Raw genomic sequence first — 93,590 nt, 5'->3', positions numbered from 1 at the left:
CAAACCTTCCCGATTCTATCGGGGCGCTCTAGCCTCCCGATGGCTATCGGGATGAGCTAATCCCCCAAACTAGGGCGCAAATATAACATTTTAAAATAGTATAATGCAAATTTCGAAAAACAATTCTATCCTATTTGAAAAAAAAGTCTAAGCTTCCCTTAATATTTTTAACTTTACATCAAAATTGGTGAAATGACAACTCAAAACCCAAACGGCGTACTCATCACGACAATCGAAAATAAAATCGCAACCCTCGAATTTGGGCATCCTGCGAGCAATTCTTTTCCGAGTGATTTGCTTGACCGCTTGACAAACGAACTCAATAATTTAAGCCGTAACCCGGTTGTTTCGATAATTATTTTGAAAAGCAGCGGAACGGGAGCATTTTGTGCCGGTGCTTCTTTTGATGAACTCAAAGCTGTTTCGAATCTGGAAGAAGCCACAAAATTCTTTTCGGGATTTGCCAATGTGTTGAATGCAATGCGCAATTGTTCGAAAATAATCGTGGGTAGAATTCACGGAAAAGCCGTTGGTGGCGGAGTTGGCATCGCTGCCGCCTGCGATTACGCCTTGGCAACAAGTGAAAGTGACATCAAATTATCCGAATTGGCAATAGGAATCGGGCCATTTGTAATAGAACCCGCCCTGACCCGAAAAATAGGAAAAAGCGCCATGTCTAAAATGACTTTGGAAGCATCCGCATGGAAAACTGCTTTTTGGGCAAACCAAAAAGGACTTTACGCCAAAGTGTTGGAAACTACAACCGAATTAGACCTTGAAATCACGACTTTCGCCAATACGCTAGCCAATTATAATCCGGAAGCTTTGACCGAAATGAAAAAAGTGTTTTGGGAAGGAACCGAAAATTGGAACACTTTGCTTTATGAAAGAGCCGAGATTTCGGGGAAATTGTTGCTTTCTGATTTTTCCAGAAACGCATTGAATCAATTTAAAAAATAAGCAATGATCCACCTCATCTTGCCCCTGCTACAAGTAAATGTTGCAGAAAAATTAAAGGAAGCACCAGACAGTAATTATCAAACTGGAGTAATCATTGGCTCGTTTCTCCCCTTTGTCTTATTGATTGGGGTTGCCTATTGGATGTATTATTGGGCGAAAAAAGCAGACGAAAAGAAGTAGATGTGTTAAATTTGCACTCAAAATAAAACAGAATGAGCAAAATCAGAATTACAAAAAAGTTTAGTTTCGAAACCGGTCACGCCTTGTATGGCTATGACGGGAAGTGTAAAAACGTGCATGGACATAGTTATAAATTGTCGGTAACCGTAATAGGGACGCCAATTGTAGACAGGAGCGATGTGAAATTTGGAATGGTTATCGATTTTACGGATTTGAAAAAAATAGTGATAGAGGAAATCGTAGACCAATTTGATCACGCCACGGTTTTCAACGAAACGACACCCCATATCGAATTGGCAAACGAACTAAAAAACCGTGGACATCACGTAATTTTAGTGGATTACCAACCCACGAGCGAAAATATGGTGGTCGATTTTTCAAAAAGAATAATCAGCCGATTGCCCGAAAATATTGGTCTTTTTTCCCTAAAATTGCAAGAAACAGAATCTTCCTTCGCCGAATGGTTTGCAAGTGATAATTTGTAATTCAAAATCCCTACTTTAGCTTTATGCAAATCACTCCCAACAAAAAAATATATTTCGCCTCCGATCAGCATTTTGGCGCGCCAACTCCTGAATTGAGTTTTCCAAGAGAACAAAAATTTGTGGCTTGGCTCGACGAAGTTAAGGGAGATGCCGAAGCTATTTTTCTTCTGGGCGATTTATTTGATTTTTGGTTCGAATACAAAACAGTGGTTCCCAAAGGTTTTGTGCGAATTCTTGGAAAACTCGCTGAGATTCGCGACAGCGGAATTCCTATTTATTTCTTCGTGGGTAATCACGATTTGTGGATGGATGATTATTTCCAGAAAGAACTGAATATTCCCATTTATCGCGACAATCAGGAATATACTTTCAACGAAAAAACCTTCCTGATTGGTCACGGTGACGGAAAAGGCCCTGGCGATATGGGTTACAAACGAATGAAAAAAGTCTTCACGAATCCTTTTTCAAAATGGCTGTTTCGATGGCTTCATCCCGACATTGGCGTGCGACTGGGACATTATCTTTCGGTACAAAACAAGCTGATATCTGGCGATGAGGACGTAAAATTCCTCGGCGAAGAAAACGAATGGCTCATCCTTTATGCCAAAAGAAAACTGGAAACCAAGCATTATAATTACCTCGTTTTTGGTCATCGCCACTTACCCTTAAAAGTCCCTGTTGGCGAAAACTCCGAATATGTAAATCTAGGCGACTGGATTAATTATTTTACATATGGCGTTTTTGATGGAAAGACTTTTGAGTTGAAGAAGTTTGAATGAATCTTGTGGATTAATAGCACTATAACAACTATGAGAGCAATTATCATTACTATAGCATTTCTACTTTTATCGTGCGGAAATAAAAACTACGAGCATTCAAATATTGAAAAAAAACCAAAAAAAGATAACCATTTGGTTTTGGAGGATATGGTAACATCAAATGGTAATGTCATTAAATTCAAGAAAATTGGCGAACAGAGTTTCTTACAATGGAATCGCAAAAATAAACTTGAAACTCTTGACTACCCTTTTGACTTAAATGGTGCAGATGCTTGGCTTCCAAGATTTGTAGCAGAAAACGACAATTATTTGCTTTTCCGCGCTGGTTGTGGCAGTTCGTGTTGGACTGGATTTATTTTACCGCTAAATAAAAATGGAAACGTAACAACCATAAGCGAATATTTGGCTTATGATTTGAATCAAAATTATGTTGCTTATCTTAATTATGACACAGATAATCTGGAAGTTTTAAATATTGCTTCTGGGGAAAAACAATCTTTTACAACTGAAAGTTGTGATGCTGCATTTAAAGGATATTGTATTGATACCATATATTTCAAGCAAAAAAAGATTTGTTACAAATGGACAACAAATGCTAATCAAGATTCAAAAAGAAACTCTTTAATTGAGTTAGTTCTGAAAATATAACTTACTCCTTACAACTGTCAAACTTCCATAATAAAACACCAATGTCTCCAAACGAAAAAAAATTAGACAATCCAGTTTGGCATTCCTTGTCCGAAACCTATAAAACTTCAATTTATAGGTTTTTTGATGGAACAACTTTCGAATTGAAAAAACTAATCACTCCTGATTTTCGTGTTCTTCCAAATCTTTTTGCAAATCCAGATTTCTGAATGAAGGCAATTTTGCACCGGTGAAAAGCACTATTATAAGGGTCATAGTTCCACCAAAAACTACTGCCGAAACCGTTCCCATCAGTTTTGCGGTCAATCCGCTTTCGAAAGCTCCCAATTCATTGGACGAACCCACAAATATCGAATTTACTGCCGCCACCCGACCTCGCATTTGGTCTGGCGTCTTGAGTTGCAAAATAGTTTGACGAATCACCACCGAAATTCCATCGGCAACGCCGCTCAAAAATAAAGCGAGTACCGACAACCAAAAAATAGTGGAAATCCCGAAAACTATAATACAAACCCCGAAGGCGAAAATAGCCATCAAAAGCTTTTTCCCCGCATTTTTATACAAAGGAACATAAGCCGAAATAAACATCGTCAACAAGGCGCCAACTGCCGGAGCTGCCCTTAAAACCCCAAATCCTTCGGGTCCGACTTTTAGAATATCCTGGGCAAAAATAGGCAAAAGCGCCACCGCTCCACCAAAAAGAACCGCCACCATATCGAGCGTTAAAGCTCCGAAAATAGTTTTATTGGTGAAAACGAATTTCACGCCTTCCTTCAAACTTTCCATTATGGGTTCCCCAATTTTTGGGTTTAAAATAGGCTTGGTTTCAATTTGCGTCAATAATATCAATGCCAAAAGGGAACACCCGAAAACAAAGCACATTGACCAATGAACTCCTAACCAAGTGATGGAAAATCCCGCCACTGAAGGCCCTGCAACTGCGCCGATTTGCCAAACCGAACTGCTCCAAGTGGCCGCATTGGGATACACTTTTTTGGGAACGATTAATGCCAAGAGCGAAAAGATTGTTGGTCCAAGAAAAGCCCGAACCAAGCCGCCCAAGAAAACCAAAAAATAAATGCCATATAAAATTGTTTTTGTTTCAAAACCGCCCACCATTCTTGGCCACGTCAATAAAAACAGGCCGAAACTTATTACCGAAAAAGCCAAAATACATTTCAATAGCAAGCCTTTCTTCTCCTTTTGATCGACAATATGTCCCGCAAACAACGCCATCGAAATTGCCGGAATTACTTCCATTAATCCAATAATCCCCAAAGAAAGTGGATTTTTGGTCAAACTGTACACTTGCCATTCTATGATAATAAATTGCATTGACCAGGCAAAAACTATGGCAAAACGCATCAACAAAAACGTATTGAATTCTTTATAACGCAAGGCTGCGTAAGGATCTTTTTTCTTCATTTAATGGCAAATAATTATTTTATGTCTTTCAATCTCAGTTGGATGGAAACTTTCCCGTTCCATTCATTTTCATCAATGCAATACACGGCTTCGAAAGGTTTTTTATTCGTTGTCAACTCCATTTTATTCCCCAATCCAAAACCAATGGCGGGAATTCCTTCGGAATTGTTATGCTTTACAAACAGTTTCAAATGTTCGTCATCGGCTCCTAGTTTCTTTGGATAACCTGTGTCTTTCACGTTTTTGGTCAAAAAAATTGGCGTCATATTTTGCGGACCAAAAGGTTCGAATTGTTTCAAAATGCGAATTAATTTTGGCGTGATATCTTCGAAATTTATCTCGGCATCAATCGAAATTTCGGGAGTTAACGAATCGGGATGAATGGTTTGTTCGACTACTTTTTCGAAAGCGTCTTTGAATAGTTGATAGTTTTCCTCCAATAAAGTCATTCCAGCGGCATACATATGTCCTCCAAATTGCTCCAAATGTTTTGAACAACTTTCCAATGCATTATATACGTCAAACCCCTTGACAGAACGAGCTGAAGCTGCATATTTATCGCCACTTTTCGTAAAAACCAATGTCGGTCGATAATAGGTTTCAATCAATCTTGAAGCCACAATTCCTATCACACCTTTGTGCCAATCCTCCTGAAAAACCACCGTCGTGAAACGTTCTTTTTCATCGTTCTCCACAATTTGACCAAGCGCTTCTTTGGTAATTTGTTTGTCCAAATCTTTCCTTTCGGAATTATATTTTTCAATTTCAGATGCAAATTGTTGTGCTTGTTCAAAATCAAATTCCGACAGTAATGCCACGGCGTGATTGCCGTGTTTTATACGTCCCGCAGCGTTGATTCTCGGCGCAATGACGAAAACCACGTCGGTAATATCTAAAGTTTGTTTTTTTATTTGGTTACCCGAGACCGAAGGTCGAACTGACGAAGTAATTAATGCTTTGATTCCCGGTCTTGGTTCGGAGTTAATGACTTGCAAACCAAAATAGGCCAACACCCGATTTTCACCAGTCATCGGAACAATATCAGCGGCAACAGCTGTCGCAACCAGATCCAGATATGGGAATAACTCTTCTATGGTTTGGCTTCGGTTTTCGCCTAAAGCCTGAATCAATTTAAAACCTATTCCACAACCACATAATTCATCATAAGGATAACTGCAATCGTCTCTTTTTGGATCTAAAACCGCAACCGCGTCGGGTAAAAATTCTCCCGGTCTGTGGTGGTCACAAATAATGAAATCGATATTTCTTTCTTTGGCGTAAGCCACATGATTGATGGATTTTATTCCACAATCCAAAGCAATAATCAATGAAAAACCGTTGTCCTCGGCAAAATCAATTCCTTTGAAAGAAATGCCATAGCCTTCATCATAACGATCCGGAATATAAGTCGCCACGTTTGGATAATAGGTTTTCAAATAGGAGGAAACGAGCGAAACCGCCGTTGTACCATCGACATCATAATCCCCAAAAACGAGAATGTTTTCCTGATCCGAAATGGCTTTTTCAATTCGTTCAACCGCTTTATCCATATCTTTCATCAGATAAGGATTATGTAAATCGTCCAGACTTGGCCGAAAAAATTTTCTGGCTTCCTCATACGTTTCAATTCCACGCTGTACCAATAGGATTGCCACAAATTCTTCGACATTCAGAGCTTGCGCAAGATGTTTTACTTTTTCAGGTTCAGGTTTGGTTTTAATCGTCCAGCGCATTTTGAGTTGGGATTTAGGATTTTAGATTTAGGATTTTTTAGCACAATTCTAAAAACACTAATATCTAAAACAATATTAGTCAATTTTATTTTTAAAAATAGAAAAACCACTAAGATATTAAGTTCCTTTAAGTATTAAACCTTAATGAAACTTAATATCTTAATGGTTCAAAAAAATAAAATTAATTTTTAAATATTTGAAGAAGCCTTAAAAATAAATTCAAAATGGTAGTACTTTTGACTATTATTTCTTTCTTAAAAATAAATTCAATGCAAATTCAAGGACAAATTGTTGACATAATGAACCAACGCATTTACGCTGGCGAAATCACTGTCGAAAATGGGAAAATCATTTCTATAATAGAGAAAAATCACGATGTAAAAAACTATATTCTTCCCGGATTTATAGACTCTCACATTCATATTGAAAGTTCCATGCTCGTTCCTTCCGAATTTGCAAAAATTGCCGTACTTCACGGAACGGTTGCCACGATTTCCGACCCACATGAAATTGCCAATGTTTTGGGAAAAGATGGGGTTTATTTTATGATTGAAAATAGCAAAAAAGTGCCGTTGAAATTTCATTTTGGCGCTCCATCCTGTGTTCCTGCCACTTTATTCGAAAGTGCCGGTGCAATTATAGATTCAGAAGGAATTAAGGAATTATTGGCTTCGCCAGACATTTATTATTTGGCGGAAATGATGAATTATCCCGGCGTTTTATTTGATGACGAAGAAGTGATGAAGAAAATCCATTGGGCAAAACATTTCGACAAACCGGTTGACGGACATGCGCCAGGATTGCGAGGTGAACCGATACAAAAATACATTTCCGCAGGCATCACAACCGATCATGAATGTTTTACACATGAAGAAGCTTTGGAAAAAATATCCTTGGGAATGAAAGTCCTTATTCGAGAAGGAAGTGCTGCCAAAAACTTTGAAGCACTGGTAGATTTGCTGCCGGAACATCATGAAAATATGATGTTTTGTTCCGATGATAAACATCCGGATGATTTGATTTCGGGTCATATTAATTTGCTTTGTGCTCGTGCTGTGGCAAAAGGCATTGATGTTTTTAAAGTGCTGCAAGTCGCTTGTATCAATCCCATAAATCATTACAAAATCAATGTAGGATTGTTGAAAAAAAATGATGCCGCCGATTTTATCGTGGTCGAAGATTTGGTTGATTTTAAAGTGCAACAAACCTATATCAACGGCGAATTAGTTGCCGAAAACGGCAAATCATTTATTGAACATGTTCCGTTCAAAACACCAAATAATTTTAATATCACTTCAAAAAAAGTGAGCGATTTTGAAATTTCTGGTTCCGGTTCAAAAATTCGTGTAATTGAAGCCTTGGAAGGACAATTAATCACCAATGAAATTCATCACAAATCGAAAATAGAAAACGGGAAAATCATTTCGGATACGGAAAATGACATTCTGAAAATGGCTGTGGTCAATCGCTATCAAAATACGAAGCCAGCAATTGCTTTCATCAAGAATTTTGGCTTGAAAAAAGGCGCCATCGCCAGTTCTGTGGCGCACGATTGTCATAATATTGTTGTTGTGGGAACTTCTGACGAGGAAATTTGCAATGCCGTCAATCTTATTATTAAAAATACTGGAGGAATTTGCGCCGTGAATGGCTCCGAAAACAAAATGTTGGCTTTGCCCGTTGCCGGAATTATGAGCGATAAAAACGGTTGGGAAACCGGGAAATTATATCAGGAAATCGACGCAATGGCGAAGGAATTGGGCAGTAATTTGAAAGCACCTTTTATGACGCTTTCATTTATGGCACTGTTGGTAATTCCCGACTTGAAATTGTCGGACAAAGGATTGTTTAGCGGGAATACCTTTTCGTTCGTGGACTTGGAAGTGGAATAAGGATTTAAGAAAAGCTATGAGGACAGAGTAAATCATCCGGAAAAAGAAATATTTTTTTAAGAGGATTGTTAGAGAAAACTCCGAAATAAAAACCCTTATAAATTTATTTTACTAAATTTGAGGGGGAATAAACATTTTGGATTTACAAACCCAAAAAAATATTCATAATTCAAGATGAAGATATTACATCTCAGTTAGAAAAATTATTAAAAAAAGAAAAAAAAACAGTCGGATAGCTGAAGTCTATAATTTTGTTCAAAAACTTGCAATCTCTCCACGAAAACTGTAATACCTAGCGATTTAGATTATAAAAAATCGATTGCAAATAACTTGTCAAAAAACATAAGTAAATAAAACAAACTATTGACACTCACTATCCAAAATATTATCCGAGTCCTTCAGGCCAAATGGTTTGGAGACAACCCTGACGCCACAATAGAAAACATTTCCATTGATAGCCGTTCTTTGCAAAACGGTTCTCAAACGCTTTTCTTTGCATTGGTAGGACCCAACAATGATGCCCATAATTACATTTCGTCATTGATCGAAAAAGGGGTGCGAAATTTTGTGGTTACCCATATTCCAAAAGAATGTGAAGCCAAGTCCAATTTCTTGGTTGTCGAAAACACATTGGATGCTTTACAACAATTTGCAGCTGATCATCGAAATCTTTTTAAATTTCCCGTTATCGGATTGACCGGAAGTAACGGAAAAACGATTGTCAAGGAATGGTTAAACTTTCTTTTAAGTCCTGATTTCAATATTATCCGAAGTCCAAAAAGCTACAATTCACAAGTTGGGGTTCCTCTGTCGGTAATTTCAATTAACGAAAAGCATAATCTGGGAATTTTTGAAGCGGGAATTTCGAAAATGAATGAAATGGAAAAATTGGAAGTCATCATCAAACCAACCATCGGAATTATTACGAATATTGGATCCGCGCACGATGAAGGCTTTGAAGATTTGGATAAAAAAATCAAAGAAAAACTAAAACTTTTCAAACATTCAAAACTAATAATTTATCAAAAAAATAAGGCCGTTGATGCGCTTATTATCCCAAAAATTAAAACATTTTCCTGGAGTTGCAAGGACGAAACTGCCGATGTTTTTATTGTAAAAAAAGCAATCGCTGACAAAACGATTCTACAAATTAGATATGCTAACGCTAATTTCGAAATAGAAATTCCTTTTCAGGATGAAGCTTCGGTAGAAAATGCCATTACTTGTTTGATGGTTTTATTGAGTTTTAAATACGATAAAACAACCATTCAAAACCGTATGCAATGGCTATATCCTGTTGAAATGCGGTTGAAAGTCAAAAACGGAATCAACAACACAACCCTTATTGACGATAGTTACAGTTCCGATTTTCAGTCGTTGAAAATCGCCTTGGATTTTCTGGAAAGTCAAAAACAATACAAAAACAAAACAGTAATCTTATCTGATATTTTCCAAAGTGGTTTGTCGAACGAGGAATTATATTCTAAAGTTTCACAGTTAATCACATCCAATAAAATCAATCGGGTTATTGGAATTGGAGAAACCATTTCAGCGTTTAAAGACAAGTTTACCAACTGTGTCACTTTTAAAAACACAGCCGACTTTTTTTTAAATTTTAACTATTTGAATTTTGGCAATGAAACGATTCTGATAAAAGGAGCGAGACATTTTCAATTTGAAGAAATAGTTGCCGCATTAGAGGAGAAAACGCACGAGACCGTTTTGGAAATCAATCTCAACGCCATAAGTCATAACCTAAATTTTTTCAAATCAAAACTAAAACTCACCACCAAAATGATGGTTATGGTAAAAGCTTTTGGCTATGGAAGCGGTGGATTTGAAATCGCTAAATTGCTCGAACATCATAAAGTAGATTATCTTGGTGTGGCTTTCGCCGATGAGGGAATTTTATTAAAAAATGCCGGAATTAAGTTGCCAATTATGGTTTTAAACCCAGAAAACACAAGTTTTTCGGCTATAATTCAGCATCAATTAGAACCTGAAATTTACAGTTTAAAAGGCTTAAATGCGTTTCTAAAAATTGCCGAAAAAAGAAAACTGAAACACTTTCCTATTCATATCAAACTCGACACGGGAATGCACCGTTTGGGTTTCGAAGAAGAAAATCTTGACGAATTAATTGCGACTTTAAAAGAAAATAAATTCGTGAAGGTACGAAGTGTTTTGTCGCATATGGCAACGAGCGATGCTTTAGAACACCGAGATTTTGCGCTTTCACAGATTGATTTATTCGAGAAATTATCCTCAAAATTGATGGTCGAATTGCAAATAAAACCCATTCGCCATATACTGAACACTTCGGGAATAAGTAATTTTCCGCAAGCGCAATACGATATGGTTCGGCTTGGCATTGGACTTTATGGCGTTTCCAATGATGTTGAGGAACAAAAATTTTTGGAAAACGTTGGCACGCTAAAATCTGTTATTTCACAAATCAGAAGCATTCAAGCCGGCGAAAGCGTGGGTTACGGAAGGCGGTTTATTGCCGAGAAACCGACAAAAATTGCCACGATTCCCATTGGTTATGCCGACGGAATTTCAAGACATTGGGGTAATGGTTTGGGTTTTGTAACGATAAACAACCAAAAAGTATCAATTGTTGGCAGTATTTGTATGGATATGTTAATGGTCGATATTTCAGAAATCAATTGTAAAGAAGGAGATCAAGTAATAATTTTCGGAAAAAGCCCAACGGTAACTTTTATGGCAAATCAATTACACACGATTCCTTATGAAATCCTTACAAGTATTTCACAAAGAGTTAAACGCGTGTTTTATAGAGAATAAAAAAATTTAATATATTCGTAGTTACTATTGACCAATAAAAATTTAATTATGGGATTTTTCAGTGATTTTAAGGCTTCTTTAATGAGAGGTGACGTATTAAGTTTAGCAACTGCGGTTGTTATTGGTGGTGCTTTTGGTAAAATTGTTGGATCTGCAGTTGATGATGTCATAATGCCAATTGTTGGTTTGATAACAGGAGGAATAGATTTTACACAAAAATTCATCACTCTCGACGGAAATAGTTATGATAATTTAGCCGGTGCAAAAAGTGCCGGTGCCGCTGTTATTACTTACGGAAACTTGGTGCAAGCCACTATCAATTTCGTTATTATTTCGTTATTTATTTTTATTGTTTTAAGAGCTGCCGAAAAAGCAAAAAAGAAAGAAGTGGCTGCTCCTGCCGCGCCTGCTGGACCAACTCAAGAGGAATTGCTTACCCAAATTAGAGATTTGTTAAAAAAATAATTTCCGCTACATTATATATTCTAACCAAACCAAAAGCGTGGTTTTTCTTTTTTGTTGTAAATATAACATTTTGTTATTTTTTGTGAAGCCGCTTGTTTTAAATTGAATATTACTTACTTTTGTTCTGTAAAATAAATATTCAAAATTAAAAAATATAGTATGAAAATTGCAGTTGTAGGAGCAACCGGAATGGTTGGCGAAATAATGTTAAAAGTGTTAGAAGAAAGAAATTTTCCTTACACGGAATTAATCCTGGTAGCTTCTGAAAAATCAGTTGGGAAAGTAATCGAATTCAAAGGAAAAAAACATACAGTTGTTGGATTGCAAACCGCGGTAGATATGAAACCAGAAATTGCTTTGTTTTCTGCTGGTGGTGGTACTTCGTTAGAGTGGGCTCCAAAATTTGCAGCAGTTGGAACAACCGTTATCGACAATTCATCCGCTTGGAGAATGGATCCGACAAAAAAATTAATCGTTCCAGAAATCAACGCTTCGGAATTGACCAAAGAAGATAAAATCATAGCCAATCCAAACTGTTCGACTATTCAAATGGTTTTGGCTTTAGCCCCATTGCATAAAAAATACAATATCAAACGCGTGGTTGTTTCTACTTACCAATCTATTACTGGAACTGGTGTAAAAGCAGTGCAACAATTCGAAAATGAATGTGCAGGAATTGAGGGAGATATGGTTTATAAATATAAAATCAATAGAAACTGTATTCCACAATGCGATAGTTTTGAGGATAACGGATACACTAAAGAAGAAATGAAATTGGTCAATGAAACCAAAAAAATATTAAGTGACAACAGTATCGCAGTGACGGCCACTGCTGTTCGTGTTCCCGTTGTTGGCGGCCATAGCGAAGCCGTTAATATTGAATTTACCAATGATTTTGACGTAAACGAGGTAAGAACTATTTTAAGTCAAACAGACGGGATTGTAGTTCAAGACAATTTAGACACTTTTACGTATCCTATGCCAAGATATGCCGAAGGTAAAAATGATGTTTTTGTGGGTAGAATTCGTCGTGACGAAAGCCAGCCAAACACATTGAATATGTGGATTGTTGCCGACAATTTAAGAAAGGGCGCTGCAACAAACACCATTCAAATTGCCGAATATCTTATTGCAGCAAAACTGGTGTAAAACAACACGGAATAAGCAACTAAAAACCATTTGTAATAACAATTCATTAAGTTTTGTTAAAACAAATGGTTTTTTTTTATGTTTCCTTACATTTGCATGGATGAAAAGGAAACAGTCCATAATTAATTTTTCTTTGATGATTGCGGTATTGTTTTCAATACTGTTTCAATCTTTTCATAGTTACGAGCATCTGGCAAAGCAGCTTTCCCAAGAGCTATGTCATCATAAATATAACTTACACAAACCTGAATTTACACACCAACACCACAACTTTGACAGTTGTTTTGTTTGTGAATTTACTTTAAGCAGTTTTATTCCTGCCGAAACTTTTCTATATACTTTACAATTTGCCCACACGGAAATTCCTCATTTCATCACTGTAAATGAAACCCCAAAAAGATTTTCCGGAAGTTCTTATTTGCTCCGTGGACCGCCCAATTTTATTGTTTAAACTGTCCCAATAGCTACTGGAATGTATCCGTTTCTATTTGTTTCTTCTAAAAATATTTTAGAAGAAAATTTCGTTTTTAACAATAAAAAATTCAATGAAAAAAATTATAATCATCCTAATTATAGGATTTTCGGCTATGCTCCACGCGCAAAATACAATTTCTGGAACAATAACCGATGCTAAAAATCACCCGATAATAGGCGTTTCTGTTTATGCACCGGAATTACACAAAGGAACTTCGACAAATGAAAATGGAAAATATTTCCTTACGAATCTTCCAAATGGAAAGGTGAAATTAACTTTTGTCTACGTAGGATTTGAAACCCAAAATAAAATCCTGGACAGTAAACAGAAAGAAAACGCCTTAAATATTATCCTTAAAGAAACTGCGTTTCAAATGGACGAAGTAATCATTTCAACCGCTTTCAATAAAATACAATCGCAAAATGTAATGAAAGTCGAACACGAAAGTATCAAATCATTGCAACAAAAAGGAACTTCTACCTTAATCGAAGGATTGGCCACCATTCCCGGAGTTTCCCAAGTTTCTACTGGAACTTCTATTGGCAAACCCGTCATTCGGGGTTTGAGTGGCAATCGGGTTTTGGTGTATTCACAAGGGGTTCGACTTGAAAATCAACAATTTGGCGATGAACACGGTTTAGGATTAAACGATTCCGGGATAGAAAGTGTCGAAGTCATAAAAGGCCCCGCTTCCTTGCTTTATGGCTCGGATGCATTGGGTGGTGTTTTGTATTTTAATCCAGAAAAATTTGCTGAAGCAAATACTTTCAATGCTAATTTTAGCCAAAAATTATTCTCGAATACTTTAGGGAGTAATTCTTCTTTGGGATTAAAAACATCTACAGATAACTGGAAATTCTTGGTTCGTGGAAGTTACAACACCCATTCTGATTATAAAATTGCTTCGCCAGTTCGGTCTTCGACCTCGGGTCCCGATGGAAATCGAGTGACCAATACGAGATATAACGAGAGTGATTTCAAAACCGGAATAGGATACATCAATTCTAAATTTTCAAGTGTATTTCGATATAATTTCAACAAATTGGATTTAGGAATGCCGGATTTCGGTATTGCGGAACAAACTACGACAAAGACAACAACATTCCCAAAACAGGGCGTTTATAACAACTTATTGAGTTTAAACAATATTTTCTTCTTCAAAAACTCAAAATTGGATGTCGATTTGGGTTATATTGCCAATGACCGTAGCGAGTTTACTGACAGCAATGTTGCCAGTTTACGCATGAAATTGAAAACTTTCAATTACGACGCAAAATACCATTTGCCAAAATTCGGCAAATTTGAATCTATCATTGGTATTCAAGGAATGAGCCAAACCAATGCGAATACAGGTGTAGATTATTTGATTCCGGATGCAGCGACGAATGATTTTGGAGTTTTCGGAACTGGAAATTATGAATGGAAATCGAATGTATTGCAAGCAGGAATTCGTTTTGACAACAGGAATATTACCAGCGAAAACCATGGAATTATTGGTGCGGAAGGGTCATTTGAGGCCATCAATAAAACATTCAATAGCATTAATGCATCGATGGGTTATAAAACTAATTTGGCTAACGATTTGTCGTTGCGACTGAATGTGGCTTCTGGATTTAGAGCGCCAAATTTAGCCGAATTGACTTCAAACGGAGTTCACGAAGGAACCAATCGTTATGAAGTGGGAAACAGCGACTTGAAAACGGAACAAAACGTGCAAACCGACGTGAATTTAGAATACAAAAATAGCCATCTTGAGTTTTTTGCCAATGGATTTTACAATCATATCAACAATTACATTTACACTTCGCCGGCAGGAAATCAAATTAATGGTTTTGATGTTTTTGATTATATTCAAAGCAATGCCAAATTATATGGAGGCGAAATTGGACTGCATTTTCATCCGCATCCTTTGGATTGGCTACACTTTGAAACCAGTTTTGAAACCGTTACCGGCAAAAAACAAAATGGAGATTTCTTGCCTCTAATTCCCGCAAATAACTGGAACAACACCGTCAGAACAAACTTTATCATCAAAAACTGGCTTGAAGACGGTTTTGCAACATTGAATGTTTCCAGCACCTTCAATCAAAATAAAGTGAGTGGTTTCGAAACAAAATCTAATGGTTATACTTTACTAAATCTTGGTCTTGGAGGGAAAATAAAATTGGGCAAAACGGCTTTTGATGTTAACCTGAATGGAAATAATGTATTGAATAAAACTTATATAGCGCACTTATCACGCTTGAAAACCGATGGTATTCCAAACATAGGAAGAAACATCGTTTTGGGGTTGAATTTTAATCTTTAGAAAAAGAAAAATTAGTTAAAAAGCACTAAGATAATAAGTTAAAATCACACTTAATCCCAATAGCTTAATTGAATTATTCAATTGCTAATGGGATTTAATTTTATAGTTAATTTTACCAATATGTTGCATTACCCGAACAATTTTTGCTTTTCTGTTATTAATATAAGAGGAGGAACTTGTAGCAGAAAATTTTCTTGGATTGGGCAATATGGCGGCGATTCCCGCAGCCTGCTGTGGCGTAAGATCCGAGGCGTCTTTCCTGTACCAATGTTTCGCGGCAGCTTGGGCTCCGTAAACTCCATCTCCCATTTCGATGCTATTCAAATAGACTTCCATAATTCTTTCTTTACCCCAAATTATTTCTATTAAAACGGTAAAATAAGCTTCTAATCCTTTACGTATATAACTTCTTCCTTGCCATAAAAACACGTTTTTGGCGGTTTGCTGCGAAATGGTGCTTCCCCCTTTTATTTTTCGGCCTCTTTCATTGCTTTTGTAAGCTTTTTGCATTGCCTTGAAATCAAACCCATTATGAACAAGAAAATTTCCATCCTCGCTTGCAATTACCGCTTTTTGTAAATTAACCGAAATATTTTCGATGGGTTCCCAGTCATGACTGAAATAAATTTCCTTCCCGGCTGATTTATTTTCAATGGCACGAATCACCATCAAAGGAGTGAACGGCACCGGTACAAACTTGAAAAATACCACGAAAAAAAGAGAAAGTCCAAGGAACCACAAAAATGCCTTGAATAAAAAATGGGTCAGTTCACCCATAAAGCTTCCTGAATTTTTTTTTGCCGGTTGTTTCGCTTTTTTTGATACTATTTTTGTTGCCATGTGCTTGATTGAATCTAAAAATTTTTATAAAAGTAAATAAATGCTTCCCGTTTTCAAAATTAAGTTTGAAATAACTAATGCCTATAACAATTAGAATTTGTATTTTTAAAAAAAATAAAACATTTCAAATTATGAAAAAAATATTGCTTTTAACCCTGATAATAATGAGCTTAAATACTATGGCCCAAAACGTGATGTCACCAGAATTGCTCTGGAAACTTGGAAGAGTAACCGCCTTAGGCATTTCTAAAGATGAGAAAAACATAGTTTATAAAATAAGTACGCCTTCCGTTGAAGAAAATAAATTGGAATCTAAATTTTTTACTTTACCAATAAATGGAGGAAATCCAATTGAAGTAGCAGATACCAAAAATTTATTGAAAGACAAAAACACTTCTCCTGACTCCAACTATATAGTCTACCATGAAGAGGTGAAAATAGGCAAAATACACGGGAAAGATTTTTATCCTGAATTAAAAAAATCAAATGTTCAAATATACAACGGATTGGATTATCGCCATTGGGACAAATGGAACGAAGGAAAATTCAATCATGTTTTTTTCAAGGAAAACAAAGAAGGCTCCGTTGGGATTGATATCCTAAAAGACGAAAATTTTGATAGTCCACAAAAACCTTTTGGCGGAGACGAAGATTATATTTGGTCTCCTGACAGCAAAAATATTTTATATGTGTGCAAGAAAAAAGCGGGAACAGCCTATGCCACCAGCACTAATACAAATATTTATGAATATAATCTGGAAACTGAAAAAACCATCAATCTAACCGAAGAGAACTTAGGTTACGACACTAATCCAGCTTTTTCTCCAGCGGGAGACTTGACTTGGTTGCAGATGAAACGTGAAGGCTATGAAGCTGATAAAAACGATATTGTTGTAAATTTCAAAGGAATGAACATCAATTTAACGGCCGGTTGGGACGGAACAGTTGACAGTTTTATGTGGAGCAAAGAGGGTGAAAAAATCTATTTTGTTGCACCAATTGACGGAACAAAACAATTATTTGAAGTCAATTTTCCTGGTTTAACCAAAATTGCCGCCACCGTCAAACAAATAACCAACGGCGATTTCGACGTCAATAATTTGGTTGGTTTTTCTGGTAAAAACATTATCGTTACCAGAACCGACATGAACCATGCTTCGGAGATTTTTTCCTTTGACTTAAAGAAAAATAGTTGGAAACAATTATCAAATGTAAATACCGCAACTTATAATTCCTTGACGCTAAGCAAAACGGAAAGAAAATATATTAGCACAACCGATGGCAAAAAAATGTTGGTTTGGGTTATTCTTCCTCCCAATTTTGATGCTTCAAAAAAATATCCAACACTTTTATATTGCCAAGGCGGGCCACAATCTCCCTTGACACAAAGCTATTCTTTTCGTTGGAATTTCTCTTTAATGGCGGCCCAAGGTTATATTATTGTGGCTCCAAACCGACGTGGAATGCAAGGTCATGGTGTGGAATGGAATGAACAAATAAGTAAAGATTGGGGAGGACAGGTAATGGACGATTATCTTTCGGCAATCGACGAAGTGGCTAAAGAAAGTTATGTTGACAAAACCCGTTTGGGTTGTGTTGGAGCTAGTTACGGTGGTTATTCCGTGTATTATTTAGCCGGAATTCACAACAATCGATTCAAGACTTTTATCGCTCATGATGGCGTTTTCAATACGCAAAGTATGTTTGGCACAACCGAAGAAGTTTTCTTTAACAACTGGGATTTTGGTGGTGCTTATTGGGAAAAAGACAATACGGTCGCCCAAAAAACCTATACAAAATTTAACCCTGCCAACTTTGTAGAAAAATGGAATACTCCTATATTAATTATTCAAGGAGGCATTGATTTCAGGGTTCCAATAGGACAATCACAAGAAGCCTTTCAAGCGGCTCAATTGCGGGGCATAAAAAGCAGATTCATCTATTTACCGGAAGAAAACCACTGGGTTTTAAAACCTCAAAACGCACTGGTTTGGCAAAGAGAATTTTATAAATGGTTGAAAGAAACTTTATAATATTTTCAGCATTCATTAAACATAAAATCCCGTTAGCCTAGACTAACGGGATTTTTTTATAAATATAAAATTTAGATCTTATTCTGGATCATTCATTTTAAAAGTATCCATAAAAGCCGTGGTATAATCTCCGGCAATATATCTTGGATCATCCATCAATTGTCTATGGAAAGGTATCGTTGTTTTTATTCCTTCAATCACAAATTCATCTAAAGCTCTTCTCATTTTGCCAATCGCTTCTTCACGGGACTGGGCTGTCGTGATCAATTTTGCAATCATGGAATCGTAATTTGGCGGAATAGTGTAGCCCGAATACACATGAGTGTCCAATCGAACTCCATGACCACCTGGCATATGAAGTGTGGTTATTTTTCCTGGCGAAGGCCTGAAGTCATTATAAGGATCTTCGGCATTGATACGGCATTCGATGGCGTGCAATTGTGGTAAATAATTTTTACCTGAAATTGGAATTCCGGCAGCTACCATAATTTGCTCGCGGATTAAATCATAATCAATTACTTGCTCCGTAATTGGGTGTTCCACCTGAATACGGGTATTCATCTCCATAAAATAGAAATTACGGTGTTTGTCAACTAAAAACTCCACTGTTCCCGCACCTTCATACCTGATATATTCTGCCGCTTTTACCGCTGCTTCACCCATTTTTTGACGTAGTTCGTCGGTCATGAATGGAGAAGGAGTTTCCTCTGTCAATTTTTGATGGCGGCGTTGTATCGAACAATCTCTTTCGGAAAGATGACATGCTTTCCCATAAGCATCACCAACAATTTGAATTTCGATGTGACGCGGTTCTTCGATTAATTTTTCTAGATACATTCCGTCATTTCCAAAGGCTGCCGCCGATTCTTGACGAGCACTTTCCCATGCTTTCAGTAAATCTTCTTCTTTCCAAACGGCACGCATTCCCTTTCCACCACCACCGGCAGTTGCCTTTAGCATAACGGGATAGCCCATTTTTTTGGAAAGTTCTTGTGCTTGTTCAAATGATTCTAAAAGTCCCTCAGAACCTGGAACACACGGTACTCCAGCGGCTTTCATGGTGGCTTTGGCCGAAGCTTTATCCCCCATTCTATCGATCATTTCTGGAGAAGCCCCTATAAATTTAATGCCATGTTCTTGACATATCTTTGAAAATTTTGAATTCTCGGAAAGAAATCCATATCCAGGATGTATTGCATCCGCATTGGTAATTTCAGCGGCGGCAATGATACTTGACATTTTTAAATAAGACAAGTTGCTTGGAGGTGGACCAATGCAAACGGCTTCGTCGGCAAACTTCACGTGTAAACTTTCGGCATCGGCAGTAGAATAAACAGCCACTGTTTTGATGCCCATTTCTTTACAAGTTCTAATTATGCGAAGTGCAATTTCTCCCCTATTTGCAATTAATATTTTTTTAAACATCTTTTGAAATTATAAATTATAAATTATAAATTTTAAATTATTCGAATGACAGCTAATAATTTATCATTCAAAATTCATCATTCAAAATTTATTATGACGGGTCTACTAAAAATAAAGGTTGGTCATATTCAACTGGTGACATATCGTCAACTAAAATTTTGACGATTTTACCGGAAACTTCCGATTCGATTTCGTTAAATAATTTCATCGCTTCAATAACACAAAGTACATCCCCTTTAGAAATGGTTTTTCCTACTTCAACAAACACAGGTTTGTCTGGTGATGGTTTTCTATAGAAAGTTCCAATAATTGGAGATTTTATAGTTATGTAATGAGAATTTTCTGCTGCTGGCGCTTCTGGAGTTGAGACTACTGGAGCAGTTTGCTGAGAAGTTACCGCTTGTTGAAGAACCGGTTGAGCGGGCATTTGCTGAACGTATGTTGTTTCTGATACATTTCCTTCTAAAGTTGTTCTAATGGTGATTTTCACATCATCCATCTCTAATTTAACTTCTGCAACTCCTGAATTTGCTACAAATTTGATTAGGTTTTGAATCTCTTTTAAATCCATAATTATATTTTTAGTTTAATTTATTTTTTATCGTATGCCCATTTAAGGTAAATAGAACCCCACGTAAATCCTCCGCCGAAAGCAGCTAAAATAATCGTCTCCCCTTTTTTGAATAGATGTTCAAAATCGTTAAGCACTAATGGTAAGGTTGCAGAGGTTGTGTTTCCATATTTCTCTATATTCATCAATACTTTTGACTCTTCTAAATTCATTCTATTTGCCGTGGCATCAATGATTCGTTTATTGGCCTGGTGAGGAACTAACCAATTTATATCTTCATTGGTTAAGTTATTTCTTTTCATAATTAGCTCACTTGAATCAGCCATATTGATAACAGCATATTTAAAAACGGCTTTACCGTCTTGGATAATTTTGTGTTTATTGTCATTAATTGTTTGGATGGATGTTGGAAGAAGAGATCCTCCTGCCTCAATTTTTAAAAAGTCACGACCAATACCATCACTTCGCAAATATTCATCTTGCAATCCAAGTCCTTCATAATTGGGTTCGAATAATGCCGCGCCAGCACCATCGCCAAAAATTATACATGTTGATCTATCGGTATAATCTACTATAGAGGACATTTTATCGGCACCAATCAGCAGTACTTTTTTATATCTTCCTGATTGAATGTAGGCGGCAGCAACAGACATGCCATATAAAAAACCTGAACATGCTGCTTGTAAATCGAATCCAAAAGCATTTGTTGCTCCTATTTCGGTGGCTACATATACTGCTGTGGCTGCAACAGGCATATCAGGTGTTGCAGTTGCAACTATTACTAAATCTATTTCTAAAGGATCAACATTGGCCTTAGCTAATAAATCTTGTGATGCTTTTATGGCTAGATAAGACGTTCCCTTTCCTTCTCCTTTGAGAATTCTTCTTTCTTTTATTCCTGTACGGGAGGTTATCCACTCATCATTTGTGTCAACCATTGTTTCGAGAAGCTTGTTTGTAAGCACATAGTCTGGGACATAAGCTCCAACAGCTGTAATTGCGGCTGTAATTGTATTCATTGTATTCGATTATTTCTTGCCAAATGCTGCCATTTGAAAAATTTTTAAAAGACTTGAAAAGTACAAAAAAAATTCTAAACCTTATTGTATTAGAACTTCTTATTTAATGAAAATTATAAACAACAAAAAAACTCTCACATAGTGAGAGTTTTAATATCATTTACAAAAACATATTAAGCAACAGCTACAGATTTATCTATAACAACTTGCCCTCTGTAATACATTTTTCCTTCATGCCAGTAGGCTCTGTGATACAAATGTGCTTCGCCAGTGATTGGACAAGTAGCGATTTGTGCTACAGTAGCTTTATAATGTGTTCTTCTTTTATCTCTTCTTGTTTTGGAGATTTTTCTCTTAGGATGTGCCATTTTACTATATTATTTATCCGTTAATAGTTGCTTTAATTTGTCCCAGCGCGGGTCAATATTTTCTTCTTTTTGTTCTTCTTTTTGTTCTTCTTTTTGTTCTTCTTTATGCTCTTTTAATGTCAGTTCTTTCAGTTTTGTCAAGGCTTCGGTATTTAAACTCCCATCTTTTACCCCTGGATGAACTCGCCTTAGAGGTACGGAAAGTACAATCATTTCATATATATACTGTGCAATATCTATCTGAAACTCTCCATGTGGCAAAATGAGCAACTCTTCGTTGTCGTTATTGAAAGCATCTCCAAAACGCACAATCAATTTCATATTGCCTTTTATAGGCAAATCAAATTCTTCGTTTGTCATATCACAAGGAACATTTACAGTCCCTTCATGTTTGAAAGCCAACTCCAACAGGGTGCTTTTTTTCTCTAAAACTACATTTACTTTGATGTTTGAATTATTAAATTCGTGATAATCAAAGATTTCAAAGAACGCATTATTTATTTGATATTCAAAATGATGCTTTCCTGGCTTTAATCCTATAAAAGGAATTAAAAATTCTTTTGTCTTGTTCATTTCAACAACAATTTGCCCTAAACTTCGGGAGTGCAAAGATATAAAATTATTGTAAATCTAATAATGTTATTTGCCTTTTTTTATTTAAGTCTATTTTTCTTTTGTTTTTAAGGGTTTTTGGCTGATTTCCGCATATTGATTTCTGGAATGATAGATGTCTATTGCAAGATAAACAGCTTCTTTGAAAGAGTTATAATCCGCTATACCTTTCCCGGCTATATCATAAGCAGTCCCATGATCTGGCGAAGTTCTAATTTTATTTAAACCCGCAGTATAATTCACCCCTTTACCAAAAGACAATGTTTTAAAAGGAATCAACCCCTGATCGTGATACGTTGCAATAATGGCATCATATTTTTCGTATTGATTGCTTCCAAAAAAACCATCGGCTGCAAAGGGTCCGAATACTAATGTTCCTTTATCAAATATTTTTTTCAATGCCGGCTTCAATATTGCATCGTCTTCCGTGCCTATAACACCGCCATCTCCACAATGTGGATTTAATCCCAAGACAGCTATTTTTGGTTTGTTGATGCTAAAATCCTGTATCAACGATTGTTTTACCGTTTCTATTTTTTGTCTAATCAAATCTTCCGTAAGATGCGATGCAACCTTGTTTAAAGGAATATGATCAGTCAACAATCCCACTCTTAGATTATCTTGAACCATCATCATTAATGCGTTGCCTTCTAATTCTTGGTCTAAATAATCAGTATGTCCTGGAAATTTAAAATCTTCCGACTGAATATTGTATTTATTTATTGGGGCAGTTACCAATACATCTATGAAACCTTCTTTTAAAGCCTTTGTAGCTGCAACAAATGATTTTATGGCATATTTTCCAATTTTTTCATCATTTACCCCAAAATTAACATCCACTCCTTCTTGCCAAACATTCAAAACATTTATTTTCCCTAAGACGATTTGGTCCAATCTATCAATTCCTTGGAGCATTGTTGTAGATCCGAAGCTCTTTTTTGCAAAAGAAAGCATTTTTACATTGGCAAAAATAACTGGCGTGCATAGCTCTAACATACGCGAATCCTCGAATGTTTTTAGAACAACTTCGCTTCCAATACCGTTTAAATCCCCTATTGAAATTCCGACGATTATATTTTCTGCTTTTTTTATCATAACCTCAAGATATTTATTGCTAATTTTGAAGTGCAAATTTAGTAAAATAAAATAAGAAATGTTTACAGGAATTATAGAAACACTTGGTACAATCCAAGAAATCAAAAAAGACAAAGATAATGTTCACATAACAATAGCTTCCGCTATTACTGGCGAACTTAAAATAGACCAAAGCGTCGCACATAACGGCATTTGCATGACGGTGGTTGCCATAAGCGACAATCTTTATACCGTAACGGCCATTGGCGAAACGATAAAAAAGACGAATATATCCTATTGGAAAACTGGCGATATGGTCAACCTTGAAAGAGCAATGAAATTGGGAGATCGTCTGGATGGTCATATCGTACAAGGACATGTTGACCAAATAGGAAATTGTATTGCTGTGAAAGAAACAAATGGGAGTTGGTATTACACTTTTGAATACGATGAAACACTCGAAAACATAACCATTGAAAAAGGATCTATTACTGTAAACGGAGTGAGTTTGACGGTGGTAAATTCAAGAAAAAACGAGTTTAGTGTTGCCATTATTCCCTATACTTATGAACACACCAATTTTAAAATCTTTGAAGTAGACACAAAAGTGAATCTTGAATTTGACGTTATCGGTAAATATGTCTCTAGATTGTACGCTAATAAATAAAACGAGATTTTTATAAAAAAATAAACTTAAATTGGAGTCTTATTATTTAAATGACGTCCATAAATGATGTAAATCCCATACAACAATCCTAATATAAATAATATATAAAGACCATCATCGATAGGTAATCCCGGAGGTGGTGGCGGTTTTCTTGCTCCAGGTGACGGCGGAGAGGGTTCTGCAAAAACATTTATAACACCAAAAAGGCATATGATTATAGTAAAAAAAATATTTACAATAGTTTTCATATTTGTCTAAAGAAATAAATCAATTTTTATAAAAAAACAATATGACCCTCTTGATCCATAACTCATAATCCTATAAAATAGTGACTGTAAAGTTATTTTTTTTTTGTAACAAAACAACAACTCATCCGATTAAAGTGTTCGTTTTGTCGACGAAATACTTTTTTGATTGTTTACATAAAAAAAACCCCACAAGATCAAGACCTTGAGGAGCAGTTTTTGTGGTCCCACTTGGAATCGAACCAAGCACCTACTGATTATGAGTCAGTTGCTCTAACCGAATGAGCTATAGGACCGTTTATGAGGTTGCAATATTACCACTATTTTTAATTTGATGCAACTATTTTTGAGCTAGATTTTTAGATAGTTGCATTATTATAATATTCAGGACAGGAAACAACTGATTACCAGAATCCTATTCCAACAAGATTCTACAATAAATCGAATTATCGCATTTCCTGACACAACTCTATCAAAACCCCATTTGTACTTTTTGGATGTAAAAAAGAAACTAATTTATTATCGGCTCCTTTTTTTGGAATTTCGTTCAAAATGACAAATCCTTCTTTTTTTAAACGCACTATCTCAAGTGTAATATCCTCAACTTCGAAAGCAATATGATGTATTCCCTCCCCTTTTTTGGCTATAAATTTTGCAATGGGACTTTCAGGGTTAGTGGCTTCAAGGAGTTCAATTTTGTTGGGTCCGTTCATAAAAAATGCGGTTTTAACTCCTTCGCTGGCGACTTCTTCCTGTTTGTAAGATGGAACACCGAAGAGTTTTTCGTAAATTATGACCGCAACCTCTAAGTCGTTGACTGCAATTCCTATATGTTCAATTTTTTTCATTGTTTAACTATTTTACCGCACCTGAGCGACAGCAAACTGACGAAGTAAAGGCACTGAGTCTCAAAGATTTTTTGTAAATATATACAATTAAAAAAGTTATGAAATTTCTAATTTATCAAATTTACATAATTTAAAAATTCTAATAAAATTAAACTTTGGAACTTTGAGACTTTGAGACTATAAAAAAATCGTATTTTTGCACTATGGAAACAAATAGACAGAAAAAAATAGGTGGAGTTATCCAAAAAGATTTGGTTGATATTCTACAAGGTGAAGTGAGAAAAAACGGAATTACAAATTTAATAATTTCGATATCCAAGGTTAGCGTGACTACAGATTTATCAGTGGCGACGGTACATTTAAGCATTTTTCCCCAAGAAAAAGCAAAGGAAACTTTGGCATCCATAAAAACGAATTCTAAATTAATCAAACACGATTTGTCGCAAAGAGTGCGCTTGCAATTGCGAAAAGTACCCAATTTAGTGTTCTTCATTGACGACTCATTGGACTATATTGAAAAAATTGACAATGCCCTGTCCTCCAAAGAAAATCCTATTGAAAACCGTGATCTTTTAGAAAAACGCAGACAGTCATAAATTGAATTTCCCACTTTACATAGCCAAACGTTATATTTTTAGCAGCAGTAAAAACAATGCCATTAATATAATCAATCGCATTGCCAGTATGGGAATAATTGTTGGCGCAATGGCCTTGTTCGTGGTTTTATCCGTTTTTAGCGGATTAAAGGTTTTTAGTCTTTCCTTTTCAAACGACATTGATCCTGATTTAAAAATAAGCGGCACTTTAGGAAAATCATTTTTTATTTCGCCTTCACAAGAAAACCAAATTAAGGAAATTGATGGTGTGGTTTCTTATAGCAAAATAATAGAAGAGCGTGTTTTATTTATTTTTAACGGAAAGCAAGAAGTTACTTATTTGAAAGGTGTTGACCCCGCTTTTAGCAAGGTAAATAGCATCAAAAAAAAGATTTACAATGGCGATTGGCTAAAACAGGACACGTACCAAGTGGTTGTGGGCTACGGAATTGCAGAGAAATTCTCGATGGGTTTACTTGATTTTAATAATCAGCTGGAAGTTTTGGCTCCAAAACCAGGAAAAGGCGCCATCGAAAATCCAGCGGAAGCTTTTAATAAAATGGTTGTTATCCCCGTGGGGATTTACGCCATAAGCGAAGACCTAGATTCTAAATATGTTTTTGCCGATTTGGGTTTGGCACAGGAATTATTGGAATATAAAACCAACCAAATTTCGGGAATTGAAATCAAGGAAAAAAAAGGCGCCGATGAAAATGCCATCGTCAGCAAACTGCAAACCATTTTCAACAACAAAATTACCATAAAAAACAGGGCGCAACTCAACGAATCCTTGTATAAAATGTTGAATACCGAGAATCTTGCCGTTTATTTGATATTTACTTTAGTCATTATTATTGCACTTTTTAACTTGATTGGCGCGTTAATTATGATGATTTTGGACAAGAAAGGAAACCTGAAAACATTATTAAACCTAGGAACAGAAATCAAGGATTTACGAAAAATATTCCTGCTTCAAGGTACATTATTGAGTGTTTTTGGCGGAATTATTGGATTGATTTTAGGAATTGCAATCGTTTTATTGCAACAACATTTTGAACTCGTGATGATTACGCCTACGCTGGCTTATCCCGTGGTTTTTACCATCGAAAACGTCTTGATTGTTTTGGCAACCATTGTCACGCTTGGTTTTATCGCTTCGCTGATTGCGAGTAGTCGCGTGAGTAAGAAATTGTTGGATTGAGGTTAAAACTGAAACAAATCAATCAAAGAAATATCTAAAGCTTTTGCAATTTTCAATAAGGAAATTATAGTAGGATTTCTTTTCCCCGATTCTATTGTGTTATAATTACTTTTATCAAAACCACAACGATAAGCAATTTCTGTTTGCGAAATTTTCTTTTGCATACGTATCCCTTTTATTCTTTTACCTAAAGAAATCAAGTATTCTTTCTCGCTATGTTTGTTTTCTTCATACACATTGCGATATTCCAAATTATAGAATGAAAAAAGTTATGATATATTACAACATTGTATTTTATTTGTGTAGTTTTGAAGTGTTTTACAAAATAGACATTAAAGAAGAGACAAATATATTATGCACAAAAATTCGTCTTATAAACAAGCTACTCGCCTTACAATTGGAGTAATAAAAACAAAAAAACTTCAATTTTATCATACCAAACATTAAACTAAAACTTAATAGAGGCATAAAATCATTGGATAAATAGCATAATCATACCAAATTAAACAACTATGAAAATTATAAACAAACTAAAAGACGCATTGACTTCAGCGGATTTTGAAGTAGAAAGCACAATGAAAGTTAATGATTTATGCAAACAGTTTAAAAATAAGTTTGGGCTTTCATTAAGAATTTATAAAGGAAAAAAACTTGCTGATGATGGAAGAATGACTTTGAAAACTTTAGATCAAAGAACAACTCAAACTTCTGTCAACTTCGATTCTAGCAAGTTAAAAATCAAAGCAAATCAAAAAATATTGGAAGTTGAAACATCATTTCTAGAAAATTTTGGAATTGTTGTTCAAATTGCAGACATCGAAAATAAAAAATTATTAGCTGATGATTTAACACTAGGCGATGCCAAAAGAATGAAATTATAAAAAACAACTAACTTAATAAAAATAAAATTATGGCAGATTTATCAATCTCGGGCAAAATGAAGGTTAAGACCTTAAAAGCAAATTTTAAAGAAGCATACGCTTCTACTTTACGGGTTTATGTTGGCAAAAAATTTGCTGACGACGACGCAACTTTAGCTTCAATAAGAAAAGCCGAAGCAAAAGGTGGCGAAGTAAAAGTAAACGGGAAAATGTTAGTCGGGAATTTTGAGAAAAAAATATCTGAAGAATTTGGAATTATAATTCAAGTTGCAACACCAGATGATTCAAAATTAGTGGATAATACAATGACATTAACTGCGTCAGGAAAATAAGACTTAAAAATAAAATACTATATGAAAATATTACTTACAATTTCATTGTTAATAAGCGCATTAACAATTAATGGGCAAATAAAAAATGAAAAATATTATGACAATCAAATATTTGAATTGGAGGATTTATCACAAGCATTACTAAAAAAACCAATAACAGAAGAAGAAGAAATTGTATTAAGAGATGCCGAATATTATTTATCCGATAATGAAAGAGTTGAAAAATTCATTAAATATTATGGTCAAAAAGCAATGGATTCATTAAAAAATAATTATCCAAAAATACAAGATAAATATAATAGGGGTATCGAAAATAGAGATAAATTATCAAGTAAATATCGTAAATCTATCGATTCTTTATATGATTTAAAAAGTCAATTACATAATAAAAATGTTGTTTTAGGAGTTTGGAAAAAAATACCTGGAATAAAAGAACCAGTCTATGTTAATCCAAAAACAAATAAATTTTTGAAATATGACCAATATACAGAAGTATGTAATTTAAAGGATAGAGAAGCAGATAAATTACGTGATAAATATAAATCAACCACCGATCAAAAAACAGCAGAAAATTTAAGTAAACAAATTACGGAATTGGAAAATGAAATTGATAAAATTAATTATGTGAGGGATAATTATGAGGGTGAATGGACTTGGATAACTTTATATAATGGCAAAAAAGTACATGCTCGATTATCTAATGGAACATACCATTACTAATAAGAATATTTAAAACATTATTGCAATTATCAGATGATATGATGTCATTAACATCATCAGGAAAATAAAAAAGTATGGGATTTTTCAATTCATTAAAAGGTCAAGTTGGTAGAGATACTGGTAGAAGAATTTCTAATTCCATTTTTGGAAATAAACATGCTATAAAATATCAAAGAGTAGATGCGGATAATTCCGACAATGTAAAAAGAAATTTAAAAATTCAGAGAGATAATGAACTTGAAATTCTTGAACAGGAAAGAGAAAACAAGCGATTAAAACTTGAGGATAAAAGAAAATATAAAAAGCTGGAATATGAAGATCAGAAAAACAGAAAAGACGATTTAGAACATGAGAAAAATATTACTCAAATAATCTCTACAAAAGTTCCTCAAAAAAAAGAAGATTTAATTGATGTTTTGAATGAGTTATCAATGATGATTTCAGCAAATCCTTGGAAAAGTGCTTTGGAAGATGATAATAAAATTTCAAATAGTTATTCTGATGCTGCCCTCAAAAAATATGAGCAATGTCTTTATGTATTAAAAAATAGGTTTCCAAAAGAATTTGAAATAATCTACTTTGATAAACAATTTAGCAAATTTAAAAAACAATCATTTTTCCATAAATACAAAATTGTATTTGTTGGAGTTATATTCTTCTTAATTATTGGCGTAATGTCAATTTTAGAAAAAAAGGAAAAACAAGAAACACCTATAAAAGACTTTTTCAAATCTATAACTGAAAAAATGAATTAAAATGGATAAAGAATCTGACAAAAGAAGGATTGAAATTTATCGAAGAGATATTGTTAATCTGCGTGATAAAATTATCTTCTTTCGAGGTCTTAATAAAAGAAAAATGGAAGAACTGTCTTTAGAAATTAAAAACGCAATTTCCATTTCTAGTAAGGAAAAATTCAGAAAACAAAAGAAGACAGAATTAACCAAATTCACCAAAGAATTAGGTTTCTATAAAAAAGAAATTGAATACAAAAAGAAAGAAATTGAAAATCTTCAAAGTTCTCTAGCTAACTTAAAATAGAAAAAAAGCCATAAATAAAATTCAAACAGCTATAAATAAAATTCAAACAGCTAATAAACACAGCGTTATTATGACAAAAATTTCAATTAAAGAAATTGCCGATAAACTAGCCAATGAAGTCATAAGCAATGGAAAATCAAAACAACTTAAAGTCAAAACTTTACTAGGTCATTTTAGCTATAAGAAGCGAACCGAAAACAGTGCTATAAAAATCACAGAGCTTTTAGCGGAACGTAATGTTTTGTTAAGCCCAAGTATTATGAAATTTGGAGACACTTGGAATCTTAAACTTGATGACAGAGTATATCTATTGGAAAGAGCCAAAGAAATTATTGAAGTAAAAAACAAAAATGAAGAATTTGAAGTTTATGATTATCAATCGGACTCTTGGTTTGAGGAAATCCAAACGAAACAATTTTTAACAGAAAAAGAAGTAGAAAATAAATTCATAATACCACTATTAAAACGACTGGGTTTTGACGATGACGATAGATATGATGGCATGCCTGTAAAAGCAAGTATTGGCTCAAAAAAGACAGTATTAGAAATAGATTTCGCCTTATTCAATTCTAAAAATATTACGTTGGTTAATCAATCCCTTTTGATAGTTGAAGCAAAAAAAGAAGGAAGACTTCAAAAGATAACTGAATTAGAAAATTCACAGAATCAGGTTAAAAGTTATGCGTTTTGGGCGAGCTGTTCTTTTGGGTTTTTAACAGACAGTAAAATAATCCAAGTTATTGGTGTTTCTCACTTAAACACCGGAATGGACGTAATCTTTAACTGTTATCGTGAAGAATTGAAAGATAAATTTCTAGAGCTATATAAGTTGGCAAGTAAAGATAGTTTGTCAAAATTTTATGAGAAACTAATTAAATAAATGTTGATGTTTTTAGGAAACAGCTAAACGTTATAAAGAACCACATGACTAGAAAAAACTACAACCCAAAAAAATTGTAGTTTTTTTGTTTGTGTACAAAAGCAAACTAGGCAAAAGTGCAACTATCAGCATTTAATACACACAAAAAAGAGATTGTTGCTTTGTATTAAATACTTGAAAAATTATAAAATCTGCGGAAGCTTATTAGGAATATCTTCTTTTGAATGCCAAAATGCTAAAATAAACACTTCGTTATTTTCCCAAATATAATACAACCCATAAGGGAATTTATTCAACCAAAATATTCTGATTTTAGAATAACGGCACTGGAAACTTTCAGGATTTTTGGCAATAGTTTTGAAACCTAATCATATTTCTTTCTCTATTCGTTTGGCTAGAATACTGTTTTTCGAAGCATAAAAAGGAATTATGTTTTCGATTTCGACCGCTGCATTTGTCTTTAAAATGAGTTTGTTATAACTCATATTTAGATTTTAAAGAATCTAAAAACTCAAGTGCGTCTACTCCAGATTTAGGATTTTCTTGATGTTCCAATAACCTTTTATCTAGTTCTTTTTTTTGATTTTCTGATAAAGAAACGGGTTCGATTTCGTGCAATACAAAATTCTTCACTTTCTGAATGATAGAAACGTCATTGATGTTTTGAAGTAAATCAATTAAAAAAGATTTTTCGGTTTGAACACTCATAATCAAAATTATTTATAACAAATATAATAAAATTTAGCGAAAAAATAATTGACTTTAACTTTCTTGTAAAAATCTAAACAACCTGATAATCCGAATAAGCTTCTTCAATTTCATTCAAAACAGCAAATAATTCTACAGGAGTGCTTAGAGTAACCAGTTTTTGTCTGTATTCTTTAAAAGAGTGAATTCCTTTGAAATAATTAGAATAATGAGGACGCGTTTCTACAATTCCAAGCCTTTCACCTTTCCATTCCATTGCCCAAGTGAGGTGGTTACGAACGGCTTCAACACGATTAGCTACGGTTGGTTTTGCCAAATGTTCACCTGTTTTGAAATAATGTTTAATTTCATCGAAAATCCAAGGATAACCAATGGCGGCACGACCAATCATAATTCCGTCGATACCATACTCATTTTTATAGTGTAAAGCTTTTTCGGGAGAATCAATATCGCCGTTTCCAAAAATTGGCATCGTGATTCTAGGGTTATTTTTCACGCGTGCAATATGCGACCAATCGGAATGGCCTTTGTACATTTGGGCACGAGTTCGGGCGTGAATGCTCAAAGCAGCGACACCAATATCTTGCAAACGCTCGGCTACCTCATCAATATTGATGGAATTATCGTCCCAACCCAAACGGGTTTTTACGGTAACGGGCAAGCCGGTACTATCAATAACGGCTTTAGTCAAACGAATCATCAAATCGACATCTTTTAAAACTCCCGCTCCAGCGCCTTTGCAAACCACTTTCTTAACGGGACAACCAAAATTAATATCTATTAAGTCCGGTTTTACGGTTGTAACAATCTTGGAAGAAAGTGCCATTGCCTCTTCGTCTCCACCAAAAATCTGGATACCAACTGGCCTTTCATAATCGAAAATATCCAATTTCATTCGGCTTTTGATGGCATCCCGAATTAACCCTTCGGAGGAAATAAATTCCGAATACATCAAATCAGCGCCGTAGGTTTTGCACAATCTGCGGAATGGCGGATCGCTCACGTCTTCCATAGGCGCGAGAAGTAAAGGGAAATCAGGTAATTCTATGTTGCCAATCTTGACCATTTTCTTGAATTTGTGGCAAAATTACAACTTTTAGATGAATAGATACCAGATGAATAATAACGGACTCAGTTTTATAACTTTAAAGCGTATTCTTTCTATAGTCAAAAAAACGAATTGGCTTTCTGCTCATTGGATTAAAAATCAAGGAATTTAGGTATTCTTTGGTAGTAAATTCAATTTTTGGAGTTACCCTTAACTTAGCTCTGAAATGATCTTTTATTTGTTGTAAAAAAATTTCTGATTGTTGTTTGACGGCGATTTTTATTAAAATTTCGTCAGTTCCCAACTCATTAGTGGAAATTTCAATAATGTGGCTTTCAATATTTTCAAAAATATTCAAAACATCATTCATTGCTGGTGGATATAAAGTTGTACCCTTGTATTTAATCATTTGCTGTTTTCTGCCAATAACGGGCCCAACCCGCAACGTATTTCTTCCACAATCGCAGGCTTCTGTATGCAATTGCACAATATCCCCTGTTTTGAAACGCACTAACGGCATGGCTTCTATTCCTAATGTGGTAAATGTTAACTCACCCGATTCGCCATTCTTGACCGGCTTATTATTTTCATCTAAAACCTCAACAATAATTAATTCCGGATGATGGTGACCACCAATAGATTGTTGGCATTCGGTAAAAGCGGTGCTCATTTCGGTAGAAGCATAAGTCGAAAATAGCTTAATATTCCATTTATCAGTGATTTTTTTTGACAAAACATTCATCGAAAAATCCTGGTTTCGAAGCGATTCTCCAATGCAAACAGCTCCTTTTATTCCTGAATTATTGTAGTCGATATCATGGGCTTCGGCAAATTCGATAAGTTTCAATAAAAATGACGGAACAGTCACCAAATAGGTTGGTTTATATTTCAGAATGGAATCCCATTGCAATTCCGGAATCCCGGCACCAACACGGATTATGCCAACTTTCATTTTTCGCAAACCTAAAAAATAGGCCAAACCCGCCATGAATCTTCTGTCAATTGTAGTCATCAACTGCACGATGTCACCTTCTTTTATTCCGGCACAATCAAAAGAAATAGCTTCATTATAGGCCAATCTATCCAAATCTTTATCTGTTAAACCAAAAGTTACCGGTTCTCCCAATGTTCCAGATGTTGTGGTATAATCAATGATTTTATTAATAGGAACACACCGAAAATCGTCATTGTATTTTTGCAAATCTTCTTTTGTAGTGACCGGCAAAAGCTGTAAATCTTCAATCGTTTTGATGCTGCCAATTACAATATTTTCATTGGCAAAAAGTCTTTTGTAAAATGGCGACTTTTGATTGACGTATTCTAAAAGTTCCAAAAGTTTTTGCTCCTGAAAAAGTTTAATTTCGGCTGCAGTAGCGATTTCAATTTTTGGAATCATTGTAATTTTATTTTGATTTTTTTTTAATACTTTTCAATGACCCGCTTTTCCGGAAGGTTCGTGATTTCTTTGGTTAATGCTTTTTCAAATCCAGCTCTCAAAGCCATTCCTTTTTTGAAATTTTCTGAAAGATGGATTTAACTGATTGCGGATAATTTTCAAGGATTTTGGCTGTGTCATCAGTTGATCCGTCGTTAACAACAATTATATTTGAAATGTATTTCAAAATGGAATCCAGAATCCGTTTCAACGTTTTGCAGTTATAATACGTTGGTACAATAATACAACCTTTCAGTTGATTGATGTACTCCGTTTCAGATAAAAATAGCCTCCATATCAGTTATTGCTGCTTTAACTATTTAATAGTTTGCTTTTCTGCTGCTGAAAAACTTTTGGATTGCAGCATAAAATTTTTCACATACTCTTTTAAAGCGCCAGATTGTTCTTTGTAATGAGCTAATATAAAGTCTTTGTCTTCTTTCTTATTGCTGTTGTATTTTACAATTTTGGGAACGTTCCCCTGAATACTTAACCTGATTAACCGTATTTCTATGTTATTTGGTTCACTTACCACAGCAAATTCCACAAGCTTTGCCCCTTCTTTAAAATCATCAATCTTGTCTGCTATCTTCTTTGCAAATTTTGACATCAATGCTATCGATGCGCCCTTGTAGGCTACTAATGTTTTATCGCTTTCATTGGTAACTCCAGAAAGTTTTGAAGAAAAATTTTTTGAAAGACTTTCAGAATTTGCCGCATTGAAATAGCTTTTTCTAATCTCGGAAATATCCGGATTATTGAAAAAATTAAGGAATACGAATAAGGAAAATATCAATTTCATAATTATATTCTTTTATAAACACCGCTTAATTTTAAAGCTACTGTTTCATTAAAAAAGGTGGCGTTTTTTACTTTAACCAAATCCTCATCCGTTATTGTGACATCTAATTCTAAACGCAATTCGGGAGTTTTATCAGGATTAATTAATGCCATAAACTTAACGTTCGAAAGTGTTTGCAGTATCAATGGAAATTGTGTGATTTGTTCGGTCAGCTCTTTAATAATTTGCATCATGCAAACTCCGGGCATAATTGGATTTCCCGGAAAATGTCCTTTGAAAACATCGTGCTTTTCATTAATCAAAATGATAGCCAAATACTTTTGAGTATCGGTTTTTTCTAATGAAAGTATTTTATAAAAATCTTTTAGAAGCATGTTTGTTTTATTTTAGGCCAAAAGCATAGGTAGCTCCTATTTGATAAACAAGATTAGTGTTTTGTAATTTTGAAAAATTCAATTCTTTCAGCAAAAATATTGTTTTTTGAAGTAAAACCGATGTTTATTTTTTCTTTTCTTTTAGAGAAATGCACTATTTTAAAAAGTTTTTCGTCGCCTTTTGATATAAAAAGATAGTTATACCTTGTTACCTTCTTAAGATTTATAAACTTTATTTGTAGCATCTTCAAATTGCTCTTTTATCAAATAATGGTTTCTAAAAAGCAATTTTAGATCTGTTTTAAGTGTTGTTTGAAAGCTATGATTTCAGATTCAAACATTTTGAAATTAAGGTAAAACTATGATCAATTCCTTTGTATTGATTGTATAACAGTATTTTTTTATATTCCGAATTTTCTAACGGATTTACTTTTAAAATTTTGGGAATCTGCTGTGTTTTGATAATTTTTGCGCCAACCCATAATCCAAATGCAGACGCTGTATTGTACTCACCGCTTAAATGTTTGTAATATACCTGCGGAGTATTCGCAAAAGCGTTTTCAGAAAGTGTTTTATAATAAGAATCAAATTCTACATCTCCATTGTAACCTAAAACTACGGCATCAATATCTGAAATTTGCAATGAATTCGATTTTAAAAAAGCGGTAATTTTCGCTTCCACCTCATCAGCTTTCAGTTTATTTAGGATTTCAACATCCAAAACTTCAGCATACGTAAAATCTTGTTTTTTATCTTCTACAACAAAAAAAGTAGCGCCTTCACCGTAAACGGCACCTTTTGTAGTCGAGTTTAAAACTTTATAGGGACTTTCGTTTTCTTTTTTTATAAATCCCGCCAATTTGAAAACCGACATTGTAAAATCGGCAGTTTCATCAATCCCTCCAATTAAAATTGTTGAAGCTTCGTGTTCCTCAATTTTCATTTTCGCATCCAAAAGAGCCGATTCAAATGAAACGGAACCATTTACATACGTTAAATTATAGGCTTTGCATTGCAGTCCCAAAGCAATTTGGGCTCCAACGGTATTGTGTGTCGATTGAATAAAAGAAGTTGGAGTCAGAAATTCTTCCTTATCATCAAGAATTGCTTTTAAAAATTTCTCCGAATCTTCGATGCAACCCATACCGGTTCCGGTAATAATGGCATCAACGGTTTCTACCTGCGCTTCTTTCATAGCAAGTGCCGAAGCTACAATTCCGTTTTTCACGCCTTTTGCCATTCTTCTGATGGCGACCGGTGAAATAAAATCTTTATAAACTGGAACTTTTAACGCAAGTATCGTATCGTTTTCATTTATTTCGGCTTCTTCCAAAAAAATAGCATCAAATGTTTTTTGTGCCGAAATACAGCCTACGCCATTGATATAAGTCTTTCTCATTCGCTTTTTGAAAATATAAGAGAGGAACAATTTCCGCCAAATCCAAAAGAATTGGACAATACGTGTTCAATATTTTTATGTTTTAAAGTTGTTTGCGGAATCAAATTGAATTCCTCCATTGGTGTTTTGAAATTCAGATTGGGAAAAACCACATCATTCTGAATCGCCAAAACACTATAAACAGCTTCAATAGCCGCAGCTGCTGCTAAAGTATGTCCCGTAAAAGGTTTTGTAGAACTGAAATCCGGCACGTTTTCGTCTCCAAAAATCCTAACAATAGCTCTTCCTTCTGATAAATCATTATTGGGAGTTGCCGTTCCGTGAACATTGATATAATCTATTTGTTCTGGTTTTAAATGAGCAACCTGGAATGCTTTTTCCATCGCCAAAAAAGCGCCGTCACCATTTTCTGAAGAGGCAGTTTGATGAAAAGCATCGTTTGCATTTCCATATCCGGAAACCCGCGCCAATACTTTTTTATTTTCTTTTTTTACAATAGCTTCGGATTCCAACACTAAAAAAGCGGCTGCTTCTCCTAAATTTAACCCTTTCCTGTTATTGTCAAAAGGCATATTATTGGTGTCCGATAAAATCATTAAGGTCTTAAAACCGTTAATCGTAAATTTTGTTAAAGCATCAGTTCCACCAACAATTACTCGGTCTAATTTTCCAGCTTTAATCAACCGTGCGCCAAGCATAATCGCATTGGCAGCCGAAGAACAAGCCGTACTTATTGTTGTAACCATTCCTTCTAAACCCAATTCATCCGCAATTTTTTGAGCCACATCGCCACCTTCATGACAGCTGATGTATTTTAGTAATGCTTCATTTTCAAAATAGTCGTAATAATACCTTTCGGTCATATCCATTCCGCCAACACTTGTTGCAGAAATCAATCCCGTTTTGTATTCATTAATCGAAGTAATTCCTGAATTACGAACCGCTTGTTTTGCTGCAATTACTCCAAGCAAGGCAGTTCTTGAGAAATTATTATCTGAAGAAAGTTGGAGTTCATCCACTAATTGCTGATTGGTTTTCTTGATTTCACCAACTTTAATTACTGCTGCATGAACCGTCGAAATGTTTTCGATGGTCGTAATCGCAACTTTATTATTTACTAACGAAATAAAATTCTCTTCTACTGAATTTCCAATAGCAGAGATAATTCCCATTCCAGTTATGGCAACTCCTTTCATTTTAATTTTAGATTATTTTGTTCTGTTAGCTGAAATATAAGCAGCCATTGTTTCGATAGATTGGAAGATCGTTTTCCCTTCTTTTGGGTCAACCAATTTAATTCCATAATCTTTATCTAACATTACGATAAGCTCTAAAGCATCGATAGAATCCAATCCTAAACCGTCTCCAAATAATGGGTCATTGTCGTTGATGTCTTCCAAATTGATATCTTCCAAGTTCAAAACTGCTATTATTTTTTCTTTTAATTCCTGTTTTAATGCTTCCATAATTACTTGTTATATAATGTTTCTAATGATTCTTTTTGATGTTTCGTATTCCCTTCTGATGCGACTAAATAAAGGAAAGCTTTATATTCTTCGTCAAAATATTCGACCCAGCCACAAAGTACTTTATCTGCTTTTTTTATATTTATAAGAACGTTTGCATAATTCTCCATAAATACCGGATTGAATGCCTCAAATATAAAGAAAGAATTCTCACTTTTCAATTGGTGCCGGATACTAATTTCTCCAAGACAAATATTGGGTAATGTATAAACAAAAACGGCGGGACTCGGAAAATAATTTGCTGCATCGGAAATAGACTTTTGGTATTTCACATCGGTATCTAAACTCGATGATTTATTGGCAAAAACCAAGGCTATGTTATTTTCTTTTGTGTTGTCGATTTCATTTTTCAAAAGTAGTTCGGCTCCTAAAAAAGCAAGCTTGCTCAAATTATCCATTTTGAAAAATTTGGGATAATCTATTTCGAAATTTCGAAAGGCTTTCTTTGAAAAATCAGAGAATACGGTTGGTTCTGTTTTAAAAATCGTTTCCCCGTTCAGAATAATTTCGTTATTTTGAATCGTACAAAAGGATTTTATGTAGGTTTTGTTTTCTATCATTTTTTCATTTTTTCGAATAAAACTGCCGTGTTACAGCCCCCAAAACCAGAAGCCGTTTTCAGGAAATAATTGATGGTTTTATCTTCACTTTTTTCAATGATATTAATGGGTTGACTCACGCCCAATTCATCAAAACCCAAAGAAGCAAATAATTTACTTTCGAGAACAGATTGTATTCCGATGACGGTTTCCAGCAATCCGGAAGCGCCTAATGTATGTCCGTAAAATCCTTTTAAACTATTTAATGGTACATTTCCCAATCCTGATCTGTTGAAAGCAATCGCTTCCATTTCATCATTAAAGGAGGTTGCCGTCCCGTGTGCCGAGATATAATCAATTTGATTGGGATTTATTTTGGCTTCCGCCAAAGCACTTTCGATGCTTCTAAAAAGTCCTTCTCCAGTTCTTGAAGGTCCGGAAATATGATTGGCATCGTTAATGGAACCATCACCGATGATTTTTATTTTGGCATTTTCTTTATTGGATGTTACCAAAACCGCAGCTGATGCTTCGCCTAAAGTAACTCCGTTTCTGTTTTTTGAATACGGCTTACAAGGCAAATCGCTCATGGCCTGAAAGGAATTGAATCCTGACAAAACAAACTCAGAAATTACATCACCGGCAACTACAAAAATGTTGTCATACATTCCGCTTTGCACTAATCTTTTGGCCACCGAAACGGCCAAAATTCCTGAAACACAAGCATTGGAAACCACGATAGGTTCGGTTTCAAATCCGAAGAAATGGGCAATGGTTTTTGCTAATTGATGCAACTGTGCTTTCTGGATATTTTCTTCTGATGAATTTTCTAAAGCAGTTATATTTCCTTTTGTGGTGGAAAGAATAAAACCCGTTTTCCCGTCCAAATCCAATTTTGAATTTTCAACAATGGGTTGCAGTGCCAAAATCATCATTTTTTCCAGTTTGGAATATTTTTCAGCTGGAGCAACTTTGGCGAAAGCCTTATTTAATTGGGCTGAATCAATAATAGAAGCGTAAAAAGGCGTTTTTATCAACGATTGATTTTGATGCAATTGAATGCCGGAAACCTCATTGACAATATTTTTGACATTGGTGGCTACATCAAACCCGATGGGCGTGATGCAATTGGTTTCAGATATGAAAACTTCTTTTATCATATATTTTTTATCCGTTGGTTAAAACCAACGGCAATTCAATTTTCATTATAATAACAATCCTACTTTTCTCTTCCATTCTTCGTAAAATGGCGGATTGGTCAGCATTAATTCGCCTTTGCTATCCAAAAAAACTTGAATGGTTTCACCGGTACAGGCAATTTCATTATTGGTGTCAAAAATTTTATATCTGAAAATCATTTTGGCCGCTGGCGTATCAATAATAGTAGTTTCAATTCGAACCACATCGCCATAACGCAACGATAATTTATGCTCGCAGATTGATTTGACAATTGGCGTTGTAAATCCGCTGTCGAAAACATCAAGATAGGAAATCCCGTGATATCGTCCGAATGCTTCCCGACCATCTTCAAAATACGTGATATAATGACCGTGCCAAACGATCCCGAGCGGATCGGTTTCGTTGAATCGTACCCTAATTTCTTGGGTAACGGTCAAAGCTGTGGCTTCGTTAAACTGCTCTTTTCTTTTTATCATACAACAAGGCGAAGGTTATGGTAATTAGGAAAAACAAAAATAACAAACTTATTTCCGGCAAGATATCCAAAATTGTGGCATTACGTAATAAAACATCATAAAAAGCATTCAATCCCCAATTCATTGGCGAGGATTGGGCAATGATTTGCATCACTTTGGGCATTGCAAAAACAGGAACCCAAACACCTCCGATGGCGGCTAAAATAATCGTGGCTGTTGCTCCAAAAGGGGCAGATTGTTCTTGGGTTTTGGCAATAGTTCCTAATAAAATTCCGAAACCAATGGCGGCAAATCCTGAAAATAAAGCGACGATACTCATCAGAAATAAATTTCCTTCAACATTAAGTGCCGGCAAACCTAAATGTGGAAACAGGAATATTGCAACCGCGACCATCATATAAAACTGAATCATACAAATGATTAAATACATCACCGTTTTTCCTGCTAAAACAATCCCGTTAGAAACCGGATTCGTACGTAAACGAACAAAAGTTCCCTGTGTTTTTTCTTTTACAACATTGATGGATAATGGAATAACAATAAAAAATATAGCAAAAAGTGTCCATGCCGGAACGTTATGCTGAACCGAATTCGGGATTATTTCTTTGTCGTTTACTTTCGGAACTATTTCTTTGAAAGTAATAAAACTTTTTTGCTCAAAACTAGTACTGCCTTCGCCCAACTGTTCTTGAAAAGTAGCATAAATAGAATGCGTTTCTATTTGTGAAATCATTTTGTCAATAGAACTCATTACTGCATTTTTGAAATTCATTTGCACCGCTGGATCAAAATAAAGTTTTACTTCCTTTTGATTGATTATCTTTGAATTTCCCTTTTTTGTCAAAGTATCCGTCAATCCTAAACTGCTTACCATTTTTTGGACATTCTGGTCAATTTTGGTCTGCAAATCAGAACTTAAATTTTTCGGAATAATGATCGCTAATTGATATTTTCCCTTAAAAACCGCCTCTTTCGCTAGTGCTTCAGACAGCGGTTCGTTGTCAATTTTAGTAACAACACTAAAAATATCGCTTTTTTCTAAATTATCATAAACTGTTTTTGATACTTTTCCTTTGTCATTATCAACAAAAAGAATATGAATTTTTGCATTGGTAACTGTTTTGAAAGTACTGTCTTGAATTAATGTTACAGCAATTATCAATACCAGAGGCATTACAAATAGAGTAACCACGCCCCCTAAATCTCTTTTCAGCAACAGAAATTCTTTATAAATGGACATCCATAGTTTATATATCATCTCTCATTTCTTTTCCTGTTAATGAAATAAAAACGTCTTCAAGGTTTCTGGCATTTGCCGTTGCAGCAATTAAATCAGTCGGCGTGCCTTGTGCATGAATTTTTCCTCGGTCTAAAATTGCAATATCGGTACAAAAATCCTGTGCTTCCAATAAATGATGCGAAGTGTAAATTATAGTCGTACCGTTTTTGTTTAGTTGTTTTAGATAATCAATAATGGCATTTTTAGACTGCACGTCAACACCGACTGTTGGTTCGTCCAGAAAAAGCACTTTTGGGTTGTGCAAAATTCCGGCAATCAGGTTGACTCGGCGTTTCATTCCGCCAGAAAAGGTTTCAATTCGTTTGTCGGCAAATTTTAATAATCCAAGAAAATCTAAACTTTCGATTACTTTCTCTTTTAGATTACTGCCTTTTAAACCATACATACTTCCAAAATAAAGCAAATTTTCCCTTGCGGTTAATGTTGGATACAATGCATATTCTTGTGGCACAACGCCAATAATTTTCTTTATTTCGTCTGAATTTTTCGAATATGTCATATTATCGATAGTAAAACTTCCTGAAGTAGGTTTTACCAATCCGCAAAGCATCGAAATTAATGTGGTTTTTCCGGCACCATTTGGACCTAATAATCCGAAAATTTGGCCTTCCTTAATAGTCAGCGTAAAGTCGTCCAAAGAATACATTTCGGCATCTTTGTATTTTTTTGAAAGTGCTGTTATTTGGATAATGGTTTTCAAAATAGGCATTTTAGCTAATTGCTTTTTTTAATTTTTTAAAGAACTCTTCTTCTTTATTGGCAATGTCCAAAAGTTGGTCGGCAATGGTGTTGTAAACATCAACCTGTGTACTTCTGTTTTTGTAAATTCTTGAAGCTTCTACCGCAAAATCTCTCCATAAATCACCAATTGCGGTCATTTCTCGTGACAATTCTTTTAGTTTTTCGTTTTCTAAAACAACAGAAGCTTCCTGCAAAAATGCGGCATAAATAAATCTAAAACCGCCACCTCCAGTTCCTATTTCTTCCTGCATTCTGACCATTTGAGCCAGATAATGATTCGCTTTTTTGGTTCCGTGTTTAATCGGCCATTTTCTAATTTGTCTGGCTACTAATTTTATTCCTCTAACACCAATAATTGGTATTGGAGCCAACATATCGCGACAGGTATTCTTTATTCCTTTGATTATAGCGCTTTTTAAATCGACAGTTGCAGGAATTTGAATCGGATAATACATTTGTCCTCTTGGCGCAAAAGCTCCTTTGGCAAAACGCACTTTGTTTAGTTCTTCATGTGTCAATGTCGTTACGGTTTCCATAACCGGATCACTGATTAAATAATCAGTTTCCGTTTTCCCATATACAACCAAGTTGTGTGCGTTGAAATGAAACCGGTATTCATCCGGGAAATAAGTCAAGTTGTAAACACCAACCTGCAATCCTGTTGGAATATTGTTTTTTAAATTTTCGTCTAAAGCTTTATTAGCATTCGCAATGCTAGAAAACTTTTGTCTTTTTATTTTTAATCCTAATCGTTTAGCGAGTTTATTGAAAATTTGACCTGGCATTGGTCTATAACTGATTCCTGGCGCATAATTGATTTTGATAAATGGCAAATAAACAAAGAAAAGACCTGAACCAATACCAAAAACCATCGGTTCGCTAATATTCAAACCATTGTGCTTTAATAAATTGGAGGCAACTCCGTTTTCACAGTGCGCAGATTGATGATGTGTAAAATTGGTTTCCATTAATCTGTTTTAAAATTTCTTAATTCGGCAATAGAAATAGCGAAAGTTTCAGCATACTTCTGTAAAATTTTGTCACTTAATCCTGTGAACACTTTGGGTTTAAAATGTCTTTTTACACGCCATTGCCACATTCCAACATAGCTGGATAAAATGGAAATGTCCATTTTATGCAATTCCATAAAATAGCAAATCGGACTTACTTCATTATTTTTTACTTGTTTTTTTGCAATGGCAATGCGTTCATTAATCACTTCGATGGAATTAGAAAGTGCAATGGTTTTTGGTTCCCAACCCGTACTTAGAGCCGTGGTATAATTTCCTTTTTCATCAGTGGCATAAACCAATTCCTTCATGTTCTTTTCAGAAAGATTGCCTATGTCCTGTGGTACTTCTTCTTTTTTCATCTGTCAATTATTAATAAATCAAAATCCTTTCGGATCACTCTCATTTTGGGAGTGCTGGGGCGGGGCGAATAAAAAGATTAATTTCTCCTTCTAAAAGCAATTCCTTTTTGTGAAAGGTTTGGCAACTCATGGTACACAAACTGTAATCATCTGTTACAAATTTAGAAATCAATGTCGCTTTGGTATTTATTGTACTCTTCACCTTTGGAAGTGCAAAAATTTTTAATGTTTTTATAGCACTAATAAATCCAATAACATCAACGCCTCCTTTATCCTCATTGTTTTCATGCACAAAATAGTCTTTTGCAACAATTGACGAACAGGTTTGTGCTGCGTTTTCGATTAATCCAGCTTCTAAAAAAGTGTTATTCTGAATGAAAATATTATCTTCTTTTATTTCAAAAACGGTTTCTACTTTTTCATTATTAATAGCAATACACTTATCAACCATAAGCATTGGTGCTCGATGTGGTAAATAATTTTTTATGTCTATTGAAGTATCCATTCCTTTCAAAATCATTTTGCTAAAACTGTTTTCATCTGACCTTTGGCAATTTCAACACCATTTAGTTTTGTAGCCACATCAACTAAAGTTATGCCTCCAAATTCCTGAAGTATGGTAACCGTTGTTTGAATTTCGTCATTGAGTTTTGGCAGTTTTCGTATCTCAACATCTTTAATAGAACCTATGTAACCTGTTGGCGCTGGTTCCTGTTTCAAAAAAAACTGATATCCGGTGTGTAAAGCCACGGATTGTGCCATGTGTTCTATTAATCCCGATTCAACAAAGTTTCCGTTGTGAAAAAAAATATTATCGTTTTGAATTCTCAAACCGGAAACTAAAGAGTTTTCGGTATAAGAATACATTTTATCGACCATTACAAAAGGAAATTTTTGCGGCAACAAATTTTCTACAAAATCTTTATCGAATACTGTATTAGACACACCCACAGTCTTTTAGCAAACTGTTAAATAGGCCAATGCATAAGAAAAACGTCCGCTTTCTGGAATAGCAAGTAACATTGTATCTCCTTTTTTCAAACGGCCTGAATTCATTAATTCTTCCAGCATTAAAAAAGCGGAAGCAGCACCAACATTACCAACATCTTTCAAGTTTATAAACCATTTTTCTTTTGGCATATCAATCCCTATTTCTGTTAGCCGATTTAACAATCTGTCTTCAAAATAATAGGAAGAAATATGAGGCATAAAATAAGTAACATCTTCTGGTTTAACATTATTTTTTTCTAATGCCATTTTTATACAATCAGCTCCCTTTACAATTATATTTACATCTAAAAGTTTAACATCTTGTTTTATTGAAAAAACAGATTGTTCTAACCACTCATCCGACTTATAATCACACCAAGGTTTAATATCTCCGTTTTCTAATTTATCTCCACCGGCATACATACAAGTTTCCAATTCGTGTGCAAAAGAATAAGCTTCCATCCACTCTATTTTTAATGGGGTTTCTCCTTTTGGTTCATTTTCCAATAAAAAAGCAGATGCTCCATCAGACAACATAAAACGTAAAAAATCCTTTTTGAAAGCAAGTATGGGTTGCTCTTCGAGTGCTTTTAAATTGACAACCTCATATTCGAATCTGTCTGCAATCAACATGGACGAAAATCGCTCTGAACCTGTACAAATTGCAGTTTTAGAATTTCCGGATCGTACTGACAAAAAACCAAATTTTAGAGCATTCATACCGGCATTACAAACACCTGCCGATGAATTTAATTCTACGGATTTATTTTTAAAGAATCCGTGAACCATTGCAGCATGAGAAGGCAACAAGTAATCTGGTGATGAAGTTCCGCAAGACAAAACTTCCATATCGTCTTTTGTAAAATCATCGTCAAACAAAGCCTCAATTGCTTTGAATGTCAATTCAGCATTGGTGTGTGTGGCTTTTCCATTTTTATCCAAGGCATAATAGCGAGAAGTAATCTTATTATTTCTTAGAATCAAGGTTTTTACTTTTGATACTGTATTGTTGATTAAGCCCAAATAAGATTCCATTTCATCATTAGAAATTACTTTATTGGGCAAAAATTTACTTGTCTTTGTTATGTAAACATCAAACATATTTTTTAAATTTAAATTACTATTCCTTTATAATACGATTTTTCTTTTTTTATTTTATTTAGCATCAATGGATAAAAAATAAGGTAAAATACAAACACTATTGGTGAGATTACCCATATTGCAACCAACAAATAGACTTTAAAAACTTTGAGCCATGTTTTTCTTAATTCTCCTTTTTTAACGATAAAATTGGACCACATTTTAAAAATTTTATTCCCTGTTCTATCTACTGTAATCAGAAATGGTTTAACTCTCACGGCATCAAGTTCTACTAATTTCGATTGTAAATTCTCTAAATTATTATCATTTAAACCCGAAAGAATAACTTTTCCAAATATTGATGATTCTTTAATGTCTTTATCCGAAACTCCTGGCATTGGAAAAATGCCTAAATATTTTCTTTTAATTCCTGAAAACATCCAGTCAAATATAGTAAAAACGCTAATTAAATTTCCAGCTCGGTCAACCAAAGCAATATTTCCTTTGAGTTGAGCATTGTTTTGTTTTAATAATTTTTTTATTTTTTCCTGAGCCATTATCCACATATTTCTGGACCCACTGATAGTTATTACCGGAGTATTATTTAAAAGTATTTTGGCTTCCGGACTTTTTAAAAATGAATTTATGGGGATGGAAGGAGACAAATACCAAACTTGATAATTCAATAGAATTAAATCAAATTTTGTATTTAAAATTTCAGGAGAAATTGGTTTTAAAGCTGTTGGGATTTGCAAAAAAGATTCTGGAAAAGCATCAAAAAAAGCATCATTATTCCAAGGAAAAGGAAACGGTTTTTCTAACTGAATTTCATGAAATGTAACATTAATCTCATCTGAATCCAAAAGTGGCTTCGCAATGTTTCTTGCAATAGATTCCAGTTGTCCCGACTGAGAATAATAGACAACAAGGACGTTTTTCATTTTTTGTGATTTATAAATACGAATATAATTAAAAAATATAATTTATCCTAACAACTAATTTTTATTAATATTTTAAGTAAAAAAATCGCATAAAAAAAGAAATCGTTGTATATTTAAATTATTGAATTTCAAATATTTAAACAACTATCCCTCTTATAATTAATTTTGATAAAGCTACTGATATTTTTTGTTTGTTGATGAATTTTTATGAAAATTCTGACGTAACTATAACTCTTCTATTCATTCTCTTTTAAGAATAAATCCCCCCGTTTATATTAATAATTTCACCTGTAATATAACTGGCCTTTTTAGAAACCAGAAAACTCACTAAATCAGCGACTTCTTCGGCTTCTCCAAAACGATTAACGGGAACCAATTTTATTAATTCTTTCTCGTCTAACTGGCTTGTCATATCGGTTCTGATAAAACCCGGAGCAACAGCATTTACGGTTATCTTTCGTTTTGCTACTTCTTGCGCTAATGCTTTTGTGGCGGCAACAACAGCGCCTTTGGCAGCCGAATAATTGGTTTGTCCCGGAGTTCCTTTTACACCAGAAAGGGAAACTATATTCACAATACGACCATATTTATTGCGCAACATTTTTTGAATAAAAAAATTGGTCACATTAAAAAACCCATTCAAACTGGTATTCACCACGCTTGTCCAATCCTCTGGACTCATCCACATAAACAAACCGTCTTTAGTAATTCCGGCATTATTCACAATCACCTCAACAATCGCTTCCGGATTTGCTTCCTGCCATTGTGTTAATGCTGTTTTTACTTCTTCAAAGTCCGCAACGTTAAAAGGGATAATCTCGCCCGTGGCACCTAATTTCTTTACTTCTTCAAGTGTTTGTTCCGCAGCAGTTTTATTGGACTGATAATTGATTAAAATATGATAATCCGTATCCGCCGCTAATTTTTTACAAATAGCACTGCCAATTCCTCTTGAACCACCTGTTACCAATGCACATTTCATAGACTTCGTGTTTTTATTTTGACATCAGATAATCCTTAACTTTTTGGACAAAAGGATACATTACTTGATCTTCTTTAAATTCAGGGACAATGGCTCTTACATCGTCATACATTTTTCTGGTAACTGACGAAATTTTATCTTTTTGTCCCAATGCATCTATGGCTTGAACGATAGTTATCATTTCAATACTCAATACTTCGAAAGCATTCTCTATTACTTTTGCGGTAATTACCGCAGCATTCGTTCCCATGCTCACAATATCCTGATTGTCATTGTTGTTAGGAATACTGTGGATATACATCGGATTGGACAACATTTGATTTTCGGCTGTCGTTGAAGTCGCCGTAAACTGAACGCCTTGCATTCCGAAATTAAATCCTAAAGTTCCCAGATTTACAAATGGAGGAAGAATTTCGTTGATTTTTGAATTCAGCAAATAATTCAACTGGCGTTCGGCAAGCATCGTCAATTTAGTAATCACAATCTTGAGTTTGTCCATTTCCAAAGAAATATAATCCCCATGGAAATTTCCTCCATGATACACATGTTGGTTTTTTACATCAACAATCGGATTGTCATTTGCCGAGTTAAATTCGTCTTCTAGAATAGATGCCACATTATTTATGGTTTCTAAAACTGGTCCCAAAATTTGAGGAACACAACGCAACGAATAGTATTCCTGCACTTTTTCCTTGAATATATCTTCCTTATTTTCGCCGGTATATAAATGATCTTCTCTTTTTCGGATTAAAGTACTGTCAACAAGATTTTCTCTCATTCTCGCAGCCACTTCACGCTGTCCTTTATGACGTTTGGTATTGTTTAATTCCTCCGAAAAGTGGTCGTCGTAAGCTTGAACTATTTCATTAATGGCACAAGAGCATTTTAGCGACCAATCTAATAATTTATTGGCATTATGAACATTCACAACTCCAATTCCGGTCATTACCGACGTTCCGTTAATCAAAGCTAAACCTTCTCTGATTTCAACCTGAATAGGCTTTAGATTTTCTAATTCGAAAACTTCTTGAGTCGATTTTCTTTCTCCTTTGTAAAAAACTTCGCCTTCACCAATTAGGACTAAAGCCAAATGTGCCAATTGAACCAAATCACCACTGGCACCAACACCGCCGTGTTCGAAAATTAATGGAATAATATCTCTATTGATCAATTCCTTCATCAAATGAATTACCGACGAATGAACGCCAGAATTCCCTAATAAAAGTGTATTTAACCTCGCTAAAATTGCCGCTTTCACACAAATGGCATCTAACGGTTTTCCGGTTCCGGAAGAATGGCTTCTTATTAAATTATATTGCAGTTGGATTCGGTCTTCATCTTTAATTCGATATTGAGCCATTGGTCCGAAACCGGTATTTACACCATAAATCACTTTGTTTTTAGAAAAATCCTTTAAAAAAACAAAGCTTTCATTTACCCTGTTTAAAACAACCTCACTTATAGCTATTTTATTATTTTCAAAGATTATAGATTCAAATTCTTTTAAACTTAAATATTCATTTATAGTGTTCATTCAACTTGTTTATGATTTGTTATTAAATAAATTAAAAATTAATTTTTATTTAGAATTTAATGTGGTTAATTTGATAGATGTAAATATAGCATAATATTGTTTAGAATAGAAAATCAAAACGCCTTTTTGTTCAACTACTCGCACGCTCGCAACAATTCACACCACAACCACGCGAACTGCTACTTATGCATTAAACTAATGCCAAAAACTTAAGAATGAAAGATTTCGGTTCTGACAAAAAGAGTGTTATTCAGGCGAATTTAGACGCACAAAAAATTGCTTTTGCACCAATTATGTTTCAAGCTGCAAAAACACTTAGAAATATAGGAATATTAGATTATCTGTTTAAAAAAGACAAAGCCAGCATTGAAACAATAGCTACCGAATTAAATTTATCTGTTTACGGGGTAAAAGTATTACTGGAAGCTGGTTTAAGTTTAGAAATGGTTTATTTGAAAGACAATGAATTTATTTTGACAAAAACAGGTTATTTTATTTTGAGAGACAAAATGACCAATATCAATATGGATTTTACCCAAGACGTGAATTATCTAGCCATTAATCATCTTGAAGAATCAATAACAAACGGAAAGCCTGAAGGATTAAAAGAACTCGGCGATTGGGATACCGTTTATCAAGGCTTGTCTAAATTGCCAGAAAAAATTAAAAAAAGCTGGTTTGACTTTGATCATTTCTATTCTGACTACACTTTCCCGGATGTAATGCCCATTTTATTTAAGGATGATCCAAAATCTTTCTTGGATGTAGGCGGAAACACAGGTAAGTTTTCATTGCAGTGTGCAAAATATGACCCAAACGTAAAAATCACTATTTTAGATTTGCCAGGACAAGCTAATGTTGCCCGAAAAAACATTGCCAAGGCCGGATTTGAAGACAGAATTTCAGCAACAGACATTAATTTATTAGACAATTCGATTCCTTTTCCAAAAGGTTTTGATGTTATCTGGATGAGTCAGTTTATTGACTGCTTTTCATTAGAGGAAATTTCAGGTCTTTTTAAAAGAGCTCATGAATCAATGACAGCAGATGCTAGTTTTTATATTTTGGAAACCTTTTGGGATTTACAAAAATTTCAAGCCTCAACTTACAGTTTACACGCAACATCCTTATATTTTACAGCTGTTGCCAATGGAAACAGTCAAATGTATCATTCACAAGATGTTTTGAATTTAATTGAAAAAACTGGTTTTGTGGTTGATGAACTTCATGAAATCATAGGAATGAGCCATACTTTGATTAAATGCAAGAAAAAATAATTTAAATTTAAATTATGTTACAGGAATACGTAGATGTTTTAATAATTGGTGCTGGCCCTTCCGGATGTGTTTCGGCATCATACCTTCATAATAACAATGTCAAGGTGAAAATAGTCGAAAAAACAAAATTTCCCAGGCTGGTCGTTGGCGAAAGCTTAATTCCTCGCGTTATGGATCATTTTGCCGAAGCGGAATTATTTGAATGTTTAGATGCAATGAATTTCGAAAAAAAATTGGGAGCTCGATTCATTCGAGGCGAAGAAATTTGCATTTTTGATTTTAGTAAAAAATTTGGAAAAGGTTGGGATTGGACGTGGCAAGTGCCAAGAGCCGATTTTGACAACACAATGGCACAAGAAATAATCAGAAAAGGAATTGATTTAGAATTTGAATCGGAAGTTGTGGCAGTTACTTTTGAAGGAAAGAATTCTAAAACTATCGTTAAAGATGCAGCCGGAAATCTAAAAGAAATTCACGCCAAATTCATCATAGATTCCAGCGGTTATGGCAGAGTTTTACCTCGGCTTTTAGATTTAGACACACCCTCAAAATTAGATCCGCATTCTTCTATTTTCACACATGTGGAAGACCTCAACAGACCTGAAGGCGAAGAAGGAACTATGATTTCTTTTGATATTCTGGAAACCCAAGTGTGGCTATGGGTAATTCCTTTTTCTAACGGAAATACAAGTTTAGGCATTGTTGGCCCGACCGATTTTATCAATTCGCTTTCAGAAAACAAAGACAATACCGAAGCGCTAAAAAAGGCCATTCAACTTTCTGATTATTATATCAAACGATTTAAGGGAGTTGATTTCTTGTTTGAACCGGTGAAATTGGAAAATTATTCCCGTTCGGTAAAAAAAATGTATGGTGACGGTTTTGCTTTAACCGGCAATAGTTCGGAATTTTTGGATCCCGTTTTCTCCTCAGGAGTTGCTTTTGCTGCCGAATCCGGAATACTTGCTGCTAAACTTTATTTGAAAGAATCACAGGGAATTGCAGTCGATTGGGAAGAAGAATTTACAGGATATATGAAACGAGGAATTGCCGTTTTTACCACTTATGTAAAAGAATGGTACACCGGAAATCTGCAGACATTATTTTTTCATCAACCGGAAAACCCAGATGTAAAACGTAAAATTTGTGCTGTTTTAGCTGGTTATGTTTGGGACGAAACCAATCCTTTTGTAAAAAAACACGATAATTTAATTAAAAACATGGCTTATATCATCGAAATGGATAATAAGAAAAACAAATAACACTATGGCTACTAGTGATTTTTTTATTTTGTTTTTAAAATGTTTATAAAATTGAAAGATGAATATTTTAAATTAAAATTTTAAAAACACATCATTATTCTTTTATCTTGAAACTCCTTTGACGCTGATTAACTTTGAATTATCTTTGCAGATTAATTATCGCAATAAGCGATTGCGTGAGGGATTACTTCACTATACTTTTATTTTTATAGGAGTTCAGTGAATTTCATTTGCAGAGGAAATCCTTGTTGTTGAGAGATTGCCACACAAGCTCGCAATGACAAGATTGTAACGAAAAGCCCGACCCTTGCGGTCACACCAAAAAAATTGACATAAACAAAGAATGAAAAACATACGGAATTTTTGCATTATTGCACACATTGATCACGGGAAAAGTACGCTTGCTGACCGACTTCTTGGCGCAACAAATACGGTAACTGCGCGTGAAGAAAAAGCGCAATTGCTTGACAATATGGACTTGGAGCGCGAACGTGGAATCACGATTAAAAGTCACGCGATTCAGATGGAATACACTTATAAAGGGGAAGAATACATCCTGAATTTGATTGATACTCCTGGTCACGTTGATTTTTCGTATGAAGTTTCCCGCTCGATTGCGGCTTGTGAAGGCGCACTTTTGATTGTGGATGCGGCACAAAGTATTCAGGCACAAACGATTTCAAATTTATATTTGGCGCTAGAAAATGACTTGGAAATTATTCCGATTTTGAATAAAGTAGATTTGCCAAGTGCCAATCCGGAAGAAGTAAGTGATGATATTGTTGACCTATTAGGTTGCAAATTGGAGGATATTATTCACGCTTCGGGGAAAACGGGCCTGGGTGTCGAAAATATTTTGGCAGCCATTATCGAAAGAATTCCTCCACCAAAAGGAAATATAGACGAACCGTTGCAGGCTTTAATTTTCGACTCTCATTACAATCCGTTTCGTGGAATTGAAGTTATTTTTCGTGTGAAGAATGGACAAATCCGAAAAGGCCAGAAAATAAAGTTTATGGCAACCGGAAATGAATATTTTGCGGATGAAATTGGCACATTAAAATTAAATCAAGTTCCGAAACAAGTTATTTCTGCAGGTGATGTTGGTTATTTGATTTCGGGAATTAAAGAGGCAAAAGAGGTAAAAGTGGGCGACACGTTGACGGATGCAAAAACGCCAACAACCAATATAATTCAAGGTTTTGAAGATGTGAAACCGATGGTTTTTGCGGGGATTTATCCTGTGGACACTGAAGATTATGAGGAGTTGAGAAACTCTATGGAAAAACTGCAGTTGAACGATGCTTCCTTGGTATTTTTGCCAGAAAGTTCTGCGGCATTGGGATTTGGTTTCCGCTGTGGATTCTTAGGAATGTTGCATATGGAAATTATACAAGAGCGTCTTGAACGAGAGTTTAATATGACCGTTATCACAACCGTTCCCAACGTTTCGTATTTGGCTTACACCAAAAAAGATCCGGAAAAACCATTGGTTGTAAACAATCCAACAGATTTACCCGAGCCTTCTCGTTTAGACCATGTTGAAGAGCCTTTTATAAAAGCTACCATTATTACTAAATCCGATTATGTTGGAAATGTAATGTCCTTGTGTATTGAGAAACGCGGTTTAATTACGAATCAAACTTATTTGACAACTGAACGCGTAGAATTGACTTTTGACATGCCTTTGGCAGAGATTGTATTCGACTTTTATGACCGTTTGAAGACCGTTTCTAAAGGTTACGCTTCATTTGATTATACGCCAATTGGGATGCGAACTTCAAATTTGGTAAAAGTAGATATATTGTTAAATGCTACCATTGTTGATGCTTTGTCTTCCTTAATGCATGCCGATAATGCATATCAAATAGGTAAAAAAATGTGCGAAAAATTGAAAGAATTAATTCCGCGTCAGCAATTTGATATTCCTGTTCAAGCAGCTATTGGGGTGAAAGTAATTTCTCGTGAAACGATAAAAGCCTTACGAAAAGATGTTACCGCAAAATGTTATGGTGGCGATATTTCTCGTAAACGTAAACTTTTAGAGAAACAGAAAAAAGGTAAAAAACGAATGCGTTTAGTTGGAAATGTAGAAATCCCGCAAGAAGCATTTATGGCGGTGTTGAAGTTGAATGATTAATTTTAAAAAAAAGAGAATAGACGGATCGATAATAGAGAAAACCTGATAATGAAAATTGTCAGGTTTTTTTGTTATATCGTAGAGACGCACTGCAGTGCATCTCTACCATTATGCGTCTCTACATTTGTGCATATCTACCATTGTATGCGTCTCTACGATGTTTTATTTAACTGCTCAAACAATCGCTTGACATCCTCCAATTTAAATAATTGCGTTCCTTCATTCATTGTTGCAGCAGAACCACAGGCAACTCCCCATTGCACGACTTCTTTTAAACTTTTGTTTTGGGACAATGCCCAAACCATTGCGCCAACCATACTGTCGCCTGCTCCTACGGTGCTTTTCTTGACCACATTTGGCGCAGGAACGAACTCTGTTTGAGTTGCCGTTACCAAAACTGCTCCTTGAGAACCTAATGAAACCACCACGATTTCGGCACTTCCTTTTTGGATTAATGTTCGTGCTGCTTGCTCGACTTCATCCCTTTCCAATCTTTCGACTCCAATTAATTTAGCCAATTCCCCAATATTTGGTTTCATTAAATACACCCCTGTTTCCAGAACTTTTTTCAATGCTTCCCCTGAAGTATCCACTATTATTTTTGTGCCGGATTCCTTGGCTAAATCGGCAATGTGCTGATAGAAATCTGTCGACAATCCTTCGTTTAAACTGCCGCTTGCCACTAAATATTTGGGTTTTAATTCTTGAATTGTTTGAATGATATCCTCTTTTTCGGCATTTGAAATTACAGCTCCAGGAAAACAAAAACGATATTGCGCATTGGTATTGGTGTCCAAAGCCACCAGATTTTCCCTAGTCCAATTTTGTGTTGGTATTGTTTTTATGGCAATTCCTTCTTGCCGTACCAATTCTTCCAACTTGATTCCCGGTGATCCACCCGAAGTAAATACACATAATGATTCTCCTCCTAAACGGGCAATGGCTTTAGAAACATTGATTCCGCCACCTCCTGCATCATAACGTGGTGCTCCGCAACGGATTTTTTGTTCCGCTACCAAGCCTGTAAAATGTGCACTTTTATCAAGAGATGGATTGACGGTCAAGGTTACGATATCGGATGTTTTCATTTTATAAATTTAAAGTCGCAATAAATTTAATGAATATTTGTGCAATTTGCGGCAAAAAATTCTTCGTACCTTCGCAACTTCAAAAACAAAAATAATGATCGAAGATAAATCACCTCAACGCACCAGTATTGCACAGCTTGGAGAATTTGGACTTATAGAACACCTTACAAAAAACTTTATCCCATCACAACCCTCAACCCTGAAAGGAATTGGTGATGATGCCGCAATTCTTGATTTTAAAGACAAAAAAGTAGTTGTTTCTACAGATTTGTTGATAGAAGGCGTTCATTTTGACTTGGCTTATGTGCCCTTGAGACATTTGGGCTACAAGGCTGTCGTGGTAAACGTTTCCGATATTTGTGCGATGAATGCCAAAGCCACTCAAATCCTGATTTCGATAGCGGTTTCTAATCGTTTTCCGCTGGAAGCTCTAGAAGAATTATTTGACGGAATTTCTCGTGCTGCCGATGAATATAAGGTTGATGTTATTGGTGGTGACACGACTTCTTCGCAAAAAGGATTGATTATCAGCATTACCGCTATTGGCGAAGCCGATGAAAATGAAATTGCGTATAGAAACGGAGCAAACCAAACGGATTTATTGGTGGTAACCGGTGATATTGGAGCCGCTTATATGGGATTGCAGGTTTTGGAACGGGAGAAACAAGTTTTTCAGGTAAACCCGAATTCGCAACCTGATCTGGACGCATACACGTATTTAATTGAACGCCAATTGAAACCCGAAGCCCGAAAAGATGTGCGCACCTTATTGCATGCATTGGAAATAAAACCAACATCGATGATTGATATTTCGGATGGATTGTCGTCGGAAATCATTCATATATGTAAACAATCAAAAGTAGGTTGTAACTTGTATGAAGATAAATTGCCTCTCGATCCACAACTGATTTCGACTTGTGAAGAATTTAATCTGGATTCAACTACAGTGGCAATAAATGGTGGCGAAGATTATGAATTACTTTTTACCATTGCGATGGAAGATTTTGACAAGATAAAAGGGAATCCGAATTTTACGATTATAGGTCATATGACTCAGGAAAGCGAAGGAATCCATTTGGTGACTCGCGCCAATACTCGAATTCCCTTGAAAGCCAGAGGCTGGAATTCTTTGAGTGAAGAATAGATTTTTTTCATTTTAGTTTTGAATTTACTAGCAAAAACACAACTATTTGTCATTCCGACGCAGGAGGAATCTCAACAAACCTGAGCAACTAACTGAGATTCCTCCTGCGTCGGAATGACAAAATTATAAAACTCTATTTCCGTAAACTTTAAGCAAAATGACAATAATTTGAGTTGATCCTAAAATAACAACCCTTTGTTTTTGGCCTCCCTAACTAATTCAATATCACTTCCGTCTACTAGATTCAATAATTCTTTTAAATTTTGTTTTCTTTTTTCGATTGCGCTTAAAGTGATGGGGATATATTGTGGAATATCTGTTATTTTTGTCCCTTTTGAAATATGAAACAAAATTTGTTTGTCAAATAGGTCGATTTCCATAGCTTCATGTTGATCCTGATCCATCATCTTTTGAATCGACTGACTATAATATGTTTCATTTTTTATCACTTTGTCAAAGCCAAAAAGCAACTCGTCAAATGTTAAATCATTTTTTATAACTAGCCCACTAGGGTTTATGGTATCAATAATGTTCTTTATTTTAAGCAATTCCGTGTACATGGTGAGTAAAATAATTTTGCATTTTGGCATGAATTCGTTTAACAATTTTGCCAAATCCTCACCAGAAAAAAGACCCTTTTCTTCATACGTTGGCATACTGATATCTAAAAAAGCGATATCAAAAGCCAAAGTGTCCGGGTTTGTAATAATATCGTATGCTGATTTGCAATCATTGGCTTGCGAAATAAAAAATTCAAATTCTTTTGGATTGTATCTTGTAATAGCATTCTTGTAACCTTCTATAATAAAAGGATGATCATCTACGATTAGTATGTTGTTTTTAATTGTTGATTCGGTAGTTGAGTCAATTGTCATTTCTCTGTAATTATTATTTGTCGTTATATTGGGACTGTAACTGTAATGATTGTTCCTTCTCCTTTTTTAGATTTTATGTCGAATGTTCCTTTGCATTCATTAATTCTGGAAAGCATATTTTGCAAGCCAATTCCTTTTTTTGTCTTGTTTACATCAAATCCAATCCCGTCATCACTTATTTCTAAAAGCAAATTGTCGACGCCTTTTTTGAATTCTACCTTGATGGCATTGGCATTGGCATACCTGTTAATATTTTGAAGTGACTCCTGGACAATTCGATATAAATTAATTTTAATGGAATTACTCATCGATTCCCATTTGATGTTCGAATCAATAGTGGAAACTAATTTTGATTTGAACGTCTTTTTTTGTTCTTCTAATAAGTTGTCTACAATGGCTACGAAGTTATTAATTAATTCCGATTTCTCCCTGTTCAAATCATGTGAAATTTCACGAATATCTTGTTCAATATTTTTCAATTCTGATAAGTAGCTGTTTCTTTGATGGGCAGCCGTTTCATCGTGAATTTTATTCAAACTGTCCAAGTTCATCCGCACACCAAACATTCTTCCCAGAACACCATCATGCAATTCTTGCGCCACTCTTTTTTTCTCTTTTATCCTGATGGTTTCCACATCGCTTTGTTGCGAAATCATTAAACTATAGATTTCCTCATTGACTTTTTGTTGTTCTTGTTTGAACAACAATTCCCTGTTTTTGGCTTTTTGCGCTTTAATGATGTACAAAAACAAGCCCACTATCAAAATAGAACCAAAAATGTACACCAAATTCCTGTTCTGGGTGGTTAAAGCCGAGTTTTCCTGTTTAATTTCATCTGTTTCATATTCTATACGGGAAAATTTATTTCCCGTTTTTCGATCAGCTTTTTGCAAACTATCATTAATGTGAATATATTCCTTGTTATAAATAGTCGATTTCTTGGGTTCTATAACCGCCAATTGTTTCAGGGGCAACAATAAATTCCTGTTATTTTTTGAATTTCGAGCTGTGGCAAGTGCTTCATTGGAATATTGTAACGCTTTTATAGTATCATTTTGAGACGCATAATATTCAGACAAATGGATTTGACTGATGATAATTCCAATTGTTAAATGCAAACTGTCTCTCAATTTCAATGATTCATTGAACATTTCAGAAATTCCGTTGTATTCTTTCAGTTTGAATCTGGAATATCCTAAATTATCCAACAACGCCGCATAAACTATTGGTTTGTATAAAAGTAAATCATTTTTATGTTCCATGCCTTTTAGAAAATAAGGTATTGCCTCTTTGTTTTTATTAAAATTTTGATAGACTAACCCTATGTTGTTCAATGAGGTAGCCTTCGACTGAAATATTATGTTTGTAGTTTTGTCATCGATACTGGATAAGGCCTTATTATGATATTCAATAGCTTTTTCATATTCCCCCAATTCGTTGTAAATTAATCCTAAAAGGTTATAGGATTCATAAACTGTTTCGTTTGCATTTTCTCCTTTCAGGACACTTAAAGCCTTGAATACTGCTATTTCACTCCCCATAAAATCGCTTTCATTGTATTGCAACAATGCCTTGCTCAATCGTGTTTTGGCAAGATTCAAATTGTCATTGAGTTTAAGATACATTTTTTCTGCCTTGAAATAATACATAAAAGCACTGTCAGAAACAGATTGTGAACCATAAAAGTCCCCCAAATACGTATAGGCTTTAGCTGAACTCAAAGTATCTTTACTTTGTTCTGATTTTTTTAAAACTAATTGAACGGTTTTCTTATAATCTCTCCAATTGTTAATGTTATAGTAGCGATTTGCCACCCTAAATAAATACACTCGATTCATTGAATCATTGGGTTGATTAATGATGATGGCAAGTGCTTTTTGATTATATTTTTGCCTTTTATCAGAAGTTGAACTAAAATCATTTGCCAAGGAAAGATAGGTAGACAAACTATCTTGGGTTGAATTAACAACATTTTTATTTTGACTTTTTTTGGTACAGCCAAAAAAAACGAACAGCAATAGTACTAATATGTAGTAGGTGTTTTTCAATAGTTTTTTTGAATTGCATCAAAAATACTAAAATAAAACTATTGGAATAAAAAAAAGGCTATCAAAAAATTGATAGCCTAAAATATTTATAAAAATAAATTATTCAAATAAGATAAATTATTAGTCTACTTTAGCATTTCCTCCTGCAACTCCTGAACCTGCAGCATCTACTTTAGCGTTTCCTCCTGCTATCCCTGAACCTGCTGCATCTACTTTAGCGTTCCCTCCTGCTATCCCTGAACCTGCAGCATCTACTTTAGCGTTTCCTCCTGCAACTCCAGAACCTATAGCTTCAACAGTGGTGTTATTGTTTACAGTTACTTTACTTGTTTCAGGTGTCGTAAAAGAGGTTAATATCATTACCAATGAAAATAATCCGATTGTTAAAGTTGCTTTTTTCATAATTAGGGGTTTATATTATTATATGATTTTACATTGTTATATGACTTGCGAATACCGCGGTGCCACAGTGTAAAACTACATAGCATCTCTCGAATTTACCTACAAAAACAGGCGTTTATGGTGGAATGCAGCCGTCTGATAGTGAATGACCGTCAAATTAGGGTAGATGGATATTTTTTAGATTTCCAGATAATTTCCATTGGCAAATTCAGAGATAATAAGGTCAACATTTACCTTATAGGATTTAGAAAATGGAATTTTTATGGTGCTGTTTTTAATATAACAAACCGAATTCCCGGTATGAATCCTGGAAATATAATTGCGATTGACGATATAACTGTTATGAATTCTGATAAAAGGATAGGACAAAATTCCTTCAAAATGTTTGAGTGTTTTGAAAGCAGTGACCATTTCGCCATTATTCAAGTGAATGTCGGTAGAATTATTGTCGGCCTGAAAATAACAAATGTCTTTAGCATCTATGTACCTATAATCACCGTAGGATTTGATGCATAATACAAGCGTTTGCTCGACATTTGAAATTTCTTGTTGCACTGATTGTACCAGTTTTGGCTCTACCAACCCTTTTGGTTCCTCATCAGGAACCGAAGTTTGGGTCACAAAAACCTCATCTTCACCAATCGATTTATTCAATTTTAAAATCGATTTTATTAAATCAATTCGTTGTACTGGTTTCAACACATAATCAGCTACTTCATATTGTATGGCTTCAAAAGCCAAATCTTTTTTAGAGGTAGTGACAATGATTTTCGGAATTACTTTCAAATACCGATAAAGTTCATTGATAAGTGCCAATGATAAATTACTCTTTTTATCGGCAGGGTCAATTTCGAGAAAAATTATTTTTGGAGTATGTTCTAATATAAGATTTAAACCGTCCGTATAGTTATTAGCCATTGCCACGAAGACAAGCTCCGAAAAACCGTCAGCAATTGCTTTAGTTTTCAAAACACTTTCTTGATCGTCGTCAATAATAATGTATGGCAAATTCATCAATGTCTTGTCCTAATTTGTTAGGCATAACATTAGATGTTCAAAGTAAATTTACTTTGAATGATTAAGTGATTTAAGGTAGTTTTGGGAAACTAATTAAACAAAAGCGTTTATTATTTAATAAAAAAAGGCTGTTTAACAAGCTAAAAATAAACATTTACAGCATTTTTCATATAAGTTGTTAATATATTTTGAACAAATGTTAATACATTAAAATGAACTGCAAAAAAATCCGATAAAATGCAGAGGAAAATCGATTTAAAACCATTTTAAAATAAATTTACCAGATTATTTTTGCCAACTCAAAAACATATCGTAATATTGCGATATGGGAATAACAAAGACAATAGGTTTCTCAACAGAAACCAACGAAATGGCCGAAATCCTAAAAGCATTAGGACATCCGGCTCGCTTGGAAATAGTAAAAATTTTGATGACATCACCCTCTTGCATTTGTGGTGATATCGTGGAAGTTTTGCCATTGGCACAATCAACCGTTTCCAAACATTTATCCGAATTAAAAAAAGTGGGTATAATTAAAGGAACCGTAACAGGAAACAATATTTGTTACTGTTTAGATGAAAAGGTCATTCAATCGATTCAAAGCTTTATAAGCTTGGTGCAAACCACTTGCAAAACCGATTCGTCTTGTTGCTAAAATTATGAAATAAAAAAAGCCAAAAATTAACCTAACCTCATTTTAAGTTTGTTATTATCAGAATAAACAACTCGCTTATTTGTCATTCCGACGCAGGAGGACTCGAGCAAAGCGAACAGGCGAAGCAATCTCTGTTTGTTGCTCTCGTTAGTTGGGATTCCTCCTTTGTCGGAATGACAAAATAACAAGAATTTAAACTAGTAATCTTAACACTTAATTAATATAATCCTATATGAAAAAGCTATCTTTCCTAGACAATTACCTAACCCTTTGGATCTTTATGGCGATGTTGCTTGGTGTGGCGTTGGGATATTTCGTCCCATCTGTTTCAAATAACATAAATGCAATGAGTTCGGGGACAACCAATATTCCGATTGCCATTGGACTGATATTAATGATGTACCCGCCACTGGCAAAAGTCAATTATAAATTATTGCCAACTGTCTTTAAAAATACCAAAATCCTGTCAATTTCGCTGATATTGAATTGGGTAATCGGACCATTATTAATGTTTTTCTTGGCCATCACATTTTTGAGGGATTATCCAGAATACATGATCGGTTTAATATTAATCGGTTTGGCTCGATGCATCGCAATGGTTTTGGTATGGAATGATCTAGCCGAAGGAAACGCAGAATATGGCGCTGGATTAGTAGCGTTGAATAGCATTTTCCAAGTATTCTTCTACAGTTTTTACGCTTGGATTTTTATCACAATATTGCCTCCCTATTTTGGTTTTGAAGGTGCTATCGTTACTATTTCAATCCTAACGATTGCAAAAAGTGTTGCTGTTTATTTAGGAATTCCGTTTGTGCTGGGCTTTTTCAGCCGATTAATTTTGGTAAAACTAAAAGGCGAAGATTGGTACACCAACACATTTATACCCGCCATTTCACCCATCACGTTAATCGCTTTATTGGCGACCATAATCGTAATGTTCAGTTTAAAAGGCGAACTTATCGTAAAAATTCCGCAAGACATCATCATCATTGCCATACCAATGCTTATCTACTTTGCCATTATGTTTTTGATTGGCTTTTTTGTAACCAAAGCAGTTGGCGCGAGCTATGACAAAAATGCTGCCGTTGCTTTTACTGCCGCGGGAAACAATTTCGAACTGGCAATTGCGGTCGCGATATCCGTTTTCGGTCTCAATTCTGGCGAAGCTTTTACTGGAGTCGTGGGTCCATTGGTCGAAGTTCCTGCTTTGATTTTATTGGTTAAAGTAGCTTTTTGGTTAAAGAAAAAATATTATAAATAATAGCATCTAAAAAAATGAAAAAAATTCTAGTTTTATGCACCGGAAATTCGTGCAGAAGCCAAATGGCTCATGGTTATTTACACCATTTCGGAAAAGACAAAGTCAAAGTTTATAGCGCCGGCGTGGAAATACACGGACTCAATCCGTTTGCAGTGGGAATTATGGCAGAAGACGGAATCGACATCTCCAAACACACTTCAAACCACGTGGACGAATATTCGGATATTGCTTTCGATTACGTTATAACGGTTTGCGACAATGCCAAGGAAGCTTGTCCGTTTTTTCCAACGAAAACCAAAACCATTCACCACAACTTTGAAGATCCTTCCAAATCTTCGGGAACGGCCAAGGAATTAATCGCCGAATTCCGTAAAGTGCGTGACCAAATAAAAATCTTTTCTAAGGAGTTTGTCACTTCAATTTAATCCCAAAAAAAATGCTTCTCGATCGAGAAGCATTTTTTTTATAAATAGCGATGTAACTACATTTTCATCAACCAGTTTTTCATTGAAACTTCATTTTCAATAATTGATTTCAAATCCGCGATTTTTACACGGTCTTGTTTCATAGAATCTCTGTGACGAATCGTTACGGTTTGGTCTTCGATAGTTTGATGATCCACCGTGATACAGAAAGGAGTCCCCAATGCATCTTGCCTTCTGTAACGTCTTCCTACAGCATCTTTTTCATCATAAGCCACATTGAAATCCCATCTTAAATCTTCGATGATTTTATGTGCTATTTCTGGCAATCCGTCTCTTTTTATTAATGGCAAAACGGCTGCTTTTGTTGGCGCAAGTACTGATGGCAATTGTAAAACAGTTCGCGTAGAACCATCTTCCAATGTTTCTTCTTTTAATGAAGTGGCAAAAACTGCCAAAAACATTCTGTCTAATCCAACCGAAGTTTCCACCACATAAGGCGTATAATTTGAGTTGGTTTCGGTATCGAAATATTGCATTTTTTTACCGGAGAACTTCTCGTGTGCTTTCAAATCAAAATCAGTTCGGGAATGAATTCCTTCTAATTCCTTGAATCCGAAAGGGAAGTTAAACTCAATATCGGCAGCGGCATTGGCATAATGAGCCAGTTTTTCGTGGTCGTGAAAACGGTAATTTTCTCTTCCCAAACCAAGAGATAAGTGCCAGTTTAGTCGAGCAGTTTTCCAATGTTCGTACCATTGCATTTCTTCTCCTGGTTTTACGAAAAATTGCATTTCCATTTGTTCAAATTCACGCATACGGAATATGAATTGTCTGGCAACAATCTCGTTTCTAAAGGCTTTTCCGGTTTGAGCAATCCCGAAAGGAATTTTCATTCTACCTGATTTTTGAACATTCAAAAAGTTGACAAAAATTCCTTGTGCCGTTTCTGGACGCAAATATAAATCCATTGCCGTATCGGCAGATGCACCTAATTTTGTGCCAAACATCAAGTTAAATTGACGCACTTCAGTCCAGTTTCTGGATCCACTTTCCGGACAAGCAATTTCCAGTTCTTCGATTAATGCTTTTACGTCTTCCAAGTCTTCGTTGCCAAGCGAACGAGCCATTCTTTCGAGAATTTCTCTTTCTTTCGCTTTATATTCAACAACTCTGGTGTTTGTGGTTATAAATTCCTGTTCATTGAAAGCGTCACCAAAACGAGTACGTGCTTTTTCAATTTCTTTGATTGCTTTTTGATTTAGCTTTTCGGCATAATCTTCAATCAAAACATCGGCTCTGTATCTTCTTTTCGAATCTTTGTTGTCAATTAATGGATCATTGAAAGCGTCCACGTGGCCCGATGCTTTCCAAGTTGTGGGATGCATCAATATCGCCGCGTCAAGTCCAACGATATTATCGTTCAATTGAACCATCGCCTTCCACCAATATTCGCGTATGTTCTTTTTTAATTCGACTCCGTTTTGTGCATAATCATATACCGCACTTAAACCATCGTATATTTCGCTTGACGGAAAAATAAATCCGTACTCTTTTGCGTGCGAAACTACATTTTTGAATAAATCTTCTTGTTTTGCCATAATGATGCAAAAATATAAAAAGTGAACTTAAAAAAAAGGAAATAGTTGAAGTTTGAAGCATCGATTTGCCTATTTTTATAAATAAATTGGCTTTTTATGTTTAAAAATAGTATCAATCTATTTTTTCCTCCTGTTTGTGCGGGTTGTCATTCGTTTTTATTGTCGAATGAAAACGTGATTTGCACACTTTGCCGACACAATATTCCATTGACAAATCATCATTTGAATCCAGAGAACGAAGCCTTCAAAAAATTTTACGGAAGAATTCCTGTCGAATATACTTCGGCATTGCTGTATTTTCACAAAAAAGGAATCGTACAGGAATTAATTCACAACTTGAAATACAAAGGACAGGAAGAAATTGGGACAGTTCTGGGCACGTGGTATGCAGAAGACTTGAAAAACTCGACAATAATCCAATCGGTCGATGAAATTATTCCGGTGCCTTTGCATAAAAGAAAACTTAGGGAAAGAGGCTACAATCAGGTGGCCAATTTTGGACGAGCACTTTCCAAAGATTTGAATTTGAAATATAATGACTCGGTATTATTTCGAAAAGTGTATTCAAAAACACAGTCCAAGAAAAATCTATTGAATCGAAGCGATGGAATCGACACCATTTTTGATGTTTCATTTACAGAAAAAGACCATCATAAACATTTTCTGTTGATCGACGATGTTATCACGACCGGCTCCACTCTAGAGGCTTGTTCGCACGCATTGCTCAAAATTCCTGGCGCAAAAATCAGCATTGTTTGTATGGCGATGGCACATTCGTGATTTATTTTTAAACCAAACGACGTTCTGAAAAACGAACGGTTTTAGCCCAGATGGAAACGGCATCCCACGCTTTTTTGCGTGGATACAGTGTACAGCTGGAAATAGCTCCTCCTTCGACTTCGCTCAGGATGACAAAATGGAATTTATAATTCTATTTAAAACATTTCTTTTACAGCGAATATAATTGTTATTTTGTAGCTTCTAAATTCTGATTGATCATGTTGAAAAACAACTTTAAATATATTCTGTTTCTGCTTGTATTGGCAATGATTGGCTGTGCCAAAAGGGGAAGTATTACTGGCGGATTGAAAGATACTATTGCGCCAGTTTTGAAAATGAGTTTCCCTAAAAATTTCAGCACTAATTTTAAAGGAAACGAAATTAAATTGACTTTTGACGAATATATCAAGCTGAAAAACCTGAAGAAGCAATTGATTATTTCGCCGCCAATGAAACACGAACCTTTGATATTGCCGACCAATGCGAGCAAATATATTACCATAAAAATCAACGACACGCTACAACCCAATACTACTTATAGCTTCAATTTTGGCCAAAGTATTGCTGATAATAATGAGGGAAATCCATACAACCAGTTCAAATATGTGTTTTCGACAGGCGCTTATATCGATTCTTTGACGCTTGGAGGAAGCGTGAAAGATGCCTATAACAAGGAAGTGGAGTCATTTGTTTCGGTGATGCTTTATGATGTGAATGATAAATTCAAGGATTCGGTGGTTTATAATAAAAATCCGAAATATGTTACCAATACTTTAGACAGTTTGAAAACTTTTAAACTCGAAAATTTAAAAGCCGGGAAATATCTTTTGGTGGCAATGAAAGATTATAACTCGAATAATAAATTCAATCCCAAAAAAGACAAAATTGGATTCAATAAACAGTTCATTACCATTCCGAATGATACGCTTTACGAATTAAAATTATTCAAGGAAGTCCTTCCGTTCAAGGCTTTCAAACCCATTCAAGCGTCGGGAAACAGATTGATTTTGCCTTATGAAGGAAATTCTAATAAATCGGAAATCACGTTAAAAAACAAGGTCGAAATTCTGCCAACAATTATTACCAAGTTTCCAAAAAAGGATTCGCTGCAAGTTTGGTTTAAGCCCTTAAAAGTAGATTCGCTGGCATTAGCAGTTTCAAAAGACAAGTACAAAGGAAACTTTAGTTTTAAAATTAAAGACCAGAAAAAAGACACTTTAAATATCGTTCCAGTACAAAATGGTGCTTTGAATTTCAGGGAGCAATTTACCTTGGAAAGTGCCACGCCATTGACGCATTTTGACAATTCGAAAATAAAACTCATCAATAAGGATTCTGTTTCGGTAGATTTCACGACTAAATATGATGATTTTAACCAACGATTATTTTTCGACTTTAAAAAAGAACCTTCCGAAAAATATACTTTTACGATTATGCCGGGAGCATTGACTGATTATTTGGAACAATCGAATGATACTTTAGTTTATAATTTGAATACTCGAAGTTTATCTGATTATGGAAATCTCATCGTGAATCTACAAAACGTAAAACATTTTCCCGTAATTGTAGAGTTGACGAATGCAAAAGGAGATGTTTTGGCTTCGGAATATTCTGAAAGCAAGACTAAAATCGAATTTAATTTGGTGGAACCCGCCCTATTTTCGCTTAGATTAATTTATGACGAAAACAAAAACAAGGAATGGGATACGGGCAATTATTTAGAAAAACGTCAAGCCGAGGAAGTGATTTATTTTTCGAAGGAAATAGATGTTCGCGCTAATTGGGATGTAGAACAAGTTTTTGATGTGAGTCTTCCCTATAGTCCGGAACCGAAAAAGAAAACAATCAAAAAGAAGAAGAAGAAATTATAAATTTCGTATTTCGAAAGAATCCCTGTCGTTGAGAAAACCAAGTTTTTGTCTTGTTTCGAGCATTTTTTCCTTGTTGAATTCCACAATGAATACGCCTTCAGTTTCTTGTGGTTCCAGAACATAATTCCCTAGAAAATCAACCGCTTGCGAATGCCCAACATATTCGTATCCACTTTTATCCGAACCTGTCCTGTTCACGCCAATCGTGTAACACATGTTTTCAACCGAACGCGCTTGGAGCAAAATATCCCAGGCATTGATTCGTGGTTTTGGCCAATTGGCAACATAAATCAACAAATCATAATCTTCCACATTGCGGGCAAAAACCGGAAAACGCAAATCGTAACATACGAGCGGACAAATTTTCCAACCTAAATAATCTACAATCAGTTTTTGGTTTCCTTTTGTATACGCTTTATCTTCTCCAGCGGGTGTGAACAAATGGTTTTTATCGTAAAATTGTATTGCCCCTGACGGAAAAACAAAAATTAATCTATTATAGAAATTATTGTTTTCCTTGATGATTAGACTTCCCATAATAGCGCTGTTCTTGGCTTTTGCCAAAGATTGCAGCAGCAAAATCGTTTCTCCTTGCATTGTTTCGGCAACATCGCTTGGATTCATAGTGAAACCTGTCGTGAACATTTCGGGAAGCACAATCAAATTCACTTTTTCAGTGACAGCATTGATTTTTTCTTCGAAATAGTTTCGGTTAGCGATTGGGTTTTCCCAGAATAATGGTGATTGGATTATGGCTATTTTCATTTTATAAAATTAGTGAAATTTGGCATACAAATCCAAACTTATAAAATGAAGACGAATTCTACGAATTAGGAATTTAAAAAACTTGAACTTCAATTAATCACTATTTAAAATCTATAAAAATCCCATCAGCTATTTTTTAAAAACGTTTGAGGGGATTTTGAATCTTATTTTTTTTAGTTTGCAACTATGAAAGACGCTCTATTTTATTTGGTGTAATTCTAAATGCAAAAGGTCTATCATCAGTTGCTTTTTTTTTAATTTCTGGCCAACGTTTAATTAAGTGCTCAACCATTTCCCAAAAACTGAAACCCGTTGAAGGCGGTTTAAAAAAGAAAACTCCTAAACCATGTTTTTTATATAATTCGTTTTGATGTCTTGTAGTTTGAATTCTTAAATCTTGCGTTATAACAATCCCTTTTTCTTTTCCAACTAGTGGAATCCATACTTCATCTTTTACACCTTTTCCAAACACCTCTTTAATAGATAATACTTGAATCTGTAATTTTTCTTTTGAATTTAAATGTTGTTGAAAAACATCTAAACCATTTGCAAGGTAATGAGAGAAATTTTCATCTATATAAATATTTGTCATTATGCTACACTTTTACAATAATCAATAGCATCATTAACTTGCTTTAAAGAAATTTCGTATGATTCAGCAATAAATTTTTTACTTTCTTTTGATTTATAAAGATTGTAAATTGTTTGTGGGTAAATATTTGTATTCTTTATAACTGGTTGTCCAAACTGATGTTCAGGATCTATGATAACACTGTTAGATTTTCCTAATGGATAGAATTTATTTGCTAAATTATTTTTATCGAAATCTAAATTTTGAGCAAATAGTTTTATAAATTTTAAATTTAATTGTTTTGTAGAATCTAAATTTATTATTTCATTCTCATTAATTTCAAATACTATTCTTTTACCAACGCAAGTCATTTTATTTATTATTTTGGAACTAGCAAATGGAAATGCAGTTTCAAATCGTTTAGACAACTCCTTATGTGCATCTAAAATTTTTTGAGTTGGAACCCCAACTTCTTTTAGTTGAAAAAAAATATAGAACTCAACTAAAGTATGAAAACTTACTGCTTTATTATTATGAACTTTCCAAGAATACTTTTCGCCATATTGACTTGCAAATCTTTTATCCCAATATTCGTTTAATAGACTATGTACTTTGGAATATTTTAAATTTAATATAGCCGCAATGTCAGGAACTGTAAAAATTCCCAATCCTATTTCTATATTATTTTCAAATTCCATATTTTTCATTTTTATACAAATCTAATAATTTATTTTTAATGACAATTTTTATTTGCGCTTTTAGAAATCGATTTCTGATAAATAATAGATTTTGAAAAGGTTTGAAAACAAAAAAACGCATCCAAATCAATGAATGCGTTTTTGTAAAAATTTTTATTTAATACTATTGGATAAACTTAATTAATTCAGCTTTTTTATCATCAAATTCTTTTTGAGTAATAATACCTAAATCTAATTTTTCTTTTTGAGTTTTTAATAATGCCATTGCATCTTCAGAAGTCATTCCGTTAGTTCTAATTTCTTTTGATTCAATTGCTAATTCAATATCAACAAGTAAGTTGTTACAAGTTCCACAAGTTGCCAATTCAGCCATTGGTTTAAAACCTAACTTTCTTGACCCAGCTATATATAATGATTTAATAGTTATTTCTGTATTACTCATTGATGTATTAACCGTTGAGATAAAACCACTATTGCCTAACATATCCATTACGGTTGGTTTATTTTGTATTGAAACAAATGTCTTAGCACCTCCTTCTGGTCTGTTTATACGGAATTTATCCCCAATTTTTATGATAGAACCATTGGACGCTGTATATTGAGTAATCCCTTCTTTAGTTATCACTTTTACTTCACTCTTTTCTTTTATTGCTTTAACTTGTCCAAATTCAATCGGATTATCAATCAAAGTTGTTTGAGCAAATGCCGTTGTTGATAAAGCAAATGCTAAAACTGATGCCAAAATAATTTTTTTCATAATTTAAATATTTAAGATTTGTTGTTTACGAAGATTCACAGAAAACAAAACACTTCTGTGTTTACTTTTTGTAAAAATAGTTATTTTTTTACATATAGGATTATTCTCCTATATAAATTTTTAAAGTTAGATTGACTTTTGTATGTGGCTAATCATAAAGACAAATCATTTCTAATTGCATTTGGCTCTAATTTGAAGAAAATTAGAGAACAAAAAACTATTACACAAGCTCAATTAGCTATTGATTGCAATTTTGACGTTTCTGTTATCAGCAGAATAGAACGAGGAGCTGTTAACACTTCTGTATTAAATCTAAAGCTGATTGCTATAGCTCTAGACATAAAGATTAAAGAATTATTTGATTTTGAAAAAGACTTACAATCATAATCTGATTATAACAAAAAACGTCCCGATACTTCGGGACGTTTAAAATATATTTTGTTTTTGAATCTATCCTTTCATACTTGCCGATAAATATTCCCTGTTCATTCGGGCAATATTCTCCAATGAAATTCCTTTAGGACATTCCACTTCACAAGCTCCAGTATTGGTGCAATTTCCGAAACCTTCATGATCCATTTGATTAATCATGCTCAGTACACGATCTGTAGCTTCTATTTTACCTTGTGGCAATAGCGCAAACTGGCTAACCTTGGCAGCCACAAACAACATGGCGGAAGAGTTTTTACAAGTGGCAACACAAGCACCACAACCAATACAAGTCGCTGCATCAAAAGCATCGTCAGCATCTTTCTTATTGATTGGAATGGTATTCGCATCGATTGTATTTCCGGAAGTGTTTACCGATATAAATCCACCAGCATGTTGAATTCTGTCAAAAGCACTTCTGTCAACCACTAAATCTTTAATTACCGGAAACGCAGCTGCCCTGAACGGTTCGATAAAAATGGTATCACCATCTTTGAACATTCGCATATGCAATTGACAAGTAGGAATTCCTCTATCTGGTCCGTGAGCCTCTCCATTGATAAACAAAGAACACATTCCGCAAATACCTTCACGACAATCGTGGTCAAACGCCACTGGATCTTCTCCTTTATTGTTTAATTGCTCATTAAGCACATCAATCATTTCAAGGAATGACATGTCTGGTTCAATTCCGTCAATTTTATAATCAACCAATTGGCCTTTATCTTGGGCGTTTTTCTGGCGCCATATTTTTAATGTAAGTTTCATATATTTTTAATTTGGAAGTCTTAAAGTCGAAGGTCGAAAGTCGATAGACATTGAGCCCTTTGACTTTAAGACGTTGACGTTTGACTAATTTCTATTTATAACTTCTTTGAACTAGTTTCACGTTATCAAACACTAAGTCTTCTTTATGTAAAACGGCATCGCTTGGTTTTCCTTTGTATTCCCAAGCCGCTACATAAGCAAAGTTAACGTCATCTCGTTGCGCTTCGCCCTCTTCCGTTTGATACTCTTCTCGGAAGTGCCCTCCACAAGATTCATTTCTATGTAAAGCGTCTTTGGCGAAAAGCTCTCCCAATTCAAGGAAATCGGCAACACGAGTTGCTTTTTCTAATTCTTGATTGAAACCATTGGCATCACCAGGAACATTGACCTCTTTAAAAAATTCTTCACGCAAAGCTGCAATCTCAACGATAGCTTCATTTAAGCCTTTTGCATTACGAGCCATACCTACTTTGTCCCACATAATTTTTCCTAATTTCTTGTGGAAATAGTCAACAGAATGTGAACCTTTATTGTTCATGAATTTCTCGATTTGATCTTTAACCTCTTTTTCTGCAGCTGCAAATTCAGGTAAATCTGTAGAAATTGTTCCTACTTTAATATCCGGGGCCAAATAATCGCCAATGGTGTATGGCAATACAAAATAACCGTCGGCTAAACCTTGCATCAATGCTGAAGCACCTAATCTATTGGCTCCGTGATCTGAAAAGTTTGATTCTCCAATGGAGAAACAACCAGGAATTGTAGTTTGTAAATTATAATCGACCCAAGTTCCCCCCATTGTATAATGCACCGCTGGATAAATCATCATCGGGGTTACATATGGGTTTTCGTCAACGATTTTCTCATACATTTGGAATAAGTTACCGTATTTATTTTCAATGACCGCAGCCCCTAATTTTATAATTAATTGGCCATCTTTTTCATCTAAGCCTTTAATATAAGCTTGCTCTTTGCCATAACGCTGTATTGCTGCAGCGAAATCTAAATAAACTGCTTCTCCCGTTTTGTTAACACCAAAACCGGCATCACATCTTTCTTTGGCTGCACGTGAAGCCACATCACGAGGAACAAGATTTCCAAAAGCAGGATATCTTCTTTCTAAATAATAATCTCTTTCTGCTTCCGATAAATCAATAGGTTTTTTAAGTCCTTCACGAATAGCTTTCGCGTCTTCTAATTTTGCAGGAACCCAAATACGTCCGTCATTTCTTAATGATTCAGACATCAATGTCAATTTCGATTGGTGATCTCCTGATACAGGAATACAAGTTGGGTGAATTTGTGTATAACAAGGATTGGCGAAGAAAGCTCCTTTTTTGTGGATCTTCCATGCCGCTGTTGCATTACTTCCCATTGCGTTTGTCGACAAGAAAAATACATTTCCATATCCTCCAGAAGCAATAACAACAGCATGAGCTGAATGTCTTTCGATTTCTCCCGTAATCAGGTTACGAGCGATAATGCCTCTTGCTTTACCGTTCACGATTACTATATCCAGCATTTCGTGACGATTGTGCATTTTTATTTTTCCACGGCCTATTTGACGGTTCATTGCCGAATAAGCTCCTAATAATAATTGTTGACCGGTTTGTCCTTTTGCATAAAAAGTACGAGAAACTAAAGTTCCTCCAAAAGAACGATTGTCCAATAATCCTCCGTATTCACGGGCCAAAGGAACACCTTGAGCCACACATTGGTCAATGATATTTCCTGAAACTTCGGCTAAACGATGTACGTTTGCTTCACGGGCACGATAATCGCCTCCTTTCACGGTGTCATAAAACAATCGGAAAACAGAGTCTCCGTCCCCTTGATAATTTTTGGCGGCGTTGATTCCTCCTTGTGCAGCAATCGAGTGTGCCCGACGTGGAGAATCTTGAAAGCAAAAAGCTTTTACGTTGTAGCCTAATTCTGCAAGTGTTGCCGCTGCAGAACCTCCGGCAAGTCCAGTTCCAACAACAATAATATCTAAATTACGCTTGTTGGCAGGGTTTACCAAGTTAATATGATCTTTATAATCTGTCCATTTGTCCGAAATTGGACCCGCTGGTATTTTTGAATCTAACGCCATTATTATATAATATTATTGATTGAAATGATGAAATAAGGCAATAAAAATGAATCCGAAAGGAACCACTATTGCAAAACAATACCCTACTTTTTTTAAGAATCTTGAATATTTATTATTAAAACCTATCGATTGAAAAGAAGAACCGATACCGTGCCACAAGTGCAAGGACAACAATAAAAAAGCCAAACAATACAGTCCTGTACGAACTGGACTTTCAAATTTACCAACCAAGTCGCCAAAATATCTTGTTGGTTCCAGTGCATTATCATCAATGTATTTATACGTGATTTCTTGAACCCAGAAATCATAAAAATGCAACCCGATAAATGCTAAAACTACCAATCCAGAAATAATCATATTCCTAGATGCCCAAGAAGCATTTGCCGCGCCATTGTACTTAGCGTACCCAATAGGTCTTGCTTTTCGGTTTTTTATTTCCAAAACAATACCCATAACGAAGTGAAAAACAACACCCGCAACCAAAACTGGTTGCATAACAAACTGAATTAATGGATTATAACCCATAAAATGAGACATCGCATTGAAAGCATCGGCGCTGAACACCGAAGTCATGTTAATAAAAAAATGTAGCGATAGAAACATAATCAGAAAAAGACCTGAAAGCGCCATAGCTACTTTTTTTGCTATTGACGACTTCAACATTGAAGATTTTGCCATAAGAATTGGAATAAATTATTTTAAAGTGACACAAAAATAGGGCTATTTGAAAGATACTACAACCTTTTCGTGCTAATTTATAATCAATTTAAAGTTTTTTTTTAACCCTATGAATCTATTTATAACCAAAACCATAGTTTATTCAATTATTATCAACTTTATTGCCGTTTTTGATATTATTTATTCAAGAAGCAGAAGAATTACAGTGAAAAAAAATATTTTCTATAGTTCTTAATCAAAAGTAATTAAATTAAATGTCCCTTTTTGACGCCAAAGTTTCTACTTTTGAATATTCAAAATTTAAAAAAAGAATGTTATGAAATCGCCACTAAAAACGAGTTTGCGTAAGCAAACACCAATAAATAAAAAGGCGATAACATATATGACCGCTAACAAATAAATTTTACATATATGAAATACCACCAAATTGACCGTCAACTTTTTATAAAAAATCGCGCCAAATTCACGGCTCAAATGAAGCCAAAAAGCGTGGCGGTTTTTAATTCCAATGACATTTATCCGGTTTCTGCCGATAGCACTTTGCCATTTGCACAACATCGCGATATTTTCTATTTATCAGGCGTTGACCAAGAAGAAAGCATTTTATTGCTTTTTCCCGACGCCCCTTATGAAAACCAGCGCGAAATGTTGTTCCTGAAAGAAACCAGCGAACACATTGCCATTTGGGAAGGCGAAAAACTGACCAAAGACCGAGCTTTTGAAGTTTCGGGAATAAAAACCGTGCATTGGTTGCAGGATTTCGAGAAGGTTTTGTTCGAAATGATGACCCATTGCGACACGATTTACATCAATACCAACGAACATTACCGTGCCACCGTGGAAACAGAAACCCGTGAAGCCCGTTTTGTAAAATGGTGGAAGGAAAAATATCCGGCGCATGCCGTAGCAAAAAGCAATCCGATTTTGCAACGCATTCGTTCCGTAAAAGAAACGGAAGAATTGGATTTAATCCAAAATGCCTGCGACATCACCGAAAAAGGATTCAGAAGATTATTGTCATTCGTGAAACCCAATGTGACCGAATATGAAATCGAAGCCGAATTCATTCACGAATTCATCCGAAATCGTTCCAAAGGTTTTGCTTACACACCAATTATCGCTTCGGGCAACAATGCGAACGTGTTGCATTACATCGAAAACAACCAACAATGCAAAGCCGGTGATTTGGTTTTGCTTGACGTTGCCGCAGAATATGCCAATTATTCCAGCGATATGACTCGAATGATTCCCGTTTCAGGAAAATTTACCGAAAGACAAAAAGCCGTTTATAATGCCGTTTTAAGAGTGAAAAATGAGGCCACTAAAATGCTTGTTCCAGGAACACTTTGGAAAGAATATCAAATCGAAGTGGGGAAAATTATGACATCGGAATTGCTTGGTTTGGGACTTATCGACAAAGCCGATGTACAAAACGAAAACCCGGATTGGCCAGCCTATAAAAAATACTTTATGCACGGAACTTCCCATCACATGGGATTGGACACCCACGATTACGGAAAACTAACCGAACCGATGCAAGCCAATATGGTTTTTACCGTCGAGCCGGGAATCTACATTCCTGCCGAAGGTTTCGGAATCCGATTAGAAGATAATGTTGTTGTTCAGGAAACTGGAGAACCTTTTAACTTGATGCGAAATATCCCGATTGAGGTGGAAGAAATTGAGAGTTTGATGAATAGCTAGTTTTCAGTCTCAGTCACAGTTTCCAGTCTCATTTTGTCATTCCGACGAAGGAGGAATCTCAACACTTTTTAACCAAAAAAAACGGTTTGCAGTAATGTGAGCCGTTTTTTATTTTACCATATAAGGCATTTAAGATCATTTAAGATTTTCTGATATGAACTTATATTTCTTATATGGTTCAAAAAAATAAAACCTTATTTTTGCTTCAAGTTTACAGCAATGAAACAAATCCTATACAAAAACACGAAAATCTCCTATTCTGATACCGGAAAGGGCAATGCCATTGTGTTGCTTCACGGCTTCCTCGAAAACCAAACTATGTGGCAGGATTTAGTTCCAGAATTGAGCAAAAAATACCGTATCATAATCATTGATTTGTTGGGTCACGGCGAATCGGGATGCTTGGGTTACGTGCATTCTATGGAAGAAAACGCTGCTGTGGTTCGGGCGGTTTTGTCTGAATTGAGGATTCGGAAAGCGATTTTTGTCGGACATTCTATGGGTGGTTACGTGGCTTTGGCTTTTGCCGAAATGTTTCCTGCAATCGTAAAAGGATTAGTTTTGATGAATTCGACTTCAAAAGCTGACAGCGAGGAACGCAAAGCAAATCGAGATCGCGCCATAAAAGCCGTGAAGAAAGATTATGTTGGGTTTGTTAGGCTATCGATTGCCAATTTATTCAATCCCGATAATCGAGAAAGACTGGCGGATGAAATAGAAAAAGTGAAAATAGAAGCACTTAAAACACCCTTGCAGGGAGTCGTTGCTTCGCTCGAAGGGATGAAAATCCGCAAAGACAGAGAGGTTTTATTGCATCTTACTCCCTATCCAAAAATGCTTATTTTAGGAAAAAAAGATCCCGTTTTAAATTATGAAGACAATTTGAAACAAATTGAAAATACCTCAGTAAAACTTGTCACTTTTCCTGACGGTCACATGAGCCATATTGAAAATCAAGACCAATTAAAGAAAGAATTATTGGGATTTTTTAAAGGAATTTAAATCATTCCTTCCTTCAAATATCCTTTTTCGAACAATTCGTTTTTATCTTTCAGCGAATGAAGATTACCGTCAACCATCAGCATCAATTTATTCGAAATTTTGATGACATTTTCATAATTGTGATCTGTTATTACAATCCCCTTTTGGGCTGAATTGTCTTTAATCAATTGGTTTACTTTGTCAACCATAATAGGCGACAAACCATTGTAAGGCTCGTCTAATAAAGCAAATTTAGAAGAATTAGATAGTATTAATTTAATTTCCAAATAGCGCAATTCTCCGCTGGACAATTGATTTATGTTTTTGGTTTGAATGGATTGAATCATTTCATCTTCGTAAAAAAATTGAAGTTTGTCTTCTTGGACGGTTAAAGAAATGGCTTTTTTAACTGAAAAATGACTTGGGACAAAATTGTCTTGATCCAAATAACTAATGTATTGGAGCAATTGATTGGTGCTGTTTTTTACAATTCCGTCTATTTTGATGAACTTGTTGTCGGCAGGAACAATTCCGAAAATGATTTTCAATAAAGTTGATTTTCCTGATCCATTTCTTCCCAATAGCCCAATGATGTCATTGGTTTCGCATTTTAAATAGGCACTTGAAATCACGCATTTGTTGCCAAACTGTTTTTGAACGCTATCGACTTCCAATATATGTGTTTTCAAAATAAATTTGTTATAAGTTCATAAAGTGAAAACACGATTATCGATAGAATTAGATTGAAGACACAGGCATATCCATATAATCTCATTTTTGAAATTCCATTATTTTCATAAAATAAAAAGTTGTTTTTGCGATAAACTTCCTTGAAAACAAGACTCAAAATGAATCCGAAACTAATAAAAAAATAGGGCAAATATTGAGGTTTTCCAAACAAGGAAGCAACCAAACACACAGCAAAATTGATAGTCAAAGTACTTTTATAAAATTCAAATATGTTGGCTAGTTTTTTTATGACAATACGATTTAAACTTTCTCTTCAAAAGGAATATTCACATCCAAAATTTCATTCAACAACAAAACCATTTGTTCTAAATAATTGTTTAAAATTCCTTCGCCAATTACCGTGGTTTCTTCCTTGTTTTCTTTGAAAGTAAAAGGCAAAAATCCCGATTTCAAATTTTTAAACGAAATGATCCCCGCTTCGATCGGTTTGCCATTTGCTTCTTTTTCAAACATAAAAGCATACGCCAAAACCTGAATAATTTTGTCGTTTTTAATACCTTCCGTCAAACCTTTCCAAGATTTTAAGGTAACATTTGCCTTTTCGACTTTTCCGGTTTTATAATCGATTATTCTAATGTTTCCGTTGTGTTCCTCGATTCTATCAACAGAACCGCCAATTTTCACAGGAAACGGCAAACTGGGATGTTCTAAAATTCGTTCGAATCGCTGTTCCAATGCCAGGATTTTTATGGCATCTCCATTTTTGATGCTTTCCATTTCCACTTTCAGAAAATTAGAAACATTTCGTTTGGCAACTTCAAAAGCAAGGAGATTGCGCCCTTTTTTGATTTCACCTTCTTTATAAACGAGCTTGAATTGTTTCAATACTTCGTCATCTAAAAGTTTAAAACAGCTTAAAATAGCTGCTTCAGACAAAAACTTCCCTATAAATGGTTCATACAAAACCTTCAAGGTTTCGTGAATGATTGTTCCCAAAGTGTTTAGGGCAATATTTTCCTCAACTTCTTCGACCTCGCTGATGCGCAAAATCTTTTGGAAATAAAACTGAATCGGATTCCTGATATAACTCGTCAACGCCGATGGGGAAAATCCTTTTTCGGCAATTTCTTTCAATCGCAGCATCACTAATTCCGATTTTGGAATTACCATTGGCTGATAAGCAGTTTCTGGTAAAACCGCATTGTAAATTTCGTGGGTAAGCGTATGTTTTGGTTGTTTTTCGACTTCCAATTGTGTGATAAAACGACTTTTTTCTCCAGCATCCAATCCCTCACTTTCGGTATTGTAAAGCAAATAAATATTCTTGGCACGTTGTAATAAATGGTAGAAATGATACGTGTAAATGGCGTCTTTTTCTTTGAAAGTGGGCAAGCCTAATTCTTTTTTCACGTCATACGGAATAAAAGAATTTTGAGATTTTCCGGCTGGTAATTTCCCCTCATTCATCGAAGTGATAATCACGGTTTCAAAATCCAAAACACGGCTTTCCAAAACTCCCATAATTTGTAGTCCGTTCAATGGTTCGCCTTCGAAAGAAACTTCGGCCAAATCGATTACTTGTTTGTAAATGGCATAAAGTGTCTCAATTTTATCAATGTGTTCGTGTTTCGAATAATAATTAATCAGTTTGTTGATGACTTTGAAAATTGCATAAACAAAGGCTTTGGTGATTTTTTCTTCCTCGTTGTCGTTGCTTAAATTGTTTTTAATCATTAGCAACAAACTTGAGATGGTTTCTAAAACCGCTATCGAGCCCCTTTCCCATTTTTGGAATAATAAAAGAAACAAATCACTTGGATTTGGATTCAATTCCACCAATTTATGATGGGCGATAAAAGTGTAATTATTCTGATTGATTACATTCACCAAAACGCTTGTTTTTGCGTAAGGTTCGACCAATGGATGTGTCAAAATATCCAAAACATCGTTGTAATACAGGACATAACTCTTGGCATTTCTGGACAAGGCATTCGTGTGCATCTTGAACAATTTGGCAATCAAAATCTGCGCTGGATTGTTCTTGCTGGAATATCCCATCGTGATATTCAGGACACCAACACTTGACGGCAATGAATATAAAAGTGGCACCAACAAATTTTCTTCTCCGAGAACAATGGCGACTTTGTCTAGTGTTGTATTCGGATTTTCATTGATGATGTTTTCGATAATGCTTCCGGCAATTTTGGCTTGGCCAATGGTTTTTGGCGTGCCAATAATCTGGATGTTTTTTGGTTGCGAAAAATCATCTACAATCCATTCAAAAGGATTTGACTTGTAATGTTTCCAGTTTTCCTTGAAACGTCGCACAAACAAACCTGCATCGTGAAACGGATCGTTTAGAAAAGTTTGATCCACATCCCAATAAATCTTGGCTTGATCAGAGGCTAACAGGTGTTGAACAATTTCTTCTTCGGATTTATTTAATGCATTAAACCCCGCAAAAACATATTGTTTGTCTTTTATGGAATCCGAAAAATGATTGAGATTGTTTACGGCTTCCCGATAAATCAAGCCTTGATAACCGATTCCTTTGTTGAGTAAATGAGAATAAAGCGATTGGTAATAATGGGGCAACAGTTTCCAGAAATCAATGTAGTTTTCGAGTAATTGTGTTTTGTTTTCGACTTCAATCCCCCATTTTTTGATGTCCTCAATGTCTTTTAGATAGGAAAGAACGTGCGATGGTTCCAGTAAATAACGATCAATTTCATTGAAATCCTGCAAAAGCGTTTTGGCCCAATTGGCAAACAATTCGAAAGACTGTTGGTTTGCTTTTTCTGTAACTGACAAATACACTTCATAGAACTCAAACAACAATTCGATGGGATCAACTGAACGAATTCCCGCAATATCTTGGATAAATTCTTCAATGCTAATAATTTCAGGGGAGAGAATATTAGTTGAAACTTGTTTTTTCAGTGCTTCAATCAAGAATATTTTGGCGCGTTTATTCGGCAAAACCACAATTGTATTGGATAGCTTTCCTGAATAATTTTCGATTAGAACCTGCGCAATTTTATCTAAAAAAGAAGTGTTTGTCATTTTATAAATATAAAAAAAACGCCCCGATAAATCGAGGCGTTTTTCATAAATATTTAAGACCGAAATATTATTCTTTAATCAATGATATTTCAACTCTTCTGTTCATAGCTTTTCCTTTCGCTGTTTTATTAGTAGCGATTGGTTTAGTCTCACCAAAACCTGTAGATTTTAATCTATCTGCCGCAATTCCGTTTTCAACTAAATAGTTTTTAACCGCCGCTGCTCTGTTTTCAGATAACGTTTGGTTCATTGCATTGCTACCATCGCTGTCAGTATGACCTTCAATCAGGAATTTTGAATAAGGATATTCTTTTAAGATTGCAGCAATTGATTGTAAAACTGGGTAAGTTTCATTTTTGAAAGTAGATTTTCCAGAGTTAAACAAAACTGTTTTACCATACTCATTTAATTTCAAAATAGCCTCGTTAGTTACTTCAGGACAACCATAGTTAGCAATAGTCCCTCTTACATCTGGACATTTATCATCTTTGTCTAAAACTCCATCTCCATCAGTATCTAGCCATGGACAACCTGCATTTTCTCTAGGACCTGCTACAGTAGGACATTTGTCATCTTTATCAGCAATTCCGTCACCATCAGTATCTGGACAACCTTTTAAGGCAGCTAAACCAAATACATCTGGACAAGCATCATCTTTATCAGCAATACCATCTCCATCTCTATCAGGACAGCCGTTTAACGCAGCTAAACCGAACTCAGTTGGACAAGCGTCCAGTGAGTCAATTATTCCGTCACCGTCAGTATCAGGACATCCGTTGAATTGTTTTAAACCAAATACATCTGGACAAGCATCATCTTTGTCATAAATTCCATCACCATCAGTATCTTTTCCTCCAAATTTGAAAGTAAGACCTACAGTATGTTGGAAAAAAGAAGGAGCGTCCGGAGTTCCAGAAGCATCTTCTCTATCACCAAATGATTTTTTATAAGTAGTTTCAAGTGACAAACCAATGGCTTCAGTAAACCAAAAAGTTAGGCCAGCACCTGGATTTATAGTTCCGTAGCTACTATCCCCAAAGAAACTATAACCCCCTCCTATGTGTAGAGAAGGATCAATCACTTTGGATTTAATCAAGCTCATAAAGCTGTATTTAACACTGGCATCAATACCATAATACATCAAATCCCCTGGATTGTATACTATATATCCACGAGAATCATGACCTACTGCTGTTGGAGCAAATCTTACATATTTAGTGATTTTGTTTATAGAACCCTGAACTCCAAAAGAGAAATTATCCCCAACGTATTTAGATACGCTAAGGTAAGACACAGAAGGAAGAATGTTCCAGTTGTCTTTAACAGCAAATGGCAGAGAAAAATGACGATCTAGCCAATTATGACCACCGCCAGCACTAGTTCTAGTGTCAATGGCATTCACTCCAAAAGAGAGTGCCCATGGATTATTGCCATCTTGTGCATGAGAGCTTACAGCCATCACCATCATTACGGCAACTAAAAGTTTTTTAAGATGTTTCATATTTAATTTTTTTTAAATTACTATTTTTAGCATAACAAAGATAACGTGTAATTTTTTAACTACAAAAGGAAATATTGAAAAAAAAATGAAAAAAGTGGCAATTATATAACTTTTAACATTTTTCCTACTTCAACAAAAGCCTCAATTGCCTTATCTAAATGCTCCTTCGAATGAGCTGCCGATAATTGTACTCTAATTCTTGCTTTATCTTTTGGCACCACCGGGAAAAAGAAGCCAATAACATAAATTCCTTTTTTTAAGAGCTCATTTGCCATTGTTTGAGCCAATTTTGCGTCATAAAGCATTACCGGAACGATTGCGGAATCCCCATCAATGATGTCAAAACCTGCTTTTTTCATTCCCGCTTTAAAATAATTAGTATTCCATTCTAGTTTATCACGTAAAGTGGTATCTTTTTCCAACAATTCAAAAACCTTAATAGAAGCCCCAACAATTGCCGGAGCCAATGAGTTTGAAAACAAATAAGGTCTGGAACGTTGACGCAACAATTCAATAATTTCTTTCTTGGCAGTCGTATAACCGCCCATAGCTCCGCCAAGTGCTTTTCCTAAAGTTCCCGTAATAATATCAACTCGTCCCATTACCCCTTTTGCCTCGAGCGTTCCTTTTCCGGTTGCACCAATAAATCCTGCGGCATGACATTCGTCCACCATAACCATTGCGTCATATTTATCGGCCAAATCACAGATTTTATCCAGGGGTGCAACTATGCCGTCCATTGAGAAAACACCATCTGTTACAATAAGTTTGAAACGTGTTCCGGCTTCATTGGCTTTGATTAATTGTTTTTCCAAATCTTCCATGTTACTATTTTCATAACGATAACGCGCTGCTTTACATAAACGAATACCATCAATAATTGAGGCATGGTTTAAACTGTCCGAAATTATCGCGTCATTTTCGCCTAATAAAGGTTCGAAAACGCCGCCGTTTGCATCAAAAGCTGCCGCATATAAAATCGTGTCTTCCGTTCCGTAAAAATCAGAAATCTTTTTTTCCAATGTTTTGTGAATATCCTGCGTTCCGCAAATGAAGCGAACCGACGACATTCCGAAACCGTGCGTGTCCATAGCATCCTTGGCTGCTTGAATCACTTCGGGATGTGATGAAAGTCCAAGATAGTTGTTGGCACAAAAGTTCAAAACTTTTTCCCCTGTCGAAATAGTGATTTCTGCTCCTTGTGGCGAAGTGATAATTCTTTCTTTTTTGAAAATCCCGTTATCTTCGATGGCTTGAAGTTCTGATTGTAAGTGTTGTTGTATTTTTCCGTACATATATTCAGTTTGTTTTGTTTAAAGTTTGAAGTTGCTCAACTTCTAAATTCATTTTATTAATGATTTACAAATTTACCACATTGATTGTTGCGCCTATATATATTAATGCTTTTTTTGTGACTTTATAACCCATCAATTCAATCGCATTTTGATAATTTTCTAATTGTAATTGGTATTTAGGATTATGAATTCCTGTTTTGTAATCCAACAATAAAACTTCCTTGTTTTTGGCTAAAACCATTCGGTCTGGCTTGATGGTTTTTCCTTGTTTTTGAATAATGGTTTGCTCGTTCAACACTTCATTTCCTTCAGCAAAATAAGTTGAAAGTTCTTTGTGGTTGACGATTTCCTGAATGGTTTTAAAAACAACCACTTTTTGATTAAAAGTAATCAATCCGCTTTCAATCGCTTTTGTAATTGCCAAATCAACATCGTTTTTGGTTTTCACGAAAGACAATATTTCATGAACCACATTTCCGTATTCTATGGCTTCCTGCTGATGTGTTCCCCACATTAGGGATTCTCGTTGGGCAATTTTTATGTTTTTTGGATCAAGAACTTCACGAACTGACGGAATCGTTTTTACAACATCACTTTTATTACTTTCAGAAGATAATTTGGCTGGATTCCCAAATTCATATTCCAATTTATCTTCGCCGAATTGTCCTTTGTTAATCAAATAATTGATAAAAAAAGCCGACATATTATTGGTTTTAACTTCGCCTTTAGACGTTAAATTCATATTCGAAATTACATACAATTGCTCTTCGGCTCTGGTTAAAGCCACATATAAAACATTAATATTGTCCAATAATTCTTCCTGTTTTTTCTGGTCATAAACCCATTTTGCGTTTTCGCCAAAACCTTCTACTGCACTAGAATTATCAATTAAAACTTTGGGCAAACCAAAATCCTGCTCTTCAGCATTGAGCCACAGTTTGTCTTTGGGTTTTCTGCTGTAATCTTCTTCGGCAAATGGCATAATCACGACTGGAAATTCCAATCCTTTCGATTTATGAATGGTCATAATCCGAACCGCATTTTTGCCTTCGGGCGATGGAATGCTGAATTTCTCCCCATTTTTGTCCCAATAATTCAGGAAATCCGAAATTCCCGCTTGGTTTCTTACATCTCTTTCCAAAACAATGTCGAGGAAATATTGCACATAAGCATTCCCCTCCCCAACCCTCCCCGAAGGGGAGGGAGACGTAACTGGAGAGTTGGAGTTTTGAATTTCTTTTTGTTGGATTAATACTTCTTTTATCTCTTCTAGGACATTGAAAATATCCTTAGTTACTTGCTCATTAGTAAATCGAATTACTTTATACCCTAATTTATTCAGAGCAATTGCCCTATCGTTGTCTAACTCGACTTGTTCTTCGGTAAAATGATAGTCTCCATCAACTTCGATTACTAATTTTTTTGACAAACAGACAAAATCAACAATAAAATCATCTATCAGATGCTGTTGCCTAAATTTGTGATCTAAAGCTTGTGATCTTAGCTCTGACCATAATATTTTTTCAGCAACTGTTGGGGTTTTCCTCATTTCTTGAGCTTTTTCTATCAACAAATGAGAATAGTTTCCGCCAGTCATATATCCCAACTTTTTAGTTTCGGCGCCCTCTCCTTTGGAGAAGTCCCGATAGCTATCGGGAGGGGAGAGGAATTTACTTATTATGGTCTCCACTGCTTCGTACAGCGATTTTTTTCGGATGTCTTGAAAGGAAAGTGAAATATCGAAACTCGTTAACCAATTTTCGAATTCCGTTTCCTTTTTTTCGTCCATTCCCTTGGCAATGAAATCGTGGATAGGTAATTTGTCCTGAAGATGTTCGGCAACATAATGCAGAAAATAAGCTTTTGCTTCTAAATCGGCGCTGTTTTTTAAGTACTTTAATAAATGGATAATGAACCGGACTTCGGTGGCATTTTGAATCATCAAGGTTTCCGAAGACAAAAGCGGAATTCCTTGCTCTGTCAAATAATTAGCAATAGCAATTCCCTGACTGCGTTTTCGGGTAAGAATCACAATATCTTCGTATTCGAAACCTTGTTTTTGTACTTTTTGAATGGTATTTAAAGTTGCCAATAAATACAATTCGGTTTTGTCCAATGCTTCTTCTTCATCTTCGTTATTTTCAACTTTTGGAATAAAGGAAATATTCACATAACCGCCCGTTTTATGATTGCTTTTTTGATGGCTGTGATTTTCATACAAATCCTTGTAATCCAAATGTTCAAATTCACTGGACAACAATTGAAAAAAATTGTTATTAAAATCTATTATTTGCGAATAACTGCGATAATTCGTGTCTAAATGTTCTAAAACTTTATCGGGATTGTTAAACGGATTATGGTCTTTGCTCAACTCAATAAACTGTTCAGCTTTGCCGCCACGCCAACGGTAAATGGACTGTTTCGGGTCACCCACAATCATTAAAGTCCCTTTTTCGCCCTCGAATTCGCTTGAAGTTGCGTTGTCGATAAGCGGAATCAGATTTTGCCATTGCATTTCGGAAGTGTCCTGAAATTCATCGATAAAAAAATGGCGATAGCGTTCTCCCAATCGCTCGTAAATAAATGGAGCCGGTTGGTTTTGAATTTCACGATGAATGATGGCATTGAATTCGGAAATGGAAAGCACGTTTTGTTCGTTTTGAATTTTTGCCAATTCGTTGCTGACGGTATTTAATAAAGATAATGGCGTAATATTTTTCAGGAATGCTTTGTAGAAATCCCTTTTTTCGAAGTTCTTATAAATGGTATCAAGAATTTGCAATAATTCAGGAATGATATTTTCAATTAAAGCCCTGTCTTTGGCGGTTTTATTGATTTTTATATCGTCGGATTCGTGATAGGTTTTGTTTTTCGGGTTGAATTTTCCTTCCTGAATACTTTGTAGATGTTTAGGGAAATAAGCACCGGAAAATGATTTGGTGTCAATTCCGTTTTTCTCGATTAACAGCAACGCGCTTTCGGCGAATTCTGCATTTTCTTTTTCCAAAACTTTGCAGGCTTCAGCTAGTTTGTTTTTTATTTCGACAAATTCGGTGATAGATTTGTCTTGAAAATGGGTGATTTCATTTCGGTTATTTTCATTGAGAACCAACCGACCGGTTTCGAGAATTTCGCGGGAAATGTCCCAAGATTTGTCGTCATCGGTTTTTTCCATCGTGAAATCGATGAGCAATTTGGTTAAAGTTTCATCTTCGCCAGCTCGCGCAATGATGGCGTCGACGGCTTCGATGAGCAAATTTTCGGTATCCAAAGTCACTTCAAAAGTCATTGGCAAACCTAAATCGTGTGCAAAAGCCCGAATGACTTTATGCGTGAATTTGTCGATGGTAGAAATATCAAAAGCCGCATAATTATGAATAATATGCTTGATGATTTGCTGCGATTTGGTTTTGATCTGGATAATGGAAAGCTCGGTTTCAATCGCCAAATGTTCCATTAAATCCTGTGCTTTTTCGCTGGGCTCGTCTTTGACAAACTCGGATAAACTACCTACAATTCTACTTTTCATTTCGTGAACCGCTTTGTTGGTAAACGTGATGGCGAGAATATTGCGATACGCATCATTTTTTTTGGCAACAAGAATGATTTTCAGGTATTCTTTGACGAGCGCATAGGTTTTTCCGGAACCTGCAGATGCGTCGTATATGGAGAATGAAGGTCTTTGCATTTGATTTTTGATTTTAGGTTTTTGATATTTCTATCCCAATGCTATAATTATCAATTAATATATACAAAAACAACCGTTACTTTTTTGTTATATTTGGCATAAATTTTTGTATTATATTCCACTCATTTTCATAATTTTTATTGTTAGTCTGCTTCCCGTTTGCGTTAAAACTTTCGTATGTCAACCTATTAATTTCGTCAGATATGTTTTTTGGAAATACTTTATATTCAATATTTTCAAAACTTTGATAAATCACTTTATAGCCTTGCAAGTGTAATTGTTCTCTATTCGAAATGTTTTCAGTTTTATGGGCTTTGAAAATTATTTCTTTTCCTTTATTGAATTTTAACCCAATAATTGCATCATCTTCAATAAGTTTTAAATATTGAATTTTAGCGTTAGGGTTTTTGCCATTTGAATAATTATAATCAATTCTTTTGTCCAACAAAGTCTTAACATAAACTTTGTTAATATGACCATTATCATAGCATTGCAACAAATATCCGTTCCTATATTTTTTACTAATTGGTAATGAATGTAAACAAAAATTTTCAGGATTTTCTTGTAATTTATAAGTTCCGTTTTCAAAAAGATTAAAATATCTTAAAATTTTATCTTCTATGTTTTCTTTTATTGTGAAAAGATTATTTTCAGTTTCAATAATTTCATCTTGCATTAAATCTATGAGAGATTTATGTTGATATGTTTTATTTGAATTTTCAATTGGTATCCTTGAACCATTTTCTTCCTCGTTTTCAAATTCATCATAATCAATTTCTTCAATAATGTTTTCTCTTACTGATGGAATAAATAGTTTTACTTCATCTTTCTTTGTGTTTTTAGTTATGAAGTTAATCATTTTTTCTATTTCATTGCTTGGATTTCTTTTGTAAGCAGAATATAAAATTCTATATACTTTCCAGCCAACTCTTTCTAAAAATTCTTGTCTTTCAATGTCATAAGCAACATCTACAGGCAAAGAATGGAAAGGGTCGCCATCGCATTCAATAGCAACTCTTTTACCATTATTATGAACTACTAAATCAAGTTTGAAATTTACATACGATTGCTTATTAGTTTTATGGTTATAGTAGGTTTCATCTTCTTTAACTTTGTATTGAGGCTCAATATAACTATATCCTTTTCCGATTAATTCACTTGCAATATCGTATTCAAACCAACTATCAAATGGAGTAGGAGTGTTATGTAAGTTTCTAATTTCATTATAGTAATCCAATTTAAGTTCTTCTATTGGTTTTACTTCTTCATAGAAAAAGTTTAAAATTTTATTTCTAAAATCTTGTGAGTTTAAATGTTCGGATTTGACAGAATGAAATAAAATCATTTGTTCTTTCGCTCTACTCAATGCGACATTAATTTTTTTAAATTCATCTTGGTCAGAAATTATAGCTCTTGGTTTTGCGTTTTCATTTTTCTTTAATTTCTCAAAATCTGTTGCTACACCTAACGAAACTAGCATTACATCTCTTTCATCTCCTTGAAATTTAGGTGAATCTTCAATGATTAATTTATGCTTATCAATTTTATCTTTACCAAATTCATTTGCTAAATCCTCCTTTATATCTTTTAACTTTTCAGTATGTTTTGTTAAGCCTAAACTTACGACTCCAATTGTTTTATTGGAGTATTTTTCATCTGTTAAAATATTTCTTAAATAGGCTTTGATTTGTTCGATTTCTTTGTGAACAATTTTTTCTTCGGTAAAGGCACCATCAATAAAAACAGGAACTTTAGGTTGAAGTCTATTTCCATTAATCTGTTTTAGCGGTCTTAACGAGTTATTATAAAAATTAAATTTTGAAAATTCAATTAGTTCTGGAACACATCTAAAATGTTCCTTTAATTCAAGATTTGAATTCCCAGCAATCATTTTTGAAAGAGTGAATAAACTATTGTCACTTTTTATGTGAATAATATTTGAATCTAAAAAATCTAAATGTTTGTTTTTTATTGCTTCAAAATCATTTCCATCAGCTCCAGTCAAACTACTTGGAGAAGTTTGTTTGTCATCGCCAACAATTATCATATTTTCAGTATAATAGCCAAGCAATAAACTATTAAAATCTAATTGGCTCGCTTCATCAACTATAATACAATCAAATATCTCGGGTTCATTACCAACAGAATTTAAAACATCATTAAATTTCATAACCCAACAAGAAAGTTTTTTGCTGATTTGAACACTATTTTTTCTCGCTAAAATTTGATATTGAGTTTGATTCCTTATTTTTCTATTGCTTTGATTTAAGTTATATTTATATTGTTCAAGCAAATTGATAAAATCATTAATCTCATTTTCATCAAATTTATTTCTAAAATTATCTTTTGCTAAATCAAAAAGAATATCACATTTAATACCATATATTTTTTTATTAATAAAAGCAAGTTCTTCTTTAGTCTTTTGAATATCAATGAATTCATTTATAACTAAATAAAAATTTGCGTTAGCAAATTCAAAATTTTCTTTAGTAATAAATTCAAATGAAATTTCATTTATTTTTTCAAATGTTAAGGGTAAAACTACTTTTAAATAATCTTTTGAATCAATAAATAGCTTTTCTAAATTCAGTTGATTATTAATTTCTTCAAGTTTTACAAAAAAATTTTCAAAAGTATCTTTATCAACAATTTCTTGAATCGGCAATAGATTTCCAAAGTCTTTTTTGATTTTTGAATTCTCAAGAATTAAACTTGTTTCTACCAATGACTTAAAAATATTTTTAAATTGAAACTCCAGTTTTTTAAATTCATCAAAATCATCCTTATACTCAATTGCTTTTTCAGTTAATTCTTCTATCTCAAACTTATCAATATTTACAAATTTTGAAAATTCTATTATGTTAGTTTCAAATTGAATTTTTTTGACTAATTCATTATTTCGTTCTACTTTTGAAATAGTTTCTTTTAAAATTTCTAATTTTGATTCGATGTCAGCTTTGTCATCATACTCAAATGAATAGCCATTGTTTTTTAATAAATAGAAATTTCTATTTATCAAACAAATAGTATTAATGAATTCTTTGAGTTTTGTAATACTTTGTTTTGAATTTGTTTTTATCCCATTGATTGTTACGTCTTCTAAATACGATATTTTCTTAAATTTAGAATCTAATCGCTTAAAAAAACCAACTTTTTCATCACTAATAAATGAAAAGTAAGTTTCAATATCTAAAAGATATTTTGTTTCATTATTAACAATATTTGAAAATGTTACATTTGTTGTGATATTTTCTATTTGAGGGATTTGTTTTAGTTTTTTCAACAAAACATCTATGTCATTTTGTTTTTTTAACACAATTTCAACATTAGAATATGTACTTAATGTTTCAATTATTTTCGATAAATCAATACTTAAAAATTTATCTTTTAACTCTTCCTTTATTTTTAATTTATCACTTAATCGTTGAATATTTTTCTGAATTTCAAGAAATTCAGAAAAATCATAAGTTTTCAATTTTTTGTATATAGCGTTTAAGTCAAAATCAACAATTTGGTTATAGTTTGTATTAAGATATCGATATTTATTGTAATTGAATATTGACTTTTTTAATTTATCAAAATCATTTAATTGCTCTATTGATAAATTGTCTTTTATCCAGTTCCATTCTTTTGAATCTTTCTTTTCAATTTTATCAACTATTTGATATGCTCGTAAATTTGAAAAAGTTTCATTAATAGTAATTTCATTATATTCCCTCTCTAAAGCATTTATTATTTTAGATTTCAAGTTTACATAATCACTTTTTAGATTGTTTAACTCTTTTATTTTTGATTCAATATTTAAATAGAAATTATCTGTTAAAATACTTGAAATTTTACTGATACTATTTTCTAATGAAAATCTAGTTTTATCAGTTTCTAACTCAATTTTTGTAAAAATTAAATCATCAAATGTTTTAGGAATTTTATCTAAAAGTGATTCAAGAGCTTTGTCAGTTTGTGCAGTTACTAAAACCCTTTTCCCTTGTGCTAAAAGTGAACATAAAATATTTACAATAGTATGAGATTTTCCAGTGCCTGGTGGACCAGTAACAACTGTTAATCTGTTTTTTAAATAGTTTTCATAAATTTGCTTTTGTTCATTGTTATATGGTAATGGAAAAAAAACAGAAAAATCTTCTTCAGCATTTAGTGAATTTGCATTTTCTTTATAATTTTCATACAAATCATCAATGAAGTAATTAGATTTTGGATATGAATTATTGTGTTCATTATCAGGATTCCTAATTAATAGATTTAAAAGTTTTGATTCGTTTTCATTTTCTTCATTGTATTCAATAATTGAATCCGTTAGTTTTTCGAAAAACCTTGGCTTTTTTGTTTTGAAATTTATTGCAGGCGAAAATGAAATTTTAAAGAAATCTTCTTTATAAAAATCGCTTTGCGGTTTTAATATAGAATCTTGAAATTCAGAATTATCAGAAATTTTCTGAATTGATTTTGAAATTAATTTTTTCAAATCATCCTCGTAGATAAAATCACAGCCAAATTCTAATACTTTAGATTCAAAACTATCAACGATATTACTTAAAATATCTTTTTCAATAGGAGTATTGTTTAAGAAAAAGAAGTCAGAATATGGATTTTCGGATTCAGAAAACTTGATTTTTATTTCATTATTCGAATTAATATCCAAGTTTAATGGAAAATGAAATAAATGTTGGTTAACTTTTGAAATATTTTTGTTGTTATTGTTTTTTGAGAATTGCATCAAAGCTAAACTTAAAACAATTTCTAGATTTGAATCATTTTTAATATCATTGTAAGCTCTATAAAATTTTGAATAAATTGATTTATTTTTTTCAAAAACTTTTATTTTATCAATTTCAATTTTTCCTTTTTCACTATTTTGAAAATAAATAAGTTCTTCATCGTCATTATTGATACTTGAAAATTTATTTTTAGCTTCATCAAATTCTATGATTTCCAAAAAATTATTTGGAATCTTAACAATTGGTTTTTTGGGTTTTGCAAGTGAGAATATTATCGATTGTTTTTCGAAGTCTTCTAAAAATATATTTGCTAAATTTGAATTACAAATGTCTGACTTTACTAATTCTTGAATTTCATCTATCCAAATGAAATTTGATGATAAACTTTTAGATAAAACATCTTTAACTCCTCTTTCAAGAAGTTTTTTATATTCTTTTAGAAAAGTAATATATTGATTTATAACACTCATAAAGATTTAATTATTTGCAATGACATATTTTACAGAGCTTTAATTTTAAAAACTTGAGGAAAAGATACTTTTTTTATATTATAACTTCTGTTTTTTTACTTTTCTCAAATATAAAGATTATTTTACAAAATAATTCTTATACAGAAAATATATTAAGTAATTCACTAATTTAGTTTTGTGTCTAGACACACCCGTTTTAACTATTGAACCAAGCACATTTACTTTGAAAGTATAAATTACTCAACTGTTTTTTAAAAATCCATTTCTAATCTCCACTCAAATTTATCAAGTTGAAAACTCATTACTTTACGGCTTTCCACATTTGGACAAAATATTTTTTTAGTTATCATTTATGATAACCGTATTAAGCAAATATAAAACAAATTTTGACTTGTCGTAAATGATAATTAAAGTTTGGAAGAATCAATACAAATACAAGTTGGCAAACGCATTCAGAAGATCCGTAATGAGAAAAATATATCTCAACAGGATTTGGCTGCCAAATGTAATTTTGAAAAAAGTAATATGTCCAGATTAGAAGCTGGCAGAGCAAATGCAACTCTTTCTACCTTGGAAATAGTGTCAAAAGCATTGGAAATAAATACAATCGAATTATTTAAGTTTAACGATTAGAAGTTTTTGAAACTCGTTAATCTTTTCAAAAAACCTAATTTTTTTTCTTCCCGAATTCCCTAGCCCAGATAGCAGTGGAAATCCTTTTCTTTTTTTTCTTTAAAAAAAGAAAAGATTGCAACGAATAGCTGGAAAAAGCTCCTGAAAAACCCCACTATCAATTTATTTAATAAAACTATAACTAAATAGAATTTCCTTTTCCAAAGTTAATTGTTTAAATTTGAATAAAATATTTATAAATCATTAAACAACTATATTATGGCTTTTGAATTACCACAATTACCTTATGCGTATGACGCATTGGAACCTCATATTGATGCGCGCACGATGGAAATCCATCATACAAAACATCATAATGCTTATATCACTAACGTAAACGCTGCTATTGCAGGAACGGAGTTGGAAGGAAAAAGCATTGAAGCTATTTTGACAAATCTTGATATGAAAAATAGGGCTGTTCGCAACAACGGCGGTGGTCATTTCAATCACAGTTTGTTTTGGACAGTGATGTCTCCAAACGGTGGCGGTCTTCCAACAGGAGAATTATTAGCTGCAATTGAAAGTGCTTTTGGTTCTTTTGATGCATTTAAAGCTGCTTTTGCAAAAGCTGGAGCGACACAATTTGGTTCAGGATGGGCTTGGCTTTGTGTAAAAGACGGAAAATTGGAAGTTTGCGGAACGCCAAATCAAGACAACACTTTAATGCCTGGCGTAGGTTGTGGCGGAAGACCAATCCTTGGAATGGACGTTTGGGAACACGCTTATTATTTGAATTATCAAAACAGAAGACCTGATTATATTGAAGCTTTCTTTAATGTAATTAATTGGGCTGAAGTTGCCAGAAGATATGCTTTAGAAAAATAGATTTTTTTAGAAAATAGAATACAGAACATAGAGAATAGACGGATGACTTTCGGGTTAATTCGTCTATTTTTTTGTTATAATTTATCCTCACCCCAACCCTCTCCACACGAGCGACAGCGAACTGGCGAAGCAAAGGAGAGGGAGCCGAAACTGGATTAAAAAAACAAATAAAGGATTATTCCAATAAAAAAGACTTTTAGATAATTGACGAATAGACTGAAAAGTTGGTTCGTCTATTTTTTGTCTTTTATCTAAAAGTCTATTCTCTTTTTTCTATTCTC

General features: G+C 34.4%; 88 protein-coding genes and 1 tRNA gene. 35 read left to right on the top strand and 54 right to left on the bottom strand.

Going from position 1 to position 93,590, the window contains the following annotated elements:
• Positions 1-192 precede the first annotated feature (192 nt).
• The 5 genes from B2145_RS04380 to B2145_RS04360 are packed head-to-tail and all read left to right on the top strand — an operon-like array spanning position 193 to position 3,052.
• On the top strand, positions 193-960 hold the full coding sequence (locus B2145_RS04380) for an enoyl-CoA hydratase/isomerase family protein (protein ID WP_291098736.1): 768 nt from the start codon (positions 193-195) through the stop codon (positions 958-960).
• Between the two features lie 3 nt (positions 961-963).
• Positions 964-1,140: a hypothetical protein gene (locus tag B2145_RS04375; RefSeq protein ID WP_291098732.1), complete on the top strand. Its 177-nt coding sequence runs from the start codon at positions 964-966 to the stop codon at positions 1,138-1,140.
• A 32-nt stretch (positions 1,141-1,172) separates the two neighbouring features.
• Positions 1,173-1,625, top strand: coding sequence for a 6-pyruvoyl trahydropterin synthase family protein (locus B2145_RS04370; protein ID WP_291098729.1), 453 nt, complete (start codon positions 1,173-1,175; stop codon positions 1,623-1,625).
• Between the two features lie 23 nt (positions 1,626-1,648).
• A complete protein-coding gene (locus B2145_RS04365; protein ID WP_291098726.1) occupies positions 1,649-2,404 on the top strand; it encodes a UDP-2,3-diacylglucosamine diphosphatase in 756 nt (251 codons plus the stop codon).
• A 30-nt stretch (positions 2,405-2,434) separates the two neighbouring features.
• On the top strand, positions 2,435-3,052 hold the full coding sequence (locus tag B2145_RS04360; protein WP_291098724.1) for a hypothetical protein: 618 nt from the start codon (positions 2,435-2,437) through the stop codon (positions 3,050-3,052).
• 156 nt (positions 3,053-3,208) lie between these two features.
• Here B2145_RS04360 and B2145_RS04355 read toward each other — a convergent pair whose 3' ends face one another.
• Both B2145_RS04355 and recJ read right to left on the bottom strand, forming a co-directional pair.
• A complete protein-coding gene (locus B2145_RS04355) occupies positions 3,209-4,477 on the bottom strand; it encodes an MFS transporter (protein ID WP_291098722.1) in 1,269 nt (422 codons plus the stop codon).
• A 14-nt stretch (positions 4,478-4,491) separates the two neighbouring features.
• Positions 4,492-6,210, bottom strand: a complete 1,719-nt coding sequence (recJ, locus tag B2145_RS04350; RefSeq protein ID WP_291098720.1) for a single-stranded-DNA-specific exonuclease RecJ — start codon at positions 6,208-6,210, stop codon at positions 4,492-4,494.
• Between the two features lie 269 nt (positions 6,211-6,479).
• Between recJ and ade the strand changes: the two genes are divergently transcribed.
• The 6 genes from ade to B2145_RS04320 all read left to right on the top strand — a co-directional run bounded on the left by ade (position 6,480) and on the right by B2145_RS04320 (position 15,307).
• Positions 6,480-8,102 carry an adenine deaminase gene (ade, locus tag B2145_RS04345; RefSeq protein WP_291098718.1) on the top strand — a complete coding sequence of 541 codons (1,623 nt, stop codon included), beginning with the start codon at positions 6,480-6,482 and terminating at the stop codon, positions 8,100-8,102.
• A gap of 363 nt (positions 8,103-8,465) precedes the next feature.
• Positions 8,466-10,910 (top strand): bifunctional UDP-N-acetylmuramoyl-tripeptide:D-alanyl-D-alanine ligase/alanine racemase, encoded by a 2,445-nt coding sequence (locus B2145_RS04340; RefSeq protein ID WP_291098716.1) that lies wholly within the window; start codon positions 8,466-8,468, stop codon positions 10,908-10,910.
• 48 nt (positions 10,911-10,958) lie between these two features.
• Positions 10,959-11,375 carry a large conductance mechanosensitive channel protein MscL gene (gene mscL, locus B2145_RS04335; RefSeq protein ID WP_291098714.1) on the top strand — a complete coding sequence of 139 codons (417 nt, stop codon included), beginning with the start codon at positions 10,959-10,961 and terminating at the stop codon, positions 11,373-11,375.
• 159 nt (positions 11,376-11,534) lie between these two features.
• Positions 11,535-12,524, top strand: a complete 990-nt coding sequence (locus tag B2145_RS04330) for an aspartate-semialdehyde dehydrogenase (protein ID WP_291098712.1) — start codon at positions 11,535-11,537, stop codon at positions 12,522-12,524.
• A gap of 100 nt (positions 12,525-12,624) precedes the next feature.
• Positions 12,625-12,975: a hypothetical protein gene (locus B2145_RS04325; RefSeq protein WP_291098709.1), complete on the top strand. Its 351-nt coding sequence runs from the start codon at positions 12,625-12,627 to the stop codon at positions 12,973-12,975.
• 94 nt (positions 12,976-13,069) lie between these two features.
• On the top strand, positions 13,070-15,307 hold the full coding sequence (locus tag B2145_RS04320; protein ID WP_291098706.1) for a TonB-dependent receptor: 2,238 nt from the start codon (positions 13,070-13,072) through the stop codon (positions 15,305-15,307).
• Between the two features lie 84 nt (positions 15,308-15,391).
• On the opposite strand, the gene mtgA is transcribed toward B2145_RS04320, so the two are convergent.
• The gene (mtgA, locus tag B2145_RS04315) at positions 15,392-16,147 is read right to left on the bottom strand and encodes a monofunctional biosynthetic peptidoglycan transglycosylase (protein WP_291098703.1); all 756 of its coding nucleotides are present in this window, start codon (positions 16,145-16,147) and stop codon (positions 15,392-15,394) included.
• Positions 16,148-16,278: 131 nt separating this feature from the next.
• Here mtgA and B2145_RS04310 point away from each other — a divergent pair, with 131 nt between their 5' ends.
• The gene (locus B2145_RS04310; RefSeq protein WP_291098700.1) at positions 16,279-18,180 is read left to right on the top strand and encodes a S9 family peptidase; all 1,902 of its coding nucleotides are present in this window, start codon (positions 16,279-16,281) and stop codon (positions 18,178-18,180) included.
• 78 nt (positions 18,181-18,258) lie between these two features.
• Here the strand turns inward: B2145_RS04310 and accC are convergent, their stop codons facing one another.
• The 6 genes from accC to pdxA form a co-directional block, all read right to left on the bottom strand.
• On the bottom strand, positions 18,259-19,605 hold the full coding sequence (gene accC / locus B2145_RS04305) for an acetyl-CoA carboxylase biotin carboxylase subunit (RefSeq protein WP_291098697.1): 1,347 nt from the start codon (positions 19,603-19,605) through the stop codon (positions 18,259-18,261).
• Positions 19,606-19,696: 91 nt separating this feature from the next.
• Positions 19,697-20,176: an acetyl-CoA carboxylase biotin carboxyl carrier protein gene (gene accB, locus B2145_RS04300; RefSeq protein ID WP_291098694.1), complete on the bottom strand. Its 480-nt coding sequence runs from the start codon at positions 20,174-20,176 to the stop codon at positions 19,697-19,699.
• Between the two features lie 20 nt (positions 20,177-20,196).
• Positions 20,197-21,195 carry a beta-ketoacyl-ACP synthase III gene (locus B2145_RS04295; protein WP_291098691.1) on the bottom strand — a complete coding sequence of 333 codons (999 nt, stop codon included), beginning with the start codon at positions 21,193-21,195 and terminating at the stop codon, positions 20,197-20,199.
• Between the two features lie 173 nt (positions 21,196-21,368).
• Positions 21,369-21,563, bottom strand: coding sequence for a 50S ribosomal protein L32 (rpmF, locus tag B2145_RS04290; RefSeq protein ID WP_007137315.1), 195 nt, complete (start codon positions 21,561-21,563; stop codon positions 21,369-21,371).
• A gap of 9 nt (positions 21,564-21,572) precedes the next feature.
• Positions 21,573-22,136 carry a YceD family protein gene (locus B2145_RS04285; RefSeq protein ID WP_291098687.1) on the bottom strand — a complete coding sequence of 188 codons (564 nt, stop codon included), beginning with the start codon at positions 22,134-22,136 and terminating at the stop codon, positions 21,573-21,575.
• 90 nt (positions 22,137-22,226) lie between these two features.
• A complete protein-coding gene (gene pdxA, locus B2145_RS04280; RefSeq protein WP_291098684.1) occupies positions 22,227-23,270 on the bottom strand; it encodes a 4-hydroxythreonine-4-phosphate dehydrogenase PdxA in 1,044 nt (347 codons plus the stop codon).
• A 58-nt stretch (positions 23,271-23,328) separates the two neighbouring features.
• On the opposite strand from pdxA, the gene B2145_RS04275 reads away from it, so the two are divergent.
• Positions 23,329-23,916: a riboflavin synthase gene (locus tag B2145_RS04275; protein ID WP_291098682.1), complete on the top strand. Its 588-nt coding sequence runs from the start codon at positions 23,329-23,331 to the stop codon at positions 23,914-23,916.
• Positions 23,917-23,942: 26 nt separating this feature from the next.
• Here B2145_RS04275 and B2145_RS04270 read toward each other — a convergent pair whose 3' ends face one another.
• The 3 genes from B2145_RS04270 to mce all read right to left on the bottom strand — a co-directional run bounded on the left by B2145_RS04270 (position 23,943) and on the right by mce (position 25,009).
• The gene (locus B2145_RS04270) at positions 23,943-24,164 is read right to left on the bottom strand and encodes a hypothetical protein (protein ID WP_291098680.1); all 222 of its coding nucleotides are present in this window, start codon (positions 24,162-24,164) and stop codon (positions 23,943-23,945) included.
• A gap of 219 nt (positions 24,165-24,383) precedes the next feature.
• Positions 24,384-24,457: transfer RNA gene (locus B2145_RS04265), tRNA-Ile, on the bottom strand.
• Positions 24,458-24,607: 150 nt separating this feature from the next.
• Complete coding sequence (mce, locus tag B2145_RS04260) at positions 24,608-25,009, bottom strand: methylmalonyl-CoA epimerase (protein WP_291098677.1); 402 nt, start codon at positions 25,007-25,009, stop codon at positions 24,608-24,610.
• Positions 25,010-25,212: 203 nt separating this feature from the next.
• Here mce and rbfA point away from each other — a divergent pair, with 203 nt between their 5' ends.
• Both rbfA and B2145_RS04250 read left to right on the top strand, forming a co-directional pair.
• Positions 25,213-25,605 carry a 30S ribosome-binding factor RbfA gene (gene rbfA, locus B2145_RS04255; RefSeq protein ID WP_291098674.1) on the top strand — a complete coding sequence of 131 codons (393 nt, stop codon included), beginning with the start codon at positions 25,213-25,215 and terminating at the stop codon, positions 25,603-25,605.
• Position 25,606: 1 nt separating this feature from the next.
• Complete coding sequence (locus B2145_RS04250; RefSeq protein ID WP_291098671.1) at positions 25,607-26,806, top strand: ABC transporter permease; 1,200 nt, start codon at positions 25,607-25,609, stop codon at positions 26,804-26,806.
• A gap of 2 nt (positions 26,807-26,808) precedes the next feature.
• On the opposite strand, the gene B2145_RS04245 is transcribed toward B2145_RS04250, so the two are convergent.
• Complete coding sequence (locus B2145_RS04245) at positions 26,809-27,042, bottom strand: helix-turn-helix domain-containing protein (protein WP_291098668.1); 234 nt, start codon at positions 27,040-27,042, stop codon at positions 26,809-26,811.
• Between the two features lie 276 nt (positions 27,043-27,318).
• Here B2145_RS04245 and B2145_RS04240 point away from each other — a divergent pair, with 276 nt between their 5' ends.
• The 6 genes from B2145_RS04240 (at position 27,319) to B2145_RS04215 (ending at position 30,660) form a co-directional block, all read left to right on the top strand.
• Positions 27,319-27,687 (top strand): hypothetical protein, encoded by a 369-nt coding sequence (locus B2145_RS04240; protein WP_291098665.1) that lies wholly within the window; start codon positions 27,319-27,321, stop codon positions 27,685-27,687.
• 29 nt (positions 27,688-27,716) lie between these two features.
• A complete protein-coding gene (locus tag B2145_RS04235; protein ID WP_291098662.1) occupies positions 27,717-28,019 on the top strand; it encodes a hypothetical protein in 303 nt (100 codons plus the stop codon).
• A gap of 21 nt (positions 28,020-28,040) precedes the next feature.
• A complete protein-coding gene (locus B2145_RS04230; protein ID WP_291098660.1) occupies positions 28,041-28,739 on the top strand; it encodes a hypothetical protein in 699 nt (232 codons plus the stop codon).
• Between the two features lie 74 nt (positions 28,740-28,813).
• Positions 28,814-29,494, top strand: coding sequence for a hypothetical protein (locus B2145_RS04225; RefSeq protein WP_291098659.1), 681 nt, complete (start codon positions 28,814-28,816; stop codon positions 29,492-29,494).
• A gap of 1 nt (position 29,495) precedes the next feature.
• Positions 29,496-29,780, top strand: coding sequence for a hypothetical protein (locus B2145_RS04220; protein WP_291098656.1), 285 nt, complete (start codon positions 29,496-29,498; stop codon positions 29,778-29,780).
• Positions 29,781-29,850: 70 nt separating this feature from the next.
• On the top strand, positions 29,851-30,660 hold the full coding sequence (locus B2145_RS04215) for a type I restriction enzyme HsdR N-terminal domain-containing protein (protein WP_291098653.1): 810 nt from the start codon (positions 29,851-29,853) through the stop codon (positions 30,658-30,660).
• 474 nt (positions 30,661-31,134) lie between these two features.
• Here B2145_RS04215 and B2145_RS04210 read toward each other — a convergent pair whose 3' ends face one another.
• The 22 genes from B2145_RS04210 to B2145_RS04110 form a co-directional block, all read right to left on the bottom strand.
• On the bottom strand, positions 31,135-31,368 hold the full coding sequence (locus B2145_RS04210) for a hypothetical protein (protein WP_291098650.1): 234 nt from the start codon (positions 31,366-31,368) through the stop codon (positions 31,135-31,137).
• 73 nt (positions 31,369-31,441) lie between these two features.
• Positions 31,442-32,434, bottom strand: a complete 993-nt coding sequence (dusB, locus tag B2145_RS04205; RefSeq protein WP_291098647.1) for a tRNA dihydrouridine synthase DusB — start codon at positions 32,432-32,434, stop codon at positions 31,442-31,444.
• Positions 32,435-32,513: 79 nt separating this feature from the next.
• A complete protein-coding gene (locus tag B2145_RS04200; protein WP_291098645.1) occupies positions 32,514-33,812 on the bottom strand; it encodes an AMP-binding protein in 1,299 nt (432 codons plus the stop codon).
• 97 nt (positions 33,813-33,909) lie between these two features.
• Positions 33,910-34,038 (bottom strand): glycosyltransferase, encoded by a 129-nt coding sequence (locus B2145_RS17675; RefSeq protein WP_414654989.1) that lies wholly within the window; start codon positions 34,036-34,038, stop codon positions 33,910-33,912.
• Between the two features lie 129 nt (positions 34,039-34,167).
• Positions 34,168-34,653 carry a hypothetical protein gene (locus tag B2145_RS04195; RefSeq protein WP_291098643.1) on the bottom strand — a complete coding sequence of 162 codons (486 nt, stop codon included), beginning with the start codon at positions 34,651-34,653 and terminating at the stop codon, positions 34,168-34,170.
• A gap of 2 nt (positions 34,654-34,655) precedes the next feature.
• Positions 34,656-35,027, bottom strand: coding sequence for a 3-hydroxyacyl-ACP dehydratase (locus tag B2145_RS04190; RefSeq protein ID WP_291098639.1), 372 nt, complete (start codon positions 35,025-35,027; stop codon positions 34,656-34,658).
• 319 nt (positions 35,028-35,346) lie between these two features.
• On the bottom strand, positions 35,347-36,426 hold the full coding sequence (locus B2145_RS04185) for a beta-ketoacyl synthase N-terminal-like domain-containing protein (protein ID WP_291098636.1): 1,080 nt from the start codon (positions 36,424-36,426) through the stop codon (positions 35,347-35,349).
• Entirely contained in the window at positions 36,423-37,622 is a 1,200-nt protein-coding gene (locus B2145_RS04180) for a beta-ketoacyl-[acyl-carrier-protein] synthase family protein (protein ID WP_291098633.1), read from the bottom strand. The genes B2145_RS04185 and B2145_RS04180 overlap by 4 nt, the downstream gene beginning before the upstream one ends.
• 12 nt (positions 37,623-37,634) lie before the next feature.
• A complete protein-coding gene (locus B2145_RS04175) occupies positions 37,635-37,892 on the bottom strand; it encodes a phosphopantetheine-binding protein (protein WP_291098630.1) in 258 nt (85 codons plus the stop codon).
• 2 nt (positions 37,893-37,894) lie between these two features.
• Positions 37,895-38,512 carry a 3-oxoacyl-ACP synthase gene (locus B2145_RS04170; protein WP_291098628.1) on the bottom strand — a complete coding sequence of 206 codons (618 nt, stop codon included), beginning with the start codon at positions 38,510-38,512 and terminating at the stop codon, positions 37,895-37,897.
• On the bottom strand, positions 38,509-39,651 hold the full coding sequence (locus tag B2145_RS04165) for a beta-ketoacyl-[acyl-carrier-protein] synthase family protein (RefSeq protein ID WP_291098624.1): 1,143 nt from the start codon (positions 39,649-39,651) through the stop codon (positions 38,509-38,511). Before B2145_RS04165 ends, B2145_RS04170 begins: the two co-directional genes overlap by 4 nt.
• Before the next feature lie 45 nt (positions 39,652-39,696).
• Positions 39,697-40,146 (bottom strand): acyl-CoA thioesterase, encoded by a 450-nt coding sequence (locus tag B2145_RS04160; protein WP_291098621.1) that lies wholly within the window; start codon positions 40,144-40,146, stop codon positions 39,697-39,699.
• Complete coding sequence (locus B2145_RS04155) at positions 40,121-41,404, bottom strand: ABC transporter permease (RefSeq protein ID WP_291098618.1); 1,284 nt, start codon at positions 41,402-41,404, stop codon at positions 40,121-40,123. The genes B2145_RS04160 and B2145_RS04155 overlap by 26 nt, the downstream gene beginning before the upstream one ends.
• Positions 41,394-42,092 (bottom strand): ABC transporter ATP-binding protein, encoded by a 699-nt coding sequence (locus B2145_RS04150; protein ID WP_291098773.1) that lies wholly within the window; start codon positions 42,090-42,092, stop codon positions 41,394-41,396. The genes B2145_RS04155 and B2145_RS04150 overlap by 11 nt, the downstream gene beginning before the upstream one ends.
• A gap of 64 nt (positions 42,093-42,156) precedes the next feature.
• On the bottom strand, positions 42,157-43,155 hold the full coding sequence (locus tag B2145_RS04145; protein WP_291098615.1) for a BtrH N-terminal domain-containing protein: 999 nt from the start codon (positions 43,153-43,155) through the stop codon (positions 42,157-42,159).
• Entirely contained in the window at positions 43,155-43,559 is a 405-nt protein-coding gene (locus B2145_RS04140; protein WP_291098613.1) for a hypothetical protein, read from the bottom strand. The genes B2145_RS04145 and B2145_RS04140 overlap by 1 nt, the downstream gene beginning before the upstream one ends.
• A 40-nt stretch (positions 43,560-43,599) precedes the next feature.
• On the bottom strand, positions 43,600-44,064 hold the full coding sequence (locus B2145_RS04135; RefSeq protein ID WP_291098610.1) for an ABC transporter permease: 465 nt from the start codon (positions 44,062-44,064) through the stop codon (positions 43,600-43,602).
• 11 nt (positions 44,065-44,075) lie between these two features.
• The gene (locus tag B2145_RS04130) at positions 44,076-44,504 is read right to left on the bottom strand and encodes a hypothetical protein (RefSeq protein WP_291098607.1); all 429 of its coding nucleotides are present in this window, start codon (positions 44,502-44,504) and stop codon (positions 44,076-44,078) included.
• A gap of 12 nt (positions 44,505-44,516) precedes the next feature.
• Positions 44,517-45,650 (bottom strand): beta-ketoacyl-ACP synthase III, encoded by a 1,134-nt coding sequence (locus B2145_RS04125; RefSeq protein WP_291098606.1) that lies wholly within the window; start codon positions 45,648-45,650, stop codon positions 44,517-44,519.
• An 11-nt stretch (positions 45,651-45,661) separates the two neighbouring features.
• On the bottom strand, positions 45,662-46,570 hold the full coding sequence (locus tag B2145_RS04120; protein ID WP_291098604.1) for a dialkylrecorsinol condensing enzyme DarA: 909 nt from the start codon (positions 46,568-46,570) through the stop codon (positions 45,662-45,664).
• Positions 46,571-46,820: 250 nt separating this feature from the next.
• Positions 46,821-47,552: a 3-oxoacyl-ACP reductase FabG gene (gene fabG / locus B2145_RS04115; protein WP_291098602.1), complete on the bottom strand. Its 732-nt coding sequence runs from the start codon at positions 47,550-47,552 to the stop codon at positions 46,821-46,823.
• 13 nt (positions 47,553-47,565) lie between these two features.
• Positions 47,566-49,086 (bottom strand): HAL/PAL/TAL family ammonia-lyase, encoded by a 1,521-nt coding sequence (locus B2145_RS04110; protein ID WP_291098600.1) that lies wholly within the window; start codon positions 49,084-49,086, stop codon positions 47,566-47,568.
• 215 nt (positions 49,087-49,301) lie between these two features.
• Between B2145_RS04110 and B2145_RS04105 the strand changes: the two genes are divergently transcribed.
• The 3 genes from B2145_RS04105 (at position 49,302) to lepA (ending at position 53,765) form a co-directional block, all read left to right on the top strand.
• On the top strand, positions 49,302-50,363 hold the full coding sequence (locus B2145_RS04105; protein ID WP_291098597.1) for a class I SAM-dependent methyltransferase: 1,062 nt from the start codon (positions 49,302-49,304) through the stop codon (positions 50,361-50,363).
• 14 nt (positions 50,364-50,377) lie between these two features.
• Positions 50,378-51,625: an NAD(P)/FAD-dependent oxidoreductase gene (locus tag B2145_RS04100; RefSeq protein ID WP_291098594.1), complete on the top strand. Its 1,248-nt coding sequence runs from the start codon at positions 50,378-50,380 to the stop codon at positions 51,623-51,625.
• A gap of 343 nt (positions 51,626-51,968) precedes the next feature.
• On the top strand, positions 51,969-53,765 hold the full coding sequence (gene lepA / locus B2145_RS04095) for a translation elongation factor 4 (protein WP_291098591.1): 1,797 nt from the start codon (positions 51,969-51,971) through the stop codon (positions 53,763-53,765).
• A 152-nt stretch (positions 53,766-53,917) separates the two neighbouring features.
• Here lepA and B2145_RS04090 read toward each other — a convergent pair whose 3' ends face one another.
• The gene (locus B2145_RS04090) at positions 53,918-54,853 is read right to left on the bottom strand and encodes a 1-phosphofructokinase family hexose kinase (protein WP_291098588.1); all 936 of its coding nucleotides are present in this window, start codon (positions 54,851-54,853) and stop codon (positions 53,918-53,920) included.
• Positions 54,854-54,947: 94 nt separating this feature from the next.
• On the opposite strand from B2145_RS04090, the gene thiL reads away from it, so the two are divergent.
• Positions 54,948-55,997: a thiamine-phosphate kinase gene (gene thiL, locus B2145_RS04085; RefSeq protein ID WP_291098585.1), complete on the top strand. Its 1,050-nt coding sequence runs from the start codon at positions 54,948-54,950 to the stop codon at positions 55,995-55,997.
• Positions 55,998-56,176: 179 nt separating this feature from the next.
• On the opposite strand, the gene B2145_RS04080 is transcribed toward thiL, so the two are convergent.
• From B2145_RS04080 to B2145_RS04065, 4 genes are all read right to left on the bottom strand, one after another.
• The gene (locus B2145_RS04080) at positions 56,177-56,872 is read right to left on the bottom strand and encodes a response regulator (protein ID WP_291098582.1); all 696 of its coding nucleotides are present in this window, start codon (positions 56,870-56,872) and stop codon (positions 56,177-56,179) included.
• Positions 56,873-56,895: 23 nt separating this feature from the next.
• On the bottom strand, positions 56,896-58,920 hold the full coding sequence (locus tag B2145_RS04075) for a tetratricopeptide repeat protein (protein WP_291098580.1): 2,025 nt from the start codon (positions 58,918-58,920) through the stop codon (positions 56,896-56,898).
• Between the two features lie 120 nt (positions 58,921-59,040).
• The gene (locus tag B2145_RS04070) at positions 59,041-59,322 is read right to left on the bottom strand and encodes a 3-oxoacyl-ACP reductase (protein WP_291098577.1); all 282 of its coding nucleotides are present in this window, start codon (positions 59,320-59,322) and stop codon (positions 59,041-59,043) included.
• A gap of 177 nt (positions 59,323-59,499) precedes the next feature.
• Complete coding sequence (locus B2145_RS04065) at positions 59,500-60,336, bottom strand: LytR/AlgR family response regulator transcription factor (protein ID WP_291098575.1); 837 nt, start codon at positions 60,334-60,336, stop codon at positions 59,500-59,502.
• A 328-nt stretch (positions 60,337-60,664) separates the two neighbouring features.
• Between B2145_RS04065 and B2145_RS04060 the strand changes: the two genes are divergently transcribed.
• The 3 genes from B2145_RS04060 to B2145_RS04050 all read left to right on the top strand — a co-directional run bounded on the left by B2145_RS04060 (position 60,665) and on the right by B2145_RS04050 (position 62,680).
• The gene (locus B2145_RS04060; RefSeq protein WP_291098572.1) at positions 60,665-60,994 is read left to right on the top strand and encodes an ArsR/SmtB family transcription factor; all 330 of its coding nucleotides are present in this window, start codon (positions 60,665-60,667) and stop codon (positions 60,992-60,994) included.
• A 232-nt stretch (positions 60,995-61,226) separates the two neighbouring features.
• Positions 61,227-62,255: an ACR3 family arsenite efflux transporter gene (arsB, locus tag B2145_RS04055; RefSeq protein ID WP_291098569.1), complete on the top strand. Its 1,029-nt coding sequence runs from the start codon at positions 61,227-61,229 to the stop codon at positions 62,253-62,255.
• Positions 62,256-62,269: 14 nt separating this feature from the next.
• Positions 62,270-62,680: an arsenate reductase ArsC gene (locus tag B2145_RS04050; RefSeq protein ID WP_291098566.1), complete on the top strand. Its 411-nt coding sequence runs from the start codon at positions 62,270-62,272 to the stop codon at positions 62,678-62,680.
• A gap of 56 nt (positions 62,681-62,736) precedes the next feature.
• Here the strand turns inward: B2145_RS04050 and B2145_RS04045 are convergent, their stop codons facing one another.
• Positions 62,737-64,278 carry a glycine--tRNA ligase gene (locus B2145_RS04045; RefSeq protein WP_291098563.1) on the bottom strand — a complete coding sequence of 514 codons (1,542 nt, stop codon included), beginning with the start codon at positions 64,276-64,278 and terminating at the stop codon, positions 62,737-62,739.
• Positions 64,279-64,374: 96 nt separating this feature from the next.
• Between B2145_RS04045 and B2145_RS04040 the strand changes: the two genes are divergently transcribed.
• Positions 64,375-65,058: a ComF family protein gene (locus B2145_RS04040; protein WP_291098561.1), complete on the top strand. Its 684-nt coding sequence runs from the start codon at positions 64,375-64,377 to the stop codon at positions 65,056-65,058.
• Between the two features lie 218 nt (positions 65,059-65,276).
• The gene (locus B2145_RS04035) at positions 65,277-66,929 is read left to right on the top strand and encodes an Ig-like domain-containing protein (protein WP_291098558.1); all 1,653 of its coding nucleotides are present in this window, start codon (positions 65,277-65,279) and stop codon (positions 66,927-66,929) included.
• On the opposite strand, the gene B2145_RS04030 is transcribed toward B2145_RS04035, so the two are convergent.
• From B2145_RS04030 to B2145_RS04015, 4 genes are all read right to left on the bottom strand, one after another.
• Positions 66,924-67,694 carry a nitrilase family protein gene (locus B2145_RS04030; RefSeq protein WP_291098555.1) on the bottom strand — a complete coding sequence of 257 codons (771 nt, stop codon included), beginning with the start codon at positions 67,692-67,694 and terminating at the stop codon, positions 66,924-66,926. The two genes, B2145_RS04035 and B2145_RS04030, sit on opposite strands and share 6 nt — an antisense overlap.
• Positions 67,695-67,878: 184 nt before the next feature.
• Entirely contained in the window at positions 67,879-68,286 is a 408-nt protein-coding gene (locus tag B2145_RS04025; RefSeq protein ID WP_291098553.1) for a hypothetical protein, read from the bottom strand.
• Positions 68,286-68,972 (bottom strand): DUF433 domain-containing protein, encoded by a 687-nt coding sequence (locus tag B2145_RS04020; protein WP_291098550.1) that lies wholly within the window; start codon positions 68,970-68,972, stop codon positions 68,286-68,288. Before B2145_RS04020 ends, B2145_RS04025 begins: the two co-directional genes overlap by 1 nt.
• 154 nt (positions 68,973-69,126) lie before the next feature.
• Positions 69,127-69,720, bottom strand: a complete 594-nt coding sequence (locus tag B2145_RS04015) for a hypothetical protein (RefSeq protein ID WP_291098547.1) — start codon at positions 69,718-69,720, stop codon at positions 69,127-69,129.
• A 144-nt stretch (positions 69,721-69,864) separates the two neighbouring features.
• Between B2145_RS04015 and B2145_RS04010 the strand changes: the two genes are divergently transcribed.
• Complete coding sequence (locus B2145_RS04010; RefSeq protein WP_291098544.1) at positions 69,865-70,107, top strand: helix-turn-helix domain-containing protein; 243 nt, start codon at positions 69,865-69,867, stop codon at positions 70,105-70,107.
• Positions 70,108-70,170: 63 nt separating this feature from the next.
• Here B2145_RS04010 and B2145_RS04005 read toward each other — a convergent pair whose 3' ends face one another.
• The 3 genes from B2145_RS04005 to B2145_RS03995 all read right to left on the bottom strand — a co-directional run bounded on the left by B2145_RS04005 (position 70,171) and on the right by B2145_RS03995 (position 73,687).
• Complete coding sequence (locus B2145_RS04005) at positions 70,171-70,917, bottom strand: succinate dehydrogenase/fumarate reductase iron-sulfur subunit (protein ID WP_291098542.1); 747 nt, start codon at positions 70,915-70,917, stop codon at positions 70,171-70,173.
• Between the two features lie 91 nt (positions 70,918-71,008).
• Positions 71,009-73,009, bottom strand: coding sequence for a fumarate reductase/succinate dehydrogenase flavoprotein subunit (locus tag B2145_RS04000; protein WP_291098540.1), 2,001 nt, complete (start codon positions 73,007-73,009; stop codon positions 71,009-71,011).
• Positions 73,010-73,021: 12 nt separating this feature from the next.
• Positions 73,022-73,687, bottom strand: coding sequence for a succinate dehydrogenase cytochrome b subunit (locus B2145_RS03995; protein ID WP_291098538.1), 666 nt, complete (start codon positions 73,685-73,687; stop codon positions 73,022-73,024).
• A gap of 411 nt (positions 73,688-74,098) precedes the next feature.
• On the opposite strand from B2145_RS03995, the gene B2145_RS03990 reads away from it, so the two are divergent.
• A complete protein-coding gene (locus tag B2145_RS03990; protein ID WP_291098535.1) occupies positions 74,099-75,391 on the top strand; it encodes an aminopeptidase P family protein in 1,293 nt (430 codons plus the stop codon).
• Positions 75,392-75,610: 219 nt separating this feature from the next.
• Positions 75,611-76,393 (top strand): alpha/beta fold hydrolase, encoded by a 783-nt coding sequence (locus tag B2145_RS03985; protein ID WP_291098532.1) that lies wholly within the window; start codon positions 75,611-75,613, stop codon positions 76,391-76,393.
• Here B2145_RS03985 and B2145_RS03980 read toward each other — a convergent pair.
• The 6 genes from B2145_RS03980 to B2145_RS03955 form a co-directional block, all read right to left on the bottom strand.
• Positions 76,390-77,061: an ATP-binding cassette domain-containing protein gene (locus B2145_RS03980; protein WP_291098529.1), complete on the bottom strand. Its 672-nt coding sequence runs from the start codon at positions 77,059-77,061 to the stop codon at positions 76,390-76,392. The two genes, B2145_RS03985 and B2145_RS03980, sit on opposite strands and share 4 nt — an antisense overlap.
• A gap of 301 nt (positions 77,062-77,362) precedes the next feature.
• Positions 77,363-80,125 carry a PD-(D/E)XK nuclease family protein gene (locus B2145_RS03975; protein ID WP_291098526.1) on the bottom strand — a complete coding sequence of 921 codons (2,763 nt, stop codon included), beginning with the start codon at positions 80,123-80,125 and terminating at the stop codon, positions 77,363-77,365.
• Between the two features lie 67 nt (positions 80,126-80,192).
• Positions 80,193-81,626 (bottom strand): OmpA family protein, encoded by a 1,434-nt coding sequence (locus B2145_RS03970; protein ID WP_291098523.1) that lies wholly within the window; start codon positions 81,624-81,626, stop codon positions 80,193-80,195.
• 101 nt (positions 81,627-81,727) lie between these two features.
• On the bottom strand, positions 81,728-82,921 hold the full coding sequence (kbl, locus tag B2145_RS03965; protein WP_291098520.1) for a glycine C-acetyltransferase: 1,194 nt from the start codon (positions 82,919-82,921) through the stop codon (positions 81,728-81,730).
• 64 nt (positions 82,922-82,985) lie between these two features.
• A complete protein-coding gene (locus B2145_RS03960; protein WP_291098518.1) occupies positions 82,986-86,609 on the bottom strand; it encodes a UvrD-helicase domain-containing protein in 3,624 nt (1,207 codons plus the stop codon).
• A 76-nt stretch (positions 86,610-86,685) separates the two neighbouring features.
• Entirely contained in the window at positions 86,686-91,812 is a 5,127-nt protein-coding gene (locus tag B2145_RS03955; RefSeq protein WP_291098515.1) for an AAA family ATPase, read from the bottom strand.
• 414 nt (positions 91,813-92,226) lie between these two features.
• On the opposite strand from B2145_RS03955, the gene B2145_RS03950 reads away from it, so the two are divergent.
• Both B2145_RS03950 and B2145_RS03945 read left to right on the top strand, forming a co-directional pair.
• A complete protein-coding gene (locus B2145_RS03950; protein WP_291098512.1) occupies positions 92,227-92,445 on the top strand; it encodes a helix-turn-helix domain-containing protein in 219 nt (72 codons plus the stop codon).
• A 258-nt stretch (positions 92,446-92,703) separates the two neighbouring features.
• Complete coding sequence (locus B2145_RS03945) at positions 92,704-93,309, top strand: superoxide dismutase (protein ID WP_291098509.1); 606 nt, start codon at positions 92,704-92,706, stop codon at positions 93,307-93,309.
• The last annotated feature ends 281 nt before the right edge of the window (positions 93,310-93,590 follow it).

Source organism: Flavobacterium sp. UBA5153 (genome assembly GCA_002413745.1).
Lineage (GTDB): Bacteria > Bacteroidota > Bacteroidia > Flavobacteriales > Flavobacteriaceae > Flavobacterium.
Note: the sequence above shows the minus strand (reverse complement) of the source record. Positions and strands in the feature narration are given on the sequence as shown.

Bases quoted from the DNA above. Each gene is read 5' to 3' on its own strand.
- B2145_RS04380 (WP_291098736.1), top strand. From the start codon at position 193: ATGACAACTCAAAACCCAAACGGCGTACTCATCACGACAATCGAAAAT.
- B2145_RS04375 (WP_291098732.1), top strand. From the start codon at position 964: ATGATCCACCTCATCTTGCCCCTGCTACAAGTAAATGTTGCAGAAAAA.
- B2145_RS04370 (WP_291098729.1), top strand. From the start codon at position 1,173: ATGAGCAAAATCAGAATTACAAAAAAGTTTAGTTTCGAAACCGGTCAC.
- B2145_RS04365 (WP_291098726.1), top strand. From the start codon at position 1,649: ATGCAAATCACTCCCAACAAAAAAATATATTTCGCCTCCGATCAGCAT.
- B2145_RS04360 (WP_291098724.1), top strand. From the start codon at position 2,435: ATGAGAGCAATTATCATTACTATAGCATTTCTACTTTTATCGTGCGGA.
- B2145_RS04355 (WP_291098722.1), bottom strand. From the start codon at position 4,477: ATGAAGAAAAAAGATCCTTACGCAGCCTTGCGTTATAAAGAATTCAAT.
- recJ (WP_291098720.1), bottom strand. From the start codon at position 6,210: ATGCGCTGGACGATTAAAACCAAACCTGAACCTGAAAAAGTAAAACAT.
- ade (WP_291098718.1), top strand. From the start codon at position 6,480: ATGCAAATTCAAGGACAAATTGTTGACATAATGAACCAACGCATTTAC.
- mscL (WP_291098714.1), top strand. From the start codon at position 10,959: ATGGGATTTTTCAGTGATTTTAAGGCTTCTTTAATGAGAGGTGACGTA.
- B2145_RS04330 (WP_291098712.1), top strand. From the start codon at position 11,535: ATGAAAATTGCAGTTGTAGGAGCAACCGGAATGGTTGGCGAAATAATG.
- B2145_RS04325 (WP_291098709.1), top strand. From the start codon at position 12,625: ATGAAAAGGAAACAGTCCATAATTAATTTTTCTTTGATGATTGCGGTA.
- B2145_RS04320 (WP_291098706.1), top strand. From the start codon at position 13,070: ATGAAAAAAATTATAATCATCCTAATTATAGGATTTTCGGCTATGCTC.
- mtgA (WP_291098703.1), bottom strand. From the start codon at position 16,147: ATGGCAACAAAAATAGTATCAAAAAAAGCGAAACAACCGGCAAAAAAA.
- B2145_RS04310 (WP_291098700.1), top strand. From the start codon at position 16,279: ATGAAAAAAATATTGCTTTTAACCCTGATAATAATGAGCTTAAATACT.
- accC (WP_291098697.1), bottom strand. From the start codon at position 19,605: ATGTTTAAAAAAATATTAATTGCAAATAGGGGAGAAATTGCACTTCGC.
- accB (WP_291098694.1), bottom strand. From the start codon at position 20,176: ATGGATTTAAAAGAGATTCAAAACCTAATCAAATTTGTAGCAAATTCA.
- B2145_RS04295 (WP_291098691.1), bottom strand. From the start codon at position 21,195: ATGAATACAATTACAGCCGCAATTACAGCTGTTGGAGCTTATGTCCCA.
- rpmF (WP_007137315.1), bottom strand. From the start codon at position 21,563: ATGGCACATCCTAAGAGAAAAATCTCCAAAACAAGAAGAGATAAAAGA.
- B2145_RS04285 (WP_291098687.1), bottom strand. From the start codon at position 22,136: ATGAACAAGACAAAAGAATTTTTAATTCCTTTTATAGGATTAAAGCCA.
- pdxA (WP_291098684.1), bottom strand. From the start codon at position 23,270: ATGATAAAAAAAGCAGAAAATATAATCGTCGGAATTTCAATAGGGGAT.
- B2145_RS04275 (WP_291098682.1), top strand. From the start codon at position 23,329: ATGTTTACAGGAATTATAGAAACACTTGGTACAATCCAAGAAATCAAA.
- B2145_RS04270 (WP_291098680.1), bottom strand. From the start codon at position 24,164: ATGAAAACTATTGTAAATATTTTTTTTACTATAATCATATGCCTTTTT.
- mce (WP_291098677.1), bottom strand. From the start codon at position 25,009: ATGAAAAAAATTGAACATATAGGAATTGCAGTCAACGACTTAGAGGTT.
- rbfA (WP_291098674.1), top strand. From the start codon at position 25,213: ATGGAAACAAATAGACAGAAAAAAATAGGTGGAGTTATCCAAAAAGAT.
- B2145_RS04240 (WP_291098665.1), top strand. From the start codon at position 27,319: ATGAAAATTATAAACAAACTAAAAGACGCATTGACTTCAGCGGATTTT.
- B2145_RS04235 (WP_291098662.1), top strand. From the start codon at position 27,717: ATGGCAGATTTATCAATCTCGGGCAAAATGAAGGTTAAGACCTTAAAA.
- B2145_RS04230 (WP_291098660.1), top strand. From the start codon at position 28,041: ATGAAAATATTACTTACAATTTCATTGTTAATAAGCGCATTAACAATT.
- B2145_RS04225 (WP_291098659.1), top strand. From the start codon at position 28,814: ATGGGATTTTTCAATTCATTAAAAGGTCAAGTTGGTAGAGATACTGGT.
- B2145_RS04220 (WP_291098656.1), top strand. From the start codon at position 29,496: ATGGATAAAGAATCTGACAAAAGAAGGATTGAAATTTATCGAAGAGAT.
- B2145_RS04215 (WP_291098653.1), top strand. From the start codon at position 29,851: ATGACAAAAATTTCAATTAAAGAAATTGCCGATAAACTAGCCAATGAA.
- B2145_RS04210 (WP_291098650.1), bottom strand. From the start codon at position 31,368: ATGAGTGTTCAAACCGAAAAATCTTTTTTAATTGATTTACTTCAAAAC.
- dusB (WP_291098647.1), bottom strand. From the start codon at position 32,434: ATGGTCAAGATTGGCAACATAGAATTACCTGATTTCCCTTTACTTCTC.
- B2145_RS04200 (WP_291098645.1), bottom strand. From the start codon at position 33,812: ATGATTCCAAAAATTGAAATCGCTACTGCAGCCGAAATTAAACTTTTT.
- B2145_RS04195 (WP_291098643.1), bottom strand. From the start codon at position 34,653: ATGAAATTGATATTTTCCTTATTCGTATTCCTTAATTTTTTCAATAAT.
- B2145_RS04190 (WP_291098639.1), bottom strand. From the start codon at position 35,027: ATGCTTCTAAAAGATTTTTATAAAATACTTTCATTAGAAAAAACCGAT.
- B2145_RS04185 (WP_291098636.1), bottom strand. From the start codon at position 36,426: ATGAGAAAGACTTATATCAATGGCGTAGGCTGTATTTCGGCACAAAAA.
- B2145_RS04180 (WP_291098633.1), bottom strand. From the start codon at position 37,622: ATGAAAGGAGTTGCCATAACTGGAATGGGAATTATCTCTGCTATTGGA.
- B2145_RS04175 (WP_291098630.1), bottom strand. From the start codon at position 37,892: ATGGAAGCATTAAAACAGGAATTAAAAGAAAAAATAATAGCAGTTTTG.
- B2145_RS04170 (WP_291098628.1), bottom strand. From the start codon at position 38,512: ATGATAGAAAACAAAACCTACATAAAATCCTTTTGTACGATTCAAAAT.
- B2145_RS04165 (WP_291098624.1), bottom strand. From the start codon at position 39,651: ATGATAAAAGAAGTTTTCATATCTGAAACCAATTGCATCACGCCCATC.
- B2145_RS04160 (WP_291098621.1), bottom strand. From the start codon at position 40,146: ATGATAAAAAGAAAAGAGCAGTTTAACGAAGCCACAGCTTTGACCGTT.
- B2145_RS04155 (WP_291098618.1), bottom strand. From the start codon at position 41,404: ATGATATATAAACTATGGATGTCCATTTATAAAGAATTTCTGTTGCTG.
- B2145_RS04150 (WP_291098773.1), bottom strand. From the start codon at position 42,092: ATGTATTCTTTGGACGACTTTACGCTGACTATTAAGGAAGGCCAAATT.
- B2145_RS04145 (WP_291098615.1), bottom strand. From the start codon at position 43,155: ATGGAAACCAATTTTACACATCATCAATCTGCGCACTGTGAAAACGGA.
- B2145_RS04140 (WP_291098613.1), bottom strand. From the start codon at position 43,559: ATGAAAAAAGAAGAAGTACCACAGGACATAGGCAATCTTTCTGAAAAG.
- B2145_RS04135 (WP_291098610.1), bottom strand. From the start codon at position 44,064: ATGGATACTTCAATAGACATAAAAAATTATTTACCACATCGAGCACCA.
- B2145_RS04125 (WP_291098606.1), bottom strand. From the start codon at position 45,650: ATGTTTGATGTTTACATAACAAAGACAAGTAAATTTTTGCCCAATAAA.
- B2145_RS04120 (WP_291098604.1), bottom strand. From the start codon at position 46,570: ATGAAAAACGTCCTTGTTGTCTATTATTCTCAGTCGGGACAACTGGAA.
- fabG (WP_291098602.1), bottom strand. From the start codon at position 47,552: ATGAAATGTGCATTGGTAACAGGTGGTTCAAGAGGAATTGGCAGTGCT.
- B2145_RS04110 (WP_291098600.1), bottom strand. From the start codon at position 49,086: ATGAACACTATAAATGAATATTTAAGTTTAAAAGAATTTGAATCTATA.
- B2145_RS04105 (WP_291098597.1), top strand. From the start codon at position 49,302: ATGAAAGATTTCGGTTCTGACAAAAAGAGTGTTATTCAGGCGAATTTA.
- B2145_RS04100 (WP_291098594.1), top strand. From the start codon at position 50,378: ATGTTACAGGAATACGTAGATGTTTTAATAATTGGTGCTGGCCCTTCC.
- lepA (WP_291098591.1), top strand. From the start codon at position 51,969: ATGAAAAACATACGGAATTTTTGCATTATTGCACACATTGATCACGGG.
- B2145_RS04090 (WP_291098588.1), bottom strand. From the start codon at position 54,853: ATGAAAACATCCGATATCGTAACCTTGACCGTCAATCCATCTCTTGAT.
- thiL (WP_291098585.1), top strand. From the start codon at position 54,948: ATGATCGAAGATAAATCACCTCAACGCACCAGTATTGCACAGCTTGGA.
- B2145_RS04080 (WP_291098582.1), bottom strand. From the start codon at position 56,872: ATGACAATTGACTCAACTACCGAATCAACAATTAAAAACAACATACTA.
- B2145_RS04070 (WP_291098577.1), bottom strand. From the start codon at position 59,322: ATGAAAAAAGCAACTTTAACAATCGGATTATTTTCATTGGTAATGATA.
- B2145_RS04065 (WP_291098575.1), bottom strand. From the start codon at position 60,336: ATGAATTTGCCATACATTATTATTGACGACGATCAAGAAAGTGTTTTG.
- B2145_RS04060 (WP_291098572.1), top strand. From the start codon at position 60,665: ATGGGAATAACAAAGACAATAGGTTTCTCAACAGAAACCAACGAAATG.
- arsB (WP_291098569.1), top strand. From the start codon at position 61,227: ATGAAAAAGCTATCTTTCCTAGACAATTACCTAACCCTTTGGATCTTT.
- B2145_RS04050 (WP_291098566.1), top strand. From the start codon at position 62,270: ATGAAAAAAATTCTAGTTTTATGCACCGGAAATTCGTGCAGAAGCCAA.
- B2145_RS04045 (WP_291098563.1), bottom strand. From the start codon at position 64,278: ATGGCAAAACAAGAAGATTTATTCAAAAATGTAGTTTCGCACGCAAAA.
- B2145_RS04040 (WP_291098561.1), top strand. From the start codon at position 64,375: ATGTTTAAAAATAGTATCAATCTATTTTTTCCTCCTGTTTGTGCGGGT.
- B2145_RS04035 (WP_291098558.1), top strand. From the start codon at position 65,277: ATGTTGAAAAACAACTTTAAATATATTCTGTTTCTGCTTGTATTGGCA.
- B2145_RS04030 (WP_291098555.1), bottom strand. From the start codon at position 67,694: ATGAAAATAGCCATAATCCAATCACCATTATTCTGGGAAAACCCAATC.
- B2145_RS04025 (WP_291098553.1), bottom strand. From the start codon at position 68,286: ATGACAAATATTTATATAGATGAAAATTTCTCTCATTACCTTGCAAAT.
- B2145_RS04020 (WP_291098550.1), bottom strand. From the start codon at position 68,972: ATGAAAAATATGGAATTTGAAAATAATATAGAAATAGGATTGGGAATT.
- B2145_RS04015 (WP_291098547.1), bottom strand. From the start codon at position 69,720: ATGAAAAAAATTATTTTGGCATCAGTTTTAGCATTTGCTTTATCAACA.
- B2145_RS04005 (WP_291098542.1), bottom strand. From the start codon at position 70,917: ATGAAACTTACATTAAAAATATGGCGCCAGAAAAACGCCCAAGATAAA.
- B2145_RS04000 (WP_291098540.1), bottom strand. From the start codon at position 73,009: ATGGCGTTAGATTCAAAAATACCAGCGGGTCCAATTTCGGACAAATGG.
- B2145_RS03995 (WP_291098538.1), bottom strand. From the start codon at position 73,687: ATGGCAAAATCTTCAATGTTGAAGTCGTCAATAGCAAAAAAAGTAGCT.
- B2145_RS03990 (WP_291098535.1), top strand. From the start codon at position 74,099: ATGAAATACCACCAAATTGACCGTCAACTTTTTATAAAAAATCGCGCC.
- B2145_RS03985 (WP_291098532.1), top strand. From the start codon at position 75,611: ATGAAACAAATCCTATACAAAAACACGAAAATCTCCTATTCTGATACC.
- B2145_RS03975 (WP_291098526.1), bottom strand. From the start codon at position 80,125: ATGACAAACACTTCTTTTTTAGATAAAATTGCGCAGGTTCTAATCGAA.
- B2145_RS03970 (WP_291098523.1), bottom strand. From the start codon at position 81,626: ATGAAACATCTTAAAAAACTTTTAGTTGCCGTAATGATGGTGATGGCT.
- kbl (WP_291098520.1), bottom strand. From the start codon at position 82,921: ATGTACGGAAAAATACAACAACACTTACAATCAGAACTTCAAGCCATC.
- B2145_RS03960 (WP_291098518.1), bottom strand. From the start codon at position 86,609: ATGCAAAGACCTTCATTCTCCATATACGACGCATCTGCAGGTTCCGGA.
- B2145_RS03955 (WP_291098515.1), bottom strand. From the start codon at position 91,812: ATGAGTGTTATAAATCAATATATTACTTTTCTAAAAGAATATAAAAAA.
- B2145_RS03945 (WP_291098509.1), top strand. From the start codon at position 92,704: ATGGCTTTTGAATTACCACAATTACCTTATGCGTATGACGCATTGGAA.